The organism is Streptomyces sp. NPDC001536 (assembly GCF_042894505.1).
In the GTDB taxonomy this organism is placed as follows: domain Bacteria; phylum Actinomycetota; class Actinomycetes; order Streptomycetales; family Streptomycetaceae; genus Streptomyces.
Window position 1 is genome coordinate 1,016,347 of the sequence record NZ_JBIAVQ010000001.1, and the last position, 113,883, is coordinate 1,130,229.

General features: G+C 70.6%; 98 protein-coding genes, 2 tRNA genes and 1 other RNA gene (2 of these 101 cut by a window edge). 36 read left to right on the forward strand and 65 right to left on the reverse strand.

The window, feature by feature from the left end:
* Together ACFY0U_RS04575 and ACFY0U_RS04580 are read left to right on the forward strand one after the other, a co-directional pair.
* Positions 1–375: the 3' portion of an HNH endonuclease gene (locus ACFY0U_RS04575; RefSeq protein ID WP_388630024.1), read on the forward strand. 321 nt of this gene lie to the left of the window's left edge; the window shows 375 of its 696 coding nt (coding positions 322–696); its start codon lies off the left edge, out of view; it ends in the stop codon at positions 373–375.
* A tRNA-Leu gene (locus ACFY0U_RS04580) sits at positions 366–441 on the forward strand. Before ACFY0U_RS04575 ends, ACFY0U_RS04580 begins: the two co-directional genes overlap by 10 nt.
* Before the next feature lie 47 nt (positions 442–488).
* On the opposite strand, the gene rdgB is transcribed toward ACFY0U_RS04580, so the two are convergent.
* The 4 genes from rdgB to ACFY0U_RS04600 form a co-directional block, all read right to left on the reverse strand.
* Positions 489–1,091 carry an RdgB/HAM1 family non-canonical purine NTP pyrophosphatase gene (rdgB, locus tag ACFY0U_RS04585; RefSeq protein WP_388630027.1) on the reverse strand — a complete coding sequence of 201 codons (603 nt, stop codon included), beginning with the start codon at positions 1,089–1,091 and terminating at the stop codon, positions 489–491.
* 34 nt (positions 1,092–1,125) lie between these two features.
* The gene (locus ACFY0U_RS04590) at positions 1,126–1,524 is read right to left on the reverse strand and encodes a hypothetical protein (RefSeq protein WP_388630030.1); all 399 of its coding nucleotides are present in this window, start codon (positions 1,522–1,524) and stop codon (positions 1,126–1,128) included.
* 142 nt (positions 1,525–1,666) lie between these two features.
* Positions 1,667–2,404 (reverse strand): ribonuclease PH, encoded by a 738-nt coding sequence (rph, locus tag ACFY0U_RS04595; protein ID WP_266826460.1) that lies wholly within the window; start codon positions 2,402–2,404, stop codon positions 1,667–1,669.
* Between the two features lie 86 nt (positions 2,405–2,490).
* Positions 2,491–2,724: a glucose PTS transporter subunit EIIB gene (locus ACFY0U_RS04600; protein ID WP_171144364.1), complete on the reverse strand. Its 234-nt coding sequence runs from the start codon at positions 2,722–2,724 to the stop codon at positions 2,491–2,493.
* A gap of 127 nt (positions 2,725–2,851) precedes the next feature.
* Here ACFY0U_RS04600 and ACFY0U_RS04605 point away from each other — a divergent pair, with 127 nt between their 5' ends.
* Together ACFY0U_RS04605 and ACFY0U_RS04610 are read left to right on the forward strand one after the other, a co-directional pair.
* Entirely contained in the window at positions 2,852–4,144 is a 1,293-nt protein-coding gene (locus ACFY0U_RS04605; protein WP_388630034.1) for a PTS transporter subunit EIIC, read from the forward strand.
* 111 nt (positions 4,145–4,255) lie between these two features.
* On the forward strand, positions 4,256–5,503 hold the full coding sequence (locus ACFY0U_RS04610; RefSeq protein WP_388630037.1) for a PTS transporter subunit EIIC: 1,248 nt from the start codon (positions 4,256–4,258) through the stop codon (positions 5,501–5,503).
* Between the two features lie 75 nt (positions 5,504–5,578).
* Here ACFY0U_RS04610 and ACFY0U_RS04615 read toward each other — a convergent pair whose 3' ends face one another.
* A complete protein-coding gene (locus tag ACFY0U_RS04615) occupies positions 5,579–6,331 on the reverse strand; it encodes an MBL fold metallo-hydrolase (RefSeq protein ID WP_388630040.1) in 753 nt (250 codons plus the stop codon).
* A 246-nt stretch (positions 6,332–6,577) separates the two neighbouring features.
* On the opposite strand from ACFY0U_RS04615, the gene ACFY0U_RS04620 reads away from it, so the two are divergent.
* On the forward strand, positions 6,578–7,033 hold the full coding sequence (locus tag ACFY0U_RS04620; RefSeq protein WP_388630043.1) for a type II toxin-antitoxin system PemK/MazF family toxin: 456 nt from the start codon (positions 6,578–6,580) through the stop codon (positions 7,031–7,033).
* A gap of 37 nt (positions 7,034–7,070) precedes the next feature.
* Here ACFY0U_RS04620 and ACFY0U_RS04625 read toward each other — a convergent pair whose 3' ends face one another.
* From ACFY0U_RS04625 to clpS, 8 genes are all read right to left on the reverse strand, one after another.
* The gene (locus ACFY0U_RS04625; protein WP_388630045.1) at positions 7,071–8,021 is read right to left on the reverse strand and encodes a PLP-dependent cysteine synthase family protein; all 951 of its coding nucleotides are present in this window, start codon (positions 8,019–8,021) and stop codon (positions 7,071–7,073) included.
* 5 nt (positions 8,022–8,026) lie between these two features.
* Positions 8,027–8,305 (reverse strand): MoaD/ThiS family protein, encoded by a 279-nt coding sequence (locus tag ACFY0U_RS04630; RefSeq protein WP_388630048.1) that lies wholly within the window; start codon positions 8,303–8,305, stop codon positions 8,027–8,029.
* An 83-nt stretch (positions 8,306–8,388) separates the two neighbouring features.
* Positions 8,389–8,484, reverse strand: a complete 96-nt coding sequence (locus tag ACFY0U_RS04635; RefSeq protein ID WP_388630051.1) for a putative leader peptide — start codon at positions 8,482–8,484, stop codon at positions 8,389–8,391.
* Positions 8,485–8,572: 88 nt separating this feature from the next.
* Positions 8,573–9,595 carry a LacI family DNA-binding transcriptional regulator gene (locus tag ACFY0U_RS04640; protein ID WP_388630054.1) on the reverse strand — a complete coding sequence of 341 codons (1,023 nt, stop codon included), beginning with the start codon at positions 9,593–9,595 and terminating at the stop codon, positions 8,573–8,575.
* A 40-nt stretch (positions 9,596–9,635) separates the two neighbouring features.
* On the reverse strand, positions 9,636–10,058 hold the full coding sequence (locus tag ACFY0U_RS04645; protein ID WP_388630057.1) for a Mov34/MPN/PAD-1 family protein: 423 nt from the start codon (positions 10,056–10,058) through the stop codon (positions 9,636–9,638).
* A gap of 132 nt (positions 10,059–10,190) precedes the next feature.
* On the reverse strand, positions 10,191–11,621 hold the full coding sequence (locus ACFY0U_RS04650; protein WP_388630060.1) for an amino acid permease: 1,431 nt from the start codon (positions 11,619–11,621) through the stop codon (positions 10,191–10,193).
* A 322-nt stretch (positions 11,622–11,943) separates the two neighbouring features.
* Positions 11,944–12,546 carry a DUF2017 domain-containing protein gene (locus tag ACFY0U_RS04655; RefSeq protein ID WP_388630063.1) on the reverse strand — a complete coding sequence of 201 codons (603 nt, stop codon included), beginning with the start codon at positions 12,544–12,546 and terminating at the stop codon, positions 11,944–11,946.
* Between the two features lie 14 nt (positions 12,547–12,560).
* The gene (clpS, locus tag ACFY0U_RS04660; RefSeq protein WP_388630459.1) at positions 12,561–12,878 is read right to left on the reverse strand and encodes an ATP-dependent Clp protease adapter ClpS; all 318 of its coding nucleotides are present in this window, start codon (positions 12,876–12,878) and stop codon (positions 12,561–12,563) included.
* Between the two features lie 57 nt (positions 12,879–12,935).
* Between clpS and ACFY0U_RS04665 the strand changes: the two genes are divergently transcribed.
* Together ACFY0U_RS04665 and ACFY0U_RS04670 are read left to right on the forward strand one after the other, a co-directional pair.
* Positions 12,936–14,282, forward strand: a complete 1,347-nt coding sequence (locus ACFY0U_RS04665) for a nicotinate phosphoribosyltransferase (protein WP_388630066.1) — start codon at positions 12,936–12,938, stop codon at positions 14,280–14,282.
* 75 nt (positions 14,283–14,357) lie between these two features.
* Positions 14,358–14,951: an isochorismatase family protein gene (locus tag ACFY0U_RS04670; protein ID WP_388630069.1), complete on the forward strand. Its 594-nt coding sequence runs from the start codon at positions 14,358–14,360 to the stop codon at positions 14,949–14,951.
* Between the two features lie 28 nt (positions 14,952–14,979).
* On the opposite strand, the gene ACFY0U_RS04675 is transcribed toward ACFY0U_RS04670, so the two are convergent.
* Both ACFY0U_RS04675 and ACFY0U_RS04680 read right to left on the reverse strand, forming a co-directional pair.
* A complete protein-coding gene (locus ACFY0U_RS04675) occupies positions 14,980–15,324 on the reverse strand; it encodes a hypothetical protein (RefSeq protein WP_388630072.1) in 345 nt (114 codons plus the stop codon).
* Between the two features lie 121 nt (positions 15,325–15,445).
* Positions 15,446–17,782 (reverse strand): immune inhibitor A domain-containing protein, encoded by a 2,337-nt coding sequence (locus ACFY0U_RS04680; protein ID WP_388630075.1) that lies wholly within the window; start codon positions 17,780–17,782, stop codon positions 15,446–15,448.
* Positions 17,783–18,128: 346 nt separating this feature from the next.
* On the opposite strand from ACFY0U_RS04680, the gene ACFY0U_RS04685 reads away from it, so the two are divergent.
* Positions 18,129–18,416 (forward strand): hypothetical protein, encoded by a 288-nt coding sequence (locus ACFY0U_RS04685; RefSeq protein WP_388630078.1) that lies wholly within the window; start codon positions 18,129–18,131, stop codon positions 18,414–18,416.
* 21 nt (positions 18,417–18,437) lie between these two features.
* Here the strand turns inward: ACFY0U_RS04685 and ACFY0U_RS04690 are convergent, their stop codons facing one another.
* Both ACFY0U_RS04690 and ACFY0U_RS04695 read right to left on the reverse strand, forming a co-directional pair.
* Positions 18,438–19,133 carry an RDD family protein gene (locus tag ACFY0U_RS04690; RefSeq protein WP_388630081.1) on the reverse strand — a complete coding sequence of 232 codons (696 nt, stop codon included), beginning with the start codon at positions 19,131–19,133 and terminating at the stop codon, positions 18,438–18,440.
* Positions 19,134–19,222: 89 nt separating this feature from the next.
* Positions 19,223–20,935 carry an RDD family protein gene (locus ACFY0U_RS04695; RefSeq protein ID WP_388630084.1) on the reverse strand — a complete coding sequence of 571 codons (1,713 nt, stop codon included), beginning with the start codon at positions 20,933–20,935 and terminating at the stop codon, positions 19,223–19,225.
* 320 nt (positions 20,936–21,255) lie between these two features.
* On the opposite strand from ACFY0U_RS04695, the gene ACFY0U_RS04700 reads away from it, so the two are divergent.
* On the forward strand, positions 21,256–21,729 hold the full coding sequence (locus ACFY0U_RS04700; protein ID WP_388630087.1) for an SsgA family sporulation/cell division regulator: 474 nt from the start codon (positions 21,256–21,258) through the stop codon (positions 21,727–21,729).
* A gap of 13 nt (positions 21,730–21,742) precedes the next feature.
* Here ACFY0U_RS04700 and ACFY0U_RS04705 read toward each other — a convergent pair whose 3' ends face one another.
* Entirely contained in the window at positions 21,743–23,149 is a 1,407-nt protein-coding gene (locus tag ACFY0U_RS04705) for an FAD-binding oxidoreductase (RefSeq protein ID WP_388630090.1), read from the reverse strand.
* Positions 23,150–23,241: 92 nt separating this feature from the next.
* Between ACFY0U_RS04705 and ACFY0U_RS04710 the strand changes: the two genes are divergently transcribed.
* Positions 23,242–24,714, forward strand: coding sequence for a tetratricopeptide repeat protein (locus ACFY0U_RS04710; protein ID WP_388630093.1), 1,473 nt, complete (start codon positions 23,242–23,244; stop codon positions 24,712–24,714).
* Here the strand turns inward: ACFY0U_RS04710 and nthA are convergent.
* From nthA to hppD, 5 genes are all read right to left on the reverse strand, one after another.
* Positions 24,711–25,295: a nitrile hydratase subunit alpha gene (nthA, locus tag ACFY0U_RS04715; protein ID WP_388630096.1), complete on the reverse strand. Its 585-nt coding sequence runs from the start codon at positions 25,293–25,295 to the stop codon at positions 24,711–24,713. The genes ACFY0U_RS04710 and nthA overlap by 4 nt on opposite strands.
* The gene (locus ACFY0U_RS04720) at positions 25,285–25,572 is read right to left on the reverse strand and encodes an SH3-like domain-containing protein (RefSeq protein ID WP_388630099.1); all 288 of its coding nucleotides are present in this window, start codon (positions 25,570–25,572) and stop codon (positions 25,285–25,287) included. Before ACFY0U_RS04720 ends, nthA begins: the two co-directional genes overlap by 11 nt.
* Positions 25,565–25,846 carry a hypothetical protein gene (locus tag ACFY0U_RS04725; RefSeq protein ID WP_388630101.1) on the reverse strand — a complete coding sequence of 94 codons (282 nt, stop codon included), beginning with the start codon at positions 25,844–25,846 and terminating at the stop codon, positions 25,565–25,567. The genes ACFY0U_RS04720 and ACFY0U_RS04725 overlap by 8 nt, the downstream gene beginning before the upstream one ends.
* Positions 25,847–25,866: 20 nt before the next feature.
* Positions 25,867–26,721 (reverse strand): Teichoic acid biosynthesis protein C (Precursor), encoded by an 855-nt coding sequence (locus tag ACFY0U_RS04730; protein ID WP_388630104.1) that lies wholly within the window; start codon positions 26,719–26,721, stop codon positions 25,867–25,869.
* A 117-nt stretch (positions 26,722–26,838) separates the two neighbouring features.
* On the reverse strand, positions 26,839–27,984 hold the full coding sequence (hppD, locus tag ACFY0U_RS04735; RefSeq protein WP_388630106.1) for a 4-hydroxyphenylpyruvate dioxygenase: 1,146 nt from the start codon (positions 27,982–27,984) through the stop codon (positions 26,839–26,841).
* A gap of 126 nt (positions 27,985–28,110) precedes the next feature.
* Between hppD and ACFY0U_RS04740 the strand changes: the two genes are divergently transcribed.
* From ACFY0U_RS04740 to ACFY0U_RS04760, 5 genes are read left to right on the forward strand one after another with little or no spacing between them, the layout of a single operon-like run.
* Positions 28,111–28,590, forward strand: coding sequence for an Lrp/AsnC family transcriptional regulator (locus ACFY0U_RS04740; protein WP_388630108.1), 480 nt, complete (start codon positions 28,111–28,113; stop codon positions 28,588–28,590).
* A gap of 34 nt (positions 28,591–28,624) precedes the next feature.
* Entirely contained in the window at positions 28,625–29,272 is a 648-nt protein-coding gene (locus ACFY0U_RS04745; RefSeq protein ID WP_388630111.1) for an ABC transporter permease, read from the forward strand.
* Complete coding sequence (locus ACFY0U_RS04750; RefSeq protein ID WP_388630114.1) at positions 29,265–30,497, forward strand: betaine/proline/choline family ABC transporter ATP-binding protein; 1,233 nt, start codon at positions 29,265–29,267, stop codon at positions 30,495–30,497. The genes ACFY0U_RS04745 and ACFY0U_RS04750 overlap by 8 nt, the downstream gene beginning before the upstream one ends.
* Positions 30,494–31,303: an ABC transporter permease gene (locus ACFY0U_RS04755; protein ID WP_388630117.1), complete on the forward strand. Its 810-nt coding sequence runs from the start codon at positions 30,494–30,496 to the stop codon at positions 31,301–31,303. The genes ACFY0U_RS04750 and ACFY0U_RS04755 overlap by 4 nt, the downstream gene beginning before the upstream one ends.
* Positions 31,300–32,265 carry a glycine betaine ABC transporter substrate-binding protein gene (locus ACFY0U_RS04760; protein WP_388630120.1) on the forward strand — a complete coding sequence of 322 codons (966 nt, stop codon included), beginning with the start codon at positions 31,300–31,302 and terminating at the stop codon, positions 32,263–32,265. Before ACFY0U_RS04755 ends, ACFY0U_RS04760 begins: the two co-directional genes overlap by 4 nt.
* 16 nt (positions 32,266–32,281) lie before the next feature.
* On the opposite strand, the gene ACFY0U_RS04765 is transcribed toward ACFY0U_RS04760, so the two are convergent.
* From ACFY0U_RS04765 to ACFY0U_RS04785, 5 genes are all read right to left on the reverse strand, one after another.
* Complete coding sequence (locus ACFY0U_RS04765) at positions 32,282–33,073, reverse strand: PDZ domain-containing protein (RefSeq protein WP_388630123.1); 792 nt, start codon at positions 33,071–33,073, stop codon at positions 32,282–32,284.
* A gap of 42 nt (positions 33,074–33,115) precedes the next feature.
* Positions 33,116–33,286, reverse strand: a complete 171-nt coding sequence (locus ACFY0U_RS04770; protein ID WP_388630126.1) for a hypothetical protein — start codon at positions 33,284–33,286, stop codon at positions 33,116–33,118.
* A gap of 115 nt (positions 33,287–33,401) precedes the next feature.
* A complete protein-coding gene (locus ACFY0U_RS04775; protein ID WP_046259016.1) occupies positions 33,402–34,043 on the reverse strand; it encodes an IclR family transcriptional regulator in 642 nt (213 codons plus the stop codon).
* A gap of 336 nt (positions 34,044–34,379) precedes the next feature.
* Positions 34,380–36,170 carry a DEAD/DEAH box helicase gene (locus tag ACFY0U_RS04780; RefSeq protein WP_388630129.1) on the reverse strand — a complete coding sequence of 597 codons (1,791 nt, stop codon included), beginning with the start codon at positions 36,168–36,170 and terminating at the stop codon, positions 34,380–34,382.
* Between the two features lie 161 nt (positions 36,171–36,331).
* Positions 36,332–37,252 carry a LuxR C-terminal-related transcriptional regulator gene (locus ACFY0U_RS04785; protein WP_388630132.1) on the reverse strand — a complete coding sequence of 307 codons (921 nt, stop codon included), beginning with the start codon at positions 37,250–37,252 and terminating at the stop codon, positions 36,332–36,334.
* 233 nt (positions 37,253–37,485) lie between these two features.
* Here ACFY0U_RS04785 and ACFY0U_RS04790 point away from each other — a divergent pair, with 233 nt between their 5' ends.
* The 6 genes from ACFY0U_RS04790 to ACFY0U_RS04815 all read left to right on the forward strand — a co-directional run bounded on the left by ACFY0U_RS04790 (position 37,486) and on the right by ACFY0U_RS04815 (position 52,182).
* Positions 37,486–38,790: an MFS transporter gene (locus ACFY0U_RS04790; RefSeq protein ID WP_388630135.1), complete on the forward strand. Its 1,305-nt coding sequence runs from the start codon at positions 37,486–37,488 to the stop codon at positions 38,788–38,790.
* A 63-nt stretch (positions 38,791–38,853) separates the two neighbouring features.
* Positions 38,854–42,288, forward strand: coding sequence for a type I polyketide synthase (locus tag ACFY0U_RS04795; protein WP_388630138.1), 3,435 nt, complete (start codon positions 38,854–38,856; stop codon positions 42,286–42,288).
* Positions 42,285–48,014, forward strand: a complete 5,730-nt coding sequence (locus ACFY0U_RS04800) for a MupA/Atu3671 family FMN-dependent luciferase-like monooxygenase (RefSeq protein ID WP_388630141.1) — start codon at positions 42,285–42,287, stop codon at positions 48,012–48,014. The genes ACFY0U_RS04795 and ACFY0U_RS04800 overlap by 4 nt, the downstream gene beginning before the upstream one ends.
* Before the next feature lie 4 nt (positions 48,015–48,018).
* Complete coding sequence (locus ACFY0U_RS04805; RefSeq protein WP_388630144.1) at positions 48,019–49,311, forward strand: M18 family aminopeptidase; 1,293 nt, start codon at positions 48,019–48,021, stop codon at positions 49,309–49,311.
* A gap of 37 nt (positions 49,312–49,348) precedes the next feature.
* Complete coding sequence (locus ACFY0U_RS04810) at positions 49,349–50,089, forward strand: thioesterase II family protein (protein WP_388630147.1); 741 nt, start codon at positions 49,349–49,351, stop codon at positions 50,087–50,089.
* A 32-nt stretch (positions 50,090–50,121) separates the two neighbouring features.
* Positions 50,122–52,182 carry an amino acid adenylation domain-containing protein gene (locus ACFY0U_RS04815; protein WP_388630150.1) on the forward strand — a complete coding sequence of 687 codons (2,061 nt, stop codon included), beginning with the start codon at positions 50,122–50,124 and terminating at the stop codon, positions 52,180–52,182.
* 3 nt (positions 52,183–52,185) lie between these two features.
* Here the strand turns inward: ACFY0U_RS04815 and ACFY0U_RS04820 are convergent, their stop codons facing one another.
* The gene (locus ACFY0U_RS04820; RefSeq protein ID WP_388630153.1) at positions 52,186–53,649 is read right to left on the reverse strand and encodes an MFS transporter; all 1,464 of its coding nucleotides are present in this window, start codon (positions 53,647–53,649) and stop codon (positions 52,186–52,188) included.
* A gap of 217 nt (positions 53,650–53,866) precedes the next feature.
* Between ACFY0U_RS04820 and ACFY0U_RS04825 the strand changes: the two genes are divergently transcribed.
* Positions 53,867–53,941 (forward strand) — tRNA-Cys (locus ACFY0U_RS04825).
* A gap of 73 nt (positions 53,942–54,014) precedes the next feature.
* Here the strand turns inward: ACFY0U_RS04825 and ACFY0U_RS04830 are convergent.
* The 11 genes from ACFY0U_RS04830 to ACFY0U_RS04880 all read right to left on the reverse strand — a co-directional run bounded on the left by ACFY0U_RS04830 (position 54,015) and on the right by ACFY0U_RS04880 (position 66,678).
* Complete coding sequence (locus ACFY0U_RS04830; protein ID WP_388630156.1) at positions 54,015–55,184, reverse strand: SUKH-4 family immunity protein; 1,170 nt, start codon at positions 55,182–55,184, stop codon at positions 54,015–54,017.
* 436 nt (positions 55,185–55,620) lie between these two features.
* Entirely contained in the window at positions 55,621–55,743 is a 123-nt protein-coding gene (locus ACFY0U_RS04835) for a hypothetical protein (RefSeq protein ID WP_384161607.1), read from the reverse strand.
* A complete protein-coding gene (locus ACFY0U_RS04840) occupies positions 55,740–58,049 on the reverse strand; it encodes a xanthine dehydrogenase family protein molybdopterin-binding subunit (protein WP_388630159.1) in 2,310 nt (769 codons plus the stop codon). Before ACFY0U_RS04840 ends, ACFY0U_RS04835 begins: the two co-directional genes overlap by 4 nt.
* Positions 58,046–59,704: a 2Fe-2S iron-sulfur cluster-binding protein gene (locus ACFY0U_RS04845; protein ID WP_388630162.1), complete on the reverse strand. Its 1,659-nt coding sequence runs from the start codon at positions 59,702–59,704 to the stop codon at positions 58,046–58,048. Before ACFY0U_RS04845 ends, ACFY0U_RS04840 begins: the two co-directional genes overlap by 4 nt.
* Positions 59,701–60,594: an FAD binding domain-containing protein gene (locus ACFY0U_RS04850; protein WP_388630165.1), complete on the reverse strand. Its 894-nt coding sequence runs from the start codon at positions 60,592–60,594 to the stop codon at positions 59,701–59,703. Before ACFY0U_RS04850 ends, ACFY0U_RS04845 begins: the two co-directional genes overlap by 4 nt.
* A gap of 242 nt (positions 60,595–60,836) precedes the next feature.
* On the reverse strand, positions 60,837–62,447 hold the full coding sequence (locus ACFY0U_RS04855) for a beta-N-acetylhexosaminidase (protein WP_388630168.1): 1,611 nt from the start codon (positions 62,445–62,447) through the stop codon (positions 60,837–60,839).
* A gap of 15 nt (positions 62,448–62,462) precedes the next feature.
* Positions 62,463–63,320 (reverse strand): carbohydrate ABC transporter permease, encoded by an 858-nt coding sequence (locus ACFY0U_RS04860; RefSeq protein WP_388630171.1) that lies wholly within the window; start codon positions 63,318–63,320, stop codon positions 62,463–62,465.
* Positions 63,317–64,249 (reverse strand): carbohydrate ABC transporter permease, encoded by a 933-nt coding sequence (locus ACFY0U_RS04865; protein WP_388630174.1) that lies wholly within the window; start codon positions 64,247–64,249, stop codon positions 63,317–63,319. Before ACFY0U_RS04865 ends, ACFY0U_RS04860 begins: the two co-directional genes overlap by 4 nt.
* A 41-nt stretch (positions 64,250–64,290) precedes the next feature.
* Positions 64,291–65,592 carry an extracellular solute-binding protein gene (locus ACFY0U_RS04870; RefSeq protein ID WP_388630177.1) on the reverse strand — a complete coding sequence of 434 codons (1,302 nt, stop codon included), beginning with the start codon at positions 65,590–65,592 and terminating at the stop codon, positions 64,291–64,293.
* A gap of 196 nt (positions 65,593–65,788) precedes the next feature.
* Positions 65,789–66,076: a DUF3039 domain-containing protein gene (locus ACFY0U_RS04875; RefSeq protein WP_079309856.1), complete on the reverse strand. Its 288-nt coding sequence runs from the start codon at positions 66,074–66,076 to the stop codon at positions 65,789–65,791.
* Between the two features lie 29 nt (positions 66,077–66,105).
* A complete protein-coding gene (locus ACFY0U_RS04880) occupies positions 66,106–66,678 on the reverse strand; it encodes a YqgE/AlgH family protein (protein ID WP_046258927.1) in 573 nt (190 codons plus the stop codon).
* Between the two features lie 254 nt (positions 66,679–66,932).
* Here ACFY0U_RS04880 and murA point away from each other — a divergent pair, with 254 nt between their 5' ends.
* Complete coding sequence (gene murA / locus ACFY0U_RS04885; protein WP_046258926.1) at positions 66,933–68,279, forward strand: UDP-N-acetylglucosamine 1-carboxyvinyltransferase; 1,347 nt, start codon at positions 66,933–66,935, stop codon at positions 68,277–68,279.
* 98 nt (positions 68,280–68,377) lie between these two features.
* Here the strand turns inward: murA and ACFY0U_RS04890 are convergent, their stop codons facing one another.
* From ACFY0U_RS04890 to ACFY0U_RS04915, 6 genes are all read right to left on the reverse strand, one after another.
* The gene (locus ACFY0U_RS04890; RefSeq protein WP_007382399.1) at positions 68,378–68,659 is read right to left on the reverse strand and encodes an HU family DNA-binding protein; all 282 of its coding nucleotides are present in this window, start codon (positions 68,657–68,659) and stop codon (positions 68,378–68,380) included.
* A gap of 332 nt (positions 68,660–68,991) precedes the next feature.
* Complete coding sequence (locus tag ACFY0U_RS04895; protein WP_046258925.1) at positions 68,992–70,404, reverse strand: NAD-dependent malic enzyme; 1,413 nt, start codon at positions 70,402–70,404, stop codon at positions 68,992–68,994.
* 298 nt (positions 70,405–70,702) lie between these two features.
* Complete coding sequence (locus tag ACFY0U_RS04900; RefSeq protein ID WP_388630182.1) at positions 70,703–73,153, reverse strand: HelD family protein; 2,451 nt, start codon at positions 73,151–73,153, stop codon at positions 70,703–70,705.
* Between the two features lie 69 nt (positions 73,154–73,222).
* Positions 73,223–74,050 carry a zf-HC2 domain-containing protein gene (locus ACFY0U_RS04905; protein ID WP_388630185.1) on the reverse strand — a complete coding sequence of 276 codons (828 nt, stop codon included), beginning with the start codon at positions 74,048–74,050 and terminating at the stop codon, positions 73,223–73,225.
* Complete coding sequence (locus ACFY0U_RS04910) at positions 74,050–74,571, reverse strand: sigma-70 family RNA polymerase sigma factor (protein ID WP_010039908.1); 522 nt, start codon at positions 74,569–74,571, stop codon at positions 74,050–74,052. Before ACFY0U_RS04910 ends, ACFY0U_RS04905 begins: the two co-directional genes overlap by 1 nt.
* A 318-nt stretch (positions 74,572–74,889) precedes the next feature.
* Positions 74,890–75,486, reverse strand: a complete 597-nt coding sequence (locus ACFY0U_RS04915; RefSeq protein WP_388630187.1) for a CGNR zinc finger domain-containing protein — start codon at positions 75,484–75,486, stop codon at positions 74,890–74,892.
* A 195-nt stretch (positions 75,487–75,681) separates the two neighbouring features.
* On the opposite strand from ACFY0U_RS04915, the gene ACFY0U_RS04920 reads away from it, so the two are divergent.
* A complete protein-coding gene (locus ACFY0U_RS04920; protein WP_388630189.1) occupies positions 75,682–76,164 on the forward strand; it encodes a DUF1772 domain-containing protein in 483 nt (160 codons plus the stop codon).
* Between the two features lie 206 nt (positions 76,165–76,370).
* Here ACFY0U_RS04920 and ACFY0U_RS04925 read toward each other — a convergent pair whose 3' ends face one another.
* The 3 genes from ACFY0U_RS04925 to ACFY0U_RS04935 all read right to left on the reverse strand — a co-directional run bounded on the left by ACFY0U_RS04925 (position 76,371) and on the right by ACFY0U_RS04935 (position 80,136).
* Entirely contained in the window at positions 76,371–77,525 is a 1,155-nt protein-coding gene (locus ACFY0U_RS04925; protein WP_388630192.1) for a uroporphyrinogen-III synthase, read from the reverse strand.
* A gap of 123 nt (positions 77,526–77,648) precedes the next feature.
* A complete protein-coding gene (locus ACFY0U_RS04930; protein WP_388630195.1) occupies positions 77,649–79,034 on the reverse strand; it encodes a nitrate/nitrite transporter in 1,386 nt (461 codons plus the stop codon).
* 187 nt (positions 79,035–79,221) lie between these two features.
* A complete protein-coding gene (locus ACFY0U_RS04935; RefSeq protein WP_388630198.1) occupies positions 79,222–80,136 on the reverse strand; it encodes a hypothetical protein in 915 nt (304 codons plus the stop codon).
* A 226-nt stretch (positions 80,137–80,362) separates the two neighbouring features.
* Between ACFY0U_RS04935 and ACFY0U_RS04940 the strand changes: the two genes are divergently transcribed.
* Together ACFY0U_RS04940 and ACFY0U_RS04945 are read left to right on the forward strand one after the other, a co-directional pair.
* Entirely contained in the window at positions 80,363–80,989 is a 627-nt protein-coding gene (locus ACFY0U_RS04940; RefSeq protein WP_388630201.1) for a DUF2975 domain-containing protein, read from the forward strand.
* Positions 80,989–81,219 (forward strand): helix-turn-helix domain-containing protein, encoded by a 231-nt coding sequence (locus ACFY0U_RS04945; protein ID WP_388630204.1) that lies wholly within the window; start codon positions 80,989–80,991, stop codon positions 81,217–81,219. Before ACFY0U_RS04940 ends, ACFY0U_RS04945 begins: the two co-directional genes overlap by 1 nt.
* A gap of 150 nt (positions 81,220–81,369) precedes the next feature.
* Here ACFY0U_RS04945 and ACFY0U_RS04950 read toward each other — a convergent pair whose 3' ends face one another.
* From ACFY0U_RS04950 to ACFY0U_RS04965, 4 genes are all read right to left on the reverse strand, one after another.
* Complete coding sequence (locus ACFY0U_RS04950; protein ID WP_388630207.1) at positions 81,370–82,617, reverse strand: acyltransferase; 1,248 nt, start codon at positions 82,615–82,617, stop codon at positions 81,370–81,372.
* Entirely contained in the window at positions 82,614–84,809 is a 2,196-nt protein-coding gene (locus ACFY0U_RS04955; RefSeq protein ID WP_388630210.1) for a glycosyltransferase, read from the reverse strand. Before ACFY0U_RS04955 ends, ACFY0U_RS04950 begins: the two co-directional genes overlap by 4 nt.
* Positions 84,809–85,546: a hypothetical protein gene (locus tag ACFY0U_RS04960; protein WP_388630213.1), complete on the reverse strand. Its 738-nt coding sequence runs from the start codon at positions 85,544–85,546 to the stop codon at positions 84,809–84,811. Before ACFY0U_RS04960 ends, ACFY0U_RS04955 begins: the two co-directional genes overlap by 1 nt.
* Positions 85,547–85,860: 314 nt before the next feature.
* Positions 85,861–86,832, reverse strand: coding sequence for a LysR family transcriptional regulator (locus ACFY0U_RS04965; protein ID WP_388630216.1), 972 nt, complete (start codon positions 86,830–86,832; stop codon positions 85,861–85,863).
* 127 nt (positions 86,833–86,959) lie between these two features.
* Between ACFY0U_RS04965 and ACFY0U_RS04970 the strand changes: the two genes are divergently transcribed.
* The 7 genes from ACFY0U_RS04970 to ACFY0U_RS05000 all read left to right on the forward strand — a co-directional run bounded on the left by ACFY0U_RS04970 (position 86,960) and on the right by ACFY0U_RS05000 (position 98,034).
* Positions 86,960–88,261: an MFS transporter gene (locus tag ACFY0U_RS04970; RefSeq protein WP_388630219.1), complete on the forward strand. Its 1,302-nt coding sequence runs from the start codon at positions 86,960–86,962 to the stop codon at positions 88,259–88,261.
* A gap of 483 nt (positions 88,262–88,744) precedes the next feature.
* On the forward strand, positions 88,745–90,040 hold the full coding sequence (locus tag ACFY0U_RS04975; RefSeq protein WP_388630222.1) for an ABC transporter substrate-binding protein: 1,296 nt from the start codon (positions 88,745–88,747) through the stop codon (positions 90,038–90,040).
* A complete protein-coding gene (locus tag ACFY0U_RS04980) occupies positions 90,037–90,984 on the forward strand; it encodes a carbohydrate ABC transporter permease (RefSeq protein WP_388630225.1) in 948 nt (315 codons plus the stop codon). Before ACFY0U_RS04975 ends, ACFY0U_RS04980 begins: the two co-directional genes overlap by 4 nt.
* On the forward strand, positions 90,981–91,805 hold the full coding sequence (locus ACFY0U_RS04985; protein ID WP_388630228.1) for a carbohydrate ABC transporter permease: 825 nt from the start codon (positions 90,981–90,983) through the stop codon (positions 91,803–91,805). Before ACFY0U_RS04980 ends, ACFY0U_RS04985 begins: the two co-directional genes overlap by 4 nt.
* Before the next feature lie 11 nt (positions 91,806–91,816).
* Positions 91,817–94,066 (forward strand): alpha-xylosidase, encoded by a 2,250-nt coding sequence (yicI, locus tag ACFY0U_RS04990; RefSeq protein ID WP_388630231.1) that lies wholly within the window; start codon positions 91,817–91,819, stop codon positions 94,064–94,066.
* Positions 94,066–95,076, forward strand: a complete 1,011-nt coding sequence (locus ACFY0U_RS04995; RefSeq protein ID WP_388630234.1) for a LacI family DNA-binding transcriptional regulator — start codon at positions 94,066–94,068, stop codon at positions 95,074–95,076. The genes yicI and ACFY0U_RS04995 overlap by 1 nt, the downstream gene beginning before the upstream one ends.
* A 48-nt stretch (positions 95,077–95,124) precedes the next feature.
* Complete coding sequence (locus ACFY0U_RS05000; RefSeq protein ID WP_388630237.1) at positions 95,125–98,034, forward strand: glycoside hydrolase family 3 C-terminal domain-containing protein; 2,910 nt, start codon at positions 95,125–95,127, stop codon at positions 98,032–98,034.
* 33 nt (positions 98,035–98,067) lie between these two features.
* Here ACFY0U_RS05000 and dacB read toward each other — a convergent pair whose 3' ends face one another.
* The 6 genes from dacB to ACFY0U_RS05030 form a co-directional block, all read right to left on the reverse strand.
* Complete coding sequence (gene dacB, locus ACFY0U_RS05005) at positions 98,068–99,624, reverse strand: D-alanyl-D-alanine carboxypeptidase/D-alanyl-D-alanine-endopeptidase (RefSeq protein ID WP_388630240.1); 1,557 nt, start codon at positions 99,622–99,624, stop codon at positions 98,068–98,070.
* A 46-nt stretch (positions 99,625–99,670) separates the two neighbouring features.
* Positions 99,671–100,636 carry an alpha/beta hydrolase family esterase gene (locus ACFY0U_RS05010; protein ID WP_388630243.1) on the reverse strand — a complete coding sequence of 322 codons (966 nt, stop codon included), beginning with the start codon at positions 100,634–100,636 and terminating at the stop codon, positions 99,671–99,673.
* Positions 100,637–100,799: 163 nt separating this feature from the next.
* A complete protein-coding gene (locus ACFY0U_RS05015) occupies positions 100,800–101,351 on the reverse strand; it encodes a hypothetical protein (protein WP_388630245.1) in 552 nt (183 codons plus the stop codon).
* A gap of 89 nt (positions 101,352–101,440) precedes the next feature.
* Positions 101,441–101,829, reverse strand: a transfer-messenger RNA (tmRNA) gene (gene ssrA, locus ACFY0U_RS05020).
* Positions 101,830–101,926: 97 nt separating this feature from the next.
* On the reverse strand, positions 101,927–102,469 hold the full coding sequence (smpB, locus tag ACFY0U_RS05025) for an SsrA-binding protein SmpB (protein WP_388630462.1): 543 nt from the start codon (positions 102,467–102,469) through the stop codon (positions 101,927–101,929).
* A 58-nt stretch (positions 102,470–102,527) separates the two neighbouring features.
* Positions 102,528–103,697 carry a S41 family peptidase gene (locus ACFY0U_RS05030; RefSeq protein WP_388630248.1) on the reverse strand — a complete coding sequence of 390 codons (1,170 nt, stop codon included), beginning with the start codon at positions 103,695–103,697 and terminating at the stop codon, positions 102,528–102,530.
* Between the two features lie 228 nt (positions 103,698–103,925).
* Between ACFY0U_RS05030 and ACFY0U_RS05035 the strand changes: the two genes are divergently transcribed.
* The gene (locus ACFY0U_RS05035; protein WP_388630251.1) at positions 103,926–105,119 is read left to right on the forward strand and encodes an RNA-guided endonuclease InsQ/TnpB family protein; all 1,194 of its coding nucleotides are present in this window, start codon (positions 103,926–103,928) and stop codon (positions 105,117–105,119) included.
* A 39-nt stretch (positions 105,120–105,158) separates the two neighbouring features.
* Here ACFY0U_RS05035 and ftsX read toward each other — a convergent pair whose 3' ends face one another.
* Positions 105,159–106,076: a permease-like cell division protein FtsX gene (gene ftsX / locus ACFY0U_RS05040; RefSeq protein WP_388630254.1), complete on the reverse strand. Its 918-nt coding sequence runs from the start codon at positions 106,074–106,076 to the stop codon at positions 105,159–105,161.
* 34 nt (positions 106,077–106,110) lie between these two features.
* A complete protein-coding gene (gene ftsE / locus ACFY0U_RS05045) occupies positions 106,111–106,800 on the reverse strand; it encodes a cell division ATP-binding protein FtsE (protein ID WP_030780423.1) in 690 nt (229 codons plus the stop codon).
* Positions 106,801–107,031: 231 nt separating this feature from the next.
* Between ftsE and ACFY0U_RS05050 the strand changes: the two genes are divergently transcribed.
* Positions 107,032–107,223: a hypothetical protein gene (locus ACFY0U_RS05050; RefSeq protein WP_046260948.1), complete on the forward strand. Its 192-nt coding sequence runs from the start codon at positions 107,032–107,034 to the stop codon at positions 107,221–107,223.
* 96 nt (positions 107,224–107,319) lie between these two features.
* Here ACFY0U_RS05050 and ACFY0U_RS05055 read toward each other — a convergent pair whose 3' ends face one another.
* The 4 genes from ACFY0U_RS05055 to ACFY0U_RS05070 form a co-directional block, all read right to left on the reverse strand.
* Positions 107,320–107,925, reverse strand: coding sequence for a hypothetical protein (locus ACFY0U_RS05055; protein WP_388630258.1), 606 nt, complete (start codon positions 107,923–107,925; stop codon positions 107,320–107,322).
* Positions 107,926–108,214: 289 nt separating this feature from the next.
* A complete protein-coding gene (gene prfB, locus ACFY0U_RS05060) occupies positions 108,215–109,318 on the reverse strand; it encodes a peptide chain release factor 2 (RefSeq protein WP_388630261.1) in 1,104 nt (367 codons plus the stop codon).
* 399 nt (positions 109,319–109,717) lie between these two features.
* A complete protein-coding gene (locus tag ACFY0U_RS05065) occupies positions 109,718–110,956 on the reverse strand; it encodes a serine/threonine-protein kinase (protein ID WP_388630264.1) in 1,239 nt (412 codons plus the stop codon).
* A gap of 124 nt (positions 110,957–111,080) precedes the next feature.
* Entirely contained in the window at positions 111,081–112,745 is a 1,665-nt protein-coding gene (locus ACFY0U_RS05070; protein ID WP_388630464.1) for a serine/threonine-protein kinase, read from the reverse strand.
* A gap of 329 nt (positions 112,746–113,074) precedes the next feature.
* Between ACFY0U_RS05070 and ACFY0U_RS05075 the strand changes: the two genes are divergently transcribed.
* Positions 113,075–113,883, forward strand: partial view of an FHA domain-containing protein gene (locus tag ACFY0U_RS05075; RefSeq protein WP_388630467.1) — the 5' portion only. The gene runs 3,223 nt beyond the window's last position; 809 of the gene's 4,032 nt are visible here — the first part of the coding sequence; the start codon lies at positions 113,075–113,077; its stop codon lies beyond the right edge, outside the window.

Here is a 113,883-nt window from a genome sequence, read left to right on the forward strand (position 1 = left end):
GCCGAGGACGGTCTCGACACCACGCACTTCCTTGGGCAGGCGCACCAACGCGGCGGACCGGGCACCACCCCGGTCAGGCGCGCCGGGGACATCCTGGTCCAACACGACGGCACCCGCCGGACCAGGACCCATCTGCTCCGTCGAGCGCTCTTGGAAGTGGGCGTGCCCGAGAAGTGCGCCGAGTGCGGCACCGCCCCCGAGTGGCTCGGCAAGCCCATGACGCTGGAGGTCGATCACATCAACGGGGACTGGGGCGACGACCGGCGGGAGAACCTGCGGTTGCTGTGTCCCAACTGCCATGCGATCACCAGCACCTGGTGCAGGGGAGGCAACAGGCCGCGACCAAGTACCAGTAAGCTGTACGTGGGGCCGTAGCCCAATTTGGCAGGAGGCACCACTTTTAGGTAGTGGACAGTGCGAGTTCGAGTCTCGTCGGCCCCACCTTCAGGGCGCGGTTCCCCACGGGGCACCGCGCCCCTCGGCGTTAGTCAGCCCAACAGCTCCCGCACCACCGGCACCAACGCCCGGAACGCCTGCCCCCGATGGCTGATCGCGTTCTTCTCCTCGGCCGTCAGTTCGGCGCAGGTCCGTGTGTCGCCCTCCGGCTGGAGGATCGGGTCGTAGCCGAAGCCGTTCGTGCCGGCCGGGGCGTGCCGCAGGACACCCGGGAGGCGGCCCTCGACCACTCGTTCCGTGCCGTCGGGCAGGGCCAGGGCCGCTGCGCAGGCGAAGTGGGCGCCGCGGTGTTCGTCGGCGATGTCCGAGAGCTGGGCCAGGAGCAGATCCAGGTTCGCCTTGTCGTCGCCGTGCCTGCCCGCCCAGCGGGCCGAGAAGATGCCCGGGGCGCCGTTGAGGACGTCCACGCACAGGCCCGAGTCGTCGGCGACGGCCGGCAGGCCCGTTGCCCGGGCCAGCGCGTGGGCCTTCAGGAGGGCGTTCTCGGCGAAGGTCACGCCGGTTTCTTTGACGTCGGGGATGTCCGGGTACGCGTCCGCGCCGACCAGGTCGTGGGGCAGGCCCGCGTCGGCGAGGATGGCGTGGAGTTCGGTGATTTTCCCGGCGTTGCGGGTGGCGAGGATCAGGCGGGTCATGGGGACCAGTATCCCGGCCCCGCCTGCCGCTCAGCTACGACGTGCAGACCTTCGTCAGTTCGCCCGCCGCGTCCGTGATGGGGCTGAGGTCGGGCGTCTCGTCGCCGTTCTCCACCGCTGTCCGGACGTTGTTGACCGCGTCGTTGAGGTTGTCGACGGCCTTGTTGACGTCGGCGTTGTCGGTCTTGTCGCCGATCTCGTCGAGGTTCTGGTCGATGGAGCTGAGAGATTCCTCGATCTGGGTCGGGTCGTTGGAGGCGTTCTCGACGGCCTGCTGGAGGTCGGTCACGCTGTCGGCGACGGCCTCGGCGGTCTGGACGCAGTCCAGGGCCTTGTTGACCGCGTCGCAGCCGGTCGTGAGTCCCACCGTCAATCCAACGGCCGCCACTACTGCGGCGATGGCGGTACCTCGACGGCGTCGGCTCTCGGCCATGGTGATGATCCTCCCTTGCTCAGCCCCAAGGGCCCCCGTGTACTGGCCGGGCGTACAGCGGTGTGCCGTACGCCCGTACCCGTAGTGACGCGAGCGCGGGCGGTCGGGTTGCCCGTTCCGCCCGCTTTTCTTGGTGCGTCCTTTACTTTTCGAGGACGGTATCAAGGGCCTTGCGCTGGAGGACAGCGAGTTCCGTGCAGCCCGAAACCGCCAGGTCGAGCAGGGAGTTGAGCTCGTCGCGGGCGAAGGGTTCGGCTTCCGCGGTGCCCTGGACCTCGACGAAGCGGCCGTCGCCGGTGCAGACGACGTTCATGTCGGTCTCGGCGCGGACGTCTTCCTCGTAGCAGAGGTCCAGGAGCGGGACTCCGCCCACGATGCCCACGGAGACCGCCGAGACGGTTCCGGTCAGGGGCTGGCGGCCCGCCTTGATCAGTTTCTTGCCCTGGGCCCAGGAGATCGCGTCCGCGAGCGCCACGTACGCGCCGGTGATCGCCGCCGTGCGCGTGCCGCCGTCGGCCTGGAGGACGTCGCAGTCGAGGACGATCGTGTTCTCGCCGAGCGCCTTGTAGTCGATGACCGCGCGCAGGGAGCGGCCGATGAGGCGGGAGATCTCGTGGGTGCGGCCGCCGATCTTGCCGCGGACGGATTCGCGGTCGCCGCGGGTGTTGGTGGCGCGGGGCAGCATGGAGTACTCGGCGGTCACCCAGCCCTCGCCGCTGCCTTTGCGCCAGCGGGGGACGCCTTCGGTGACGGAGGCGGTGCAGAAGACCTTCGTGTCGCCGAAGGAGACGAGGACGGAGCCCTCGGCGTGCTTGCTCCAGCCACGTTCGATGGTGACGGGGCGGAGCTGTTCGGGGGTGCGGCCGTCGATGCGAGACATGGCGCTGAGCCTAGCCGCACATACGGAAGGGGCTCCTCCCGCGGGGGGGGGGGGGGAAGAGCCTCTTTCGGGGTGGGCTCAAAGGCTCACATCATGTCTTCGATCTCCGCGGCGATGGGGTCGGCGTCGGTGCCGATGACGACCTGGATCGCGGTGCCCATCTTGACGACGCCGTGGGCTCCGGCGGCCTTGAGGGCGGCCTCGTCGACGAGCGCCGCGTTGTGGACCTCGGTGCGGAGGCGGGTGATGCAGCCCTCGACCTCTTCGATGTTGTCGATGCCGCCGAGCCCGGCAACGATCTTCTCAGCTTTGGTGGCCATGTCGGTCTCCTCATGCACAGTTGGCCCAACTTCGCGAGCGATTGAGCTGTATGTACCGAAAGATGACGTCACAGCAACCCAATCGTCCGTAACTGGTCTACACCACCTGACAGGCGGTCGCCAACTCATGAGTTCCGACACCGAGATCTCTCCCGCACGCCGACGGTGGCAGTCGGTGTTCCAGGGCCTGCAGAAGATGGGCCGCAGCCTTCAGCTCCCCATCGCCGTGCTGCCGGCGGCGGGCATTCTCAACCGGCTCGGGCAGCCGGACGTGTTCGGGGACGACGGGCTGGGCTGGACGAACGTCGCCAAGGTGATGGCGGGCGCGGGTGGCGCGCTGCTCGACAGCCAGCTGGGGCTGCCGCTGCTGTTCTGCATCGGTGTGGCGATCGGCATGGCGAAGAAGGCGGACGGTTCGACGGCGCTGGCCGCGGTGACGGGCTTCCTCGTCTACTACTCGGTGCTGCGCCAGTTCCCGGAGGACTGCCCCGACGGGGCGAAGGCGGTGACCGGCATCGGCTGCCAGGCCTCGGTGGACGGCACGGTGACGGCGTTCACGTTCCAGAATCCCGGTGTCTTCGGCGGCATCGTGATGGGTCTGCTGGCGGCGTTCTTCTGGGCGCGTTATCACCGTACGAAGCTGGTGGACTGGCTCGGCTTCTTCAACGGCCGCCGGCTGGTGCCGATCATCATGGCGTTCGTGGCGATCGTGTTCGCCGCGCTGTGCCTGTGGATCTGGCCGCCGATCGGTGACGGGCTGGAGAACTTCAGCGACTGGCTGAGCGACGCGGGCGCGTGGGGTGCGGGCATCTTCGGTATCGCGAACCGGGCTTTGCTGGTGATCGGGTTGCACCAGTTCCTCAACGTGCCCATCTGGTTCCAGTTCGGCACGTACACCAAGCCGGACGGCACCGAGGTGCACGGTGACATCAGCATGTTCCTGGCGGGCGACCCGAACGCGGGTCAGTTCACGTCCGGGTTCTTCCCGATCATGATGTTCGCGCTGCCGGCGGCGGCTCTCGCGATCACCCACTGCGCCAAGCCGAACCGTCGCAAGGAGGTCGGCGGTCTCATGCTCTCCGTGGCGCTGACCTCGTTCGTCACGGGGATCACCGAGCCGATCGAGTACTCGTTCCTCTTCATCGCGCCGCTGCTGTACGCGGTCCACGCGCTGCTGACGGGTGTGTCGATGGCGGTGACGTGGGGGCTGGGGGTGCACGACGGGTTCAGTTTCTCGGCCGGGCTGATCGACTACGTCATCAACTGGAATCTGGCGACGAAACCCTGGGCGATCATTCCGATCGGTCTGTGCTTCGCGGTCGTCTATTACGTGATCTTCCGGTTCGCGATCACGAAGTTCGATCTCAAGACTCCGGGTAGGGAGCCGGAGGACGAGGTCGAGGACGTCACCAAGGTCTGACCGTACGTAGCGTTCCGGTTGCGGAATTGACGGGTTCCTTATATCGCCCTCCATCGTGTACAACAGGTCTACACCACTGAGTGGTGTAGACCACCACCCGATGGAGGACGTATGAGTACCGCCACCGACACGGCGGCCCCCGCAAAGAAGCGGGGATCCGGTCTTTTCCAGGGCCTGCAGAAGGTCGGCCGCAGTTTGCAGCTGCCCATCGCCGTGTTGCCGGCGGCGGGCATCCTGCTCCGTCTCGGTCAGGCCGACGTGCAGGAGAAGCTGAACCTGCCCGACAAGGTCACGGCGGTCTTCGCCACGGCCGGTGGCGCGATCTTCGACAACCTGCCGATGCTGTTCTGTATCGGTGTCGCCATCGGCTTCGCCAAGAAGTCGGACGGCTCCACCGCGCTGGCCGCGCTGGTCGGATTCCTGGTCTACAGCAATGTCCTGAAGGCCTTCCCGGTGACGGAGGCCAAGGTGCAGGCGGGCGCGGACATAGCCGCGACCTACAACAACCCGGGTGTCCTCGGCGGCATCCTCATGGGTCTGCTGTCCGCGGTGCTGTGGCAGCGCTACCACCGCAAGAAGCTGGTGGACTGGCTCGGCTTCTTCAACGGCCGCCGGCTCGTCCCGATCATCATGGCCTTCGTCGGTACCGCCATGGGCGTCTTCTTCGGTCTGGTCTGGGAGCCGATCGGTGAGGTCATCTCCGACGCCGGCGAGTGGATCACCGGCCTGGGCTCGGTGGGTGCCGGTCTGTTCGGCCTGATCAACCGCGCGCTGATCCCGATCGGCATGCACCAGTTCGTCAACACCGTCTCCTGGTTCCAGATCGGTGACTTCACCGACTCCGCGGGTGCCGTGGTGCACGGTGACCTGAACCGCTTCTTCGCGGGTGACCCGACCGCCGGTCAGTTCATGTCGGGCTTCTTCCCGATCATGATGTTCGGTCTGCCGGCCGCCGCGATCGCGATCGCCCACTCCGCTCGCCCCGAGCGCCGCAAGGCCGTGATGGGCATGATGATCTCGCTCGCCCTGACCTCCTTCGTGACCGGTGTGACCGAGCCGATCGAGTTCTCGTTCATGTTCATCGCCCCGGTGCTGTACGTGATCCACGCGGTGCTCACGGCCATCTCCATGGCGATCACGTGGGCGCTCGGTGTCCACGCGGGCTTCACGTTCTCCGCGGGAGCCATCGACTACGGCCTCAACTGGAACCTGGCGACCAAGCCCTGGCTGATCATCCCGATCGGCCTGGTCTTCGCCGCGGTCTACTACGTCGTCTTCCGCTTCGCCATCACCAAGTTCAACCTCCCCACCCCGGGCCGCGAGCCCGAGGAGGAGGTCGAGGACCTCACGAAGGCGTGAGTCCAGACCGCCGTACGGCATGACGAAGGCCCCGGAACCGGGAAGGTTCCGGGGCCTTCGTGCAGGTACGAGGAGTCAGATGTCGTACGACACCCTCGGCACCGCCAGCTCCACCGGGCCGTCGTAGACCGCGCGGGCGTCGGTGAGGTTGACCTGCGGGTCGGTCCACGGGGGGATGTGGGTGAGGACCAGGCGGCGGGCGCCTGCCCGGGCCGCCGTCTCACCCGCCTCGCGGCCGTTGAGATGCAGGTCGGGGATGTCCTCCTTGCCGTGCGTGAAGGCGGCCTCGCACAGGAACAGGTCGGTGTCCCGGGCGAGTTCGTCCAGCGCCGGGGTGGTCCCGGTGTCGCCGGAGTACGTGAGCGACTTTCCGCCGTGTTCGACGCGGATGCCGTACGCCTCCACGGGATGCGCCACGCGCTCGGTGTGCACGGTGAAGGGGCCGACCTCGAAGGTGGACGGCTTGACCGTGTGGAAGTCGAAGACCTCGCTCATGGAGGAGGCGGTCGGGGTGTCCGCGTAGGCGGTGGTCAGCCGGTGTTCCGTGCCCTCGGGTCCGTAGACCGGGATCGGATCGCAGCGGCCGCCGTCATGGCGGTAGTAGCGTGCGACGAAGTACGCGCACATGTCGATGCAGTGGTCGGCGTGCAGATGGCTGAGGAAGATCGCGTCGAGGTCGTAGAGACCGCAGTGGCGCTGCAGCTCGCCAAGGGCACCGTTGCCCATGTCGAGAAGCAGCCGGAAGCCGTCGGCCTCTACGAGGTAGCTCGAGCAGGCCGATTCCGCGGACGGGAACGACCCCGAGCAGCCGACGACGGTGAGCTTCATAAAGCAGAAACCTCCGCTGGCGGGTAATCCAGGAGATCCGGAGATCCAGGAATCCAGAAGATCGGGAACGGGGACTCGGGGGTCGTGCGGTCCGTCGAGCGTAAGGCGCAAAACCCCTTGTCGCTCCTCCGCCAAGGGCTGTTGTGGGCGAACTCACCTGTGCTGTCACCGGTTCGGCTGGACCGGGGGCGCGTAAGGCTCGTAGAAGGCGCGCGGTGCGGATCGTGCGCCGGTAACGTCGTCCCCATGGATACGTCCTGGTGGTTGGCGCTCGCGGCGGTGGTGCTGCTCGCGCTGGTCGCCACGCTCGTGGACGGGTGGGGACGGGGGCGCAGGCCGGAGGGTCGCCGGACCCGGCCGCCGGGACGCCCCGGGCAGCGGACCGCCGCCGCGCGTCCCCGGCCTGCGGAGATCTGGTGGGCGAACGTGCCCTTCGAGGACGGTCCGGGGGCCAAGGACCGGCCGTGTCTGGTGCTCGCGGTGCACGGGAAGCGGGCGGTCGTCGCGAAGATCACCAGCAAGTACCACGACGAGCGGGCGGGTGTGATTCCGCTGCCGCCGGGTTCGGTGGGCGATGCCCACGGGCGCGCGAGCTTCCTGGAGACGGACGAGCTGCGCGAGGTGCCGGTGTGGGACTTCCGGCGCCGGGCGGGTGTGGTGGACCCGGTCCTGTGGGACCAGGTCCGTCACCTGGCGACGTAGAACTTCGAGACGGACGTAGAACGTCGAGGACGAGGGCTTACGCCCAGAGCTGGCCCTGGAGCGTCTCGATCGCTTCCTCCGTCGTCGCCGCCGTGTACACACCGGTCGACAGGTACTTCCAGCCGCCGTCCGCGACGACGAACACGATGTCCGCGCTCTCCCCCGCCTTCAGCGCCTTGTTGCCGACGCCGATCGCGGCGTGCAGGGCGGCGCCCGTGGAGACGCCCGCGAAGATGCCCTCCTGCTGGAGGAGTTCGCGGGTGCGGGTGACCGCGTCCGCCGAGCCGACCGAGAAGCGGGTGGTCAGGACGGAGGCGTCGTAGAGCTCCGGGACGAAGCCCTCGTCGAGGTTCCTGAGCCCGTAGACCAGGTCGTCGTAGCGCGGCTCGGCGGCGACGATCCTGACGTCCGGCTTGTGCTCGCGCAGGTAGCGGCCGACGCCCATGAGGGTGCCGGTGGTGCCGAGGCCCGCCACGAAGTGGGTGATGGAGGGGAGGTCGGTGAGGATCTCCGGGCCGGTCGTGGCGTAGTGGGCGCCCGCGTTGTCGGGGTTGCCGTACTGGTAGAGCATCACCCAGTCGGGGTGCTCGGCGGAGAGTTCCTTGGCGACGCGTACGGCCGTGTTGGAGCCGCCCGCGGCGGGCGACGGGATGATCTCCGCGCCCCACATGCCGAGCAGCTCCCGGCGCTCCTGCGAGGTGTTCTCGGGCATCACGCAGACCATGCGGTAGCCCTTGAGCTTGGCGGCCATGGCGAGCGAGATGCCGGTGTTGCCGCTGGTCGGCTCCAGGATGGTGCAGCCGGGGGTGAGGCGGCCGTCCTTCTCCGCCTGCTCGATCATGTGCAGGGCCGGGCGGTCCTTGACCGAGCCGGTGGGGTTGCGGTCCTCCAGCTTGGCCCAGATGCGGACGTCGTCGGACGGCGACAGCCGCGGCAGGCGCACCAGAGGGGTGTTGCCCACCGCGGCCAGCGGGGAGTCGTAGCGCATCGGGATCAGGCCATGCCGCCGGCGACGGCCGGCAGGATCGTGACGTTGTCGCCGTCCGACAGCTTCGTGGTGATGCCGTCGAGGAAGCGGACGTCCTCGTCGTTGAGGTAGACGTTGACGAAGCGGCGCAGCTCGCCGCCGTCCACGATGCGGGCCTGGATGCCCGCGTGCCGGGTCTCGAGGTCGGCGAAGAGCTCGGCGAGCGTGTCCCCGTTGCCCTCCACCGCCTTCTGGCCGTCGGTGTAGGTGCGGAGGATGGTGGGGATGCGGACCTCGATGGCCATGGTTGCGGGCTCCTGTCGGGAAGTCTGGGGTCGATGGGCGCACTGGGGCGCCGCGGCTCACAGCCGTACGGCGGCAGGGAACGTCAACAGATGGCGCTGTTCAGCCTGCACAGGTCGACGTGGAGCCGCGCCACGAGCAGCGTGCTCGGCGCCTTCTCAGTCACGTCGTTCAGAACCATGGGGTCATCGTATCGATTCCCTGTCCGGGTCCCGGAATGTGATCCCACATCCCGGACGGATATCGGCCGGGGAGTGAGACGCGGCAGATCAGGCGGACTCGCGCAGCACCAGTCGGGTGGGGACGACGACCGACGGGAGCTCCGAGGGGCGGTCGAAGAGCAGGCGGGCCATCAGGCGTCCCATCTCCCCCACGTCCTGGTGGACCGTGGTCAGCGGCGGGTCGGTCGCCTCGGCGATCTCGGCGAGGTCGTCGAACCCTACGACGGCCACGTCCTCGGGGACGCGGCGCCCCCGTGCGCGCAGGGTCTCCAGGGCGCCGGAGGCCATCAGGTCGGAGGCGACGAAGACGGCGTCCAGGTCGGGGCACCGGTCTAGCAGGGCGGCTGTCGCGGCGGCGGCGCCCTGGCGGGTGTAGTCGGCGCGTTCGACCAGCTCCGGTGGGGCGTCGGGCAGGACGTCCCGGTAGCCGGCGAGGCGTTCGGCGGCGGAGTGTTCCTGGTCGTAGGGGCCGGTGACGGTCGCGATGCGGCGGCGGCCCAGGGAGACCAGGTGCCGGACGGCCTGCCGGGCTCCGCCGCGGTTGTCGCCGTCGACACAGGCGTGGGCGCGCACGGTGTCGCCGTCGCGCAGGAGGGGGCGGCCGCCGAAGACCGCGGGGATGTCGAGGCGGCCGATCATCTCGTGCAGCCGGCCGCCGGGGTGCAGGGAGAACAGGACGGCCGCGTCGACATGGCCGCCGCCTAGGTAGTCGGCCACGCGCGCGTGGTCGTCCGGCTCGTCCAGGAAGAGCAGGACGGCCTGGGCGCCGTGGCGGGCGAGCTCCCTGCGGATGCCGCGCAGGAGGCGGTCGAAGTACGGGTCGAGGAAGAGCCGGTCGTCGGGCTGGTCGGCGACGACGGCGACGGCGTTCGTGCGGTGCGTGACCAGTTGCCGGGCGGCTTGGTTGGGGACGTAGCCCAGCTCGGCGATGACCTGGCGGACCTGTTCGACGACCTCGGCGCGCACCTTGGGCTCGCCGTTGATCACCCGCGAGACCGTGGATCTCGACACCCCCGACCGGCGTGCGACGTCCTCGATCGTGGGGCGCTGTCCGTGCGGCCGTCGCGTCAACACCGTCTCCGATTGGGCGAGTTGGTCGGGCGTACGGTGATCAGTATGCCGCTACGACGGTGACCTCCTCCTCCGTGATCTCGCCGTCCACGATCCGGAACGAGCGGAACTGGAAGTCGCCGAGGCCGTCGGTGTCCGCGGTGGAGACGAGGACGTAGTGGGCGCCGGGCTCGTTGGCGTAGCTCACGTCGGTGCGGGACGGGTAGGCCTCGGTGGCGGTGTGGGAGTGGTAGATGACCACCGGCTCCTCGTCGCGGTCGTCCATCTCGCGGTAGAGCTTGAGGAGGTCGCCGGAGTCGAACTCGTAGAACGTGGGCGACATGGCCGCGTTCAGCATCGGGATGAAGCGCTCGGGGCGGTCCGAGCCGGCCGGTCCCGCGACGACGCCGCATGCCTCGTCGGGGTGGTCCTTGCGCGCGTGCGCGACGATCTGGTCGACGAGGGCCTGGGTGATGGTCAGCATGCTGGCCAGGATAAGCAGAGGGGCCGCCCCGTACCGACAGGTGGTACGGGGCGGCCCATATGCCGGACGTCTGAGCGGCTGTGGCAGGGGGCGCCACGAGAGCTCCCTGCCACTGACGTCCGTCGGGGGTGGTCAGCCGGCCTTCGTGGACTCGGGCTCGCGGCGCTCGGCGATCTGCGGGTTGCGGCTCTTCAGGACGACCCAGCCGACACCGAGGGCGGCGGCCCAGCCCGCCATGACGTACAGGCAGACGCGGGAGTCGGCGTCGTAGGCGATGAGACCCGTGACGAAGAGCAGGAAGGCGATCGCGACGTACGAGCACTTCGCGCCGCCGGGCGCCGGGAAGGGCGAGGCGGGCAGGCGCCCCGCGTCGACCGCGCGGCGGTAGAGCACGTGGCTGATCAGGATCATCAGCCAGGTCCAGATGCCGGCCGCGGTCGCCACGGAGACGACGTACCCGAAGGCCTTCTCGGGGACGATGTAGTTGAGGACGACCCCGATGCCCATGAAGGCGACGGAGACCGCGACACCGACGGCCGGCGCCTTGGTGGCGGACAGCTTCTTGAAGACCGCCGGCGCCTCGCCGCTCTCGGCCAGGTTCCGCAGCATGCGGCCCGTGGAGTACATGCCGGAGTTGCAGGAGGACAGGGCCGCGGTCAGCACGACGAAGTTGACGATGCCGGCGGCGGCCGGGATGCCGATCACCGCGAAGGCCTTCACGAAGGGGCTGACGCCCTCCGCGAACTCGGTCCACTTCACCACGCACAGGATGACGGTGAGAGCGCCGACGTAGAACAGCGCGATACGCCAGGGCAGGGTGTTGATCGCCTTGGGGAGGGTCTTCTCGGGGTTCTCCGACTCGCCGGCCGTGACGCCGACCAGTTCGACGGCGAGGTAGGCGAACATGACGCCCTGCAAGGTCATCAGGGACGAGCCGATGCCCTTGGGGAAGAAGCCGTCGAAGGCCCAGAGGTTGGAGACGGCGGCGGTGTCCCCGGCGGCGCTGAAGCCGAAGGTGAGCACGCCCAGGCCGATCACGATCATGCCGATCAGGGCGGTGACCTTGATCATCGAGAACCAGAACTCCAGCTCACCGAAGACCTTCACGGAGATCAGGTTGACTCCGAAGAGGATCACCAGGAAGACCAGGGCGGTCAGCCATTGCGGGACGTCCGGGAACCAGTAGTGGACGTAGATCGCGGCGGCGGTGAGCTCGGCCATGCCGGTGACGACCCACATCAGCCAGTACGTCCAGCCGGTGAAGTAGCCGAAGAACGGGCCGAGGAACTCACGGGAGTACTCGGCGAAGGAGCCCGAGACCGGGCGGTAGAGCAGGAGCTCACCGAGCGCCCGCATGATGAAGAAGATGATGACGCCGGCGACGGCGTACATGAGGATGAGGCTGGGGCCCGCCTTGGCGATGTTCGCCCCGGCGTTGAGGAAGAGACCGACGCCGATGGCGCCGCCGATCGCGATCATCTGGACCTGGCGGCTGCCGAGGCCACGCTCGTAACCCTCTTCGGAGGTGTTCTCCGTGCCTTTTTCGACCTGAGCGGAGGTCATATGTGTGGTGCGCCTTTCTCCATCCGAACCGGGCCTCTCGTCGGCCTCGGATCGGTTCTCGATCCCCCCGGATACTGGAGTTTTCTGCCTGGCCGGTGGTGACCGGCTCGGTGGCGCACCCGAGCGAACATACGGGTGGTGTTCGTCGGGCGGTCGTGAAGATTTATCACGGCCGCAATATTGATCACCTGCGCGGGATGTGGCGCAGAGCACAGGAAGAAGCGGACAAACAAATACCGGAAGGGGCATACGCCATCAGGACGGTGACGCGATCGTTATCCGGATTTGAGCGTCCGCTGAGCGAACACAAAAACGTCACAAACTACGGCAGAAGTGTCGTCACGAGGGTCTCCTGGAGCCCGCCCAGCCACAGATACGCCATCACCATCGGCTTACGGGGGTCCTCGTCCGGGAGCCGGTAGAGGAGGTCGGTGTCCTCCTCGTCGGCGATCTCCAGCCGGGAGCCGATCGCCAGACGCAGGTCGTTGAGGGCGCCGAGCCAGTGCCGCGACTCCTCCGGCGACAGCTTGAGCACCGCCCCGCCGTCGCCCACCGGGCTCAGCGCGTCCAGGGAGCGGATCACCGCGAGGGCGTTGTCCCGCTTGCCGGCCCTGAGGTCGTTCTCGGTGTAGCGGCGGAACTCCGAGGAGTACGCCTTGCGCTCCTCGGCCTCCTTGGGGCCGGGCGTGCCCTCGGGGTCGCTGTAGGCGTCCGGGAACAGCCGCTTGAGCACCGGGTCGGTGGGCGGCTCGCTGGGGCCCTCGGCGAACAGCTCGGCGAGCGGGTCGTCGGAGGCGTCCTCGGCGGGCCCCGGACCGATGAGCTCCAGGAGCTGGACGGCCAGCGAGCGGATGATCGAGATCTCGACGTCGTCGAGCGCGACGGCCGCGCCGCCGCCGGGGAGCGGTTCGAAGTGTCCAGGCATGAAGGTCAGTTCAGCTACTTCCGGTCCTGCTGCAGGGTGGCCCACAGACCGTAGCCGTGCATCGCCTGCACGTCGCGCTCCATCTCCTCGCGAGTTCCGCTGGAGACGACCGCTCGGCCCTTGTGGTGGACGTCCATCATGAGCTTGGTGGCCTTGTCCTTCGTGTAGCCGAAGTACGTCTGGAAGACATACGTCACGTAGCTCATGAGGTTGACCGGGTCGTTGTGGACGATGGTGACCCAGGGGACGTCCGGCTCGGGGACGGCGAAGACCTCTTCCGCCGACTCGGTGCGTTCGATCTCTACGGGAGCGGGTGACGTCACATGGCCCATGCTGCCACGCATCACAGAAATCGTCACACCGACGAGAAGGGAGTACTATCCATTGCCATGAACACAGCGGACCTTGGGCTGCCGGTGGACGTCCCCTCGACGGCGCTCTTCACTGACCAGTACGAGCTCACGATGCTGCAGGCCGCGCTGAAGGCCGGTACCGCCGAGCGGCACAGCGTCTTCGAGGTCTTCACCCGGCGGCTGCCGAACGGGCGCCGGTACGGCGTCGTGGCGGGCACCGGGCGGGTCCTGGACGCCGTCGAGAACTTCCGATTCGACGCGGACGTACTGCGCTTCCTGGGTGAACGGAACATCGTCGACGCCCAGACCCTGGACTGGCTCGCCTCGTACCGGTTCTCCGGTGACATCTGGGGCTATCCGGAGGGCGAGGTCTACTTCCCGGGCTCGCCGATCATGCGGGTCGAGGGCTCCTTCGCCGAGTGCGTGCTCCTGGAGACCGTGATCCTCTCGATCCTCAACCACGACTCCGCGATCGCCGCGGCCGCCTCCCGGATGTCCTCGGCCGCAGGCGGCCGCCCGCTGATCGAGATGGGCGCCCGCCGCACCCACGAGCTCGCCGCCGTCGCCGCCTCCCGCGCCGCCTACCTCGGCGGCTTCGCCTCCACCTCCGACCTGGCGGCCGGCTTCCGCTACAACATCCCGACCGTCGGCACCTCCGCCCACGCCTTCACCCTCCTGCACGACCACGAGCGCGACGCCTTCCAGGCCCAGGTGAACTCGCTCGGCCGGGGCACCACGCTGCTCGTCGACACCTACGACGTCGCCGAGGCCGTCCGGATGGCGGTGGAGGTCGCCGGTCCCGAGCTGGGCGCGGTCCGCATCGACTCGGGTGACCTGCTGCTCGTCGCCCACCGGGTGCGGCAGCAGCTGGACGAGCTGGGTGCGACGGACACGAAGATCATCGTGACCTCGGACCTCGACGAGTACGCCATCGCCTCGCTCGCGGCGGCGCCCGTGGACGCGTACGGCGTCGGCACCCAGCTGGTCACCGGCTCCGGGCACCCGACCTGCTCGATGGTCTACAAGCTGGTCGCCCGCGCCGAGTCCGCCGATGTGAAGGCACCGCTGGTGCCGGTCGCGAAGAAGTCCTCCGGCGGCAAGACCTCCATCGGCGGCCGCAAGTGGGCGGCCCGGCGGCTGGACGCGGACGGGATCGCGGAGGCCGAGGTCGTCGGCACCGGCGCCGTCCCGGCCGACCTCGTGGACCGCCAGCTCCTCGTCGAACTGGTCAAGAGCGGTGACGTCGTGGCGCGCGAGCCGCTGGACGTCGTACGGGACCGGCACACGGCCGCGCGCGACGGTCTGCCGCTGTCGGCGACCCAGCTCTCACGCGGGGAACCCGTCATTCCGACGGAGTACGTACACGGGCGCTCGGGTAGCTAAAAGCGGTGCGCCCTCCCGCAGCGCCCGCGAAGTCTCTAGGCTCGTAAGTTCACTCTTAGTCGAAGGACACCCACCATGCGCCGCGCCTTGATCGTCGTCGACGTACAGAACGACTTCTGCGAGGGGGGCAGTCTCGCGGTGGCCGGGGGTGCCGATGTGGCCGCCGCCGTCACCGAGCTGATCGGACAGGCGGCGGGCGGCTCCGGCTACCAGCATGTGGTGGCCACCCGCGACCACCACATCGCGCCCGGCGGTCACTTCGCCGACAACCCCGACTACGCCCACTCCTGGCCCGCGCACTGCGTCGCCGGCACCGAGGGGGTCGGCTTCCACCCGAACTTCGCCCCGGCCGTCGCCTCGGGCGCCATCGACGCCGTCTTCGACAAGGGGGCGTACTCGGCGGCCTACAGCGGCTTCGAGGGCACCGACGAGAACGGCGTCCCGCTGGCCGACTGGCTGCGCGCGCGGGAGGTCGTCGAGGTGGACGTGGTGGGCATCGCCACGGACCACTGCGTACGGGCCACCGCGCTGGACGCCGTCCGGGAGGGCTTCCGTACGCAGGTGCTCCTCGACCTGACCGCGGGGGTGGCCGCCGAGACGACCGACCGGGCGCTGGAGGAGCTGCGGCAGGCCGGGGTGGAGCTCTCCGGGAAGCCGGTCGTCGCCTAGCGGGAACCCCTTACGGAGCCCGGGAGCCTTACGCCGGTGCCGCCGGCCTCCTGATCAGGGCCCTGATCGGATGCCACAGCTCCTGGGCCAGTTCCGGGCCCGGCACGACAGCGTTGTCAGGCGCCGTGCGCCATATCAGGCCGTCCGGGTGGTGCAGGACCGCCGTCACCTCGTCCGGGGTCGGCGGGGCGGCGTTGCCGCGGAGGTAGACCGCTCGCAGGCCCAGGTTGCGCAGCCTGGTCAGGGCTCGGGCGCGGTTGCGGGCGTGGACGAGGACACGGACGCAGCCCGTGCCGTCGGTGGTGGGGCTGGGCAGGTTCAGCGCCACCACCACGCTGCCGGTCGGCAGCTTGCAGAAACCTCCTGCGGCCATGCAGTCACACCCCCGTGTGCACCGGTGTCAATAAGAAAGTCATCAGGACGCACCTAAACACGATCGGCGGCGACCCGCCAGGGGTCACCGCCGATTCGCTTCTGACCTGCGGAAATGGCGACTACTTCACCGCGGGGCCCACTTCGAGCGAGATCGTCGAGCCGTTCAGGGCCTCCTGGACGATCCTGATCTTGGTGTTGGTGTCAGTGAGCCTGACGCCCGCGAACGGGGTCGTCTCGTCGTAGTACGTGCTGGTGTGGTCGTTGAAGACCGGCACACCCTTCGACGACGGGATCCTCGTCGCGACGTCCGCCTTGTGCAGCGTGATGCCGTCCGTGCGGTACAGGCTGAAGGGCGAGTCGTAGGACTGGATGCGGCTGCGCATCGCCGTGCCGTCGGACCACTTCAGCGCGGTCGGGTGCGAGTCGACCGGCAGGACCAGGCCGGTGCCCGCGTGCTGGCTGGTGTTGTTGTCCGCCTGGGAGGTGTCCCACTTCCAGATCAACAGGCCGTTCTGGTACGGGAAGTGCTCCACCCAGCTCGGACGGGTCGTGGTGAAGCCGAAGTTGTACGGGCCGACCTTCAACGTCTTGTCGTACGACACGTACTGGCGGTTCTCGGCGATGTAGTACTGCGCGTAGTCGTCCGTGATGGACGCGCCGACCCGGGTGAAGCCGCTCGCCGTCCAGGCCGCGTCCGCGGTCTCGGCGTCGTCGGCGAACAGGGCGGCGCCGTCGGCCGTCACGGTGATCCGGTCGGCCGTGAAGCCCTTCTCGGCCACACCGCCGTCGGTGGAGTAGCGGAAGCGCAGGTCGATCTTCTGGCCCGCGTAGGCGTCGAGCGGGAACGACAGCTTCTTGTACGTCTCCGAGAAACCGGTGAGCGTCGGCTGGCCGCTGGCGTCGCGCGGGAGGGCCGCGCCGTCCGCGGTGCCGTCGATCGGCGTCCAGGTGGTGCCGCCGTCGGTGGAGACCTCGGTGTAGACGTAGTCGTAGGCGGCCTCGGTGGCCCACCAGCCGTCGAGGCTCAGCGTCGCCGCGGACTTGCCGGTGAGGTCGACGGAACGGGTCAGCGTGTTTTTGAGGTTGTTGCCGCTGCCGCTCCACCACTGGGTGGCGCCCTGGGCGGGGGTCACGATCTCGGTGGTGACCGCCTTCTCGGGCAGTTCGACGACGAGGGCCTGCTTGTTCTTGGTGTTGTACTCGGCGACACCCAGCTTGTGCTTCGACTTGGTCGCGGCCTTCGCCACGTCGTAGTCCAGCCAGCCCAGTTGGAGCTTGTCCCAAGCGGTCATGTCGCCGGGCAGGTCGCCGATGGTGTCCTTGCCGGTGCCGAGCCAGGAGCCGGAGGACATCAACGTCCAGAAGCCGGTGGAGTTCTCGCCGCCGGAGGTGTCGTAGTGGTCCGGCAGACCGAGGTCGTGGCCGTACTCGTGGGCGAAGACGCCGAGTCCGCCGTTCTCCGGCTGGATGGTGTAGTCGCCGACCCAGATGCCGGTGTCGCCGATCTGGGTGCCGCCGAGCAGGTTGCCCTCGGGGCCGGTCGCACCCTGGTCGGTGCCGAAGGCGTACCAGCGGTGCGCCCAGATGGCGTCCTCGCCCTGGGCGCCGCCGCCCGCGGACTCGTCCTCACCGGCGTGCACGATCTGGAAGTGGTCGATGTAGCCGTCGGACTCGTTGAAGTCGCCGTCGCCGTCGAAGTCGTAGCGGTCCCACTGGTCGAACTCGGCGATGTCCGCCTTGATCTCGGCCTCGGTGCGCCCCGCCGCCTTCTGCTGGGCGACCCATGCCGTGACCCCGTCCTGGACCGCGTTCCAGGCGCAGGTGTCGCAGGAGTTGGAGCCGTAACGGGCCTCGTTGTAGGGGACCTTGACCCAGTCGGTGACCTCGCCCTCGATGGAGTAGCGGCCCGAGGACTGCTTCTCGTAGTAGGTCTTCATCGACGCGGTGCCGTCGCCGAAGTAGAGGTCCTCGAAGTGCGCCTTGTTGTAATCCGCCTGCCAGGCCGTGCTGTTGTCCTGGGTGCGGTCCGGCTCGGCTATCTCATTGTGCGCGGGGCCAGGGGTGCCGCCGTAGCGGGGGTCGGCTTGGTCGCCGAACTCGACGAGGATCGTGAAGATCTTGTCGGTCTGCTCGCGGCCCAGCTCGACGTACTTGCTGTCGCCCTTGCGGCTCTTGAGCTCGACGACCTTGGAGCCGTCACGGTTCTTGACCGTGGCGGCGCCGGATATGACCTGCTTCAGCGCCTCTTCGCGCTGCGCCTCCCGGGTCTTGGAGAGCGGGCCGTCGAAGTCGTGCTCCCGCGTGGTCTTCGCCGGCTGCGGATCGGTGCGGTTCGCCGCGGCCGGAGCCGCGGTGGTGTCGGCCTGCGCGACGGCGAAGGTGGAGATGGTCGCCGTCGCGGCGGCCAATGCGACGGTGGTCGCGGCCGCTCTGAACGTCCAGGGTCTGCTGGGCACTTGAGTCTTCCTCCCCTAGTCAAGTGACGGCATTTGACTAGAGGTTCAGAAGAAAAGACAGACCTTGACTTGAACAGGACAACTGCACTATGCGGATCCGGCGTCCGCTTTACGAACATCTCGAGAAGGTCCTGAGCCGCCCTCGACCGGCGCTCGCGCATGTCCACTTCGTGGACGCCATGACTCCGTGCGCCCCCCATGCACCGGTACTGTTGGTTAGGTCACGCTTACCGTTCGTTCCGCTCGGGCATGCACGCGATTAGAGTCATTCGGCGGAACGCCCCAAAACGGCGGAAAGCCAGGCCGACACCCCCCGTGGACCCCCACTTCCGAGGACACGATTGCCATGCCTCGTCCGACTGCCGCACAGCTCGCCTACGGTTCGTTCACCGTGATCTTCTCGACGCTCGCCATGCTGCTGCTGTCACAGACGAGTTCGGGTGTGGGGATCGCGGTCATCGCCGTCGCGGCGCTCGCCCTCGGGCTGCTCGTCGCCATGACGGTCCCCATGCCCAAGGCCCGCGTGGTCGCGGTGCGCAAGCCCACCGAGCGGGCGGAGACGGCACAGACGCCCGTACCGGCGTCGGTCACCGTACTGGCGACCGAGCCGGTGCACGAGCGCGCCGCCTCCTGATGAACTGACGGTGCCCGGTGGTCAGTTGACGCTGACCACCACCGTCTTCGCCGCCTTGTCGTGCAGGCCCTGCTTGTAGGGCTTGTCGAAGTAGCTCCAGCCGCCGCAGATCGCGGTCCAGAGACAGGCGCAGCAGAACGCGAACGGGATCCACAGCACCGCCGCACGCGTCAGCGAGGTCTGCACGGAGGGCGTGGAGCCGTTCTCGAGGTTCGCCACCCGCATCCCGAGCCACTTCTTGCCGAGCGTCTGGCCGGAGCGGCTGGTCATGACGGTGTCGTAGGCGATGTAGAGCACGGCCGTGATGAGCGACTGGGTGAAGGACTTGCCGTACTCGACCTTGTCCGGGTCCACGTCGTACTCGTTGACGCCGAAGCCCCAGGTGAGCAGCCAGACGACGATCGCGACGAGGATCATGTCGATGATCCGGGCGAGCGTGCGCTTGCCGCTCGCGGCGAGCGGGGGCATGCCGGCGAGCGGGTCGTTCGGGTACGAGCCGCCGCCGTACGGATCACCACCGCCGTAGGGCCCACCGCCATAGGGGCTGCCGCCTCCGTACGGCGGGGGCTGACTGCCGTACGGCGAGCCCGGGTCCCCTGACGGCGGGGGCTGACTGCCGTACGGGGAACCCTCGCCGCCCGACGGCGGGGGCTGCTTCCTGAACGGGTCGTCTTCCGGCGGCTGCTGGCCGGAGCCGGGGGGCGGTTCGCTGCTCATGGCCCGAGTCGACCGCGATCCCCACGGCTCCGCATCCGGCGAGCGGCCGTCCGGGGTACGGAATCCGGTGGCCCGGGTGCCGTATCCGGCTATCCCGCTACGAACGTATGTGCGGCCTTGTCGTGCCAGCACTGGCGCCACGGCTTGTCGAACAGGCCCCATACGACACCCACGACACCGATCGCGAGCAGTCCGGGGACGCTGTAGACGAGCCAGCGGCGCAGGGCCGCGCCGAAGGTCGGGGGCTCGCCGCCCTCGATGTCCCGCACTTCGAGGCCGAGCAGCTTCTTGCCCAGGGTGCGGCCCCACTTGGCGGTGGGCAGCGCCTCGTAGAGGACGCCGAAGACAAGGAGGACGGCGAGGACGATGCCGAGGTAGGCGGAGGTCGTGCCGTCCAGGAGCCAGACGGTGACGGTCTCGCCGGAGAGCTTGGCCGCGTCGATCTTCTCGTTGACGTGGTCCAGGGCCCTGGTGCCGAGCGGGACGGCGGCCGCGGCGGTGACGCCGACGAGGACGACGGTGTCCAGCAGCCGGGCGGTCAGCCGCTTGCCGAGGCCCGCGGGGCGCGCGGAGGCCTGCCGCCGGGCGGCGGCCTGGAAGATGTCCTCCACGGGCGGCTTCCAGGGCGTGACGGGCTGGTCCTCGCCGGGGGTGCTCGCGAGGCGGTGCACCTGCTGGGCCCAGGAGGACTGGCCGCCGCCGGCGCCGCTGGCCATGGGGGTGGGCTGCTGGGGGACGGACGCGGCCGGGGTCTGCGGAGTCGCCTGCGGGCCGGAGGGAGCGGCCTGCCCTACGACGCCCTGGACACCGGCACGCTCGGCGGCGGCCTTGCCCGCGCCGAAGCCGGGGCCGGCCGCGGGCTGGGCACCGAAGCCGGCCGCCGCCGCACCCTCGGACCGTGCGCCGCCCGTGCCCCCGCCCTGCGCCCCACCCTGCTGGGCCGTGCGCGGGGAGAGCGCCCGGAAGGTCATGGTGCCCTCGTCGGCCACGGGGCCACCGGGGGCGGGTACGCCGGGAGTTACGGCACCGGAGGGACCGTGGGAACCGGCCGCACCGGGGCCGCCTGAGGCGGGGCCACCGAAGGCCGGGCCGCCGGAGGCGCTGCCGCCGGAAAGGCCGTGGGAGCCTGCCGCACCCGGGGCACCCGCGCCGGGCCCGGCGAAGGCCGGGCCGCCCGAGGCCCCGGCACCGGAGGCGGAAGCGCCGCTGGAACCCGCCGTACCCGGGCCGCCCGAGGCGGGGCGGCCCGTGTCCTGGGCGGAGTTGGCGCCGCCCATGCCCGTCGGGCCGCCGTCCGCCGGTGCGCCCTGCCGCGGCGTGCCCGGGCCGGAGGCCGGTGCTGTTCCGGCCGTGGGCCTGCGGAACACGAACGTGTTGCCCGAGGGGGCCGGGTCGGGCTCCGCGGGCGGGATCGTGGTCGTGCCGTCGCCGCTCGTCGTGTCCGAGGGGACGCGGGGGTCGGTGCCCGCCGCCGCGCCCCAGGAGACCCGGCGGTCCTGGTCGCCGCCGAAACCGGACTGATGGGAGCGGTCGGCGCCCCAGGCGGACGCGGGTTCGGGACGGCTGCCGTGCTGGGCGTCGGACGGGGAGGGCGCCGGCTGCGGGTCCTCGTCGAAGAAGTGCGGGCCCGTCTCCTCCACCGCCGCGGGGGCCGGAGCCGCGCCGTCCGACGGGGCCGGCCGGCTGGTGCCCGGCACCCAGGCGGCACCGTTCCAGTACCGGACATATCCAGGAATGGACGGGTCCGGGTAATACCCTTCGCGGGGCCTGTCGTCACCGGGGGCCGGGGTTGGGGCGCTCATGTCCGTCGTCCGGTATCTGCTCGGGGGTCGTTTGTGGGGATCCACATCTATCAGACGCGGAGCCGACACTGGGGGGCTCTGGCCTTACGGCCCTCTATCCGGGCATGGCCGCTTGTCCTTTCTGCTGGGGGTCCGGGGGTTATCCCCCGGGAAGACACAGTCAGACAGGCGCAACCGCCACCGCCAGTCCCACCGGACCCACCCCTTTTGGGCAACGTCGTGAACCCCCGGGAAAAAAGTTTCCCGAACCCGCGTAATGGTTCCGGCCGCACCGCCTCTCTCCACTCGTACGAGACAGACACGAGAGGGGAACACACGCCATGCACACCGTCGTAGAGCGCGAGCTGGAGCTCAAGCTCATCCTGTCGCCCGAGCGCAGCATCCCGGTCCCGGCCCGGCTCAGCTACCGCTCCGACGACCCGTACGCCGTCCACGTCGCCTTCCACATCGGCTCCGACCACCCGGTGCACTGGACGTTCGCCCGCGAGCTGCTGGTGGAGGGGGTCTTCCGGCCGTGCGGGCACGGGGACGTGCGGGTGTGGCCGACGAAGGTGGACGGCCGCAGCGTCGTGCTGATGGCGCTGAGTTCACCCGACGGGGACGCCCTCCTGGAGGCACCCGCGGCCCAGGTGTCGGCCTGGCTGGAGCGGACGCTGCGGGTGGTGCCCCCGGGGTCTGAGGGCGAGCAGCTCGGTATCGACGACGCCCTGGCGGAGCTGCTCGCCCCGACGCCCGCCGACGACCTGTGGCTGCGCGACCCGTGGCCGAGCGACGAGTCCAAGGACGGGGAGTGACCGCCCGCGGACGTCAGAAGAGCTTGCCCGGGTTGAGGATCCCCAGCGGGTCGAAGACCTGCTTGATCTGCCGCTGCATCTCCACCCCCACCGGGCCGATCTCGCGCGCCAGCCACTCCTTCTTCAGTACGCCCACGCCGTGCTCGCCGGTGATCGTGCCGCCGAGCTCCAGGCCGAGGGCCATGATCTCGTCGAAGGACTCACGGGCGCGCCGGGACTCCTCGGGGTCGGCCGCGTCGAAGCAGACGGTGGGGTGGGTGTTGCCGTCGCCCGCGTGGGCGACGACGCCGATGGTGAGCTGGTACTTCTCGGCGATCCGCTCGGTGCCTTCGAGCATCTCGCCGAGCCGGGAGCGGGGCACGCACACGTCGTCGATCATCGTGGTGCCCTTGACGGCCTCCAGTGCGGTGAGCGAGAGCCGCCGGGCCTGCAACAACAGCTCCGACTCGGCCACGTCGTCGGCCGGAACCACCTGCGTCGCACCGGCCGCCTCGCACAGCGCGCCGAGGGCGGCGAGGTCGGCGGCCGGGTCGGCGGTGTCGAAGGCGGCGAGCAGCAGGGCCTCGGTGGTCTCCGGGAGTCCCATGTGGGCGAGGTCGTTGACGGCCTTGACCGTCGTACGGTCCATCAGTTCGAGGAGGGACGGCACATGTCCGCCCTCCATGATCCGGCACACCGCGTCGCAGGCGGCCGCGCCGGAGGCGAACTCGGCGGCCAGCACCAGCTGCTCGGGCGGCTGCGGGCGCAGGGCGAGGATCGCCCGGACGACGATGCCGAGGGAGCCTTCCGAGCCGACGAACAGCCGGGTCAGGTCGTATCCGGCGACGCCCTTCGCGGTCCGCCTGCCGGTGGACATCAGGCGGCCGTCGGCGAGGACGACGTCGAGTCCGAGGACGTACTCCGCCGTCACCCCGTACTTCACACAGCACAGCCCGCCCGAGGCGGTGCCGATGTTGCCGCCGATGGTGCACATCTCCCAGCTGGAGGGGTCCGGCGGGTAGTAGAGGCCGTGTTCGTTGACCGCGCGGGAGAGGGTGGCGTTGATGACGCCGGGTTCGACCACCGCGATGCGGTCGACGGGGTTGATCTCGAGGATGCGGTCCATCTTCGTCAGGGACAGCACGACGCAGCCGTCGGTGGCGTTGGCGCCGCCGGACAGGCCCGTGCGGGCGCCCTGCGGGACGACGGGGACGCGCAGTTCGGTGGCGGTGCGCATGACGTGCTGGACCTGCTCGACGGTGCGCGGCAGGACGACGACGGCGGGGGCGCCGGCCGGGCAGAAGCTGGCCATGTCGTTGGCGTAGGAGGCCGTGACGTCGGGGTCGGTCAGGACGGCCTCGGCGGGCAGACCGCTCAGGAGACGGTCGACCAGGTTCCCTGTCTGTTCGTCGCGAGGCGCTTCGATACGGCTCATGATCACAGGTTCGCACCTGGGTCCATCGGTGTGAACCCCGTCTGCGGCAACCGTCGCCTGCCCGGGTGTGGTCGTCGTATTGACGCACAGTGATCGCCATGGAGAACCATGAGGAGGCGGCCCCCCGGCGTTCGCGCATCGCACGGCGGGCGCTGATCGCGGCGGTCGCCGGGTGTCTGGTGCTCGGCGGGACGCTGATGCTGCTGCCCTGGGAGCCGCCGAAGACGCGGGCGCCCGCGCCGGCCCCGGGGGCGCAGGCCCGGGCGGCGGTGACGACGGGGGTGGCGGCCGCGCTGCCGGATCTGGCGGCGCTGATCGGTGAGCGGGAGACGCATCTGCGGAGGCATCCGCGGGACGCCGGGTCGTGGGCGGTGCTCGGGGTGGCGTATGTGGAGCAGGGGCGGCGGACGGCGGAGCCGGCGTACTACCCGAAGGCCGACCACGCGTTGCGTACGTCGCTGAGGGTGCGGGCCAGGGGGAACGCCGAGGCGCTCGCCGGGCTCGCCGTGCTGGCGAACGCGCGGCGGGACTTCCGGGCGGCGAAGAAGTGGGGCGAGGCCGCGCTGAAGCTGGATCCCAAGCGCTGGACGACGTATCCGCCGCTGATCGACGCCTACACCGGCCTCGGCGACTGGAAGGCGACCGAGCGGACGCTCGAGCGGTTGCAGGGGCTGCGCGGCGGGCCGGCCGTGATGGCGCGGGCCGGGGCGGTCTACCGGGACCGGGGCTGGCGCGAGGACGCGATGGCGCAGCTCTCCGACGCGGCGGCGGGCGCTCGGGCGCCGGCCGAACGGGCCGCGTATCTGGAGCGGGTGGGGCAGCTGGCCTGGGAGCGCGGCGACCGTGAGCCGGCGCTGCGGCACTTCCAGGAGGCGGTGCGGATCGACCCCGACCAGCGGGCCGCGCAGGCCGGGCAGGGGCGGGTGCTGGCGGCGCTGGGGCGGACCTCGGAGGCGCTGAGCGCGTACCGGGTGGCGCTGGCCAAGCGGCCGGACCCGCAGTACGCCCTGGAACTGGGTGAGTTGTACGAGTCTTTGGGGCTGCGGCAGGCGGCCCAGGTGCAGTACGACCTGTTGCGGGAGCGGGTGCGCGGTGCCGCGGCGGGCGGGGCCGACGAGGAGCTGGTGCTCGGGGTGTTCGAGGCGGACCACGGGGATCCGCAGGCGGCCGTACGACGGCTGCGGGCCGAGTGGCGGCGTCAGCCCGGGATCGCGGTGGCCGACGCGCTGGGGTGGGCGCTGCACCGGGCCGGTCAGCACGAGGAGGCGCTGCGGTACGCGGTGCGGGCGACGGACAAGGTGCGCGGGGGCGGGGTGCGCAGTGCGCTGTACGCGTATCACCGGGGCATGATCGAGCGGGAGTTGGAGAAGGACGGGCCGGCCCGCCGGCACCTCCAGGAGGCGCTGCGGATCAACCCGTACTTCTCGCCGCTGGGGGCGCGGACGGCTCGGGAGGCGCTGACGGCGCTGGGTGAGCCGCCGGCGGAGGAGGTGCCGGCGATGGACGCGAAGGCGGAGGAGGAATCGGAGTCGGAGCCGGAGGAGGAGTCGGAGCCGGAGGAGGAGTCCTAGAGCGCGGCGGTGCCGATCAGCGCGTTGCGCGTGACCAGTGCCGCCAGTTGGTCCTCCCCGAGCTCCTCGGTCGCCTCCGGTCTGCGGGGCAGCACCATGTAGCGGGACTCGGCGCTGGAGTCCCACACCGTGATGTCCACGGTGTCGGGCAGCTCCAGCCCGAACTCCCGCAGTACGCCCCGGGGTTCCCGCACCACGCGGGAGCGGTAGGCCTCGGACTTGTACCAGCTCGGGGACGGGCCGAGAAGGCGCAGCGGGTAGCAGGAGCAGAGGGTGCAGACGATGACGTTGTGGGTCGTCGCGGTGTTCTCGACGACGCGCAGGCGCTGGTAGGAGCCGTCCATGTAGCCCAACTCCTGTACGGCGGCGGTCCCGTCGGCCAGCAGCCGGGCCCGGTACGCCTCGTCGGTCCAGGCGCGGGCGACGACCTTCGCCCCGTTCGCCGGTGACGAGGCGGCGAGGAAGGCGTCGATCGCCTCGTCCACCTTCTCGCCGGTGATCACGCCCTTCTCCTCCAGCAGGGTCTCCAGGCGGCGGACCCGGCGGGCGATCGTCGCGTCGGTGTGGTGGTCACCGCTCATCGGCTCGGTCCTCTTCCAAGTAGCTTTCCCACAGATCCAGTACGACGTGATGGTCGCCCTCGCCCCACAGGTCGCGGGCCTCGAAGCGGACCGCGTAGATCTGCTCGACCGGCGCGTCCCCGCGCCCCTGTGCGCTGATGTCGGGCAGTTCGTCCGGGCCCTCCGGCTCCACGATCACGCCCCGCTTGCCGCGCGCGTACCGGGGCAGCCGGGTGTGGTGCGGCGGGTCGTGGCGGAAGGTGCGCACCCGGGTGCCGGGCGGGAAGCGATCAGTCATCCAGCTCACCCGGCCCGAGCACGCCCTTGCGTTCCAGCAGCGCGCAGATCGCGGTGAACCAGCGCTCGTAGTACGACGCCGCCAGGTACTCGGCGGGCGGCATCGACTCGATCGCGTCGCGGAACTCGTTGGTGTTGAAGATCCCCTGTCCGCGCAGGGTGTTGAAGAGGCCGACGACCCGGGCCTCCCAGTCCGCGTGGAAGGGCTCGGTGTCGTCGGTGGTGTCGATGGCGCCGAACCCCTGGGTGCCGCCGACGTCGTTGATCCTGGCCATGCGGCCAGCGTACGTTCGCCCTACTGCTTCGGCTTGGCGTAGAGGGAGAACCTGCGCTTGCCGGCCGCCCCGGAGGCCAGGCCCAGATACAGCCGCGTGCCGCCCTTGCCGCGGACGGCGAGGCCTTCCGGCTCGCGGTAGGCGAGGGAGCGGCCGGCCTCGGTGCGCTGCTGCTGGACGAGTTCGCCGGTGGTGATGTCGACGCAGGAGAGGTAGGCGTTGCCGTGCTCGGCGGGCGGGTTGGTCTCGGCGTCGTAGGCCGTGCCGGCGAGCTGGTAGATGTGGTCGCGGTGCAGGGTGTAGCCCTGGAAGGGGATCTTCTTGTCGGGGTGCGCGGCGGGCTGGGCGATGTCGGCGACGGGGTGGTCGTAGTCGCGGGCGACGAAGGCGTCGAGGTCCCAGATCCGGTAGCGCGGCCTGCCCTTGAGGCGGTAGCGGACGGCGATGCGCTGCGAGGCCATGCAGACCGCGGGCTGGTTGTTGGTGGACCCCGGTATCGGCTTGCGTATCTTGACGTCCTCGCCGGTGCGGGTGGCGCCGTTCTTGAACTGGAGGCGGGTGACGCCCTGGCCGTAGCCGCCCTTGGAGTCGGCCTCGGTCCAGATCCAGACCTTGCCGTCGGCGGCGTTCTGCACGCCCATGCTGACGCCGTGCCCGAAGCCCTGGAGGTTCATGCTGCCGAGCAGTTCGCCGTCGTAGTCGAGCTTGTTGAGGCACAGGTTGCCGGCGCCGATGCCGCCGCGCCGCACCTGGAGGACGTACAGGTGCTCATGCACCTCGTCGAAGGCGAAGGACTGCAGGACCGTGCCCTCCTTGAGGGCCTTCTCCTTCAGCCAGCGGGTCGCCGGTATGTCGAGGTCGATGCGGTCGGTCACGGTCGGTGTCCCCTGAGTCCTGTGGACGCCCGGATGACGTCCACAGGACCAGAGAGTGTCAACTCGCGTTCACCGGTTTCAAGGTTCTGCGAAAGCGCTTGTGGATTTACCTGACCTTCACAGGTTTCCGCGCCGCGCCTGCTCCCGCTCGATCGCCTCGAAGAGGGCCTTGAAGTTGCCCTTGCCGAAGCCCATCGAGCCGTGCCGCTCGATGAGTTCGAAGAACACGGTCGGCTTGTCCTGGACCGGCTTGGTGAAGATCTGCAGCAGATAGCCGTCCTCGTCGCGGTCGGCGAGGATCTTCAGCTCGCGCAGGGTCTCGACGGGCACGCGGGTGTCGCCGACCCACTCGCCGAGGGTGTCGTAGTAGGAGTCCGGGGTGTCCAGGAACTGGACTCCGGCCGCCCGCATGGTCCGTACGGTCTCGACGATGTCATTGGTGTTGAGCGCGATGTGCTGGACGCCCGCGCCGCCGTAGAACTCCAGGTACTCGTCGATCTGGGACTTCTTCTTGGCGATGGCGGGCTCGTTGATCGGGAACTTGACCTTGAGCGTGCCGTCCGCGACGACCTTCGACATCAGCGCGCTGTACTCGGTGGCGATGTCGTCGCCCACGAACTCCTTCATGTTCGTGAAGCCCATGACCTTGTTGTAGAAGCCGACCCACTCGTTCATCCGGCCGAGCTCGACATTGCCGACGCAGTGGTCGATGGCCTGGAAGGTGCGGTGGGCGGGGGGCTCGACGAGGGGGGACACCGCCGAGAAGCCGGGGAGGTAGGGGCCGTCGTAGCCGGAGCGGTCGACGAGGGTGTGGCGGGTCTCGCCGTACGTGGCGATGGCGGCGAGGACGACGGTGCCGTGCTCGTCCTTGAGCTCGTACGGCTCGGCGACCGAGCGGGCGCCGTGCTCCAGGGCGTAGGCGTAGGCGGCGCGGGCGTCCGGGACCTCGATGGCGAGGTCGATCACGCCGTCGCCGTGCTCGGCCACGTGCTGGGCGAGGAAGTGGCCCCAGGTGGTGGCGGGCTTGATGACCGAGGTGAGGACGAAGCGGGCGGAGCCGTTCTCCAGGACGTAGCTCGCGGTCTCGCGGCTGCCGTTCTCCGGTCCGGAGTAGGCGACCAGCTTCATGCCGAAGGCGGTGGAGTAGTAGTGCGCGGCCTGCTTGGCGTTGCCCACGGCGAAGACGACCGCGTCCATTCCCTTGACCGGGAAGGGGTCGGCCTGCCGGGCGGTGTCGGGAGTGTGGTGAGTGGTCTGCGTCATACCGGCAGCCTTCTCCGCCGACGCAAGGTGCGCAATAGTTCGCGTTTCTGGTGTGCAATATGACCAGTGTCGGGTCCGTTTCGGCGGGCTCTCTGTACAGGATGACCACCGGGAAGGGCGGCTCTCGTGGGGATCGACGGACTGGACGGGCGGATCATCGTGCTGCTGGCGCGGGAGCCGCGGATCGGGGTGCTGGAGATGTCCCGGCGGCTGGGGGTGGCGCGCGGGACCGTGCAGGCACGTCTTGACCGGCTTCAGTCGAATGGCGTCATCCGGGGATTCGGGCCGCAGGTGGATCCGGCCGCGCTCGGCTATCCGGTGACCGCGTTCGCCACGCTGGAGATCCGGCAGGGGCAAGGGGCGGACGTACGGGCCCACTTGGCGACCGTGCCGGAGGTCCTGGAGCTGCACACCACCACCGGCAGCGGGGACATGCTGTGCCGGCTCGTGGCCCGCTCCAACGCCGATCTCCAGCGGGTGATCGACCGGGTCGTCGGTTTTGATGGCATTGTCCGGGCCGCCACGGCGATCGTCATGGAGAACCCCGTTCCGCTGCGGATCATCCCGCTGGTGGAGCAGGCGGCCGGGGACGAGGAGAGGACTTAGCCGACCGGGCCTGGCCGTCGTGGGGTGACCGCGTGTGAACTTCTGGGAGTACCTGCACAGCCGCCATCAGCAGCTGCTCTCGGACGCCTACCAGCACGCGAGCGCCGTCTTCCAGTGCATGGTCGTGGCGACGCTGATCGGGGTGCTGATCGGGGTGGTCACCTATCGCAGCGAATGGGCGGGCAACCTCGCCACGACGGCCACCTCGACCATCCTGACCATCCCCTCGCTCGCCATGATCGGTCTGCTCATCCCGATCGTCGGCCTGGGTGTGCCGCCCACGGTGATCGCGCTGACCCTGTACGGCCTGCTGCCGATCGTGCGCAACGCGATCGTGGGCCTGCGCGGCGTCGACCCGTCGCTGGTGGACGCGGCGACGGGCATCGGGATGTCCCGGCCGATGCGGCTCGTGCGGGTCGAGCTGCCGCTGGCCTGGCCGCCGATCCTGACCGGTATCCGGGTCTCCACGCAGATGCTGATGGGCATCGCCGCCATCGCCGCCTACGCCTCCGGGCCCGGTCTCGGCAACGAGATCTTCCGCGGCATCGCCTCCCTGGGCAGCAAGAACGCCCTCAACCAGGTGCTCGCGGGCACGCTCGGGATCATCGTCCTGGCCCTGCTGTTCGACGCCGCGTACGTCCTGATCGGACGGCTGACCATTCCCAGGGGGATCCGTGTCTGAAGCCTCCGGTGCCTCCATCGAGCTGGAGAACCTGACCAAGAGGTATCCCGGCAATCCCCATCCCTCCGTCGACGACGTCAACATGGAGATCAAGGCGGGCGAGATCGTCATCTTCGTCGGCCCCTCCGGCTGCGGAAAGTCGACCACGCTCAAGATGATCAACCGGCTGATCGAGCCGACCGGCGGCCGGATCCGCATCGGCGGCGAGGACGTCACCGACATCGACCCGGTGAAGCTGCGCCGCAAGGTGGGTTACGCGATCCAGTCGGCGGGGCTGTTCCCGCACATGACGGTCGCGCAGAACATCGCGCTGGTGCCGAAGATGGTCGGCTGGGGCAAGAGCCGCATCAAGGACCGTGTCGAGGAGCTCCTCGACCTGGTGGGCCTCGACCCCGGCGAGTTCCACGGCCGCTATCCCCGGCAGCTCTCCGGCGGTCAGCAGCAACGCGTGGGCGTCGCGCGGGCGTTGGCGGCGGACCCGCCCGTGCTGCTGATGGACGAGCCGTTCGGCGCGGTCGACCCGATCACCCGTGACCATCTCCAGGACGAGCTGATCAGGCTCCAGCACGAGCTGCACAAGACGATCGTCTTCGTCACGCACGACTTCGACGAGGCGATCAAGCTCGGCGACCGGATCGCCGTGCTGCGCGAACGCTCGCACATCGCGCAGTTCGACACCCCGGAGGCGATCCTCACCAACCCGGCGGACGACTTCGTGTCCGGGTTCGTCGGGGCGGGGGCCGCGCTGAAGAGGCTGAATCTGACCCGCGTACGGGATGTGGAGATCACCGACTACCCGACGGTGACCGTCGACGATCCGCTCCAGGAGATCTTCAACAGACTTCGGGACAGCGGTACGAACGAGATCCTGCTGCTCGACAAGCGCCGACGGCCCTACAAGTGGCTGCGGCGCGGCGACCTGATGCGGGCGAAGGGCTCGCTGGCGCGGGCGGGCACGCTCGTCAGCGACACGGTGACCCGGGACGCGACCCTGCGGGACGCCCTGGAAGCGGTGTTGACGGACAACGCGGGGCGGGTCGCGGTCACCGGGCGGCGCGGCGAGTACGACGGCGTCGTCGACATGGAGACGCTCATGAACTCCGTGCACGAGCTGCTGGAGGCCGACCGTCTGGACGCCATGGAGCACCAGCACGAGCTGGAGGAGGCGCGCGCCCACCAGACGCACGCCGAGCAGGAGGGCGACGGAGGGGAGAAGAAGGCGTGAGCATCCCCGAGCTGGAGGAGGACGCCCCGACGGAACAGGAGGCGCCGCCCCCGCCGGCCACCGCCCGGCGGCGGGTCACCTGGCAGAAGCTGACCTTTCTGCCCGCCGTGCTGGTGGCGTTGCTGCTGGCGACCTGGCTGTGGTTCCAGCAGGCGCACCTGGATCCGATCTCCGAGAACGCGCTGTCGAACGGGCAGGTCTCCAAGGCCCTTTGGCAGCATGTGCAGCTGACGGTGATCTCGACGTTCTTCGTGCTGATCATCGCGATCCCGCTGGGCATCCTGCTGACCCGCCGGATGTTCCGCCCGGCGACCCCGGTGGTGATGGCGATCGCCAACATGGGGCAGGCGACACCGGCGATCGGTCTGCTGGCCCTGCTGGTGATCTGGCTGGGCACGGGCACGAAGGCGGCGCTGATCGGCATCATCATCTACGCCGTGCTGCCCGTGCTGTCGAACACCGTCGCGGGCCTGAAGGCCAACGACCCGACGCTCCTTGAGGCGGCCCGGGGCATCGGCATGTCCCCGCTGGGGGTGCTCGCCCGCGTCGAACTGCCGTTGGCGGTCCCGCTGATCCTGGCGGGTGTGCGCACGGCGCTGGTGCTGAACGTCGGGACGGCGACGCTGGCGACCTTCGGCGGCGGCGGGGGTCTGGGCGTCCTGATCACGACCGGCATCACCAACCAGCGCATGCCGGTGCTGATGCTGGGCTCGATCCTCACTGTCGCCCTCGCCCTGCTGGTGGACTGGCTGGCCTCGCTCGCCGAACTGCTGCTCAGGCCACGGGGGTTGGAGGTGGGGACATGAGGCGCGCGGGCGTGCTGGCGACGGCGGGTGTGCTGGTCCTGGCCTCGGCCTGCGGTCTGACGAGCGGTTCCCCGATGGTCGACGACGTGACGCCGGGCTCGATCGGACAGGGCGAGCCGCTGGAGGGCGCGAGCCTCACCGTGACCTCCAAGGAGTTCACCGAGCAGCTGATCCTCGGCGCGATCATGGGGATCGCCTTCCAGGCGGCCGGGGCCGACGTCCTGGACCGCACGGGCATCCAGGGCTCGATCGGGGCGCGGGAGGCGGTCAAGTCCGGTGACGCGGACGGGATGTACGAGTACACGGGCACCGCCTGGATCACGTATCTGGGCAACAGCGAGCCGATCACGGACCCGCTGGAGCAGTGGGAGGCGGTGCGCAGGGCCGACCTGGGGAACGGGCTGACGTGGCTGCCGCCGGCGGCCCTCAACAACACGTACGCGCTCGCGATGAACCAGGCCGACTCCAAGAAGTACGGCACGAAGACCCTGTCGGACGTGGCCGCGCTGTCGAAGTCGGACCCCGGGGCCGTGACGCTGTGTGTGGAGAGCGAGTTCGCCAACCGCGCGGACGGACTGCCGGGCATGGAGAAGGCGTACGGGATGAGCGTCCCGGCGGGCAACATCACCCAGATGGACACCGGGATCATCTACACGCAGGTGAAGAAGGGCAGTTGCACCTACGGCGAGGTGTTCACCACCGACGGCCGCATCAGGTCCATGAACCTCGTGGTGATGGCCGACGACAAGAAGTTCTTCCCCAACTACAACGCGGCCCCCGTGATCAACTCCAAGGCGCTGGAGAAGTGGCCGGCGATCGCGGAGGTCCTCGACCCGGTCACGAGGAAACTGGACAACACGGTCGCGCAGGAGCTGAACGCCAAGGTGGACGTGGACGGCCAGGATCCGCACCAGGTCGCGCTGGACTGGATGAAGAAGGAGGGGTTCGTGAAGGAGAAGTAGTGCCGCCTCAGAGGCCCTAGCAGCTCGGGACGGAGCCCTTGCCCGTCTCCAGCGCCACCAGCGCGCTCACCGCTCCCTTCAGCGTGGTCACCGGCACGAGCCGCAGCCCCTTCGGCAGCTCCGCCTCCGCGTCCGCGCACTCGTCCTTGGGGACCAGGAACACCGTCGCCCCGTCCCGCTTCGCGGCCTGCGTCTTCAGGGGCACGCCCCCGACCGCGCCCACCGTGCCGTCCGCGTCGATCGTGCCGGTCCCGGCGATGGTCCGGCCGCCGGTGAGGTCGCCGCCGTTGCCGTCGCCGTCCAGCTTGTCGACGATGCCCAGGGAGAACAGCAGGCCCGCGCTGGGGCCGCCGACGTCGGCCAGCTTCAGCGAGACCTTGATGTCGTCGTCCTTCAGGTCCAGGTAGTTCAGCGCCGCCTGCGTCGCCGCGTCCTGGGACTCCTTCATCTGCGCGGTGTTGTGCCGCTCGATCTCCTTGGTGGACTGCCCGCTCGGATAGACCGAGTCGCGCGGCATGACCGCCCGGTCCGTGTCGAACCACGCGTCGAGCACATCGCCGAGCGAGACCCGGGTGTCCGGATTCGTCGCCTCGATCGTCGTCATCCGCAGCTGTCCGCTGGTGTCCCGGGTCGGCGCGCCCGAGATCGTGATCACCGGGGTGCCCTTGTTCTCACCGAGGACGTCGGCCGTCATACCGGGCTGGGCCAGCGAGAACGGGAGCGGCGCGAAGGCCGCCGTGGCGAGCAGGGCCACGACGGGCAGGGCACAGACGGCTACGGCCTGGGGGCGTGTGAGGCGAGAGAGCACGGGATCAATCTAACGCGACGACCACTTCCGGCCGGGGCCCGGTCAGCCGGCGCAGAGGTCCTCCCGGCGCCGGGCGAAGCGCCGCAGCGCCTCGGGGAGCGGCTCGACGCCGATACCCGGGGTGCGCGGGACCGGCAGACGGCCGTCCTCCAGCACGACGAAGATGCCGGTGCCGAGGGTGGCGCCCACGCTGAGCAGGGTGAGCTGCCCCACCCCCTTGGTCCGCCTCAGCGGACTCCCGGCGACTTGGCCGAAGCCGGGCGGGAGCCGGAAACGCGGGGCGGTCCAGGGCCGCCCCGCCCTCATGGCTCGCGGATCCGGTGAACGGTCAGCGCAATGCCTCCGCGACCTCCTTCGCCGCGTCCACGACCCGTGGCCCCACGCGCTCCGGCACCGCGTCGGCCAGCATCACGACTCCGACGCTGCCCTCGACGCCCGTGACGCCGAGCAGCGGTGCGGCGGCGCCGCTCGCGCCGGCCTCCAGCTCCCCGTGGGTCAGGGTGTACCCGGGGTCCCGGAGCGGCTGGGTGCGGGCGGAGAGGATCGCTCGGCCGGCGGCCCCGCGGTCCAGTGGGTGACGGAATCCGGCCCGGTACGCCACGTGGTAGTCCGTCCACGTCGGCTCGACCACGGCGACGGCGAGCGCCTCCGCCCCGTCGACCAGGGTGAGATGGGCGGTGGCTCCTATGTCCTCGGCCAGTGAACGCAGGGCCGGCAGGGCCGCCTCGCGCACCAGTGGATGCACCTGACGGCCAAGGCGCAGCACGCCGAGCCCGACCCGGGCACGTCCGCCCAGGTCACGCCGTACGAGGGCATGCTGCTCCAGCGTGGCGAGCAACCGGTACACCACGGTCCGGTTGACGCCCAGTTTGTTGGATAGCTCGGTGACGGTCAGCCCGTGGTCCGTATCGGCCAGCAGCTTGAGGACACGCAGTCCTCGGTCGAGCGTCTGAGAGGTCTCCGCGGTCACGACGCCCACTCCTCCAAGTGGTGAGGTCGGCGGCCCTGTCGCGGGGATGCGTCATCGAGTCCCGTCGGTGACGCGCTTCAGAGGCCGCCGATCGGCCGGCGGCCCGGAGCGGTTTCCGGACCGCGTCGCTTCACGGCTGCGCTCCGCGGCGGCGCTGCCACGGGGCGTGTGCGTAGCGGGACTGTAGCGATGCCGGTTCGCTGAGCGGAAGGCTCCGTCCAGAATCCGGGCAGTGGCTGGTACGGAGCACTCCGATTTGTCGTGATATGTACGGCGCACCGGTGATCGACGCGCGCCCCCGCCATGCCCGGTGATGTCACCTCACCGCACCCGGCGTCACTTCATCCGGGTGGCCCACTCCTGCACCTTGGCGATCCGCTGCCGCAGCTGCCCGGCCGTCGCCTCCGCGCTCGGCGGTCCCCCGCACACCCGCCGCAGCTCGGTGTGGATGACCCCGTGCGGCTTGCCGCTCTGGTGGACGTACGCGCTGACCATGGTGTTGAGCTGCTTGCGGAGCTCCATCATCTCCTTGTGCGAGACGACGGGCCGCCGCTCGGCGGGCAGTTCGAGGAGGTCCGCCTCGGAGTCCGGCTTCTTGCGGCTGTGCGCGATCTGCCGGGCCTGCCGCTTCTGGAGCAGCAGCTGCACCTGGTCGGGTTCGAGGAGCCCGGGGATACCGAGGTAGTCCTGCTCCTCCTCGCTCCCGGGGTGGGCCTGCATGCCGAACTCGGCGCCGTCGTACAGGACCCGGTCGAAGACGGCCTCGGACTCCAGCGCCTCGAAGGAGAACTGCTCCTGCTCGCCGGTGTCCTCGTCCTGCTCCTTGTTCGCCTCCTCCATCTCCTTCTCGGACTCGGCGTACGGGTCCTCCTCGCCCTCCTTCTTCGGCTTGTCGAGGGCGTGGTCCCGTTCCACCTCCATCTCGTTGGCGAAGGTGAGCAGGTCGGGGACGGTCGGCAGGAAGACGGAGGCGGTCTCGCCGCGGCGCCGGGACCGCACGAAACGGCCGACGGCCTGGGCGAAGAAGAGAGGCGTGGAGATGGTGGTGGCGTAGACCCCCACCGCCAGGCGCGGCACGTCGACGCCTTCCGACACCATGCGGACGGCGACCATCCACCGGTCGTTGCTGGCGCTGAAGTCGTCGATCCGCTTGGACGCGCCCGCGTCGTCGGAGAGCACGAGGGTCGCCTTGGTCCCGGTGATCTCCCGGATCAGCTTGGCGTACGCACGCGCCGAGTCCTGGTCGGAGGCGATCACGAGGGCACCCGCGTCCGGGATGGCCTTGCGGACCTCGGTCAGCCGCTGGTCGGCGGCGCGCAGCACGCTCGGCATCCACTCGCCGCGCGGATCCAGCGCCGTACGCCAGGCCTGGCTGATCGCGTCCTTGGTCATGGGCTCGCCGAGCCGCGCGGCGATCTCGTCGCCGGCCTTGGTCCGCCAGCGCATGTTGCCGCTGTAGCTCAGGAAGATGACCGGCCGCACGACATGGTCGGCGAGCGCGTTGCCGTAGCCGTAGGTGTAGTCGGCGGCGGAGCGGCGGATGCCGGCGTTGTCCTCCTCGTACGTCACGAAGGGGATGGGGTTGGTGTCGGACCGGAAGGGCGTACCGGTGAGCGCGAGCCGACGGGTGGCCGGCTCGAAGGCCTCCAGGCACGCCTCGCCCCAGGACTTGGAGTCACCGGCGTGGTGGATCTCGTCGAGGATGACGAGCGTCTTGCGCTGCTCGACGCGGTTGCGGTGCAGCATGGGGCGCACGCCGACGCCGGCGTACGTCACGGCGACCCCGTGGTAGTCCTTGCCGAGCGGGCCCGCGCTGTACTCCGGGTCCAGCTTGATCCCTATCCGCGCGGCCGCTTCCGCCCACTGCTTCTTCAGGTGCTCGGTCGGCGCGACCACGGTCACCTGCTGCACGACGTGGTGGTGCAGCAGCCAGGAGGCGAGGGTCAGCGCGAAGGTGGTCTTGCCGGCGCCGGGGGTGGCGACGGCGAGGAAGTCGCGCGGCTGCTCCTGGACGTACTTCTCCATCGCACCCTGCTGCCAGGCGCGCAGCTTGCTGGCGGTGCCCCAGGGGGCGCGGCCGGGGAAGGCGGGAGAGAGGTGATGGGAGGAGGCGGCGGTGGTAGTCACGGTCTCCGTAAAAGGGGTCGAGCGGCTCGGCTGGTGGGGCGGAAGGGTCGGCTACGTATGACAACCGGGCCACCCTACCGGCGGCCCGGCGGTGTCAACGCGCGGACAGGCCCGGGTCCCCCGTGGGTGGGACCGAGGTCACACGGGCACCGCGCACACCGTCACCGGCCGTCGTCCTCCAGCAGACCCGACGTGGCCACCAGGTATCCGAGCTGGGCCCTGCTGCCGCTGCCGAGCCGTAAGGACACCTTCCTGATGTGCTCCGCCACGCTTCTGCGGCTCATGCCGAGCCGGCGGGCGATGGAGTCGTCCGTCTCACCGGCGACGACGGCGCGCAGGATCGTCTGCTGGAGGTCGGAGGTGACGGCGGGGTTGCGGCGCTCGGCGGGGTCCGCGGGGTGCACGGGCGTGGAGCGTTCCCAGGTCTGCTCGAAGACCCGGGCCAGAAAGCGGACCAGGGCGGGGTCCCGGATCTGCAGGGCGCCGTCCGCGCTGTCCTGCGACAGCGGCACGAAGGCGACCGAGCGGTCGCAGACGATCAGCCGCTCGACGACCTCGGCCAGGGTGCGGACCTCGGCGCCCGCCTCGGTGACCCGCTCGATGTACGCCATGGTCGGCCGGTGCGTGTGCACGGTGTGCTGGTACAGGGTGCGCTGGCGCACCCCGCGCCGCAGCGCCCGCAGATCACGGCCGAGCGCCTCGCGCAGGGTCGCCTCCGCGCGGCCGCCGCCCGGCTGGGCGGTGAGCAGTTCGTGCCGGCAGTCCCCCACCGCCGCCTCCAGGGCCGCGCTGATCACCGCCTTCTCGGTGAGCCGGACCAGCGCGGGCAGGGCCGAGCGCTGCTCGCGCGCGTACAGCGACTCGAAGGCGGTGAGCCGTGCGGACGCCGACCGCAGGGCCCGGCGCTGCTCGGCCAGCCGGTCCTCCATCGTGGACAGCACGGCGAACCGCGCCGCGTCCGGCGCCACCGGCAGACACCAGCCGGGCGGGTCCGTGTCGGGGACGACCAGTCCGAGTTCGGTCAGACAGCGCGGCACCTCGTCGGCCGGCACCCGTCCCTCGCGCAGCGCCGTGCGGTACACCGCCAGCGCCCGCGGACAAGGGCGGGTCGGACGTGTTTCGTGGCAATCACACGTGCGTGGGTCGAAATGATCACGCTTCACAAGTGTGCAGATTACATTCATGCGCCGTCGTCCCTCAGGCCTAATTCCGCACCGCCTGACTACTGTTCGACAGGTTCTGTTCGACGGGTCCGCCCCCGTGGGCCAACCCCGCCCGCACCTCGCCCTGTTGCCGTCCGCGAAGGAAGTCGAGAATGCCGGAACCCGTCACGGCCTCGGTGCGGGAACGCCGGTACCGCGTCCTGGTCGCGGGCTACGCCCTGTCGTCGTACGGCAGTTATCTCAACGTCGTCGCGCTCAATCTGTACGTCTACGCCGTCACCGACCGCGCGCTGGCCGTCGGCGCCTTCATGGCCGTACGGCTCGCCGCGGGGATCGTCGCGGGGCTGCTGGCCGCGCCGATCCTGGCCCGGTGGTCGGCGCGGTCGGTCATGTTCTGGGTGAACGTGGTGCAGGCGGCGGTGCTGGCGGTCCTGGTGGCGGCGCCCGACACCCTGCGCACCCCGGTGCTGTTCGTCGTCTCGGCGGTGGGCGGGATCACCGGCACGGTCTTCATGGTCGCGCTGCGCAGCTCGGTCATCCCGGAGATGGTGACCGAGGACCGGCGCACCTGGGCCAACTCGCTGATGGTGAGCGGGCGTTCGGTGGCGATGGTGGCCGGGTTCGCGTCGGCCGGTGTGGTCGTCTCGCTGCTCGGCTACACGGCCGCCTTCCTGCTGGACATGGCCACGTTCCTGGTGTGCGCGGTCGCGGTGGCCCAACTGCCGGTCACCCGGCGGCAGAAGCCGGACGCGGAGGAGGACACAGCACAGGCGGCGGGTCCGGACGGGACCGGGAAGAAGCGCCGCCGGCTGCCCGCCGCGGTGGTGGTCCTGGCCGGCGCGCCCGTGCTCGGCCTGATGGTGCTGCTGCGGGGCGTCGACGCGCTCGGCTCGTCCTCCCACAACGCGGCGCTGCCCGTGTACTCGACGGAACTGGACACCGACAGCCCGGCCACGTTCGTCAGCGTGTTCTGGTGTGTGTGGGCGTTCGGCAACATCGTGGCCCAGCAGGTGATCCAGCGGCTGCCCAAGCGCTCGGAACAGGCCCTGGGGGCCCTCGGCTTCGGGCTCGGCACCATCGTGATGTCCGGCGCCTTCATCCTGGCCTTCGCCGGTCTGCCCTGGACCGCCACCGTACTGATCGCGCTGGTCGCGGGGGCCGCCGACGGACTGACCGAGGTGTCCTACACCCAGCATCTCCAGACCCTGCCGGACCGGCTGCGCACCCATGCCTTCGGGCTGTCGGCGACCGTGGAGAGCTTCGGCTTCGGCGCCGGGATGATCGCGGTCGGCGCCGCGCTCGACGTGTTCTCGCCGCTGTCGGTCGTCGCGGTCGCACACGGTGTGGCCATCGTGATCGCCGTGCTCTTCGTGGCCCTGGTGCTGCGCCGCCGTTCGACGGCGCCGGCAGGGACGGCGACGGAGGGCACGGGGGCGGAGGCGCGCGCGGAGGTGTGAGACGGACCCGGACGTCGACCCGTCGAGGTCCGACCAACGAGCCGGAGCAGAAGGGGGAGAAGGGTGCCGGACGAAGGGACGCCGTACGAAGGGACGCCGGACGACCGGCGCGTGGCGGTCATCGGGATGGCGCTGAGGTTCCCGGGAGCGGGGACCGCCGAGCAGTACTGGCGCGACATCGAAGCGGGCGTCTCCCATGTACGACGGTTCAGCCGGGCCGAGTTACGGGCCGCGGGAGCCTCCGAGGACCTCCTCGACGACCCGGACCTCGTCGGCGCCAGTGCGCTGCTGGAGGGCATCGACGGCTTCGACGCCGCGTTCTTCGGGATGACCGGGCGCGAGGCGGAGGTGACCGACCCGCAGCAGCGGCTGCTCCTGGAGTGCTGCCACCACGCCCTGGAGGACGGCGGTTACGCCGGTTCCGACGCCCGGATCGGGGTGTACGGCAGCGTCGGGTACCGGCTGTACTCGCTGCACAGCTATCTCGCCAACAACCTCGCGGACGTGCCGGGCGACGACTGGATCGCGCAGAAGCAGGTCCAGGTCGGCACCTATCCCGACTTCGCCGCCAACCGGGCCGCCTTCCGGCTCGGGCTGCGCGGCCCGGCGGTCAATGTCGCCACCGCCTGCTCCAGCGCCCTCGTCTCGGTCCATCTGGCCTGTCAGGCGCTGTTGGCGGGTGACGCCGAGCTGATGCTGGTGGGCTCGGCGGCCCTGCACCTCCCCCAGATCACCGGGCACCGGCACGTCAAGGGCTCCACGATCTCCCGGAGCGGCACGGTACGTGCCTTCGACGCGGACGCCGACGGCACGGTCGGCGGCAACGGGGTCGCGGCGGTCCTGCTGAAGCCGCTGGCCCGGGCGCTGGCCGACGGCGACACCGTGCACGCGGTCATCCTCGGCTCGGCGGTCACCAACGACGGTGACGACAAAGGGGGGTTCGCGGCGCCGGGGGTCGCGGGCCAGCGGGACGCGGTGCTCGGCGCGCTGGCCCGGGCGGGCGTGGCGGCCGACTCCCTCGGCTATCTGGAGGCGCACGGCACCGGCACGTACAAGGGCGACCCGATCGAGTTCGCCGCGCTCACCGAGGCGTTCCGCGCGCACACGGACGGCACGGCCTTCTGCGCGCTGGGCTCCACCAAGCCCGCGATCGGCCACCTGGACAGCGCGGCGGGCCTGGCGGGCCTTATCAAGGCGATCCTGGTGCTACGGCACGGGGTGATACCGCCCCTGGTGAACTTCACCCGCGCCAACCCGCTCCTTGAGCTGGAGACCAGCCCGTTCGTCGTGCCGACCCGGGCGACGCCGTGGCCGAACGGCGGGGTGCGGCGGGCGGGGGTCCATTCGATCGGGATGGGCGGGACGAACGCGCATGTGATCTTGGAGGAGGCTCCGGGGAGGGAGCTGGGGCGGGTGTCCGGGGGCGCGTCGGGGAGGGAGCCGGGAGGCTTGTCCGGAAGCGCGCCGGGCGGCGTGGCCCAGGGCATGCCGGGGGGCGTGGCCGCAGGTGCGCCGGGGGACGTGGCCGTGGGTGTGCCGGGCGGCGGCTCCGGGAGCCTGTCAGGAATCGTGCCCGGAAGGGAGCCGGCAGGCGGGTCCGGGTGGGGCGCGGAGGAGGTTCGCGGTGCGTGGGAGGTGCCCGTGCTGCTGCCGCTGTCGGCGCGGACACCGTCGGCGCTGGCCGCGTATGCCCGGGCCTTCCGGGACGAGTTGGTGCGGCGCCCGGATCTCGACCCCGCGGATCTGCTGACGACGACCGCGCTCGGCCGGCGTCAGCTGCCCCACCGGCTGGTCGTCACCGCGCCCTTCGTCGAGGGGCTGGACGCGTTCCTCGCCGGGGCGCCGGGCGCCCTGACCGGGACGGCCGACCGGACCGTCACCCCCGCCTTCCTCTTCAGCGGCCAGGGCGCAGGCGGCCCCGGCATGGCCGGCGCGCTCGCCGCCCGCTTCCCGGTCGTCGCCGAGGTGCTGCGGGAGTGCGCGCGGATCCATGAGGAGGAGACGGGCGAGAGAGACTTCCTCGCACGGCTCAGCCACGAAGCCCCCGGGTCCTCCACCCCCTGGGACACGGCCTTCGCGCAACCCGCGATCTTCGCCCTGCAAGTCGCCCAGCTCCGGCTCTGGCGGAGCTGGGGCGTGCGGCCCGGGGCGGTCGCCGGGCACAGTGTCGGGGAGTTCGCGGCGCTGTGTGCCGCCGGGGCGCTGTCGCTCGCGGACGGCATGCGGCTGCTGTGCCGGCGGGGCCGGCTGATGCAGGACACGGCGCCCGGCGCGATGCTCGCCGTCTTCGCCGACCGGGACCGGGTCCGGCGGCTCGCCGCCGAGGTCGGGCGCGTGGAGCTCGCCGTGTCCAACGGGCCCGAGCACCAGGTACTGGCCGGCCCGCCCGACGCCATCGCCGAAGCACAGCGTCTGCTGACCGGGCGCGGCCTGACCGGCGTACCGCTCCCGGTGGACCGCGCCTTCCACAGCGCCCTCCTGGACCCGGTCCTCGACGACCTGCGCGCGGCCGTCGGGAAGGCCGAACTACGGCCTGTCGAGATCGAGTTCGTCAGCGGCCTGGACGGCGTCGCCCATCCCCCGGGCTGGCTGCCCGACGCCGACCACCTCGTCCGCCAGGCTCGCCGCACCGCCGACTTCCACGCCGTACTGAACACCCTGGCGCCCGCGGACGCCCTGCTGGAACTCGGCCCGGACACCACCCTGACCCGGCTCGCCCGCCGGGCGGTCCCGGACACCCTCTGTGTGCCCACGGGCGGCACCCCGGACGAGGTGTGGCGGGCCGCGGCCCGGCTGCACTGCGCCGGGGCGCCCCTCGACTGGGCCGCCCTGCTCGAAGGGTGCGGAGGGCGGCGTATCCCGTTGCCCACCTACCCCTTCGAGCACCGGTCGTACTGGATCGGCCCACCACCGCCGCCCACCACCGCCGTACCCGCGCACGAACCCGCGAGAGAACCCGATGGGGAGAACGACGTGACCGACCAGGCAGTACTCAAGCGCGTACGCGAACTGACCGCACAGCACCTGGGATACGACCAGGACGGGCTGCGCGCCGGGGAGACCTACGTCGGACTGGGCGCGGACTCCCTGCAACTGATCGGCATGCTGCGGCAGTTGGAGGGCGAGTTCGGGGTGCGGCTGGCCGTGCGGGAACTGCTGGAGGACGCGGGCTCACCGGAGTTGACGGCCCGGCTCATCGCGGAGCGCCTGGCACGGCCGGCACCGGAGCCGCGGGCCGAGATCATCGACGTACGACAGATACCGGAGCCGCGGAAGGCGGCAGCCCAGGCACCCCAGACACCTCAGGCACCCCAGGCACCGCACGGACCCGAAGCGTCCGAAGCGTCCGCGGCGCCCGGGCAGGCGGAGTACGCCAGTCGGGCCGAAGTCGCCGAGCTGCGGCGGCAGATCGACGTACTGGCCGAGACCCAGGCCTCGTTGATCACCCAGCTCTCCGACGCCGTCGCCCTGCTCACCGCCGAGCGGGCCGCCCGATGAGCCCGGCCACGGCGGCGGACCGGGCCGCGGCGCTGTCCCGCCGACTGGACGAGCAGCTGGCACGGGCAGGCACCACGTCGTCCGCCCCCACCGTCCACGGCCCCCGCGTCACCCTCCCCCACGACTCCGGGATGGCCGGCGCCGGTGCCACCGACACCCAGCGCGCGCACGCCACCGACCTCGCCCGGCGGCTCACGGAACGCACCCGGACCTCCAAGGAGCTGGCGCAGTCCCGGCGTTCGGTGCTCGCGGACAGCCGGGCGGTGGTCGGGTTCCGGCGCTCGACGAAGGAGACGCTGTACCCGCTCTCGGCGAGTGGCGCGCGCGGCGCGCGGCTGACGGACGTCGACGGGAACACGTACACCGACATCACGATGGGCTTCGGGTCCCTGCTCCTCGGCCATGAGCCGGACTGTGTGACCGAGGCCGTGCGCGCGCACCTGGACGGCGGACTGCGGTTCGGGCCGCGTCCGGTCGAGGCGGGTGAGGTCGCCCAGCTGCTCGCGGACCTCACCGGCATGGACCGCGTCGCGTTCGCGGCCTCCGGCACCGAGGCCAACTCCGCCGCGATCCGGCTCGCCCGCGCGGCCACCGGACGCGACCGGATCGTCATGTTCCGCGGCTCGTACCACGGTCATATCGACACGGTGCTCGGCCGCCCAGGACCGGGCGACGGCGCCGTGCCCGTCTCCCGCGGCATCCCCGACAGCGCCGTCGCGGAGCTGATCGTCCTGGAGTACGGCAGCCAGGAGTCCCTCGCCACCATCGACGCCCTCGGCGACCGCATCGCCGCGGTCCTCGTCGAGCCCGTGCAGTGCCGCAACCCCGCCCTGCGCCCGGTCGCCTTCCTGCGCGAGCTGCGCGAACTGACCCGGCGGCGCGGCATCGTGCTGCTCTTCGACGAGATGCTCACCGGGCTGCGCCCGCATCCGCGTGGCGCCCAGCACCACTTCGGGGTGGTGCCCGACCTGGCCACCTACGGCAAGGCGCTCGGCTCCGGCTTCCCCGTCGGGGCGATCGCGGGCCGCGCCGACATCATGGACGGTGTCGACGGCGGATTCTGGCGCTACGGCGACGAGAGCCGCCCCACCGCCGAGACCACCTTCTTCGGCGGGACCTACCTCCAGCACCCGCTGTCCATGGCGGCGGCCAAGGCGGTCCTCACCCACCTCGCCGCCGAGGGCCCCGGGCTCCAGGAGCGACTCAACGCCCGTACGGACGCGCTCGCCGACGATCTCAACCGGTTCTTCACCGACGAGGAATTCCCCCTGGAGCTGGCCCACTTCGGTTCGATGTTCCGGTTCGTCCACCGCGCGGACATGGAACTGCTCTACCAGCACCTGCTGTTGCGCGGCATCTACGTCTGGGAGTGGCGCAGTTTCTATCTCTCCACCGCCCACACCGACGCCGACGTCGAACGGGTCGCGGACGCGGTGAAGGGGTCCCTGCGGGAGCTGCGGGAGGCGGGCTTCTTCCCGGCGTCCCGGTCTGCGGTCGGGCGGACACGGCCCCAACCCCGCCCGAAACAGCCGGACTTCGGGGTGTACTTCTTCGGCGACTACCCCGACGCCGACAGCACCTCCGCCTACGACCGGCTCGTCGAGACCGCCCGCTTCGCCGACGAACGCGGCTTCAGCTCCCTGTGGCTGCCCGAGCGGCACTTCCACTCCTTCGGCGGGCTCTTTCCCAACCCGGCGGTACTGGCGGCCTCGTTGGCGCGCGAGACCAGCCGGATCCGGCTCAACGCCGGGTCGGTGGTGCTGCCGCTGCACGATCCGGTGCGGGTCGCGGAGGAGTGGTCGGTCGTCGACAACCTCTCCGGCGGCCGGGTCGGTCTCGGCTGCGCCACCGGCTGGCACGCCCAGGACTTCGCGCTGCACCCGGACCGTTTCGAGCGCCGCAAGGAGATCGCCTTCGCCCACCTCGACGACGTGACGACGCTGTGGCGCGGCGGTGCGGTACGGCGCACCAGCGGCGAGGGCGAGCCCGTCGACGTGACGATCCACCCGCGGCCGGTGCAGGAGCTGCCGCCGATGTTCCTCGCCACCTCCGGGCGGCGCGCCTCGTACGAGGAGGCGGGGCGGCGCGGCCTTGGCATCGTCACCAACCTGATGGGGCAGACGGTCGCCGAACTCGCCGAGAACATCCGCCACTTCCGCAAGTCCCGCGAACAGCACGGCCTCGATCCCGACACCGGCCGCGTCACCGTCCTCCTCCACACCTACCTCGGCCCGGACCACGCCACGGCCCGCGCGGAGGCCCTGGAGCCGATGAGCCGCTACCTGCGCTCCTCCCTCCAGATGCGGTCCGCGGCGAGCGCGGCGGGCGCGGGACCCGAAGACGTGGCCTCCGCGACCGACGACGACCTCGACTACCTCTTCCGCCGCGCCTACGACCGCTACTGCGACGAGCGCGCCCTGATCGGCACACCCGACACCTGCGTCCCCCTGGTGGAGTCGCTGCGCGAGGCGGGGGTCGACGAGATCGCCGCGCTCGTGGACTTCGGGATGCCGGAGGGGCGGATGCGGGCGGGGCTTGAGCATTTGGACGCGCTGCGGCGGCGGATGGCGGGGGCGGTGCCGGAGGGTGTGTTGCCGGGCGAGGGCTCGGTGGGGGCGGTGCTGCCGGGCGGGAGCGCGGAGATGGCTGCGCTGCCGGCCGCGGGCACGGTGGAGACGGTCCGGCGCGGGCCCGCGACCGATGCTCAGCGTCGGCTCTGGCTGGCTGCCCGGCTGATCGGTGATCCGGCCGCGTACAACGAGATCCAGTCCGTACGGCTGCGCGGCCCCCTGTCCGAGCAGGCGCTGCGCGCGGCCGTGGCGGGGCTCGTCGAGCGGCACGCGGGGCTGCGGACGATCTTCCGTGCGGCCGGTGACACCGTCGAGCAGGTCGTACGACCCGACCTGCGGCCTGAGTTGACGGTGACCGACGTCGACGGGGCGGAGGCGGTGGCCGCCGTCCTGCGCGAGGAGAGCGGGCGGCCGTACGACCTCGCCGAGGGACCGCTGTTCACACCCCGGCTGCTGCGGCTCGCGGCGGACGACCATGTGCTGGTCCTCGGCCTGCACCACATCATCACGGACGCCCACTCGGCGGGACTCCTCGCCGCGGACCTGGAGGAGCTGTACCGGGCGGCGACGGAGGGCAGGGAGCCGGTGTTCGCGGCGCCGGCGGGCAGCACGCTGGACGACCTGCGGGTCACGCACGCCCCTGTCCACCTGGATGAACGGGCGTTCGCCACACCCACCGGCACCACCCCGACCGGACCCCGGACCACGCCCACCCCCGCCCGCCCCCACGGACCGCAGCCCACCACCCCAGCCGGACCGTCGATCACCTACGACCCCGCCGACCTGAAGTGGTGGCGCGAGTATCTCCACCCCCTGCCGCCCACCCCCGCCGTCCCCACAGACCGACCGCGTGGGCGTCGGGTCGCCGGGCGCGGGGCAGCCGAGGAGGTGTCCTGGGGCGCGGATCGGGCCGGGCGGTTGCGGGAGTGGAGTGGGCGGCAGGGGGTGACGCTGTTCGCGACGCTGCTCACGGCCTGGCAGTTGGTGCTGCGGGAACGGTCCGGACAGGACGAGTTCCTGGTCGGCTCGACCTTCGGGAGGCGCCGCCCCGGTACCGAGCACACCGTCGGCTTCCATGTCGCCGTACTCCCGCTGAAGGCGTCGCTCACCGGCACGACCGGGCTGCGGGACGCCGTACGAGCCACTCGGGACGCGCTGTTCGCCGCCGACGCGCACCAACACGTGGACGTGGACGCCCTGTTGGCCGCCGTCAACCCCGACCCCGGCCACCCACGCCCCCTGGTGACGGTGTCGGCGGACCTGGACGGCGCACCCCTGTCCCGGCTCCGGCTCCCCGGACTCACCGCCGAACAGATCCCCGGCGGCACCGAATCGGCCCCACTGGAACTGGCGTTGGCGGCCCTGGACACCCGCGACGGGCTACGGCTGCGGATCCGCTACGACGCCGATCTGTACGACGCGTCGACCGTACGAGGGCTGCTGGCCGACCTGGAACGGGTGCTGGAGGCCATGGCCGGCGGACAGGCCGCGACGGTGGCGGACACCGAACCCGCCCCGGCAGTGAGCGACTCGACAACACCCACCGCGACAGTGAGCGCGCCCACCCCGCACGAGGCCGAAACCCTGCGCACCCTGTGGGCCTCCGTCCTCTCCACCGACGCCCTCTCCGACACCGCTGACTTCTTCGACCTGGGCGGCAGTTCGATCGCCGCGATCCGGCTGCACAACCGGGTCCGGGACGCCCTCGGCGTCGAGTTCTCGCTGGCGGACTTCTTCGCCGAACCGACGCTCGGCGCGCTGATCCGGTCGCTGACGGGAAGCGCGGCCGCCGACGTAGCCGAGGACGTCGTGGACCGTGCCCCCGTCACCGACCAGCAGGCCCGCATGCTCGCCGCGCAGCCCGCCCTGCCCCGGCCGCAGGTCTACAACGTGCCGACCCGCATCCGCCTCACCGGCCCCGTCGACACGGACGCCCTACGCACGGCCCTGACCGAACTGGTGCGACGCCACCACTCGTTGCGCACCCGATACATCCAGGACGGCGGGGGCGCCTGGTGGCAGGAGGTCGTGGACGTCGCGCCGCCACCGCTGCGGATCGTCGACTACAGCCGGCTCCCCGCCGAACGGGCCGCCCAGCGCGCGGACCAGGCCTGCCGGGCGGCGGCCGACGAACCCTTTGACCTGACCCGCCCGACCCTGCCCCGGCTGCGGCTGCTGCGGGTCGCGCCGGACGAATGGGTGCTGATGTTCGTGGTGCACCACATCTGCACCGACGGCTGGTCCCACGGCGTGCTCCTCGCCGAGCTGGCCGCCCTGTACACCGCCGCCGCGTCCGGCACCGCCCCCGCCCTGCCCGCCCCCTCGGCCCAGCCCGCCGACCACGCCCGCCGCCAGCTCGAACGCCGGGGCGGCGCCGAACGGACCCGGCGGGCCGCGCACTTCGTCGACCACCTGACCGGCGTACCCACGCGCCTCGATGTGCCCACGGACCGCCCCCGTTCCGGAAGCCTCAGCGGCGACGGCGAGACCGTCCGCGCCCACGCGCCGGCCGAACTTCGGGGCAGAGTGGAGAAGTTCGCCGCGGTCCACCGGGTGACCCCGTTCGCCGTGGCCGCCGCCGCGCTCGGCGTCACCGTGGCGCGGCTCTCCGGACAGCGGGACCTGCTGGTGGGAGTGCCGTACGCCAACCGGGACGGCAGCGACACCGAGACGCTGGTGTCGCTGGTCTCCACGAACATCCCGGTGCGGATCCGGGTCAGGCCCGAGGAGAGCTGCGCCGAACTGGTCGCCCGCACCGGCGCGGAGACGCTCGCCGCCATGGCGAACGTCCTGCCGACGGCCGAGGTGTGGCAGGCGCTGCGGGAGGCGGGCGTGCGCGAGGTGCCCGAGGTGGTGTCGTGTCTGCTGGTCTTCCAGAACACCGACGACGTGGAGATCGAGATCCCCGGACTCGGGGTGGAGGTCGACGACGTGGCACCGCCCGCGGCGCGCACGGAGCTGACGTTCGGGCTGACGCCGCGCCGCGATCCGGCGCTGGGCTACCGGGCGTATGTCGAATACTCGGCGGACCTGTGGGACAGGAAATCGGCGGAGCGGATCCTCGACTCCTACCTGTCCGTCCTCGACGAACTGTGCGACAGCCCCGGCCGCGCGGTCGGCGAGCTGCTCGCCCCCACCACCTCCGGAGAGGCATAAGCGCATGACCAAGGCCATCGATCCCACGCACAACGAAGACCTGCTCGCCTTCCTGGAAGCCGCCTCCTCGCCCTACCACGCGGTGGCGCAGGCCGTGCAGCGCCTGGAGAAGGCCGGTTTCGAGGAGTTGCGGGAGACCGAGGAGTGGACGGGTCACAGCGGCGGCCGGTTCGTCGTACGGGGCGGCGCGCTGCTCGCCTGGTACGTCCCCGAGGGGGCGCCCGCGCACACCCCGTTCCGGATCATCGGCGCGCACACCGACTCCCCCAACCTGCGGGTGAAACCGACCCCGGACACCGGCTCGGCCGGCTGGCGCCAGGTCGCCGTGGAGATCTACGGCGGGGTCCCGCTGAACACCTGGCTCGACCGCGACCTCGGCGTCTCCGGCCGGCTGACCCTGCGCGACGGCACGGCGAAGCTGGTCAAGATCGACGAACCGCTGTTGCGGGTACCGCAGTTGGCGATCCATCTCGACCGCACGGTGAACGAGGGCCTCGCCCTGGACCGGCAGCGCCAGCTCCAGCCCGTCTGGGCGCTGGGCCGGCCGGACCCTGGCGCGCTGCTGCGGCGGATCGCGGCCGACGCCGGGCTCGACCCGGCCGAGGTGCTCGGCTGGGACCTGATGCTGCACGACGTACAGAAGCCCGGACTGCTGGGCGCCGACCGGGAGTTCCTGGTCTCGGCACGCCTGGACAACCTCGTCTCCGTGCACGCGGGCGCCGCCACGCTGGCCACCGTCGCGCAGTCCTGGCCGGGCGCCGCCGAACGCGTCCCGGTCCTGGCCGCGTTCGACCACGAGGAGGTCGGCTCCGGCTCCGAGACCGGGGCGCAGGGCCCGCTCCTGGAGCGCGTCCTGGGCCGGGTGGTGACCGCGCGGGGCGGTGGCGCGGAGGACTGGGCGCGGGCGCTGGCGGGCACGATCTGCGTCTCCTCCGACATGTCCCACGCGGTGCACCCCAACTACAGCGAGCGGCACGACCCGGACAACCACCCGCTGCCCAACGGCGGCCCGGTGATCAAGGTCAACGTCAATCAGCGGTACGCGACCGACGGCACCGGCTATGCCGCGTTCGCCGCCGCCGCGGACCGGGCCGAGGTGCCCTGGCAGCGGTTCGTGTCCAACAACGCCATGCCGTGCGGTACGTCGATCGGGCCGATCACCGCGGCCCGGCTGGGGGTGACGACGGTGGACGTGGGCGTGCCCGGACTGTCCATGCACTCCTCGCGCGAGCTGTGCGGGGCGGACGACCCGGGGTATCTGACGCGGGCGCTGACGGAGTTCGTCTCGGCGGGCTGAACCAACGACAAGAGGGGGGCAGAAGGTGTCAAGGAACGTGACCCTGGCGGGGGCCGACCCGGAGCGGGCCGTGCTGCGGGTGCTGATCGTGCCGCACGCCGGGGCGGGCGGGGCGAGCGGGCAGCCGTTCGCCGCGCACGCGCCGGACGACTGGCTGGTGGCGACGGCCCGGCTGCCCGGACGCGAGTCCCGCGTCCGGGAGACCGGGCGCGACCTCGACGCGCTCACCGCGGACGTCACCGCCACGATCCGGGACCTGCCGGGCTCGGCGCCCCTGCTGGTGGTCGGCGTCTGCTCGGGTGCCGTGATCGCCCTGGAGGCACTGCGGCGTTCGGGCTCCGCCGGTGTCGCGGGCCTCGTCGTGGTGTCCCAGTGGGCGGTGAACGAGAAGCCCGACCCCGGCCGCCGTCCGCTGCGCGACCTCGACGTCAACCGCGACCGTGCCGAAGTCCTGGACGCCCTGAGGGACTTCGGCGGCGTACCGGACGCCCTCGCCGCGAACGAGGAGATGCTCGGCCTGCTGCTGCCCGCGATCGTCGCGGACATCAGAGCCGTCGAGGACTACGTCTGCGACCCCTTCGACCCGGGCGTCCCCCTCCTGACCGTCTTCGGCGACGAGGACGACCTCTGCACGGAGGAACGCACCGACGGCTGGTCCCTCTTCGGCCCCCACACCCGCACGGTGTGGCTCCCCGGGCGCCACCTTCTGCTGGTGGACGAGCCGGGGGCGCTGGCTACGGCGGTGGCGGAGAACCTGGATCACTGGGGGCTCGTATGACGGGGGTGGCGAGTACGGCGGGGGGCGCGGGTATGGCGGGTGCGCCGGGTACGGCGGGTGTGCCGGGTGTGCCGGGTGTGCCGGGTGTGCCGGGTACGGCGCGGGTCGCGGGTATGGCGGGGCCGACAGGCGCGGGGGATGCGACGGGTACGGCGGACGCGGTGGATACGACGGATTCGGCGGGCGCGGTCAGTGCGGTGGGCACGGCAGGCACGGCAGGTGCTACGGGCGCGGTCAGTGCGGTCGGCTCGGCAGGCACGGCAGGTGCTACGGGCGCGGTCAGTGCGGTCGGCTCGGCAGGCGCGGCCAGCGGCGCGGAGGTCACCGGTGCCGTTCACCGGGTCGACGCGTTGCTGCTGGAGCGTCTCGGGCGGGACCCGGATCGGACCGCGCTGGTCTGTGCCGACGGCACGTCGGTGAGTGCCGGGCGGTTGCGGGAGCGGGTGCTGGCCGTGGCCGCCGCGCTGCGGGCCCGCGGGCTGGGGCCCGGGGACCGGGTGGCGGTCTATCACGAGCGGTCGGTCGAGTTCGTGGCCGCGGTGCTGGGCGTGGCCTGCGCGGGGGCCGCGCACGCGGCGTTCGACGTGGCCGATCCACCCGCCCGCACGCTCGGCATGCTGGAGGACTGCGCGCCGCGCGCGGTGCTGACGAGCCGGGCCCTGCGCGACCGCCTCGACGGCTGCGGGGTCCCGATGCTCACGGACGACGAGTACCGCGAGGGTCGTACGGCACCGGTGGACGGCTCCCCGGACGACCCCGTAGCCCTGATCTTCACCTCCGGCTCCACCGGCCGCCCCAAGGCCTCCCTGATCAGCCACCGCGCCCTGGTCTCCCGCATGAACGCGCTCCAGACCACGCACCCCATGACCGAGGACGACCGGATCGTCCACCACACCACCTGCACCTTCGACATGTATCTCGCGGAGATCTACTGGCCGTTGCTCTCCGGCGCCACGCTCGTGCTCGCCGCCCCCGGCGGACAGCGCGACGCCGACCACCTGGCGGCGCTGATCCGCGACCACCGCGTCACGACGATGTACTTCGGGGTGTCGCTGCTGGAACTGTTCCTGCTGGCCCGCGACGAGACCGAGCGCTACGACGGTCTGCGCCAGGTCCTGACCGGCGGCGAGCCGCTCCCCGCCGACCTGGTGCACCGCTTCCACGCCCGCTCCACGGCCACCCTGACCAATCTCTACGGCCCCAGCGAGTGCACGATCCACTGCACCGCCTGGGTCTGCCCGCGCGACCCCGCCGTGGACACGGTCCTCATCGGCTCCGCCGTCCCCGACACCGAGCTGTGGGTCCTCGACGACGAGGGCCGACCGGTGCCCGAGGGCGAACCCGGCGAGCTGTACATCGGCGGCGCGGGCCTCGCCCTGGGCTATCTCGACCGCCCCGAACTGACCGCGGAGCGCTTCCTCCAGTCGCACCCGGTGGCACCGGGCCGGCGCCTCTATCGCTCCGGCGACCTCGTACGGGCCCGGCCCGGCGGCGCGCTGGAGTTCCTCGGCCGGGTCGACCGGCAGGTGAAGATCCGCGGGGTCCGGATCGAGCTCGGCGAGATCGAGTCGACGGCCCGGCGCTGCGCGGGCGTGCGTCAGGCGGTCGTGGTGGCGCACGGCACGGGACTGGAGAAGGCGCTGGCCGCGTTCGTCGTACCCGAGACGCCGTCCGCGCCGGCCGCCGAGCTGACGGCGTTGGTCCGCGCGTCCCTGCGCGGCTGGCTTCCGCCCACGATGGTCCCGGCGACGGTCGAGCTCCTCGACGCCGTCCCGTTCACACCGAACGGCAAGGTGGACCGCCTGCTGCTGGAGTCCCGGGCGGCCCGCACCACGCCGTCGCGCCCCGCACCGGCGGCGGACGCGGACGTCGAGGAGCTGGTGGCCGCCGTCTGGTGCGAGGCCCTCGGGCTGGACTCCGTGAAACCCGATGACGACTTCTTCGACCTCGGCGGGAACTCGTACAACGTGGTCGAGACCGTCACCCGCCTCAGGGAGCGGCTGGGCGCGGAGATCCCGCTGGCGGCGCTGCTGGAGGAGCCGACCGTACGGGGGTTCGCCGAGGAGATACGACGGGTCACGGGGCGCGCGTGAGGGTCAGGCCCGGGGTGTGGCCGGCCGTTCCCTGAGGCGGGTCGTCACCCACGCCCCGACCAGGGCCACCGCCGCCATCGGCAGGAACACCGCGGCGAACGCGGCCGGGTGGGAGCCGGTGGCCCCCGTCGCCGTATGGCTCACCGTGCCACCGCCCAGGGCCGCGAACGCGGCGCCGCCCGTCGCCAGCAGGACGACGTTGGACAGGGCGTCGGAGATCTGGAGGGAGGCGGAGTTGGTGCCCGCCTGGGAAGGGGCGGAGAGCTGGAGCAGCAGCACACTGGTGGAGGCGATCACCAGGCCCATGCCGAAACAGCCGAACCCCCAGACCACGGCCAGGGTCCACACGGGTACCGCGGCGATCAGCACGCTCGGTGCGGCGGCGATCGAGGCGGCGACCAGGACCATGCCCAGCGTCATCAGGCGCTGCCGGTAGGGCTCGACCCGCGGCCGTGACTGCACCCATGAGCCCAGCGCCCAGGTGAGGCCGCCCGCGGCGAGGGAGAAACCGGCGAGCGTCGGGGACAGTCCCCGCTGGGTGACCAGCATCAGCGGGACGAAGGACTCGGCGGCGATGAAGGAGCCCGCGGCGACACCGCGCAGCAGCACCACGGAGGGCAGTCCGCGCGCCGCCCGGTAGGTGCCGCGCGGGAGCAGCCCGAGCACGGCCGGCACCAGCAGCGCGGCACCGGCGACGCCGGGGACGAGGGAGAGCCAGCGGAGGTCCTGGGCGGCGTACTGGAGGAGTCCGGCGCCGAGCGAAACGGCGAGGGCGAGCCGGATACGGCGGCGGTCGAAGGAGGCGCTCCCGTCAGCCCCCTCAATGGGCCCCGAGGCCCTGCGCCGTATCTGCGGCAGGGCGAGGGCCAGCGGGAACACGACCAGCACCGGAATCCCGACGAACACCCAGCGCCAGCCGAGGTGTTCGGTCACCGCGCCCGAGGCGAGCGGCCCGACGATCGACGGCACGATCCAGCCCGCCGCGAAGGCCGCCATGATCGCCGGCCGCAGCCGCTCGGGATAGGCCCGCCCGACAACGACGTAGAGGGCCACGATGACGAGCCCTCCCCCCAGCCCCTGCACGGCCCGCCCGAGGATGAACAGCCACATCGCGGTCGCCGTCCCCGACAACAACAGCCCCGCCGCGAAGGCCGCGATCCCCCCGGTCAACGCCCCGAGCGGCCCCCGCCGATCGGACCACTGCCCGGCGAGCACCATCCCGAACAGACTCGTCGTGAAATACCCCGAGAACGCGAACGCGTACAACGACACCCCGTCCAGCTCCCGCGCCGCGACGGGCATAGCCGTCCCTACCGCAGTCGCCTCGAACGCGATCAACAGCACCACGGACACGATCCCGATACTGAGCGCCCGATAGGGCCGGCTCAGCACCCCCTCCTCAACAACAGTGGCCAGGTCGGGGACGGTGTCCGCGGCATCGGTGCCGCGCGGTTCGAGGGCTGTCATGGTCGCCAGCGTAAGGGCCACGACCTACTTTGACCCCTGTCGAGAGACGGCCCGCCGCCAGGACCTTGGTCGTACGACCAGCGACGGACGCCCCGTTCATGAACGGCGTATGGCAGTCCCGTTGCAGCCCCCGCGATCCCCTTGAGCCACCCCCTCCCCCCGCCATACGGTCGTCTCACCCAGTCCGGGAAGGAGTCCACGCCTCCGACCCGAACACGGCCGTGTGCCCGAGTGGTTTAGGGACTCGCCTGCAAAGCGAGTTACGTGGGTTCGATTCCCGCCACGGCCTCCACCATCCTGACCAGGCGGAACACAAGGGCGGTACTCCAGAAGGGGTATCGCCCTTCTGGCCGGTCCCGGGCGCCTCAGTCGGCGCTGAGTACTCCGCCCGCCTCGTCCTGGAACGCCTCCGTCCAGTAGTGCCAGTCGGCGTCCGTGGTCGTGATGGTCGGGTCTACGGTCGACAGGACCTGGAGCATTGTGGCCGCCAGCTGGGCGTACGGGCCCTCGGACAGGCCGTGTTCCAGGTTCTCGTCAAGCGAGCGCTCGTGGTGCAGGAGCCAGAGGGTGAAGGCCAGCGTGGACACGTCGGTGTTGAGGGGGTACAGCCTCGCCTCGGGCTCGCTCCAGTGCAGGACCGTGCCTGTTCTGCCGTCGAGGAGCAGGCTGTTGTCCTCGATCAGATGGCCGAGGCGGATCAAGTGGTCGGCGTCGGCGGGGAGTTGCGCGTGGGGGTCGTCCGCGTGGTGTTCGGTGAGGGTGGGGAGGGGGACGTCGGTGTCCAGCTGGAAGAGGACGGCGTCCTCGGGCAGGCCGGTGTCGCGCAGGAAGCGGCGGGTCGGTTCGTGGGTGAGGGTGGCGGGGAAGTCGACGTCCTCGAAGCGCCAGACCCCGCCCTGCCCGAACTCCTGGTCCAGGAGACGGGCGGGAAGGTCCAGGGCCGGACCGGACGGCGTGCCCGGGCCCGCGACGAGGGACAGCGGGCGGATCAGCGCCGCCATCCGCCAGTACGGCGGCACCTCGCCGTCCGCGCCCTCCTCGAAGACCGCGAGCAGCTGACGCGAGGCCTCCGCCGCCACCTGCGGTCCGAAGCGGCCGGCGTAGGAGGCGAACTGTCCGCGCAGTTCGGTCAGTTCCTCCGCCGCCGTCGCGAAGCGCACCAGCTTCTCCAGCGAGGGGGCCAGCGGGCGGCGCTCCATGAGCTCCGGTGTGTCGTACCAGAAGTCGGTCGTGGACACCTCGCCCGTCGCGCCGTCGAGCAGGACCGGTTCCGTCTCCTGGCCCTCGATGTCGAGCAGTCCGCCTATGACCAGCTGGTCCCGCAGCTCCTCGGCGAGCCGCCCCTCGGGGTCGCCGGTCGCGTCGGTCACCGTGCGCAGGCCCTCGCGCTCCAGCTCGGTGAAGCTCAGCAGGCCGATGCCGGAGGGCAGTCCGGGCCCGGCCAGCCAGCGGCGCGTCGAGGCGTGCGTGACGAAGCGTTCCAGGTCGTCGTCGGTCAGTGTGATCACCGCGGTGGCGGTGGCGGTCGTGCTCATTGGTCCCCCGTGCGTGCAAACTCACTGTCCCCGAGCAGGGCGGGACGGGCCGAGCGGTGCGGATCCCGCCGTCGTTCCCCACTGACAGGAACACTACGCGGCACCACTGACAACGCCCCTTGGCTCAGAAGACGTCAGGCGACCCTCGCGCGTTCCCTCCCCGCCGCAATCGCCTCCACCGTCTCCCCCACCGACAGCTCCGAGGTGTCCAGCCACAGGCCCATCCGCGGTGTCCCGGCCCGCAGCACCCGGTCCGGTTCCGCGACCGTCCAGTGCGCCCCGTACCTCGTCTTGCCCCGCCCCGCTGGGACTCGCCCTCGCCGCCGACGCCACCGTCGTAGTCCTGGCGTCCGGAGACGAGCATCCGCCGGAAGAGGTCCCCACGGACGTGCGCCGCACGCGGCAGACGCCGGGCATCACGTCGGATACGCGCTCATCACGTCAGATACACGCCGCCCAGCACGACCACGATCGCCGCGAGCGCGAACACCAGGATCCACACCAGCAACTTCCCGACGCTGGGCGGCGGTTCGTACCGCTGCGGATCCTGCCCGCTCACTGTGCCGTCACCACCGCGGCCTGCGGCCGGATCGGCAGCCGGTTCACGGGGCGGCCGGTGGCGGCCCGTACGGCGGAGGCGATGGCCGCCGGTGACGTCACCACCGGTACCGCGCTGACCGCCTTCGCGCCGAAGGGGGCGACCACGTCCCGCTCCTCGACCAGCTTCACGATCCTGATGTCCGGTGCGTCCAGGGCCGTCGGCAGCGCGTAGCCCGTGAGGTCGGGGTGGCGGATCAGCCCGCGCGCGGTACGCAGGTTCTCCGTCAGCGCTATGCCCACGCCCTGGGTGACGCCGGCCTCGATGCGCGCGGCGAGCTGGGCCGGGTTCAGGATCCGTCCCACGTCCTGGGCGACGGCGAGTTCCACGACGCGGACCGAGCCGAGTTCGATGTCGACGTCGACCACCGCGCGGATCGCGCAGAAGGCCATGCCGACGAAGGCGTCGCCCTGGCCGGACTCGTTCAGGGGTTCCGTGGGGTGCGGGCGGCACTGTGCCGTCGCCCACAGCTCCTTGCCGTCCATCGCCTCGGTGACGGTGGTCGACAGGACGCCGTCGTACGAGGTGATCTTGCCGTCGGTGATCTGGAGCAGCTCGGTGGACATCCCGAACTTGTGCGCCAGGGGCTGGAGGAGCTGGGTGCGGACCATCTTCGCGGCCCGTTCCACCGCGCCGCCCGAGACCCAGGTGTGGCGGCCCCGGCAGCCGGGGCCCGCCGGGGGCTGGTCGGTGTCCACGGGCGCGACGTGCACCTCGTCGATGCCGAGGGTCTCCTGGACGATCTGGCGGGCCAGCGTCGTGAAGCCCTGGCCGGTCTCGACGGCCGCGCACAGGACCGTGGCCACACCGTCGTGGACCTTCACGGTGGCGGTGGAGACCTCGTCGGCGCCCTCCGCGCCGAGCATGTGCACCATGCCGAGGCCGTAGCCCACGCCGCGCCGGATCGCGCCCGGCTCGCCCGCGCCCTCGGGACCGCCGGGCAGCAGCCACTCGTCCTCGGGGGTGTCCTTGGGCAGCGCGGGGAGGGGGAAGTCGCGTACGGCCTGCAACAACTCCGCCACCGGCGCGGGGCAGGTCACCGTCTGGCCGGTCGGCAGGACGTCGCCGGTGGCGAGCGCGTTGCGCAGGCGCAGTTCCGCCGGGTCGATGCCGAGCTTCTTGGCCAGCTTGTCCATCTGCGCCTCGTAGGCGGCGCAGACCTGCATGGCGCCCTCGCCGCGTACATGGCCGGAGGGCGGGTTGTTGGTGCGGACGGCCCAGCCCTCGATGAAGGCGTTCGGGACGACGTAGGGGCCGCAGGCGAAGCCCACGGCGGCGGCGAGGGCCTCGGCGGAGGTGTCGGCGTAGGCGCCCGCGTCCAGCAGGATCTGCGCCTCGACCTTCACCAACTTGCCCTCGGCGTCGGCGTGGTGGCGGTAACGCAACAGGGTGGGATGCCGGTGCGCGTGGCCGAGGAAGGACTCCTCGCGCGTGGCGGTGAGTTTGACCGGGCAGCCGGTCTTGAGCGCCAGCAGGCCGAGCGGGAGCTGGACGCCCTGGTCCTCGCGGTCGGCGGTGGCGCCGGGGACGCCGGTGACGACGATCTTGACGCGCTCGGGTTCCAGGCCGTAGCAGGCGGCGGCGGTGTCCCGGTCGGTGTGCGGGTCGGTGGAGGCCAGGTACAGCTCGACGCCGCCGTCGGGGCGCGGCACGGCGAGGCCGGCCTCGGCGCCGATGGGGGCGGGGTCCTGGCGGCCGATGCGGTACTGGCCCTCGACGATGATCTCGCCGCTCACGGACGGGTCGCCGTGGTGCAGCGGGATGTGCCGGATCAGGTTGCCGTCGGCGTGCAGCGGTTCGGCCTCGAAGGCCTGCTCGGGGTCGGTCACCGGGTCGAGCACCTCGTACTCGACGATGACGGCCGCGGCGGCCATCCGCGCGGTGTCGGGGTGGTCGGCGGCGACGGCCGCGATGGGCTCGCCGTGGTGGCGTACGACCTCGGAGGCGAAGACCGGGCGGTCGGCCTTGCCGCGGCCGTGGACCGGGCTGCCGGGCACGTCCTCGTGCGTGACGACGGCGCGTACGCCGGGCATCTCGCGTGCGTGGGACGTGTCGATGGACACGATGCGCGCGTGTGCGTGCGGGGAGCGCAGTACGGCCGCCCACAGCAGGCCCTCGGCCCACAGGTCGGCCGCGTACGGGAAGGTGCCCTCGGTCTTGGCGCGGGAGTCGGCGGCCGGCAGGGAGACGCCGATGCCGTGCGGGATCGGCTCGGGGGCGGGGGCTGCCTCCGCGGGGGTGGTCGCGGTGGCGGCTTCGTTGCTCACGCCTGACCTCCGTCCTGTCCGTACGCCTGGTCATGGCGCGGCTCGAAGGCCGACGGGTTGACGCCGCCGGCTCCGGGGCCCGCCTGATGCGGGATACGTGCCTCGTCCGTGTCCGACTCAGATTCCGCCGCGGCGTGCGCCTCGCGCTCCGCGACGACCGCCTGGACGGCGTCCACGACGCCCCGGTAGCCGGAGCAGCGGCACAGGTTGCCGCACAGCGCCTGGCGGGTCTCCAGCTCGGAGGGCGCGGGGTTGCCCTCCAGGAGGTCGTGCACGGTCATCGCCATGCCGGGCACGCAGAACCCGCACTGCACCGCGCCGCACTTGGCGAGCGCGCGCTGCACGTCGGAGGGCTGCCCGTCCTGGGCGAGGCCCTCGACGGTTCGGACCTCGCTGCCGGCGGCGGTGACGGCGGGCACCAGGCAGGAGGCGACGAGCCGTCCGTCGACCTGGACGTTGCACGCCCCGCACTCGCCCTGCGAGCAGCCGTCCTTGGCGCCCGCGAGGCCGAGGCGTTCGCGCAGCACGTAGAGCAGCGACTCGCCGATCCAGGCGTCGGCGACGGGGCGTTCGACGCCGTTGACGCGCAGGACGTAGGAGGCGAGGGGGTGTTCCTCGCCGGAGGGTGCGGGGGGCTGCTCGTCGGGGGTCTCGGCGGTGGCTTCGGGGTCGGCGGCGTGCTCTTCCGCGGTCTCCGTCCCGGCCTCGTCGTCGCCGTCGGCCGGGGTGTGCTCCGCGTGCGGCTCGGCGGCCGCCTCAGGGCTCTCCGCGGCCTCTCGGGCGCCTTCGGGCCCTTCGGCCGCCACCGCGGTCTCACCGGGGCCCTGGGCGGGCTGTGAGGCGATGGGGGCGGGGGTGTCCGCGGAGGGCTCGGCGTCGCTCGTCTCCACGCGCGCGTGGGCATCCGATACGGCGTGGTCCGGGGCGTCGGCGACCGCGTGACCGCCGGTGTGGGCGGCGGGCGGCACGTGCGCGTGGGCGTCCGCGGCGGAGTCGTGGTGGCCGTCGCCGGGTGACACGTGCGCGTGTCCGTCGCCCGGCGTGCCCTCGTGCCGGTCGCCGGCCGGTCCGCCGTGCTCCTGTCCGCCGCCCGGCGGCTCGGAGCCCCACGGCTGTCCCGTCGGTGTCGCCCACGGGGCGGGCGCGCCGCCGGGCAGGGTGGCCGGCGGGGTGCCGCCCCACTGCTCGACCAGCGCCGACGTGGTGAACTCTCCCGATTCGTCCGGAAGGTCACCACCGGCGACGGGGATCGACCACTGCCCGGTCACGTCGTGACCCGGCGCGGGGGCGCTCTCCGCGGCCTCCGTGTGCTCCGGGAAGTTCCACTGTCCGGTCGCGCCCGGGTTGTACGTGAACCGGTCGTCCCCGGCGCCCTGCGGCACGGCGTTGGGGTCGGGCCACTGGGTGCCGTCGGCGGGCACCGCCCAGGTGCCGGTGGCCGCGGGGTCGGTGCCACCGGGGGCCGCCGTTATCTGCGGCGGCACATAGCCGTGGCCGGGCGCGGCGAGCGGACTGTCGGAGGCCAGCAGGGCCTCGATGCCGCCCTCGGGGAGCTTGACGAAGGCGGTCGCGCCGTCGTCGTAGTCACCCTGGGGCAGCGGGTCCCAGCGGCCGCCGCCCTGGGGTGTGCCCTCTCCGTGCCGGTCGTCGGTCACGACAGCGCCCTCCCCAGTGCTCGTCGGGCCAGCGCGGCGACGGTGCGCCGCAGATGCAGTACGCCGGGCGGAAGCGGTTGTACGGAGCCGTCCGGCTCCGGGGTCGGGTCGGGGATGCAGGCCGCGGCGACGTACTCGCCGAAGGCGTTCAGCGCCTCGGGGACGAGCGTGCGGTTGTTGTCCCAGTCGATCAGCCGGCCGACCCACTGCTCGGCGTCCAGGGGCCGCAGCGGCATCGGCGCTATGGCTCCGACGGCGCACCTGACTCCGCGCCGGGCGGGGTCGAGGACGAGCGCGACGGAGGCCATCGCGCGTCCGGGGCCGGTGCGGCCGGTGGCCTTGAGGAAGACCTGCGGGGCGTGCAGCAGCGGCACGCGCACGAAGCCGATGAGTTCGCCGGCGCGCAGCATCTCCATGCCGGCCAGCAGATGCGACACCGGGATCTCCCGGCGGGCTCCGTTCGGGCCCGCGATGATCAGGGTCGCTTCGAGGGCGGCGAGGACCGGGAGCGCGTCACCGGTCGGGGATGCCGTGGCGATGTTGCCGCCCAGGGTGCCCGCGTTGCGGATCTGCGGCGGGCCCGCCGCGCGTGCCGAGGCGGCGAGCGCGGGGATGAGGGCGGCGAAGTCGGGCCGGCCCATCCGCGCGTGCGTGAGTCCGGCGCCGAGCAGGGCGTGCCCGTCCTGGTACTGCCAGCCGCGGATCTCGCTGATACGGCCGAGGCCCACCAGGGCGGCGGGCCTGAGCTGGCCGGAGTTGACGGCGGCCATGAGGTCGGTGCCGCCCGCGACGGGCACGGCCGCGGGCATGGCGGTGAGGGCCGTCACTGCCTCGTCCAGCGTCGTGGGCAGCGTGACGGCCTGCGCCGCCTGCGGTGCGTGCGTGGTCAAACCGGCTGCCCCTTCCCGCTGCCCCACCTGGTCCCACCTGTTGCTGCCGTACGGTACGTGCTGACAGGGCGGACGTGGCAACTCTGGCACATCTTCGCAGGGGGCGAAGACAGGGGTCCGCTAGGAGGCATTCGCCCACGTCGCCGGGGAGATGGTCCGTTTTCGCACGGCATCACCGGTGCGTACGGATTGACACTCTTCGGTGATGCTTGCGGGCTTTATCCATAACCTGTTCGGGAGACCTACCGGTTCGGGGGCGGTCCCTCGATCGGGCGGCCGAGCACTCCCGGGCGCCGCTGCCAGGGCCGCGGTCCGGCGGGCGGCCGGTAGGAGACGCCCAGGGCGTCAAGTCGCTCGTAGTGCCGGCCCATGCGCCGCTCGAAGTCGGCGTAGTCGCGCTCGGCCGGTGCGGGCAGATCGCTCCAGGCGACCTCGGCGAAGGCCGAAAGCCTGGGAAACGCCTGGTAGTCCACGCGCGCCTGGTCCTCCATCACCTCGGTCCACAGGTTGGCCTGGGTGCCGAGCACATGCGCCGCCTCCGCCGAGGTCAGCTCGGGTGGAACGGGTTCGAAGCGATACACGTCCTCCAGCGTGCGGACGTAGCCGATGGGGACCGGCTCGTCCGCGCCCTCGTGCTGACGGTGGTCCAAGTACACCTGCTGTTCAGGACACATGACGACGTCGTGACCCGCGCGCGCGGCCGTCACGCCACCCGCGTACCCGCGCCACGAGGACACCGCCGCGCCCTCCGCGAGACCGCCCTCCAGAATCTCGTCCCAGCCGATGAGCCGGCGCCCGCGCGCGGTGAGCCACTTGTCGAAGTGGCCGATGAACCACGCCTGGAGCCCGTCCTCGTCGCCGGCCCCGAGTTCCTTGATACGGGCCTGTGCGATGGGTGAGGCCCGCCACTGGTCCTTGAGACATTCGTCGCCGCCGACGTGAACGAACTCACCCGGGAACAGTTCCAGGAGTTCCTCGAAGACGCCCTCGTAGAAGCGCAGGGTGTTGTCAGTGGGGGCGAGTACGTTCGGAGAGATACCCCAGGTGTCCCAGACGGAGAGGGAGGTCGTGTCGATGACATCGGTGTTGCCGAGTTCCGGGTACGCGGCGATGGCGGCCTGCGAGTGTCCGGGTACGTCGATTTCGGGGACGACGGTGATATGCCGCTCGGCGGCGTAGGCCACGATCTCGCGGATGTCGTCCTGCGTGTAGTAGCCACCGTGCGGCTTCTCCTCCCACAACGGCGAGGCCCGGTGGCCGAATTTGGTACGCGCCCGCCATGAGCCGATCTCGGTCAGCCGGGGGTACCTCTCGATCTCGATCCGCCAGCCCTGGTCGTCCGTCAAGTGGAAGTGGAGGACGTTGAGTTTGTGGGCGGCCATCAGATCGAGGTAGCGCAGGACACCGTCCTTGGGCATGAAGTGCCGGGCGACATCGAGCATGAGGCCGCGCCAGCGGAATCGGGGGGCGTCCCGGATCTCCGTCAGGGGCAGCCGCCATGTCCGGCCGGAAAGGGGTGCGCGCCGGAAGGCGTCGGGGCCGAGGAGCTGACGCAGCGTCTGGGCACCCCAGAAGACACCTGCGGGCGAGCCGCCCTGGAGGTGGAGGCCGTGGGGGGCGATGGCGAGGCGGTACGACTCGGCGTCGAGGCCTGGCCGGACGGACAGATGGAGGACGTCGTGCTCGTCCCCCTTCTTGGGCGGCAGCGCGAACCCGGTCGCCGCGCCGAGCGTCGCGCGCAGCCAGCGCGCGGTGCCCTCGGTGCCCGGCCCGGCCTCGATCCCGAAGCCGTCGCCGAGTTCGTAGCAGCCCGTGGCCCGCTCCGCCTGGCGAGGTGCCGGAATGAGATCCATGAATGATCAGACCCTTCAGTCCTTGACCGCTCCGCCCAGTCCTGAGACCAGCCGTCGCTGTACGAGTACGAAGAACACCAGCACCGGAATCGTCATCACCGTGGAGGCCGCCATCACGCCACCCCAGTCCGGCTCGTCCGGCTTGTAGAAGACCAGCAGGGCCATCGGCAGCGTCGACTGGGAGGTGTCGCTGATGATGAACGACTTGGCGAACAGGAAGTCGTTCCAGGCCGAGATGAAGGAAAACACGCTCGTGGCCACCAACCCGGGGAACACCAGCGGGAAAAGGATCTGCCACAGGAATCGCGCCCGGCTCGCCCCGTCGATGTACGCGGCCTCCTCCAGCGCCTCCGGCACCGCTTTCACGAACCCCCGCAGCATCCAGATCGCGAAGGGCAGCGAGAAGGCGATGTGCGGCAGGATCAGCGACCCCAGCGTGTTCAGCTGGCCGAAGTCCCGCATGAGGAAGAAGAGCGGGATGGTGAGTGCCTCCACCGGCACCATCTGCGCCACCAGAAACATGATCAGCAGCGTGGTCCGGAAGCGGAACCGGAATCGTGTCACGGCGGTCGCCGCGAGAAACGCGATCAGTGCGGAGGCGATCACCACCGTGCAAGCCACGACAAGGCTGTTGACGAAATACCGACCGAAATCCTGCTGGCCGAACACCCGCCGGAAGGAATCCAGGGAAGGCGAAAGCGTCCAGGGCCGCGGCTCGGTCGACTCGATCTCCCCGGCCGGTTTGAAGGCGCTCAGCACCATCCAGTACAGGGGGAAGGCGACGGCCACCGCGATGAGCAACGCGGATGCCTCGGCGGCCAACCGCCACGGACGCCTCACAAAAGGCCGCGCCCCGGCTCGTACAAGATTCACAGTTCCTCCCCCTGCCTGCGGAGCAGCCGCAGGTACCCCAGCGTCACGGCGAGCAGGATCAGCAGCATCACGACACCGATCGCCGAGCCGAGCCCGTACTGCGAGGAGGCGAACGCCTGCTGGTAGGCGTAGACGTTCAGGACGAGGTTCTGTCCCGCGATGCCGCCGCCGTTCGTCATGACGTAGATCTGCGTGAAGACCTTGAAGTCCCAGATGACCGACTGGATGGTGACGACCACCAGGATCGGCCGCAGCATCGGCGCCAGCACGGACCGCCAGATCCGCCAGTGCGAGGCACCGTCGAGGGCCGCGGCCTCCAGCACCTCGCCCGGGACGGCGCGGATACCGGCGTAGACCGTGACCATCACGAACGGGAAGGAGCACCACACCACTTCGAGCAGCACGAGGAAGAAGGCACTGAAGCGCCCGTACGTCCACGAGTAGTCACCGAGTCCCAGAACCCGGTTCACCGGCCCGAAGTCCGCGTCGAACAGGAACAGCCACACCGTCGACCCGGTGACGGCGGGAGTCGCCCACGCCCCCAACGCCGCCAGCATCAACGCCAGCCGCGGCACGGCCCGCACCCGCGTGAGCAACACGGCGAGCGCACACCCGACAGCGAGCGTGGACACGACGCAGGCCGCGGCGAAGACGACGGTGGCAAGCAGTACGTGCCAGAACTGCGAGTCGCCGAAGAGCTCGGCATAGTTCCCGAACCCTTCGAACGTGGTGGGTTCACCACCACTCACCTGGGCCTGGGTGTACTTGAAGAGGGAGATCAACCCGAGCTGGTAGATGGGATAGACGAGCAGAGAGCCAAGAACGATGAGAGCGGGCGCGAGATAGAGCCAGGGAGCCTTCTGACGCCGCGAGCTCCGACGCCGATAGGGGCGCGGGGAACTGCGCGACAGGCCACGAACCACCCGCACCCGCGAACGCTCCGCAGCCCCCGAGCTCGTAGGCGTGACGCTCACCCGGCGGAGCCAAACGCCTCGTCCATCTTCTTGGCCGCATCCTTCGAGGCCGCAGCGACACCCTTCTTACCGCTTATGACCTCCTGCAACATCGTCGGCAACACCAACGACGAATCGATCTGCGACCACCCCGGCGACGCCGGCACGAACTTCGTCCCCGCCCCCAGCGTCTCCGCGAACGGCTTCACATACGGCGCCTCCGCCGCCACCTCCCGCCGCACATCGGTGAACGTCGGCAGAAAGCCCATCGCGTCGAACATCGAGGCCTGCGTCTTCTTCGACGCCAGCCGCTCCATCAGCTCGACGGCCAGCGTCCGGTGCGACGTGCTCTTCAGCACGCCGATGTTGTTGCCGCCCGCGAACGCGGGAGCGATCGAGCCGGCCGCGACCCCCGGCAGCGGGACGACCGCGTACTTGCCCTTGACCTTGCCCGCCTCGACCGCCGTGTGACTGAAGTCGCCGCCGATCGCCATGCCCGCCTTGCCGGCCGCGAACGCGGTGATCGTGTCGTTGCCGCCGAAGCCCGCGCACTTGGCGGCGGGACAGTTGTCGTCCGAGAACAGGGACGTGTACGCCTTGATGCCCTTCTGGGCGGCCGCGCTGTCGATGGCGGAGGTGTAGGAGCCCGAGGCGCCGGTGGCGAGTTCGCCGCCGTTGGCCCATACGAACGGCATCGCGCCGTACGTGTAGGCGCCGCCGACGACCAGGCCGTACAACTCGGGCTTGGCGGCCCGGATCTCGCGGGCCGTGGCAGCCAGCTCGGCCATCGACTTCGGCACGTCGAGGCCGAGTTCCTCGAACACGTCCGTGCGGTAGTACAGGGCGCGCACACCGACGTAGAAGGGCGCCCCGTACACCTTGCCGTCCACGGTGACCGACTGCTTCGCCGTGGGGTCGGTGTCCTTGGCCTCGTTCCAGGCGCCGAACTCCTTCGTGACGTCCAGGAGTCCGCCGTCCTTCACATAACCGGCGGTGTCGGTGTTGCCGTACTCCATGACGTCGGGCGCGGACTTCGGGTCGTTGAAGGCGGCCTTGACGCGCTGGGCGCGGGTGTCGATCGGGATGTACTCGACGTCGACCTTGGTGTCCTTGTGGGTCTTCTGGAAGGCGGCGACGACCGAGTCGACGACCTTCTCCTTGGGCTTGTTGCCGACCTCCTGGAAGAGCCAGACGCGCAGGGTGCCGGTCTTCTCGTCCTTGTCGGAGGAGGAGTTGGTGGAGGTCTGCGGGGCGCAGGCGGTGACGACGAGGGCCGTGAGCAGGACGGCCAGGCGGGGGGATCGGGAGGAGCGCTTCATGGAGTGGGGCCTCCGAGCATGCGTTGCAACATATGCAATTACAGTTTCGCTCTGCACAACGGAGGCTAGGGACTACATGAACATGCCCACAAGAGGTCTCAACCACTTCGTGACATGCGAAAGGCCCCCGGGGCGCGTCGGAACGCGCCCCGGGGGCCTCACGAAGCTCAGTCGGGCGGCGGGCCCGGCAGCGGACCTACTTGTCGCCGCCGCCCTTGCCGTCGCCGTCCCCGCCGGCACCCATGGACTCGTAGATCTCCTTGCACATGGGACACACGGGGTACTTCTTCGGGTCGCGGCCCGGTACCCACACCTTGCCGCACAGCGCCACGACGGGGGTCCCGTCGAGGGCGCTCGCCATGATCTTGTCCTTCTGGACGTAGTGGGCGAAGCGCTCGTGGTCGCCGTCGCCGTGGGACACCTGTGGCGTCGGCTCTACGAGGGTCCCCGTACCAGTCCCGCGCTCGGGCTCAAGAGTGCTCATAAACGCAAGGGTACTGAAGCTCACAGCCGTCAGTTGAGCGAAGGGTCGTCCGGATACGTGGCCACCATCGCGAGCTCGTTGCGCTGGCGGCGCAGAACCTCGCGCCAGAGTCTTTCCGGGGACGGGGAGGAGACGTCACCGGGCTCGGACTCGACGACGTACCAGGCGCCCTCGACCAGCTCGTCCTCCAGCTGGCCGGGCCCCCAGCCGGCGTATCCGGCGAAGATCCGCAGCGACCCCAGGGCCGAGGCGAGAAGTTCCGGCGGTGCCTCCAGGTCGACCAGACCGATCGCGCCGTGCACCCGGCGCCAGCCCAGCGGGGCGCGCTCACCGGAGGCGCCGCCCGGGATGACGGCGACGCCGAGCGCGGAGTCGAGAGAGACCGGGCCGCCCTGGAAGACGACGCCGGGCTCACCGGTGAGGTCAGCCCAGCCCTCCAGGATGTCGCCGACGTCCACCGGGGTGGGCCGGTTGAGGACGACACCGAGGGAGCCCTCCTCGTCGTGGTCGAGAAGGAGCACCACCGCACGGTCGAAGTTCGGGTCCGCCAGGGCGGGCGTTGCCACGAGCAACCGCCCTGTGAGCGAGGACACCTCGGTCATGCCAGACATGATCCCGCATCTTCCCCGCGAGCGGGGAGGCAATGCCGCTACGGCCGTGAATGCAGCTCAGAGCGCAACCGTGCGCCCCCACGCGCGCAGCTGCCACCGTGACCCCACGTGCCCGACGGCGAACGGTTCGTGTTGTGACACAGCTATGACGTGACTGGGCGGCACTTGGGCTTACGGAAGGGGGGTAGGCGGCGATTACCCTTTCCCTTCTGGCCACCTGCCCCACCAATCGGAACGCGAGATACATGACCGTCAACGGCTCTGACGACGTACTGCTTGTCCACGGCGGCACCCCGCTGGAGGGCGAGATCCGTGTTCGCGGTGCGAAGAACCTCGTACCGAAGGCCATGGTCGCCGCCCTGCTGGGCAGCGGGCCGAGTCGACTGCGCAACGTTCCGGACATCCGTGACGTGCGCGTCGTACGCGGTCTGCTGCAACTGCACGGGGTGACGGTCCGTCCGGGTGAGGAGCCGGGCGAACTGGTGATGGACCCGACGCACGTGGAGAGCGCGAACGTCGCTGACATCGATGCCCACGCGGGTTCGAGCCGTATCCCGATCCTGCTGTGCGGCCCGCTGCTGCACCGCCTCGGGCACGCCTTCATCCCCGGTCTCGGCGGCTGCGACATCGGCGGCCGGCCCATCGACTTCCACTTCGAGGTGCTGCGGCAGTTCGGCGCGACCATCGAGAAGCGGGCGGACGGACAGTTCCTGGAGGCGCCGCGGCGGCTGCGCGGCACCAAGATCCGGCTGCCGTACCCGTCGGTGGGCGCGACCGAGCAGGTGCTGCTCACCGCGGTCCTCGCCGAGGGTGTCACCGAGCTCTCCAACGCCGCGGTGGAGCCGGAGATCGAGGACCTCATCTGCGTCCTGCAGAAGATGGGCGCCATCATCGCGATGGACACGGACCGCACGATCCGTGTCACCGGTGTGGACCAGCTCGGCGGCTACAACCACGCCGCCCTCCCGGACCGCCTGGAGGCCGCCTCGTGGGCTTCCGCGGCGCTGGCGACCGAAGGCAACATCTACGTCCGCGGCGCCCAGCAGCGCTCGATGATGACGTTCCTGAACACCTACCGGAAGGTGGGCGGCGCCTTCGAGATCGACGACGAGGGCATCCGCTTCTGGCACCCCGGCGGCCAGTTGAAGTCCATCGCGCTCGAAACCGACGTGCACCCGGGCTTCCAGACGGACTGGCAGCAGCCGCTGGTCGTGGCGCTCACCCAGGCCACGGGGCTGTCGATCATCCACGAGACGGTCTACGAGTCCCGCCTCGGGTTCACCTCCGCGCTCAACCAGATGGGTGCTCACATCCAGCTGTACCGCGAGTGCCTGGGCGGCAGCGACTGCCGCTTCGGCCAGCGCAACTTCCTCCACTCGGCCGTCGTGTCGGGCCCGACGAAGCTCCAGGGCGCCGACCTGGTCATCCCCGACCTCCGCGGCGGCTTCTCCTACCTGATCGCCGCACTGGCGGCCCAGGGGACCTCCCGGGTGCACGGCATCGACCTCATCAACCGCGGCTACGAGAACTTCATGGAGAAGCTCGTCGAGCTGGGCGCGAAGGTCGAACTGCCGGGCAAGGCGCTCGGATAGCCCGGTCCTTGAGTACGACGATGGGGCGGCCCCTGGAAAAGGGGCCGCCCCATTGGCGTTACTGCGCCTCGTACGTCGTCCCGGACGTACCGTCAGGCTTACTTGCCCTTGGCGGCTTCCTTGAGCTTGCTGCCCGCGGAGACCTTGACGCTGTAGCCGGCGGGGATCTGGATCGGGTCGCCGGTCTGCGGGTTGCGCGCGGTGCGAGCGGCACGGTGGGTGCGCTCGAAGGTCAGGAAGCCGGGGATGGTGACCTTCTCGTCGCCCTTGGCGACGATCTCGCCGACGGTCTCGGCGAACGCGGCCAGCACGGCGTCGGCGTCCTTGCGGGTCACCTCGGCGCGGTCGGCCAGGGCGGCCACCAGCTCACTGCGGTTCATGTTGTTACTCCCGTGTTCTTTTGCCGTTGGGGCGTGCCACGCGGCAGAGCCGCATATTCGGCACAGCGATGCCGATGCTGCCAGGGTTCTCGGTAAGGCCCCGGACCCGGGTCCGTCGTCAGACCCTCGCGCCCAGAGACGCATCCTGCCCCCACCTGCGGCGCGAAAGCCAATCCGGCACCCGTAGGAATCGTGAGAACACCCTTGGGTGTCACACGAAGAGAGGCCCCGAGCCTGGCCGTCACGATAAACGGCGGCCAGGAGCCCCGGGTTCCACGACGCGCCGATGCAAGGCCTTGCCGTGGTGATCCTCACAGCCCGGGCACATCGTCCTACGAGGACGCCGCCGCCTTCGCCGCCTCGCGCACCGCTCCGGCGACCGCGCCCGCGACCTTGTCGTTGAAGACGCTGGGGATGATGTAGTTCGGGTTCAGCTCGTCCTCGGTCACCACGTCCGACAGGGCGGTCGCGGCGGCCAGCATCATGTCCGTGTTGACCGTGCGGGACTGGGCGTCCAGCAGACCGCGGAAGACACCCGGGAAGACCAGCACGTTGTTGATCTGGTTCGGGAAGTCGGAGCGGCCGGTGGCCACGACGGCCGCCGTCTGACGGGCGATCGCCGGGTCCACCTCGGGGTCGGGGTTCGCGAGCGCGAACACGATGGCGCCCTCGGCCATGGCGGCCACGTCGTCGCCGTCCAGGACGTTCGGGGCGGAGACGCCGATGAAGACGTCCGCGCCGCGCACGGCCTCCTTCAGCGTGCCGGTCAGGCCCTCGGGGTTGGTGTTGTCGGCGATCCAGCGCAGCGGCGAGTCCGCGGCGGCGGACACGAGGTCCTCGCGGCCCGCGTGCACGACACCGTGGATGTCGGCGACGACGGCGTTCTTGACGCCCGCGGCGATCAGCAGCTTGAGGATGGCCGTACCGGCCGCGCCCGCGCCGGACATGACGACGCGAATGTTCTCAATCGCCTTGCCGGTGACGCGAAGTGCGTTCTTCAGCGCGGCGAGGACGACGATCGCGGTGCCGTGCTGGTCGTCGTGGAAGACGGGGATGTCGAGGGCCTCGCGGAGCCGCGCCTCGATCTCGAAGCAGCGGGGCGCGGAGATGTCCTCAAGGTTGATGCCGGCGAAGCCCGGGGCGATCGCCTTGACGATCGCGACGATCTCGTCGGTGTCCTGGGTGTCCAGGCACAGCGGCCACGCGTCGATGTCGGCGAAGCGCTTGAAGAGGGCCGCCTTGCCCTCCATGACCGGCATGGCGGCCATCGGGCCGATGTTGCCGAGGCCGAGGACGGCGGAGCCGTCCGTCACGACCGCAACGGTGTTGCGCTTGATGGTCAGCCGGCGGGCGTCCTCGGGGTTCTCGGCGATCGCCATGCAAACGCGGGCCACACCCGGCGTGTAGATCATCGAGAGATCGTCACGGTTGCGGATGGGGTGCTTGGACTGCATCTCGATCTTGCCGCCGAGGTGCATGAGGAACGTACGGTCGGAGACCTTGCCGAGCGTGACGTCCTCGATGCCGCGCAGCTGCTCGACGATCTCCTCGGCGTGGGCCGTGGAGGTCGCCGCGATGGTGACGTCGATGCGGAGCTTCTCGTGGCCGGAAGCGGTCACGTCGAGGCCGGTCACCGAGCCTCCGTGGGACTCCACGGCCGTGGTGATCTGGGACACCGCGGTTCCGCTCGCGGGCACCTCCAGACGGACCGTGATCGAGTAGGAGACGCTGGGCGCCGTTGCCATGGCCGACTTCCTCTGCTTTCACCTTTGACGCTGTATGCCGTCCGATCGTCGCACCTACTGTCGAGTAGGCGTTAGCCGCCTGGGATTGCGAACGTTTTGTTCACAACGAGAGAGGCCCACGTCCAAGGACGTGGGCCTCTCTCGCAGTCAGTGACACCGACCCGCCATGCTCGCCTCGCGGCAAGTGGTCCCTCTGAGGGACGAAGGTTGGGCCCGGGGGCTTGGATCGGGCCGGTGTCACACCCAGGCTAACAAACAGATCCCGTAAGGCCATTCCCGTCTCGACAGTTCATATCGATCAATCTCTGAGAAGGTCGGGCACCCCGGTCGCGTCGGGCTGGTCACGCTCCCCCGACACGACCGTCAGCTGCTGGGTCGCCCGGGTGAGTGCCACGTACAGCACCCGCAGGCCGGCCGGGGACTCGTCGGCGATCTCGGCCGGGGAGACGACGACCGTCGCGTCGTACTCCAGGCCCTTGGCCTCCAGACTGCCCAGCGCCACCACCCGGTCGCCGAGCCCGGCCAGCCAGCGGGCGGCCTCCTCGCGGCGCTGCATGGCGACGACCACGCCGATCGTGCCGTCGACCCGGTCCAGCAGACGGGCGGCCTCCTCGCGGACGGTGCTCGCGAGGGATTCCCGTACGACCGCGAAGCGAGGTTCGACTCCGGTGGACCGTACGGCCCGCGGGGACTCGGAGCCGGGCATCGCCAGGGCCAGCACCCGGGAGGCGAGTTCGGCGATCTCCGAGGGATTGCGGTAGTTCACGGTGAGCTGGAAGCGCCGGCGCGGCCGCGTGCCCAGGGCCTCGTCGCGCGCCTCCGCCGCCTCGTCGGGGTCGGACCAGGAGGACTGGGCCGGGTCGCCGACGACCGTCCAGGTGGCGTGCCGGCCGCGGCGGCCGACCATGCGCCACTGCATCGGCGTGAGGTCCTGGGCCTCGTCGACGATGACGTGCGCGTACTCGGTGCGCTCCTCGGCGAGCCGCTCGGCGCGTTCGCGCTGGGTCTCCTCGCGGACCGGCATCAGCTCCTCCAGGCCGGTCAGCTGGTCCAGCGGGTCCAGGTCACGCCGCTTCCTGGGGCGGGCCGGGGTGCCGAGGATCGCCTGGAGCTCGTCGAGCATGGCGATGTCGTGCACGGAGTACCCGTCCCGCCGCAGCGAACGGGCGACCTTGCGGACCTCGCCGGGGTTGAGGATCCGGCGGGCCCAGCGGCCCAGGCGGCGCTCGTCGGCCATGGCGGCGAGGACGGTCTTCGGGGTGAGCTCCGGCCACCAGGCGTTCAGGAAGTCGATGAAGCTGTCCTCGGTGCTGACGTCCTCGTCGAAGGAGGAGCGCAGCTCGGCGGCGAGCTCCGGGTCGGTGTGCCGGCCGGCGGCGCCGGAGCGGGACCACAGGGCGTCCAGGAGGAGCTTGCGGGCGCGGGGGCGCAGCAGGTTCACGGGGGCCGTGCCGCTGAGCGCGTTGTGGCGGATACGTTCCAGCTCCGGCGCCTCCAGCTCCAGGCGGCGCCCGAAGGCGACCACGCGCAGCCGGGTGGGCGTGCCCTCGGGGGCCTGGCCGGTGGAGTCGTCGTCGCCGAAGGAGAGCTGGCCGGTGGAGTCGTCGTCGCCGAACGGAAGCTGACCGTTGGTCTCGCCGCGACCGCGCCGGGAGGCGCCACCGCGGCCGCGCTGCCCGGACGCGGCGCCGGTGGGCCCGGAGGTTCCCTCCAGCGCGCCTCGTGCCGCTTTCCGCAGCACCTTGAGCATCCGGTACGAGCCCTTGGCGCGGGCTGTGGAGGGAGAGTCGTAGAGCGTGGCCTCCACGCCGTCGACGAGTGAGCCGATCGCCCGGATGGCGACCTGGCCCTCCTCGCCCAGGGAGGGGAGCACGCCCTCGGTGTACGCCACCAGGAGCGGGGTCGGCGAGACGATGAGGATGCCGCCGGAGTAGCGGCGCCGGTCCTGGTAGAGCAGATAGGCGGCGCGGTGCAGGGCCACGGCCGTCTTGCCCGTCCCGGGGCCGCCCTCGACGTAGGTGACCGAGGCCGCGGGGGCCCGGATGACCAGGTCCTGCTCGGCCTGGATGGAGGCGACGATGTCCCGCATGGTGTGGCTGCGGGCCTGGCCGAGGGCGGCCATCAGGGCGCCGTCGCCGATGACGGGCAGCTCGTGGCCGTCGAGGAAGGCCTTGAGCTCGGGGCGCATGAGGTCGTCCTCGACGCCGAGGACACGGCGGCCCTTGGAGCGGATGACCCGCCGGCGCACCACCCGGCCGGGGTCGACGGGGGTGGAGCGGTAGAAGGGCGCCGCGGCGGGGGCCCGCCAGTCGATGACCAGCGGCGCGTACTCGGAGTCCAGGACTCCGATCCGGCCGATGTGCAGGGTCTCGGCGATGTCGGCGGTGTTGTCGTCCCGCACGGCGCCTTCGGCGGGTTCTACGGCGGTGTAGGCGCCGTCGGGCCCCTTCTTGCCGTCCTTGCCGAGGAGCAGGTCGATCCGGCCGAAGAGGAAGTCCTCGAACTCGTTGTTGAGCCGGTTGAGGTGCACCCCCGCCCGGAAGACCTGCGCGTCCCGCTCGGCGAGCGCGCCGGGTGTGCCGACCTGACCACGCTTGGCCGCGTCGTTCATCAGGAACTCCGCCTCGTGGATCTTCTCCTCGAGGCGCCGGTACACCCGGTCGAGGTGTTCCTGTTCGACGCTGATCTCCCGATCCCGAACCGAGTCGTGAACCGGGTCGACCGCGGTTTGTTGAGCCTGAGCGGCCACCGGGCCCCCTTCTGACGTGCTGGGCAGCCGTCAACCGTACGCGAAGGGGACCCGATGCAGCTACGTCAGTTACGCATCGACTTCGACGAGTCGCTTGCCGCCGAAGGTCATGACCTCGAAGTGATCGATGTCGTTCAGGTCGAAGGCGGCGCCGCCGTGGACGTAGAGCGGCTCCTTGGCCTGTTCGGTCTTGGCGTTGGCGATGCCATAACCCCAGGTCGGGACGGACCAGGAGGTGACCGTCTCGCGCTCGCCGTTCTTGCCGACGGCGATGAGGGAGCACTTCTCCGGGCCCTTGACGTTCTTCAGCTGGAGGACCGCGTGGGTGCCCCAGGCCTTCTCCTCCACGGCGACGGTCGCACTGACGTCCGTGTTGGGGTCGGTCGCCGTCAGCTTGTCGTCGATGGTGTCGAAGGCTTCCTTGGCGGGGCTGCTGCCCGCCCCGTGCGCCGAGACGTTTCCGCCGGAGTCGTCGCCGGTCGCCCCTACGGCGACCAGGGGACCGCCGACGATCAGGGCGGCCGCCGCGGCCACCATGTAGAAGGCGCGCCTGCGCTTCTGGGCGCGGCGTTCGGCGACCTCGTCGACGAGCTTGTTCACCAGCCGCGGACTGGGCTTGGCGGAGAGGGACTCGCCGATCGCGGGGGTGCCGGAGCCGGGCAGGTCCGCGAGCGCGGCCAGCATCGGTTCCATCCCGGCGAGCTCGTCGAGCTGCTGGGCGCACCACTCGCAGGTCGCGAGGTGCATCTCGAAAGCGGTTGCCTCGGCGTCGTCGAGAATCCCGAGGGCGTAGGCGCCTACGGTCTCGTGCTCGTTCGGCACCGGAGAACCCTGCATGGAGCCAGACATACCCGAACCACCACTACCGAATCCCTGGTTTCCCCCGTAAACACTCATCACGCCGTCACCCCCCGCTCCTCCAGTGCCAGCTTCATCGACCGCAGGGCGTAGAAGACCCTGGAACGGACGGTTCCGCTGGGTATCCCGAGCGTCTCGGCCGCCTCATTGACGGTACGCCCCTTGAAGTACGTCTCGACGAGCACCTCCCGGTGAGCGGGGGTCAGGTCGTCGAGCGCGTCCGACAGCGTCATCAACCACAGCGCCTTGTCGATCTCGTCCTCCGCGGGGATGACCTCCAGCGGCGACGGATCGACCTCCTGCGGCCGGGCCTGCCGGCTTCGGTGGCCGTCGATGACGATGCGCCGGGCAACCGTCACCAGCCAGGGGCGTACAGATCCGGTCGCTCGATTGAGCTGACCGGCGTTCTTCCAGGCACGGATCAGCGTCTCCTGCACAACGTCCTCTGCTCTTTGGCGGTCTCCGGCGACCAGCCGCAGCACATAGGCGAGCAGGGGTCCTGCGTGCTCTCTGTACAGAGCACGCATGAGCTCCTCATCAGGTTCCGAGGGCTGGGACATGCGATGTCGGGCCCTCGATCCACGTTCATTGGCCACGACGGAATCCTTGCGCACGCCCACCTCCGATGTCCGGGGGTTCCCCCAGCCGGTCGCTCAACACGGGGTACGGACGCGGTCCGTTGAGTGTTCAAAGTGACATGACAGTTTTCTTCAGGATGCCGAGACTAGGGGGACATGGGCGCACATACCCACCCCTCGATCTTTACATTTCCACCACATTGACGCGAGGGCCGTGACTGCCCGTGAGCCGTCGCGAGTAAACGGCATGTAATCGAAATCACTTCGACAGCCGCCCCACAGAAGGGACATAACGCCCCCTCAGGCGCGCGAGAGTGCCGCCCGACGCCGGTGCCGGGCCACCCTTTCCCGGTTCCCGCACACCTCACTGGAGCACCAGCGCCTCCTGCGCCCCCGGGACGTATCGAGATAGACGATCGGGCAGTTGTCGCCGGCGCACTGCCGCAGACACGCCCTCGCGACGGGGTCGGTGAGCAGTTCCACGGCGTCCCGGGCGATCGCCCCCAGCAGCGCGGCGAGTTCGGGAGGGCTCGCCAACTTCCTGACGAGCGTGCCGTCATCGCCGCGCACGGCACGCGGTGCCGGGGGCGCGGTGCGGGCCAGGTCGTTGACGCGGGCGAGCGCGAGGTCGTACGTCGGCCGGGGCTCGGGGACGAGTCGTGCGCGTACCAACTGGCTTGTCTGCCCACGAAGTTCGCGAAACCCGACGAGCCAGGACGCATCGGCGTGCGCCAACGGGGTGCCCGGTGGTACGAGTCCGGCTCCGGTGATCCAGGCGAACAGTGCCTCGGTCGAGTCGAGCCGTTCGACGGGGTGGGTGGTCGCGAGGAGATCGAGGCAGATCCGCCCCGCGTCGAACCGCAGCTCGTACGGGGCCGTGGCCGTACCCAGTGCCATGTGCCTGTCACCGCCTAGGGGTGCCCTGCGTGTGAGGGGCCGGTGAGAAGGGGCCGGGAGAAAAGGTTCCCTCACACAGTGCCTTCCCGCTCACGCCGTCGGAACCCCTCGTAGCGGTGAGGTGTGGACGTGTGCGTATGGGGACGCGTCTTTGGACCATGTTCCGGCGGGTGTGGCGGCCGTTGACTGGAGGGCATGACGACGAAGCAGAGTGCGGGGACCGTACTGGGGGCGGCCACGGTCGCGATGGGGCTGATCGCCGGGGCGTTCTACGTCTTCGCCTGCGCGGTGATGCCGGGGCTGGCGCGCAGCGACGACGAGGTCTACGTCGAGGTGATGCGGAACATCAACGACGTGATCCAGAACCCGGTGTTCATGCTGAGCTTCCTCGGGGCGCCGGTGCTCACGGGGGTGGCGGCGTGGCAGGCGCGGGGTGCGGGGTACCGCCGGTGGGTGTGGGCGGGACTGGTCGCCTACGGCCTCGCTTTCCTGGTCACGGTCGTCTTCAACATCCCCCTCAACGACGCCCTCGACCGCGCGACGGACTCCGCCGCGGCACGGGAGGACTTCGAGGACGCGTGGGTGGCGTGGAACGGGGTCCGGGCGGTGCTGTCGACAGTGGCGGTGGGGTGCCTGGCACGGGGGCTGGTGCGGTACGGCCGGCTGACGCGGGAGTGACCTCGCCCCCGCCGCCCCTACCCGTTCCCATCCCCAGGGGGCGCTGCCCCCTGGACCCCCGCTCCTCAAACGCCGGAGAGGCTGAGAAACCCAGCCCGTCCGGCGTTTGAGGACGAGGCCCGTTCAGGGCCGAAGCGGGGGTCTGGGGGCGCAGCCCCCAGGGATGGGACGGGTAGGGGCGGCGGGGGCGAGGAAAGGTCTGGGGCCTACGCGTCCGAGTACTTCGCGTCTGCCGCCGGGTCCAGGGCCAGCCGGTAGCCGCGTTTCACCACCGTCTGGATCAGCTTCGGCGCCCCCAGAGCGGTACGCAGTCGCGCCATCGCCGTCTCCACCGCGTGCTCGTCACGGCCGGCACCCGGCAACGCCCGCAGCAGCTCCGCCCGAGCCACCACCCAACCCGGCCGACGGGACAGCGCGCGCAGCAGCGACATGCCGGCCGGCGGCACCGGGCGCAGGACGCCGTCGACGAGGACCGCGTGGCCACGGATCTCGACGCGGTGACCGGCGATCGGCAGGGAACGGGCCCTGGCGGGAAGTTCCTGGCAGAGAAGCTGGACGAGAGGGCCGAGGCGGAAACGGTCGGGCGAGACCGTGTCGACACCGCGGGCCTGGAGGGGCAGCGCGGTGACCGGGCCCACGCAAGCCGGCAGGACGTCGTGGTTCAGGGCGGCCAGCAGCTCCGGCAGGAGGCCCCGCTCCTCCGCCCGGTTCAGCAAGGACGCCGCGGCGGGCGCGCTCGTGAAGGTCAGCGCGTCCAGGCCACGGGACACCGTCGCGTCGAGAAGCCGGTCCACGGGGCCGATGTCCTCCGGCGGCATCCACCGGTAGACAGGGATCCCGAGCACCTCCGCTCCCCCCTCCCGCAGCGCCTCCACGAACCCGGGCAGCGGTTCCCCGTGCAGCTGGATGGCGATACGGCGGCCCTCGACACCCTCCTCCAGCAGCCGGTCGAGCACCTCGGCCATCGACTCGGACTCCGGCGACCAGTTCTCCGTCAGCCCGGCGGCCCGTACCGCGCCTTTGACCTTCGGTCCGCGGGCGAGCAGTTCGATCCCGCGCAGCCGCTCCAGCAGGTCCTCGCCCAGACCCCACCCGTCGGCGGCCTCGATCCAGCCCCGGAAGCCGATGGCGGTCGTGGCGATCACGACATCCGGTACTTCGTCGATGACCTGCTTGGTCGCGGCGAGGAGTTCGCTGTCGTCGGCGAGCTGCACGATCCGCAGGGCAGGTGCATGCAGGACGGCGGCTCCCCGTCGCTGCAGCAGTGCGCCCAGCTCGTCGGCCCGGCGTGCTGCTGTCACGCCTACCGTGAAACCGGCCAGGGGGCCGTGTTGTTCTGGTCGCTGCTGTTCGTCGTACATATAACTCTCGTCCCGCACTCGAGTCGTTTGCACCTACACGGGGTGTGATGGCACCTGCATGCCGAGCGAGCCTGTCAACGGTGCGTGACAGGCTCGGTTCGGCTTGATGTCGCCAGTGTTACGTCACACCTCGGCGTAGCTGAGCTGCGACTTTGCCTCAGACGTGGCCGAGGAGGCCTGAATCCGGGAGGCCGAGCGGCGAAGGTATACGGCCCAGGTGACCGCGAAGCACGCGGCGTAGAAGGCGAGGAAGACGATGAAGGCGCCGGTGCCGGAGCCGTTGGAGAGGAAGGACTGGCGGAAGGCCAGGTTGATGCCGACACCGCCGAGCGCGCCCACCGCGCCGATGAGTCCCATGGAGGCACCGGAGAGGCGACGGCCGTAGGCGGCGGCCTCCTCACCCTGGAGACCCTGGGCGAGGGCCTTGGCCTGGAAGATGCCGGGGATCATCTTGAACGTCGACCCGTTGCCCAGCCCGGTCAGGACGAAGAGGATCACGAACGCGGTGACGAACAGCGGCAGCGACTTCTCCATGCTGGCGAAGATCAGGACCGCGGTCGCCGCGCCCATGGCGACGTAGTTGTAGAGGCTGATCCGGGCGCCGCCGTACTTGTCGGCGAGCCAGCCGCCCAGCGGGCGGATCAGGGAGCCGAGCAGCGGGCCGATGAAGGTGACGTACGCGGCCTCCAGCGGCGTACGGCCGAACTGGACCTGGAGGACCTGGCCGAAGGCGAAGGCGTAGCCGATGAAGGAGCCGAAGGTGCCGATGTAGAGGAAGGACATGATCCAGGTGTGGGCGTCCCGCACGGCGTCCTTGGCGGCACCGGTGTCGTTCTTCACGGAGGCGAGGTTGTCCATGAACAGGGCGGCGAGGACGGCGGCGATCACGATCAGCGGGATGTAGATGCCCAGCAGCACCCGCGGGCCGCCGCTGGCGCCGATGACGGCGAGCGCGATCAGCTGGATGACCGGCACACCGATGTTGCCGCCGCCGGCGTTGAGCCCGAGGGCCCAGCCCTTCTTCCGGAGCGGGAAGAAGGCGTTGATGTTGGTCATGGAGGAGGCGAAGTTGCCGCCGCCGATACCGGCCAGCAGGCCGACCAGGAGGAAGGTGTTGAACGAGGTCCCGGGCTCCATCACCGTGAACGCGGCGACGGTCGGGACGAGGAGGAGGGCGGCGGAGACGATCGTCCAGTTCCGGCCGCCGAAGATGGCGACGGCGAAGGTGTACGGGACCCGGACGACGGCGCCGACCAGCGTGACCATCGAGGTCAGCAGGAACTTGTCCGCCGGGGTGAGGCCGTACTCCGGGCCCATGAAGAGGACGAGCACGGACCACATGGTCCAGATCGAGAAGCCGATGTGCTCGGAGAGGACGGAGAAGAGAAGGTTGCGGCGGGCGATCTTCTCGCCGCTCTCGTTCCAGAAGGTCTCGTCCTCAGGATCCCACTGCTGGATCCAGCGGCTGCCCCTGGTCGGGGGTGCGGGGACGGTGCTAGGGGCTGTCATTGCGCCTCCACGGGGCTCCGGGGCTCGCTGGTGCGTTCGTGCTGAGCGGTGATGTCCCGAAGGTAGGGAGGGCGCGTTTCCTGACTGTGGCACCCGGTGACCGGAAAGGAACTTTGCTCTCACCCCGAGCGAAGTCGGGATGAGAGGTTCCGTCGCCTTACGTTACGAACAGCTCCCACCGGACCGGTCAGCGCTGAGGAGACTGCCAGTTCGGGTTCTGCTGGGGGTAGGGCTGCTGCGGCGGGTACGGCTGCTGCTGGGGGTACGGCGGCTGGGCGGCGTACGGGCCGGGGGCCGGGGGCTGCTGCGGGTACGGCTGCTGCGGGTACGGCTGCTGGGGCGGGTAGGGGGCGGCTGCGGGCTGGGCGCCGTAGGGCTGTGGCTGGGGCTGCGGATACGCCTGCGGCTGGTGGCCGTAGCCGGGGGTGGGCGGTGCGGCCGGGGCGTTGCCGTAGGGACCGCCGGCGTACTGGCCGGCGGCGAAGGGGTTGCCCTGCTGGCCGGGGAACTGCGCCCCCGGCGGCAGGTACCGCACCCGACCGCTCTCGTCGCTGACGGGCATGAACCCGGCGGCGTGCAGCCGGGCCGCGAACTTGGCGTTGCGCTTGCGAGTGACGAGGAGGCCGATCCCGAAGACGGCCATGAGCAGCACCCAGATGACGGCCGCCGCGACGAAGTCGGCGGAGGTCCCGCCGAGCCGGTACGCGAGGATCACGCATCCGATGGAGACACCGAGAGCGCCGTACCCCATGCGCTTCTCGGCGTTCTTGCCGGTGAGGTCGAAGTTGATGCGGGCCTTGAGCAGCTCGACGGCGTCCGGCACCAGCGGCGGCACGGAGACCCCGTCACTCGCGTTCGGGTACTGGGCCCAGTTCTGGGCGGCCCGGGTACGGGCCTGCGGGCTGGGGTCCGGGACGAGCAGCATGATGAGCGCGCCGTTGCGGCCGGAGCTCTGCCGTACGTCGGCGTACTCGTACCCGAACTGCTGGGCGATGAAGGCGAGCCGGCCGAGTTTCTTCACGGAGGCCATGGCACTGGTGAGCTCGACCGGCTCCCCGCTCGCCATCAACCGCAGCATCTTCTGCACTTGCCGCTTGCTCATCGCCGTCCGCTCCCCACCGGGCCACCCCGTTCACTTCCGCAACCGACGCAGTCTCGCACGCCCGTACGGCACAGGGAAACCGCTCTCCCCTTGGGTTTACAGGACCTTGGCACGCCCGTCCGGCCCGGAAACCTCCGCGTCACGTCAGACAGGGGCTTGCCTCACGCACCCCTCACCCTTATCGTTTCTCGATAACATCGATAAACGATAAGCAAGCGGGGGAGCCATGACCGACGTGACCGAAGACCGCAAGATGCTCGAACCGATGGCCACGGTCGTGTCCATAGCGCTGCGCCTCCTGACGGCCCTCGCGACGGTGGGCCTCGTCCTCTCGGTGGCCCGCGGCAGTTGGGGCGGCGGGGTCGTCTGCGTCACCGACGAGTCGACCCACATCTCGGCTGGCGACGCCTCCTTCGGCGCTCCCGCGAGTGGAGCTCTGGTCGACTCGATCCCCCGTTACTGCGCCGAGAACGCGGACACCGCGCTGCGCCTGCTCAACCAACTCGGCGAACTGCCCACGACGTTGCTCCTGATCAGCAGCCTCTTCCTCCTCCACCGCCTCCTCACCGGAGCGGCCAAGGACGGCATCTACACCACGCAGACCGCGTCCCGGCTCCGCGTGCTCGGCTGGTGGCTGCTCGCCGGAAGCCTGCTCGTCGCCATCGCCGAAACCACGGCACGGACGGCCTTGCTGGCGGATCTGGCCAAGGAGGTGGAGTTCACGGCCGACTCCTGGCTCAGCCTGTGGAGCTTCCCCTACCTGGCCACCCTGACCGCCCTCGGCCTGCTGACCTTCGCCCGGATCACCAAGGCGGGCGTGACCATGCGCGAAGAACTCGAAGGAGTCGTCTGATGACAGCCGGTGAAGACGAGGACCATCACATCGAGGTGCACCTCGACAGGATCCTCAGCGACCGCGGCATGACCGTCACCGAACTCGCCCAGCGCGTCGGCGTCACCAACGTCAACCTCTCCGTTCTCAAGAACGGCCGCGCCAAGGCGATCCGCTTCACCACCCTCACCCGCATCTGCGAAGTCCTCCAGTGCCAGCCGGGTGACCTGCTCAGCTACCGCAAACCCTGAAGGAGACCCCTATGTTCAGCACCATGGACACCGGCACCGCCGTCGCCCTCGCGATCTTCGCCGTCGTCCCGGTCGCCCTGCTGGTCGGGGCGGCCGTGTGGCTCAAGCGCCGCTGAGCCACCCGGGCCGGCGAGGAGGGGCGCGCCCGGGTCAGGCCCGGTGGCCTGCCCGTGCGCGCTTCTTCGTCCCGTTCGGCCACAGCCGCGGCTTCCGCTTGGCGGCGAGGTCCTCGATCCAGCCCACGCCCAGGACCGCCAGCCCGATCAGCGGCCAGACCAGGAAGAACATCCAGATCATGTACGTCGAGTCGAGGGCGGCCGTGGCCCGCTCGCTCTCCATGAAGGGAAGGCTGTACAGCTGGTCGAGGATCGGGACCGTGGCCATGATGAGCAGGTTGTGCCACAGGTAGATGGTGACCGCGCGGTTGTTGGACAGCGTCACCAGCTTGTCCCACTTCGCGAGCCGGCCCGGGAGTTCCTGCCAGGACGGGGAGTAGATGAGCAGGATCACGACGAAGCCGAAGGACCAGGTCGCCTGGGCCAGCGGGATGTCGTTGAGGTCCCAGCCGTCCGGGCCCAGATGGCCCGACGCCCACCACAGGCCGAAGGCCATCACCAAGGTCGCGCAGGAGACGGCGACATAGCGCGGGACCTTCGTCAGCAGACCCTCGTGATGGGCGAAGCCCAGCACCCAGCAACCGCCGTAGACCGCGAAGTCCGTGACCGCGTTGCCCGTCTCGCCCGGGATCGTCACCAGGCCCGTGCCCACCACGGCCGTCAGCCCCAGCGGGGCCAGCAGCGTCGGCCACGGCGCCCGGCGGAACGCCCACAGCAGCAGCGGGGAGGCGACCACGAACCAGAGGTAGGCCCGGAGGTACCAGAGCACGCCCGCCGCCTGCACCGCCCAGGTGTCCTCCAGCAGCCCCGACGGGGAGCCGATGCTCCACGGGAAGGGCGGCGCACCGACCGGGATCACATAGTTGACCAGCTCCACCAGGCCCCAGACCCCACCGTGGTCCGGGTCCTCGGAGATGTTCCAGCCGCCCGCGAACATCAGCGTGAGCACCACCGCGCTGAACACCCACAGCGGAGGCAGCAGACGCCTGATCCGACCCCTGATCACACCCCAGGCCGGCCGCTTCAGCGAGCGCGCCATCAGCGAGCCCGCCAGCGCGAACATCACGCCCATGGAGGGGAACACGACGGTCAGCCAGGCCCAGCCGAACAGGTGGTACACGACCACGCGGACCAGGGCTATGGACCGCAGCAGATCCAGATACCGGTCGCGGCCCGGCTTCTTCGGGGCCGCGGGTGCCGTTTCCGACGTCGCGTCCGGCGCCGGTTCGGGCGTCCACTGACGCGGGACGCCGTACGACGACTGTGTGTGTCCGTGGCTCATCCCACCGGCCTCCGATCGCTTCCGCTGCCCGTCCGCTGGCGCGGTACCGCCCCGCCGGGTGCCTCGACGACACCCGTGCGCCGCAGCTTCTGCCAGCGCAGCCGGCCACCGGTCAGGGCGGTGATCCAGGACTGGAGGAGGACGACGTACATGAGCTGCCGGTACAGGATCTGCTGGAGCGGCAGTGAGATGAGGTGGGTCATCTTCTCGCGGTCGAGGCGGAAGGCGTAAGCCGCGCAGACCAGCTGGATGGCGAGGACGCCCAGCCAGGCCACGACCGTCTTCTGGGTGGGGCCGAAGACCAGGCCGTAGATCAGGAACACGTCGATCAGCGGGGCCAGCAGCGGTGCCAGGACCATGAAGAGCGAGACCAGTGGCAGACCGACCCGGCCGAAGCGGCCCGACGGTCCCCGTTCCACCAGTGCCTTGCGGTGCTTCCAGATCGCCTGCATGGTGCCGTACGACCAGCGGTAGCGCTGCGACCACAGCTGCTGGACGGTCTCCGGCGCCTCGGTCCAGGCCCGCGCCTTCTCGGCGTAGACGACCCGCCAGCCGTCGCGGTGCATCGCCATGGTGATGTCGGTGTCCTCGGCGAGCGTGTCGTCGCTCATGCCGCCGACCCGCTCCAGCGCCGTCCTGCGGAAGGCGCCGACGGCCCCCGGGATGGTCGGCATGCAGCGCAGGATGTCGTACATACGGCGGTCCAGGTTGAAGCCCATCACGTACTCGATGTGCTGCCAGGCGCCGATGAGGGAGTCCCGGTTGCCGACCTTGGCGTTGCCGGCCACGGCTCCGACGCGCGGGTCGCCGAAGGGCTGGACCAGTTCGCGGACGGTGGACGGCTCGAAGACGGTGTCGCCGTCCATCATCACGATGATGTCGTAGCGGGCGTTGGCCAGACCGCGGTTGAGCGCGGCGGGCTTGCCCGCGTTCAGCTGGCGGACCACCCGTATGTTCGGCAGGCCCATCGCCTCGACGATCCGCGCGGTGCCGTCACTGGAGCCGTCGTCGATGACGATGACCTCGATGGGGTGTTCGCTCGCCATCAGGGAACGGACGGTGTTCTCGATGCACTTGGCCTCGTTGTACGCGGGCACCAGCACCGACACCGGTTCGAAGACCGGGTTGCCCCAGCGGAAGTCGGGGCGCCGCACCCGGCGGGCGTGGACTCCGGACAGGACGAGCATCAGGACGAAGCGGCTGATGACGAGGAAGCCGATGATCGCGAGGCCGACCACCAGGACCGCGGTGATGTTGTCGGAGGCGCCGACCAGGAAGACCCACGCCTTGCCCTTCCACAGCTCGGGTCCGCTGACCTGGGTGTGGGCGCTGGGTGCGCCGAGGGCCTCGGTGAGGTTGTCGAACTCGTAGCCGTCGTCCTTCAGCTGCGGCAGCAGCCGGTCGAGCGCCTGCACGGTCTGGTGGCGGTCGCCGCCGGAGTCGTGCATCAGGACGATCGCGCCCTTGCCGCCCTTGGGCGTGGCCTTGCGGATGATCTCGTCGACGCCGGGCTTGCGCCAGTCCTCGCTGTCGGTGTTGTTGACGATGGTGATGTAGCCGCGGGTGCCGATGTACTCGGTGACCGGCCAGGACTTGTTGTCCATGGCGTCGGCGAAGGAGGAGTACGGCGGGCGGAAGAGCGAGGTGCGGATGCCGGCGGCGCCGGTGATCGCGAGCTGGTTCTGGGACAGCTCCCAGTCGATGCGCTTCTTCGACTGGTAGGACAGGTCGGGGTGGTTGAAGGTGTGCAGGCCGACCTCGTGGCCCTCTTCGACCATGCGCTGCACCAGGTCCGGATAGCGCGAGGCCATGGTGCCGGTGACGAAGAAGACCGCGTGGGCCTGGTGCTCCTTCAGCACGTCCAGGACCTTCGGGGTCCACTCCGGGTCCGGGCCGTCGTCGAAGGTGAGGACGAGGCGGTGGTCCCGCAGGCTCAGGCTCTGAGAGCGGCCGCTGCGGGTGTCGATGACCGGCCCGCCCTTGAGGATCTCCTCCGGGACCTTGTCGGAGGCGGCGGGGGCCTGGACGCGGTGGTCGGCGAGGATCTCGCTGTGCACGTAGCCGCGCAGCATCAGCATCGCCATCAGGGCGACGAGGAACAGGCAGGGCAGCAGCAGGCGCATGGGCAGGCGGCGCCGAGAGCCGTCGCGGGCTTGGGACGCGGCCCTGGGACGGCGATTGCGGGTTGCCATCAGACGGTGTTCTCCGGAGGCGGTGGTGTGGAGCTGAGCGGGGCGGAGTCGTTCGTGCCGTCGGCCACCGTGTCGGTGCCGGTGCCCCCGTTGTCGCCGACCTGCGTCTCCGTCGGGTCGGGCGTGGGCTCGTCGGTGGGCGTCGGCTCGGGCGGACTGCTCGTCGCCGGGTCGGTCGGGTCGGGATCCGGGGTGGGGTTGCTGCCCGTGCCCGAGGTGGTCTTCGTCGCCGTCGGCTCCGGGTCCGCCGTGGCGTCCGGGTCCTGGGCGGTCGCGGTGGCGCCGGGCGCGGTGGCGCCGGCGGTCGGCGACGACGTCGTGATGCCGCTCGGGGACGGTGAGACGCCGGGCGAGAGACTGCCGCCGTCGGTGGGCGCGGCGGTCTCCCCGGGCAGCGGGGAGTTGTCGACCTGGCCGGCCTCCTCGCCCTGGCCCTGGCCCGGTACGGGCAGCCAGGGGGCGTTGGAGTTGCCGGACAGCAGGGTCGTGACGATGACCACGGCGTAGATCGCGCAGGCGAGCCCGACGAAGATGCCGATACGGCGGTATCTACGGCTTCTGCGGCCCGACTCGTCGACGAAGACCGGTCCCTCGGAGCCCTCCGCGCTGTCGCCGCCGGCCTGGCCGACGAGGCGGTTGTCGGCCCGCAGGGAGACGGCGTCCAGCTGGACGGTCACCTCGTGCGGGTCGTGGGTGTTGCTCCACGGGTCGGCGAAGTCGGCCCCCTCGGGGCCCACTCCGGGCAGTACCTCGGTCTGGTCCGCCGACGCGAGGACATCCGATCCTCTTGTCCGCGGAAAAGCCTGGGTGCCGTCCCCCGACGCGGGGACCCCCCTGGTCCCGGCGGCCACTGAGGGCCACTCCGGTTGGGCGTCTTCCCGCCAATTGTTCTCGCGCACGCACATCCCCCCACGGGACAGATCTGGGTGCGCGTACGACGCCGAGCACTCGTCGACCGAACCGAGCCCCCACCCGGCCCGAGCGCCCCCTTTACCACAGCGTGCTCAGGCCATGAATGTAGCGCACCGGAGGGTGATGTGTTTGGCGTGTGTCAGTTGTGGACACCGATGATCTTCATGTCAATGGCTGGAATCCATGCCCCGGCGGGCCGGTGCAGCCATCCCTCGGCCGCCGAGAGCTCGGCCGCCGCCCGGCACAGTGCCTCGATTCCGGGATGCACCAGCCCCTTGCGCCACACCAGTGACACCGGTGACAGTGGCACCGGATCGACGAGCGGGCGCAGCACGGTGTTCGGCATGGCTGGAAAGTCCACTACCGCGAGGACCGGGTTGCGTGTTCTGGCCATGACACGCCGGAACTCCTCGTGGCCGACCGCGAGCGGCGCGGGCGAGGCGACCTCGATCCCCCGTCCGTCGAACAGCCGGCGCGCGAGATCGGTCCACTCCGGGGTACGGGGATTCCCCGCCCCCGCGTACACCTCCTCCCCCGCCAGCTCGGCCAGCGGCACCCGCGCCGACGCCGCGAGCCGGTGGTCCTCGGGCAGCACGACCGCCATGGGCTCGAAGCGGACGATCTGGTGGTCGAGGCCCGCTCGCAGCGCCGGGGCCAGCCCCGCGTACCGGCCGAAGGAGGCGTCGAGGCGGCCCGCGAGCACCTCGGCCGCGGCGCCGGTCAGCCCGCTCTCGTAGCGGGCCATCAGCTCGATGTCGGGGGCGAGTTCGCGGGCCCGGTGCAGCACCCGGCTGCCGGTGCCCAGGCCCGGTGAGTTGATGTCGACCAGCAGGGGGCGGACCTGTCCGAAGGCGGCGATCAGCGCGTCCTGCGCGTCCAGCACCCGGCGGGCGTGCGGCACCAGCCGCTCCCCGTCGGCGGTCAGCGTCACCTGCCGGGTGGTCCGTACGAAGAGCTCGGCGCCCAGCTCCCGCTCCAGCCGCCGTACGTCCCGGCTGAGCGCCTGCTGGGCGACGTAGAGCCGGGCCGCGGCACGGGTGAAGTGCAGCTCCTCGGCCACGGCGAGGAAGGTGCGCAGGAGGCGGGGGTCGAGGTGGGGCGGGGTGGGCATCCGGCGAAGCTACAACGCGGGCGCGTGGATCGGCATCAGGGATTCCAGCGGATTCACAACCGGGATGCGTGAATGCCCGCCGATCAGGTGTTGGACCCCTTGATCACTCCCGGGCGACGGTGGACGCATGCCGCAACCCATGTTCACGACGACCGCGGACATGCTCGTCGCCGTCGACTTCACCCCCCGGACCCGCCACCGGGAACCCGGTCCCTACCGCCGTCTCTTCGCCCACCCCGGCACCCGCGCCTTCACCCTCGGAAACCTCCTGGCCCGGCTGCCCATGGGCATGTTCAGCGTGAGCGCGGTCATCATGATCGTCGCCGCGCGGGACTCCTACGCCCTGGCCGGCGCCGTCTCCGCGACCGGTCTCGCGGCGACCGCGCTGGTCGGGCCCTGGACCGCACGGCTCGTCGACCGGTACGGACAGGCCCGGGTCGCCGTACCGGCCACGCTGCTCGCGGCGCTGGGCTCGCTCGCCCTGGTGCTGTGTGTCCACCGGGGCGCGCCCGACTGGACCTTGTTCGCCGCGTACGCCGCCACCGCCACCACGCCCAACACCGGCGGCATGTCCCGGGCCCGCTGGGCCCATCTCCTCAGGGGCGACGACAAGGCCCTGCACACCGCGAACTCCTTCGAACAGGCCGCGGACGAGCTGTGCTTCATGCTGGGCCCGGTGCTGGCGGTGCTGCTGTGCGGTGCGCTCTTCCCGGAGGCGGGGACGCTGGTCGCGGTGGCGCTGCTGGTGACGGGGGTCGTGCTGTTCGCCGCGCAGCGCTCGACGGAGCCGCCGGTCCAGCGGGCCACCCACGCGAAGGCCCCGCTGCGCGCCCCCGGCATCCCGCCGCTCCTCGTCATCTGCCTGGCCATGGGCGTGGTGTTCGGCTCCATGGAGGTCGTCACGCTCGCGTTCGCGGACGCGCAGGGCCATCCGTCGGCGGCCGGTGTCGTCCTCGCCCTCCAGGCGGCCGGTTCTTGCGCGGCGGGTCTGCTGTACGGCGCGTGGAAGCCGTCCGGTCCGGCCGAGCGCCGCTACCCGTGGTGCGTGGCCGCGATGGCAGCCCTCATGACCCTGCCCCTCCTCGCCGCGTCCCTGACCGGCTCCCTCCTCGCCCTCGCGGCCGCACTCCTGATCGCCGGAATGGCCACGGCCCCGACGATGGTCACGGGCCTGACCCTCATCCAGGAACGCACCCCCACCGGCCGCCTCAACGAAGGCATGACCCTCGCCGTGACCGGCCTCCTCGGCGGGATCGCCGGCGGCAGCGCGGTCGGCGGCTGGACTGCCGAACACGTGTCGGCGACGGCGGGGTTCGGGGTGCCGGTGACGGCGGCGGCGGTGGCGCTGACGATCACTTTCCTCGCCCCCGCCGCCCCTACCCGTCCCATCCCCGGGGGCTGCGCCCCCAGACCCCCGCTTCGGCCCTGAAGGGGCCTCGTCCTCAAACGCCGGACGGGCTGACGGATGCGGACCGGCGTCGAGAGGCGAAGCCCCTGGCGGGTGGGTGGGGGTTCGGGACGGTGTGGCCTTGTCCTCGGACGCCGGACGGGCTGGAGATGGCTGAGCTGAATTCAGCCCCTCCGACGTTTGAGGAGCGGGGGTCCAGGGGGCAGCGCCCCCTGGGAACGGGGTCGAAGGGGCAGCGCCCCTGGAGGATGGGAACGGGTAAGGGCGGCGGGGGCGAAAACAACCCGGCGTCCACCACAACGCGCCGAGACCAACTTGATCGACCCGTCGAACCCCCGCCCCAATTCGCGCGCACCCCATTGACGCCTCCACAGCCCGCACATACCTTCGCCCGTCGAAGCGCTTCGACGTCACGCGTCGAACCGATTCGACGACCCCCGTCGAGCCCGCCGCGTGACGCCGCCCCCGAGAACCATCCGACTCCGACTTCCCAGGAGGCACGGGATGTTGACGGCACGAAAGCGTGTGATGGCGATGGCGGTGGCCCTCACCGGGTCACTGCTCCTGGCCTCCTGCGGAGACTCGGACAGCGGGTCCTCCGAGGACGGCAAGACGCTCAAGCTGTGGCACTACGAGGCCCCCAACAGCGCGATGGGCCAGGCCTGGGACGAGGCGATCAAGGAGTTCAAGGCCAAGCACCCGGGCGTGAAGGTGGAGTTCGAGGCGAAGGGCTTCGAACAGATCCAGAAGACCGCCCCGATGGTCCTCAACTCCTCCGACGCGCCCGACGTCATGGAGTACAACAAGGGCAACGCGACAGCGGGACTCCTGTCGAAGCAGGGGCTCCTCACCGACCTCACCCAAGAGGCCACCACTCGCGGCTGGGACAAGAAACTCAGCGCGAGCGTCCGCACCACCAGCATGTACGACGCGCAGGGCGTCATGGGCTCCGGCAAGTGGTACGGCGTACCCAACTACGCCGAGTACACCATGGTGTTCTACAACAAGGACCTCTTCGCCAAGTACGGCATCGCCGAGCCGAAGACGTTCGACGAACTGACCGCCGCGATGGACAAGTTCGTCCAGAACAAGGTCACCCCGCTCGCCAACGCAGGCGCCGAGTACATCGCCCAGCAGTACCTCTACCAACTCGCCCTGTCGAAGGCCGACCGCGCCTGGGTCGACTCGTACGAGCTCTACAAGGGCAAGACCGACTTCCACGACACCGCGTGGACCTACGCCGCCGACACCTTCGCCGACTGGGTGAAGAAGGGCTACATCGCCAAGACCTCCAGCAGCGCCAAGGCGGAGGACGCGGGCGTCTCCTTCCTCCAGGGCAAGTCGCCGATCCTGTTCTCCGGCAGCTGGTGGTACGGCCGCTTCGTCGACGAGGCGAAGTTCGACTGGGGCACCTTCCTGTGGCCCGACTCCAACCTGACCCTCGGCTCCGGCGGCAACCTCTGGGTCGTCCCCAAGGGCGCAAAGAACAAGAAGCTCGCCTACGACTTCATCGACATCACCATGTCGAAGAAGATCCAGAACCTCCTCGGCAACAAGGGCGGCGTCCCGGTCGCGGCCGACGCGAGCGCCATCACCGACGCGAAGTCGAAGGCGCTCATCGACAACTTCAACGTCCTCTCCCAACGCGACGGCCTGGCCTTCTACCCCGACTGGCCGGTCCCCGGCTACTACGACGTCCTCGTCTCCGAGACCCAGAAGCTGATCACCAGCAGCGAGCAGCCGGAAGGCTATCTGGACGCCTTGCAGGAGGCGTACGACAAGGGCGCGCCGAAGCAATGACGGTCACCGTCGAACGGGGGGTGACCGGCAGGAAGACCCAGGCCGGTCGTCCCCCTCGCCGCCCCCGCGACTCCTACGCCCTCTTCCTCCTCCCCGGCGTCCTCGCGTTCCTCGCGATCATCGTCCTGCCGTTCGTGATGAACACGTACGTGAGCTTCACGGACTGGCAGGGCGTGGGCTCCCCCGGCTGGACCGGGCTCGCCAACTACCGCGAGCTGATGGACGACTCGGAGTTCTGGGAGTCGTTCCGGCACAGCCTGTTCATGGTCGTCGCCATGGCGGCCCTGCCCACGGCGGTCGGACTGGTCCTGGCCGCCGCGCTGTTCGACTACATCGGCAAGCACTTCGGGTCGAGGATCGTCGCCGTCCTGCGCGCCTGCTTCTACCTCCCCCAGGTGCTCCCGATCGCGGTCGCGGGCATCGTCTGGAGCTGGATCCTGGCTCCCACCGACGGCTCCCTCAACGAACTCCTCAAGGCCATAGGGCTGTCGAGCTGGCGGCAGGACTGGCTCGGCGACCCCGACATCGCCCTCTACAGCGTCATGGGCGTGATGGTCTGGGTCCAGCTCGGCTTCCCGCTGGTCGTCTTCATGGCGGGCCTGCAACGCGTCGACCCCCAGCTGTACGAGGCGGCCGAGCTGGACGGCGCCGGCTGGTGGCGCCGGTTCTGGCACATCACGCTGCCGCAGATCCGCCCGGAGATCTACGTCGTCCTGACGTGGTGCACGATCGCCGCGCTGAAGGTCTTCGGCGCGGTGTACGTCCTGACGAAGGGCGGCCCGGGAGGCGCGACCAACGTCCCGTCCTACTTCTCCTTCACCACGTTCTTCGAGAAGACGCAGGTCGGCTATGGCGCCGCGATCTCCACCGTGCTCACGGTGATCATCCTGGCCCTGTCCCTGATCGGCCTGAAGCTCCAGACCCGCGCGGAGGGGAAAGCATGAGCACCGCGCTACGCCGTTACCCCGTCCTCGTCGCCCTGTGCGTCGCGGCCCTCTTCATGGTCGTGCCCTTCCTGATCGTCGCGATCAACGCGGTCAAGTCCCCCACGGAGTACTCCCAGAACGGCCCCCTGAGCCTCCCCGACGGCCTCTACCTGGACGGTCTGAAGGATTTCTGGGAGCGCGTCGACTACACCCAGAAACTCTTCAACTCCGTGCTGATCAGCGGCGGTGTCGCGATCTTCGCGGTGATCCTGTCCGTCCTCAACGCGTACGCGATCGGCATCGGCCGCATCAAGGGCCGCACCTGGGTGCTGGCCTTCTTCGTGCTGGCGAACATGCTGCCGCAGGAGGCGCTGGTCTACCCGATCTACTACCTGAGCAAGGAGGCGGGCCTCTACGACACCAGGCTCAGCGTGATCATCGTGTTCACGGTGATCCAGGCGGCGTTCGGCACGTATCTCCTCTCCTCCGTGCTCGGCCAGTTCCCCCGCGAGATCATCGAGGCGGCGAAGATCGACGGCGCGAACAAGTGGCAGATCCTGTGGCGGATCGTCGTCCCGGTCAGCCGCCCCACCATCGGCGTACTCCTGGTCTTCTTCTTCATCTGGACCTGGAACGAGTTCCTGCTCCCCCTGGTCATGCTGATCTCCAACGACAACCAGACGGTGTCGGTGGCCCTCGGCGTCCTCCAGGGCCAGCGCCTGATGGACGCCACGATGACCAACGCGGCCGCACTCCTGGGCGTCCTCCCGGCCATCGTCTTCTTCCTCCTCTTCCAGCGGACCCTCACCCGTGGCATCGCCGTGGGTGCCGTCAAATAAGGACCCCCCACATGAAGTTCACCGACGGTTACTGGCTGCTGCGCGAGGGCGTCACGGCGGACCACCCCGCCGAAGTCCTCGACGTCACCCCCGCCGAGTCCGGCCTGGAGATCCACGCGCCCTCCCGGCCCATCCGCAGCCGCGGCGACCTGATGACGGGACCGGTCATGACGATCAACGCCCACACCCCGATGCCGGACGTCGTGGGCGTGACGTTCACGCACTTCGAGGGCGAGCAGCCCAGCGGCCCCGAGTTCGCGATCGCCACCGACAACCCCGCCGCGCAGATCTCGTACGACGACGACCACGCGACCCTGACCTCGGGCGCCCTGTCGGTCAGGTTCGCCGCCTCCGGCCCCTGGCACCTCGACTTCGTCGCCCACGGCCGGGTCCTCACCAGCAGCGGCCACAAGAGCATGGGCATCATGCGGGACGCGGCCGGCGGCCACTATCTGCGCGAGCAGCTCAACCTCACGGTCGGCACCAGTGTCTACGGCCTGGGCGAACGCTTCGGCCCGCTGGTCAAGAACGGCCAGGTCGTCGACATCTGGAACGCCGACGGCGGCACGACCACCGAACAGGCCTACAAGAACGTCCCGTTCTATCTGACGGACGCCGGCTACGGCGTCTTCGTCGACCACCCGGGCAAGGTCTCCTTCGAGGTCGCCTCGGAGGCGGTGTCGAGGGTCCAGTTCAGCGCGGAGACCCAGGAGTTGACGTACTACGTCATCTACGGCCCCACTCCGAAGGACATCCTCCGCAAGTACACGGCCCTGACCGGCCGCCCGGCCCTCCCGCCCGCCTGGTCCTTCGGCCTGTGGCTCTCGACCTCCTTCACCACCTCCTACGACGAGGAGACGGTGACCTCCTTCATCGAGGGCATGCGGGAGCGCGAACTCCCGCTCTCCGTCTTCCACTTCGACTGCTTCTGGATGCGCGAGCACAACTGGTGCGACTTCGAATGGGACCCACGGGTGTTCCCCGACCCGGAGGGCATGCTCAAGCGGCTCAAGGAGCGCGGGCTGCGGGTCTGTGTCTGGATCAACCCGTACATCGCCCAGCGCTCCCCGCTCTTCGCGGAGGGCAAGGCGCTCGGGCATCTGCTGAAGCGGCCGGACGGCCGGGTCTGGCAGTGGGACCACTGGCAGCCGGGGATGGCGTTCGTGGACTTCACGAGCCCGGCGGCGCGCGAGTGGTACGCGGCCAAGCTGGAGGGGCTGCTCGCGCAGGGCGTCGACTGCTTCAAGACCGACTTCGGCGAGCGGGTGCCGCTGGACGTGGAGTGGTCCGACGGCTCGGACCCGGAGCGGATGCACAACTACTACACGTACCTCTACAACCGCACGGTCTTCGACGTGCTGCGCGAGCACCGGGGCGAGGAGGAGGCGGTCGTCTTCGCCCGTTCGGCCACGGCGGGCAGCCAGAAGTTCCCCGTCCACTGGGGCGGCGACTGCGAGGCGACCTACGAGTCGATGGCGGAGTCACTGCGCGGCGGACTGTCGCTGGGCCTGTCGGGGTTCGGGTTCTGGAGCCATGACATCGGCGGCTTCGAGGGCACGCCGACACCCGAACTGTTCAAGCGGTGGCTGGCGTTCGGGCTGCTGTCGTCCCACAGCCGCCTGCACGGAAGTTCTTCCTACCGGGTTCCCTGGCTCTTCGACGAGGAGTCGGTCGACGTACTGCGGCACTTCACGAAGCTGAAGCTCAGCCTCATGCCCTACCTGTACGAGGCCGCCCGCGCCGCCCACACCGAGGGTGTGCCGGTCATGCGGGCGATGGTGCTGGAGTTCCCGGACGACCCCGGGTGCGCGCATCTGGAGCGGCAGTACATGCTCGGGCCTGACCTGCTGGTGGCGCCGGTGTTCAGCGACTCCGACGACGTTTCGTACTACGTCCCCGAGGGCACCTGGACCCACTTCGTCAGCGGGAAGACGGTCACCGGCCCGCGCTGGGTCCGCGAGCGGCACGACTTCCTCAGCGTGCCGCTCCTCGTGCGGCCCGGTGCGGTGGTCCCGGTCGGCGCGGTGACCGACCGGCCCGACTACGACCACGCCGACGGGGTGACCCTGCGGGCGTACGGCCTGGAGCGGGGCGCCCAGGTGACGGTACGGGTCGGGGACGTGGCCTACACCGTCGTACGCGAAGGGGACACGCTGCGGGCGTCGTGCGGTGATCCTTCCGCCCCGTGGGCGCTGGCGGCCGGGGAGCGGATCGTACGGGCGCCGGCCGGGACCGGGTTCCTCACGGTGGAGCTGGGCTGATGGTGAAGATCACTGATGTGGCCCGGCACGCCGGTGTCTCCCCCAGCACCGTCTCCTACGCGCTCAGCGGCAAGCGCCCGATCTCCGAGGAGACCCGGCGACGCGTCGAGGCGTCCATCCGCGAACTGGGCTACCGGCCGCACGCGGGCGCCCGGGCGCTGGCCAGCAGTCGGTCGAACGTGCTGGCGCTGGTGGTGCCCTTACGCACCGGGATCCACGTCCCGGTGGTGATGCAGTTCGCGGTGTCGGTGGTGACGACGGCACGGCGCTACGACCACGACGTGCTGCTGCTGACGCAGGAGGAGGGCGAGGACGGGCTGCGACGGGTCGCCGACACCGCGCTGGTGGACGCGATGATCGTCATGGACGTACAACTCGACGACCCCCGGCTGCCGTTGCTGCGCTCGCTGGAGCGGCCGTCGGTGATGATCGGCTTCCCGGCCGAGGCGGACGGCCTGACCTGTATCGACCTCGACTTCAAGGCGGCGGGCGAGGCCTGCGTGGAGCACCTGGCGCGGCTCGGGCACCGGGTGGTCGCGCTGGTCGGGTCGCCGCCCGAGGTGTACGTCCGGCAGACCGCGTTCGCCCAGCGCGTGGTCCAGGGTTTCACCGCCGCCGCGGACCGGGGCCGGCTCTCCTCCTCGGTCCACCCATGCGAGGCCTCGCCCGTCGCGGCCCGCGAGGTCGCCGAGCAACTGCTGCGTGAGCAGCCCGCGCTGACCGGGGTCGTGGTCCACAACGAGGCGGTCCTGGAGCCGCTCATCGAGGCCTTCGAGCAGCTCGGCCTGCGCGTCCCCGCCGACCTCTCGGTCACCGCCATCTGCCCCGACGAACTCGCCGAGAACCTCCGCGTCCCGGTCACCTCGGTCGACCTGCCCTCCGCCGAGGTCGGTACCCGGGCGGTGGAGCTGCTGATGAAGAAGCTCGACAGCAAGGCGGTGCCCGAGGCCACGCTGCTGCCGCCCCGGATGACGGAACGCGCGAGCACGGCACCGAGGAACGCGCCCTGAACCCCACAACGGACCGTCCGTGCAAGGCCCTACTGAAGGAGCCGCTACATGAAAGGCAGCAAGAGACGTAGAAGAACCACCGTGGTCGTGGCACTGGCCCTGATCGCGGGGCTCGGCGCCACCGTCCCCTCCCACGCGGAGGCGACGTACCCGTTCCGCGACCCCTCCCGCACCGTGGACCAGCGCGTCGAGGACCTCCTTGACCGGCTGACCCTCGACGAGAAGATCTCCCTGCTCCACCAGTACCAGCCCGCCATCCCCCGCCTGGGCATCGAGTCCTTCCGCACCGGCACCGAGGCCCTGCACGGCGTCGCCTGGCTCGGCGAGACCACCGTCTTCCCGCAGGCCATCGGGCTCGCCTCCACCTGGGACCCGGCCCTGATGGAGCAGGTCGGCTCGGCGGTCGGCGACGAGGCACGCGGCTTCCAGCAGGAACGCCCGGCCGGCTGGGGCCTCAACCTCTGGGCGCCCGTGGTGAACCCGCTCCGCGACCCGCGCTGGGGCCGCAACGAGGAGGGCTACAGCGAGGACCCCGAACTGACCGGCGCCCTGTCGACGGCGTACGGCGAGGGCCTGACCGGCGGCGACCCCGATCACCTGAAGACCGCGCCCACCCTCAAGCACTACCTCGCCAACAACAACGAATGGCACCGCACGACCACCTCCTCCGACCTGCGCCCGCGCGTCGCCAAGGAGTACGAGGAGGCGGCCTTCAAACCGGCGATCGAGGCGAACGCGGCGACGGGCGTCATGTCCTCGTACAACCTGGTCAACGGCCGCCCCGCGACGGTCAATCCGGACCTCGACGACGTCGTGCGCAAGTGGACCTCCTACGACCTCCTCAACGTCACCGACGCCTTCGCCCCGGGCAACCTCCCCGGCGACCAGAAGTACTACCCGAGCGTCACGGAGGGCGACGCGGCGGCCATGAAGGCCGGCATCGACAGCTTCACGGACAACAACGCGGACTCCTCGGTGACGACCGGAGCGATCACCTCGGCCTTGCGGCAAGGCCTGTTGCGGGAATCCGACATCGACGAGGCCGCCGGGCACATCCTGTCCGTGCGCGTCCGGCTCGGCGAGTTCGACCCGGGCGGCGGCAAGTACGGCTCGATCGACAAGTCCGTCATCAACAGCCCCGCCCACCAGAAGCTGGCACGCGAGGCGGCGACCGAAGGCGCCGTCCTGCTGAAGAACCAGGCGGGCACCCTGCCGCTGAAGAAGTCCGCGAAGGACGTCGCCGTCGTCGGCCCGCTCGCCGACACCCTCTACACCGACTGGTACTCCGGCACGCTCCCGTACGCGGTCACCCCGGCCGACGGCATCGCGGCCAAGCTCGGCACCGCCGTCACGAGCAGCGAGGGCGTCGACAGGATCGCGCTGAAGAACGCGGAGACGGGTCGGTACGTCACTGCGGGCACGGACGCGGACGGCGAACCGCTGAAGGAGACGTCCACCTCGGACACGAGCGCCCAGTTCGACATCTTCGACTGGGGCGGGGGCGTCGTCACCCTGCGCTCCGCCGCCAACGGCAAGTACGTCGGCTACAACTGGGCGAACTTCGTCAACGACCAGGTACAGCCCAACGGTTGGTACGTCCAGCAGCAGTTCAAGCTGGAGGAGCAGGCGGACGGCACGTACCTCCTGCGCTACGCCGGCTACGAGACCGAGGAGCCCTGGTGGGGCAACCCGGTCTACCTCGGCCCGACCGGTGCGGACGGCACGCTCGGCCTGGTCGCCAAGGACGCCGCCGCGCACTACACGAAGGACGTCGTCCGCAGCGGCGTCGACGAGGCCGTGGCCGCGGTGAAGGGCAAGGACAACGCGGTGGTCGTGGTCGGCTCCAACCCCTCGATCAACGGCCGCGAGGCCCACGACCGCACCGACATGGGCCTGGCCCCGGCGCAAGAAGCCCTGGTCAGGGCGGTGCGCGCGGCCAACCCCAAGACGGTCGTGATCGTCGAGAACAGCTACCCGACCACCCTCGGCGCCCTCCAGCGGGAGGTCCCGGCCCTCCTGTGGACCTCCCACGCGGGCCAGGAGACCGGCAACGCCCTCGCCGACCTCCTCTACGGCGACGCCAACCCCTCGGGCCGCCTCACCCAGACCTGGTACCGCTCGGAGTCGGACCTCCCGTCGATCCTCGACTACGACATCATCAAGTCCGACCGCACGTACCAGTACTTCAAGGGCAGCCCGCTCTATCCCTTCGGCTACGGCCTCTCGTACACGTCCTTCCGCTACGGCGACCTTCGCAAGACGGCTGGCGGCTACGAGGTGAAGGTCACCAACACCGGCGGCCGCACCGGCGACGAGGTCGTCCAGCTCTACGCCCACCAGCGCGTCTCCCGCGACAAGCAGCCCCTGAAGCAGCTGGAGGCCTTCCAGCGGGTGACGCTGAAGCCGGGCGAGACGAGGACGGTCAAGCTGAAGGTGACGAGGCAGGACCTCGCGCACTGGGACGTCACCCGCTCCAGGTGGGTGGTGGAGAGCGGCACTTACGACATCATGGTCGGCGCCTCCTCCACGGACGTCCGCGCCCGCACGACCTGGCAGGTGTCCGGCGAGACGATCCCGGCCCGCGAGCTCTCCCGCACCACCCGCGCCGAGAACTTCGACGACTACGACGGCACGCGTCTGGTCGACGAGTCGAAGGAGCGCGGTACGGCGGTGGGGGTGACGGCCGACCGGGCGTGGCTGAAGTTCGCGGACGCCCGACTCGGCTCGGGCGCCGCGAAGTTCACCGCGCGGCTCGCGGGCGCCGCCGGCACCGTCGAGGTGCGCCTCGGCTCGCCGACCGGCATCCTCGCCGGCACGGCGACCTTCGGCGGCACCTCATCGCCGTACGCCTATGAGACGGTGACCGCCGACCTCTCGCGGGCGGCGAAGGGCCGTACGGACGTCTACCTGGTCCTGAAGGGAGAGGGCCTGCGCCTGGCGACGTTCGCTCTGGACTGAGACCGCGTGGCGCAGGCCCCGCTCCTCAGCTCCTCAGCACAGGACGGGCTTGCGCCACGCGCACTCGAGGTCGCCGCCACGCGCCGTCCGCGGCTGAACCAGCGTGGCGGCCTCCTCCGTCGACTTGGCGAGCGTGACCACGATGGCGTCCTCCAACGGCTTCACGGAGGACGCCAGGTAGTTGTTCAGGACGATGCTGAAGACCAGCTCACGTCCGCCGGCGTCCGTCACGTACCCGGAGAGCGCCGACGCGCCCGTCAACGACCCTGTCTTGGCCCGGGCGTTGAGCGCGGCGGCCGTCCCGCACATCCGTGACCGCAGGGTGCCGCCGACGAACCGGTCCGGGTCGCAGGCGACCGGCAGCGAGCGCTTCCAGTCCGCGTACCAGGGCTCGGCGCGGACGGCGAGCAGCAGCTTGGCGAGCTGTCCCGCGGGGAAGTTGTCCATCCGCGACAGCCCCGAGCCGTCGGCCTGCCGCACCTTGGTGGTGTCGACGCCGATGCCCTTGAGATATCCGGTGATCGCGGCGAGCCCGGCGCTCCAACTGCCCTGCTTCGACACCTCGTAGCCCATGGCCTTGGTGAGGATCTCGGCGTGCATGTTGTTGGAGAGCTTCATGAACGGGATGAGCAGGTCCTTGAGCGCCATGGAGTCGTGCGAGGCCAACGGGCGTGCGCCTGAGGGTGTCTGACGTCCGAGCCGGTTCGGTCCGGTGACCTTGACCCCGTGGTCGGCCAGCGCGTCCCGGAAGACGGCGGCCGCGTATCCGGTGGGCTCCCACACCGTCGACCACTGCTTGGTACCGGCGCCGCCCACGGGCGTCGTACCGCTGACGACGATGTCATTGGTGCCGTGCCGGCGCTCGACGCTGAGGGCGTTCGCGCCCCCGGCGGCGACGGTCGTGGCCCGCATGTCGATGTCGACGTAGTCGGTGTCGGGCGTGACGGTGACGACGGGCTCGTCCCCTGCCGCCGCCCCCGGCGCCACCGTCACGATGACGGTCCCGGTGTCGTAGTCGGTGTCCGGCGCCACGTTCAGCGCGCTGATCTGCGCCGCGTAGTAGTAGGGCTCGTCGTCGTTGGCCCAGTCGCTCCCGAGCCGCTGCGCGTCGAACCGGGTGTCGTCGGCGATCAGCCGCCCGTGGACGCGTTTGACGCCGGACGCGGCGACCTGCGCGGCGAGCTTGTCGTAGTCGGCGGCCAGCAGGGTCGGATCGCCGGTGCCGCGGAGGTAGAGGTCGCCGCGGAGCACGGAGCCGGACCGTCGCCCGTCGGCCAGTACGTCCGTGGTGAACCGGTACTCGGGCCCGAGGATCTCCATCGCGGCGGCCGAGGTGGGCAGCTTGGTGTTGGAGGCGGGCATCAGACGGGTGGTGGGCTGATGCTGGTACAGCAGCTCACCGCTCGCGGCATCGGCGACGACGACACTCGCCACCCCGCCCTCCATCCGCGCGTCGCCCAGAACGGTGTCGATGGCCTCGGACAGGCCGGAGCGGTCCGCATCCGCTCCGGCCTGCGCGCCGGGGCCGAGGACGGCGGCGACGAGCGCCACGGTGACGGCCCAAGTCCACTTGGCTCTATGGGAGTTCATGCCAGCCGAGCATTCCGGATCCCGGCGTCCGTCACCAGAACGCCTCTCAGCCGTTCAACCCCCACACGGCACCCATCCGGTACGCGGCACACAGGTTGACGTCGAGGATGTACGCCCCGGCCGTTCCGCACTGCTCGCTCCCGCTCCCGGGGTCGACCGGCTGCCCGTGCCCCATCCCGGTGATGCTGTACGTCTCCACGACGGCCGCACCGCTTCCGTCCCTGTACGCCTTGTGCGGATACCCGGCGACCGTGTCACTGACGTCGGCGGTCTGATCGGTCCCGTGCACATCGGTCCACTGCTCGACCAGGTCCGTCATGTTCACGGGCTTCACGGTGTAGTCCGCCGTCCCCTGGAACGCGACCAGTGTCGGCCAGGGCCCGGCGTACCCGGGCCGCGCGGCCCGCACCCGGTCGCCCCACTGGTCCGGCGTCTGCGTGGCCCCGACGTACATGCACACATACGGCGACCCGGCGGCCTGCGCACACCCGTACGGCAGCCCGGCGACGATCCCGCCCGCCGTGAACTTCTCGGGGTACGCGGCCATCATCACGGCGGCGAGCCCGCCCCCGGCGGACAGTCCGGTGACATACACCGGCCCCCCGGACACCTCGCCGACCTGCCGCTCCACCATCTGCGCGACGGACGCGGCCTCGCCCTGGCCGCGTGCCATGTCACCGCTCTGGAACCAGTTGAAGCAGAGCGAGGCGTTGTTGGCCGACTGCTGCTGCGGCAGCACCACGGAGAAGCCCCACCGGTCGGCGAGCTGCGTCCATCCGCTGCCGGTGCCGTATGCGGAGGCGTTCTGGGTGCACCCGTGCAGCGCGACGACGACCGGCCGCCCGGCGGGCAGCCCGTCGGGCACGTACCGGAACATCCGCAGCGCACCCGGGTTGGTCCCGAACCCGGTCACCTCTTGCACGGAGGCGGCGGACGCGGGCGTCGGGGTCAGGAGGACGGCGAGGAGGGCCGTCAGGACAGTGAGCAGGGTCGCGGCTCTGGTCTGTGTCATGGGGAGGGACCGTAGAAGCGTGAACCAACGCCCGATATGGGGTCGCGCACCACAACGGGCGGGGCGCGCATGGGGTCTTCGGCGGTCTGAGGCCGTCGGTGGCCTGAGGCCGTCGGTGGCCTGAGGCCGTCGGTGGCCCGCGGCCCCAGTCCGGTGTCCACCGCTACCAGACCCCGCCGTACGTCACCGTCCGCCCCGCCCCCACCTCACGGGCGACCCGCTCGGTCAACTCCCGGCCCACGTGCCCCAGTCGGTCGTGGGTCGCGGTGAGCGCGGCGTCGTCCCGGTCCGTCAGCCAGGTGTCCATGGCGGCGTCGACGTCCCGCGCCCACGCGTACAGGTCGTCCACCAGTGCCTCGGAGAGACCGAGGGCCGCGGCGGGGTCGTCGGGGGCGAAGTCGTCGAAGCCCTCGGCGCGGAGCGGGTACCACTTGTACTCGCCCTCGACGACGATGTGCGACGGAGGCGGCGGGGTGTCGTGCGCGTCGGCGGCCCAGTGCAGTCGCGGGCATCCCCAGCACACGGACTTCGTGGTGCGGTGCCGCTCGTCCCGGTACCGCACCGACCAGCTCGGACCGAGGTGCTTCGCCAGCGCCTGGGCGGCTTCCAGGTCGGGCTCACGGAGTCGGGCGGCGAGGCCGGTGGGCAGCTTGAACCGGCCGAGGTCCGTGTCGGCGTGGAGCAGCAGCTGCCGGGGGCGGTCCGGGTGAGCCATGGGGCACGTCCGTGGGTCATGGCACAACAGAGCCCCGCCGCTCGAAAGCGGCGGGGCTCAGTCGCCGTGCTCAATCAAAAACATGGGATGAGTGGAGATGGCGGGAATCGAACCCGCGTCCAACGGTGCAAAAACAGGGCTTCTCCGTGTGCAGTTCGCTGTGATTTTCTCGGCCCCGGCGATCACGCGAACAAGTCGCCGACGGGCCCAGTCACTGTTTGATTTCCCATCGAACCCCGTGACCGGGCTCGATGGTTTAGTTCCCTAGATTATGCCAGGATCCGGGTCGGGAACGCTCCCGGGCTGACACCCATTAAGGGTCCTTCACTCACTGCTTATTAGGCAGCGAGGGCGAAGGACTGGGAATCGCTCTTGGTGTTGGCGATTATTGGTTGCGACATATGGTTTACGAGATCATTGCCGCTTCCTCGACACGCTTCCCCTGTTTCGACATCCGCTGTCGAAACCGATCATCCCCATGTTTATTTTTCAAGATGCGCCCCGTCACCAGCGGGACTGTGCCCATCGTACGTGACCAACGCACGCCGATGCCACCGTATTCCCGGCGACCTGCCCTACTGGCCGCGCTGCTTCCGCTTCGCCGCCGCGATCGCCCGGTCCGACTCCCGGCGGTCCTGCTTCTCCCGCAGGGTCTGCCGCTTGTCGTACTCCTTCTTGCCTCGCGCGAGCGCGATCTCGGCCTTGGCCCGGCCGTCCTTGAAGTACAGGGCGAGGGGCACGATCGTGTGACCCGTCTCCTGGGACTTCGACTCCAGCTTGTCGATCTCCTCGCGGTGCAGGAGCAGCTTGCGCTTGCGGCGCACGGAGTGGTTGGTCCAGGTGCCCTGGTGGTACTCCGGGATGTGGGCGTTGTGCAGCCAGGCCTCGCCCTGGTCGATCTGGACGAAGCCGTCGGTCAGCGACGTCCGTCCCTCACGCAGCGACTTGACCTCGGTGCCCATCAGCACGATCCCGGCCTCGTAGGTGTCGACGATCGCGTAGTCGTGCCTGGCCTTCTTGTTCTGGGCGACGATCTTGCGCTTGCCGCCCTTCTCGCCGTCCCTGGCCTTGGCGGCGCTGGTGCCCTGCTTGGGCTGGGACTCCTTGGGTACGTACATTCCCTTGCTCATAGTGCCGTCCATTTTCGCACTACGGAGGGGGTGAACGGGAAGTCGTTTACGACTGGGGGCTCAGTCCGCTCAGGACCGTCTCCGCGCTCTCGATCACCTGCTGGTCCGCGTCCAGGTCCGGGGTGATGCCCTTGCCGTCGACGCCGCGGCCCGAGGGGGTGCGGTAGTGCCCGACGGTCAGCTCGGCGACGGACCCGTCGGGGAGCCGGCTGGGCATCTGCACCGACCCCTTCCCGAAGGTGCGGGAGCCCACGACCACCGCGCGCCCCCGGTCCTGCAACGCTCCCGTGAGCAGTTCGGCCGCGCTCATCGTGCCGCCGTCGACGAGCGCGACCAGGGGTCTGGTGGTGTCGCCGCCGAGGTCGGCGTGCAGGGCCTGCTGGGCGCCGTCGACGTCGTAGGTGGCGACGAGGCCGCCGTCGAGGAAGGCGGAGGCGGCGGTGACGGCCTCGGTGACCAGACCGCCGGAGTTGCCGCGCAGGTCGAGGATGACGCCGGAGGCGGCGGGGGCCTGTTGTACGGCGGTGCGGACGGCGTCGCCGGCGCCCTTGGTGAACTTGTCGATCTTGATGACGGTGGTCCCGTCGGCGAGCTGTCGAACGGTGACCGAGTCCGTGGACAGCCGGGCCCGCCGCAGCGTCTGGTCCCACGCGCGCGTGCCCCGTTCCAGCCCGAGCGTGACCGCCGTACCGGCCGCCGCGTCGGTGGCGTCACCGCGCAGTAAGGAGACCACCTCGGTGACGGGCCGCCCGTCGACCTTCCGCCCGTCGATACTGCGCAGCCGGTCTCCGGCCCGGATCCCGGCGACGGCCGCCGGCGACCCGGCGCGCACCTTGGTCACCTCGATCCGCCCGCCCCGCTCACGCCGGGCCCACAGCCCGACGCCGGTGTACCGCCCGTCGAGGGCCTCTTCGAACTCCTCGTACTCCCCCGGCGAGTAGACGGCACCCCACCGGTCCCCACTACGACTGACGGCCCGCTCGGCCGCCTCCACGGGCGACTTCCCCGCGGCCATGGCCTCGGCGGCGGCCTCCGCGACCTTCTCGGTACGCCCGGCCGGCACAGCCGAACCCGCCCTGTCCTGCGTGCCCTTCCGGTCGGCCTCCGGCAACGACCCCGTCGCCGCCCCCGCCACCAACACACTCGCGAACACCAACGTCAGAGCCGCCCCGCGACCGAAGCGACGGGGCTGACAGAACAGGTCTCGGCCTGACATGCGGGTGAGTCTAGGACAACGCGAAGGGCCGCACGGTCGGTTGCCCGTACGGCCCTCGTGGCATGCGTCACCGAGGCGCCTGATGCACGGCATCCCGGAATCGGCAAGGAGCGAACAGATGCGCCAATGCTCACCTCTTGGCGTGACAGTGACGGCGTGGGACCCAGATGTTCGAGCGTCGTGCATACGCTCCGAGCGGCATATGACGAAGGCGGGGGGAGAGTCGACTTGGTCGCCGTGGAGGAAGCCGGGCACGTCCGGTACACCTACCGGCTGCGCGTCTCCGCGGTCGCGCGAGAGGCCCTGCTGGCCGAGTGGGACCGCTGCCGGTGGTTGTGGAACGAGTGCGTGGCCCGCTCGAAGAAGGCCCACCGCGACGGGGAGAAGTGCGGTCCGGCGCGGCTGGACCGGATGCTGACTCGGGCCCGCGCCGTGACACCGTGGCTGGCCGAGGGTTCCTCGGTGCCGCAGCAGCAGCTCATCCGCGACTTCGGCAAGTCCCGTGCGAAGGCCCTGAAGGACGTCAGGGAGAGGCTGCCTGTCAGGCAGCGGGCGGGGATGCCTGCGTACAAGAAGAAGCACGAGGCCACCCCGACGCTGAACTACACGCGGCGAGGGTTCCGCCTCAAGGCCGGGCGCCTTCATCTGGCGGGCGGGGTCGTCGTGCCGGTGGTGTGGTCGCGGGAACTGCCCGCGGAGCCGTCGAGCGTGCGGGTGTACCAGGACGGCGTCGGCCATTGGTACGCATCGTTCGTCGTCCCGGCCGAGGTCCAGCCGCTGCCTGCCACCGACCGGGTGCTCGGCGTCGACTGGGGCGTGAAAGAGATCGCGACCACCACCAGCGACGCCCACGACCTCCCGCACCCCGACCACGGCGGGAAGGCCCGGCAGAAGCTGTCCCGGTACGACCGGATGATGGCCCGCCGTAAGCCGAAGAAGGGCCAGGCCGCCTCGAAGGGCTATCGGGAGGCGAAGCGATGGCGGGCGAGGACGCACCGGAAGACCGCCCGGCAACGGCAGGACACGGCGCGCAAGTGGGCCAAGAAGGTCGTGCGCGAGCATGACGTGATCGCGGTGGAGGACTTCAAGCCGAAGTTCCTCGCGAGGTCGTCCATGGCACGCAAGGCGGCCGACGCCGCGATCGGCACCACCAAGAAGGCCCTGCTGGAAATGGGTCGTAAGCACGCGCGGGACGTCCGCCTGGTACACCCCGCGCACACCACCATGGACTGCGGAAGGTGCGGAGCGAGAACCAAGCACGCCCTGCCGCTGTCGCAACGCACCTACACCTGCACCGCGTGCGGGCTCGTGTCCCCCAGGGACAAGAACTCCGCGCGCGTGATGCTCGTCCGGGCTGGTCTGGCCCCGGCTGGTGACGAGGGCGTAGGACCTCCTGGAGCGCCGCTCCAGGAGGCCGCCTGAGCCAGGAATCCCCTCCCCGCAGGACGCGGAGGGGAGCGGTCAAACCTTCAGGTACTTGCGCAGCGCGAAGAACGCCGCAAGTGCGGGCATCAGCAGGCTTGTCGCCAGGATGAGGGGGAGTTTTGTGAGTACGGCGTCCCAGCCGATGAAGTTGATCAGGTTGAGCTTCTCGGACAGGGCCAGGCCGTGGTCGATGATGAAGTAGCGGGCGACGACCAGGAATCCGCAGGCGACCGTGCCTCCGATGAGTCCGGCGACCGCGGCCTCCATGATGAAGGGGGCCTGGATGTAGAAGCCCGAGGCGCCGACCAGGCGCATGATGCCGGTCTCGCGCCGTCGGCTGAACGCGGAGACGCGCACCGTGTTGACGATCAGCATCAGGGCGACGACCAGCATCAGGGCCATGACCGCTCGCGCGGCCCAGTTCATGCCGTTGAGCAGGCCGAAGAGGTTGTCCAGGATGCCCTTCTGGTCCTGCACGGACTGCACGCCGTCCCGGCCGTCGAAGGCGGTCGCGACGACCTGGTACTTCTCCGGGTCCTTCAGCTTGATGCGGTACGACTCCTGCATCTGGTCCGGCGTGAGGGAGGCCGCCAGCGGGGAGTCGCCGAACTGCTCCTTGTAGTGCTTGTACGCCGCGTCCTGCGACTCGTAGGTGACCTTCTCGACGACCGACATCTTGTCGAGGTCGGTGAGGATCTCCTTCTTCTGGTCGTCGGTCACCGCGCCCTTGGCGCAGTTGGGGTCGGACTCGGCATCGCTCTTGTTGCAGAGGAAGACCGAGACGTTGACCTTGTCGTACCAGTAGCCCTTCATGGTGTTGACCTGGTCGCTCATGAGGAGCGACCCGCCGAACAGGGCGAGTGACAGGGCGACGGAGACGACGACGGCGAAGGTCATCGTCAGATTGCGACGGAGACCGACACCGATCTCGGACAGTACGAACTGGGCGCGCATGGCGTCTGGTTGGGCCTTTCCGTGGACTGTGCGGTCAGTGCTGGTAGCCGTAGACGCCGCGCGCCTGGTCGCGGACGAGGCGGCCCTGCTCCAGCTCGATGACGCGCTTGCGCATCTGGTCCACGATGTTCTGGTCGTGCGTCGCCATCAGCACGGTGGTGCCCGTCCGGTTGATCCGGTCGAGCAGCTTCATGATGCCGACGGAGGTCTGCGGGTCGAGGTTGCCGGTGGGCTCGTCGGCGATCAGCAGCTTGGGCCGGTTGACGAAGGCCCGCGCGATGGCCACGCGCTGCTGCTCACCGCCGGACAGCTCGCCCGGCATCCGGTCCTCCTTGCCGCCGAGCCCGACGAGGTCGAGCACCTGCGGCACGGACTTGCGGATCTCGCCGCGCGACTTGCCGATGACCTCCTGCGCGAAGGCCACGTTCTCCGCGACCGTCTTGTTCGGCAGGAGCCGGAAGTCCTGGAACACCGTCCCCAGCTGGCGGCGCATCTGCGGCACCTTCCAGTTGGAGAGGCGCGCGAGGTCCTTGCCCAGGACGTGCACCTGACCATGGCTGGTCCGCTCCTCGCGGAGCACCAGTCGCAGGAAGGTGGACTTTCCGGAGCCGGAGGACCCCACGAGGAAGACGAACTCGCCCTTCTCCACTTCCAGGGACACATCCCTGAGTGCGGGGCGGGTCTGCTTGGGGTAGACCTTGGAGACGTTGTCGAATCGGATCACGGATGCACCACGGTTAGCCGGGGGTAGATGAGCGTGACCATACGCGACCGGGGTGTGCGAGCGCAGGCGCCGGTTGCGGTTGCGTGCTGGATGTGCCTTTTGTGTACCTGCTCAGGGGGTCTCTCCGAGAGCGCTCGAGCCGTTTCCGGAGGAACCTGGCACAGTGGAGGGGGAACGTTCCGGACCTGGGGAGCGTTCTGTAGAAGGAACCGGCACTAGGAGGGCGAGCGCATGACGTACGACCGGCTGGTGTGCGCGAACTGCGCCGCGCCCGTGAATGAGGGCCGCTGCCCCGTCTGCCGCGCGAACCGTGAGCGGCTCACCCAGGACAATCTGTTCGCCCAGCTCAACCCCATGACGCTGATCGCGCTGCTCGCGGTGCTGATCGCCGCGGTGGCCCTGCTGGCGCACCAGACCGCGTAGGCGTCCGTACGGAGCGCCCGAGGGGCCCGGAGCGATCAGTCGCTCCGGGCCCCTCGTCGTACGACGTGCGCGCCCGTCGTGTGCGCGCGGCTGCCGTCAGGCAGCGGCACCGCCGCGGCCGCCCACGAGGCGCGGCAGGATGCGGAAGCCGATACCGCCGGCGATCATCGTCGCGGCACCGATGACCAGGAACGTGGTCTTGTCGTTGGCACCGGTCTCGGCGAGCTCGGCGCCGCCGCCCTGGGCGGAGGTGTCGGTGGAGGTCTCCGAGCCGGTGTCGGTCAGCGACGAGGAGCCCTGCTGCTGGGCGGAGGTGTCGGAGCCGCCGTCGGGGTTGGTGTTGTTGCCGCCACCGTTGTTCCCGTCGTCGTTGCCGCCGCCGTTGTTGCCGTCGTCGGTCGGGTCCGCGGTGGGCTCGTCCGTCGGGTCCTCGGAGGGCTCCTCCGTGGGCTCGGTCGGCTCGTCGGTGGGGTCCTCGGTGATCGGCGGCTCTTCGGTCGGAAGGTCCGTCGGGAGGTCGGTGGGGACGGTGTCCGTCGGCGTCGGGTCCGGAACCGGCGACTCCTCGCCGCACAGGATGCCGAGCAGGCAGTCGTCCGTCTCGGCCGCGGAGGCGGCACCGGCGGCGGTCAGGGAGGCGCCGGCCGCGATCACGGCACCGGCGGCTATGCGCGCGATCCGGATGCGCGTCTTCTTGGTCATAAGGTTGCTACCCCCAGTAGCTCATCGTCAGTGAGGCGGCGCTCGGGGGCCGTGATCGACGGGGGCGGCTGCGCTCAGGTCCCCCGGTTCACATGCGCCCCAGAGATACGCATGCCGCGCATCACCCTTCCCATTTTTCAAAGCAACGTCAAGGCCGTTGCGTACGCGATGTCCAGGTAAGGGTTCTTTGCGGGGAGACGGAGCCTGTGAGTGTGATGTAAAACCCAGACATCCGGGCACAGAAAAGGCAACTACCGCCGCGAAGACGGTAGTTGCCTTGTCGACAAACTTACTTCTCCTGCTGCTTGCGCCAGCGAATTCCGGCCTCGAGGAAACCGTCGATCTCGCCGTCGAGCACGGACTGCGGGTTGCCGACCTCGAATTCGGTGCGCAGGTCCTTGACCATCTGGTACGGGTGCAGGACGTACGAACGCATCTGGTTGCCCCAGGAGCTGCCGCCGTCCTTGAGGGCGTCCATCTTCGCCCGCTCCTCCTGGCGCTGCCGCTCCAGGAGCTTGGCCTGGAGGACGTTCATGGCGGTGGCCTTGTTCTGGATCTGCGAGCGCTCGTTCTGGCAGGAGACCACGATGCCGGTGGGGAGGTGGGTCAGCCGGACCGCGGAGTCCGTCGTGTTCACGCCCTGACCGCCGGGGCCCGAGGAGCGGTACACGTCCACGCGCAGATCCGACTCGTCGATCTCGACGTGGTCGGTCTGCTCGACGACCGGGAGCACCTCGACACCCGCGAAGGAGGTCTGGCGGCGGCCCTGGTTGTCGAAGGGCGAGATCCGGACGAGCCGGTGGGTGCCCTGCTCGACGGAGAGCGTGCCGTAGGCGTACGGCACCTGCACGGCGAAGGTGGTCGACTTGATGCCGGCCTCTTCGGCGTACGAGGTCTCGTAGATCTCCGTCTTGTACCCATGCCGCTCGGCCCAGCGCAGGTACATGCGCTGGAGCTGCTCGGCGAAGTCGGCGGCGTCGACGCCACCGGCCTCGGCGCGGATGTTGACGAGCGCCTCACGGGCGTCGTACTCACCGCTCAGCAGCGTCCGGACCTCCATCTCGTCCAGCGCCTTCTTGACGGAGGTGAGCTCGGACTCGGCCTCCGCGAGCGTGTCCGGGTCGTCCTCCTCCTCGGCCATCTCGAAGAGCACGGAGAGATCGTCGATCCGCCCGCGCAGCGCCTCGGCCTTCCTGACCTCGGCCTGGAGGTGACTCAGCTTGCTGGTGATCTTCTGCGCCTCGTCCGGGTTGTCCCACAGGGACGGCGCGGCCGCCTGCTCCTCGAGCACGGCGATGTCTGCCCTCAGCTTGTCGAGGTCCAGAACGGCCTCGATCGACTCCATGGTCGAGGAGAGGGACTTGAGCTCTTCGGATACATCGACGACTGCCACGCCTCCAGCCTAACGGCTGTGGCAACCGACCTCGGCCGGACGTCCGCCCACAGCACGACAGGGGCTTCACCTCTCGACGCCGGTCCGCGTCTTTCAGCCCGCCCGGCGTCCGACGACAAGGCCACACCGTCCCCGAACCCGCCGGGGGCGCTTTCCCCTGGGCGCCGGCCCAGACATGCCAGCCCGCCCAGCGTTTGAGAACGAGAACACACCGTCCCGAACCCCCACCCACCCGCCAGGGGCTTCACCTCTCGACGCCGGCCCCGCATCTTTCAGCCCGTCCGGCGTTTGAGGACGAGGCCCGTTCAGGGCCGACAGCCGGGGTCCGGGGGCGGCAGCCCCCGGGATGGGACGGGTAAGGGCGGCGGGGGCGAGGAACAGTCCGGCGCGCACCCGACGTCACGGAGACGCCGGTGCCGAGTTCTTCGTGTCCTGGGGAGTTCCCGCGTCGTCGCCCGAGGTCGCCGCCCACGTGCCCACCCCGGCCGCCGCCACGAGCACCACCGCGGCGACGCTCACCACGACCCGGCGCCGACGCGTCGCGGCCCGGTTGCGCGCGGAGCCGGGACGCGGCGCCCCGGCGGCCCGCGGCACCCGCGCCGTGCCCCGCGCACCCCCCGCGAGCTCGTCCGGCGCCGGCACCCTCATCGACGTGTGCGTGTCCCGGTTGGAGTCGGCCGGCTTCGCCCCCGGCACCAACGGCACCGCACCCCGCCGTACCGGCGCCGAGGACGCGGGCTGCTCCGACGGCGCCTCGTACGACTCCTCCTCGTCGTCCTCCGCGTCCGGCTCGTCCACGTCCAGCGGCGGCATCCCGACCAGCAGCGGCAGCAGCTCCCGCAGCCGCGCCGCCAGCTCCGAGGCCCGCAGCCGGGAGGCCGGCGCCTTGGCGAGGCACTGCACGAGCAGCTGCCACAGCTCGTCGGGGATACCCGGCAGCGGCGCCACGGTCTCGGTCACATGGCGGCGCAGCACCGCGCCCGGGTGTCCGCCGCCGAAGGGCGTGAAGCCCGCCAGCAGCTCGTACAGGACGGTGGCCAGGGCGTAGATGTCCACGGCCGCGCGCGGCGGCAGCCCCTCCACGATCTCCGGCGCCAGATAGTCCGGCGTACCGATGATCTTCGTGGCGCGGGTGCGGCGCGGGGTGTCGATGAGCTTCGCGACCCCGAAGTCCGTCAGCAGGGCGCGATGCGAGCCGCCGGGGCCCAGGGGGCCCTGCATGTCGAGGAGTACGTTCTCCGGCTTGACGTCCCGGTGCACGACACCCGCCGCGTGGGCCGCCGCCAGCCCGTCCGCGATGTCCGCGACGATCGCCACCGCGGCCTCGGGCGCCAGCCGCTTGTCCCGGTCGAGCCGGGTGCGCAGGTCGGTGCCGCGGACGAGGTCCATGACCAGCGCGAGGTCGTTGCCGTCCACCACCAGGTCGCGGACCGAGACGACGTTCGGGTGCTCAAGGCCGAGCAGTGCCGTGCGCTCCTGCACGAACCGCCCGACGAGCTCCTGGTCGGACGCGAGGTCCTCGCGCAGCAACTTGACGGCGACGGGCCCCTCGGGCCCCTCGCCCAGCCACACCGTGCCGGCACTGCCCCGCCCCAGGATCTGGTTGGCGGTGTACCGGCTGCCGATCTTCCGTGCCAAGGCTGCTCCTACAGACGCGTGTTGTCGCCAAAACTACGCGCCCGATGAGCCGACCTTCACCACGGAGACCGAAATCACCCGCCAGGTGTCGACAAATCTCCAGAGTCGCAGCTCACCCCCGGGATCACTGTCCGGAGGAACCGCCCAGATCGCCGATCCACCCGGACACCGTGCCGATCATGTCGCCGATCTGGTCCCAGTAGCTCCTGCCCGTGCCGATCCAGTCCTGGAGCGGGCTCAGCTCCCAGATCAGCCAGCCCGCGACGAAGAGGATGACGATCGTGAACAGGCATCCCTTGAGGCAGCCGAGCCCCGGGATCCGCATCGGGTTGGAGCTGCGCTGCCGCGGCTGCCGGGGCTCGCGCTGGGGCTGCTGCGGCTGCTGGGGCGGCGCGTACCGCTGCGGCTGTGGCTGGGGCTGCGGCGGTGGCGCGTACCGCTGGGGCTGCTGTTGCTGCTGCGGACGACCGCCGTAGCCCTGCTGGGGCTGCTGCGGCTGTGGGCGCTGCTGGCGCTGCGGCGGCTGCTGCGGGCGCTGGACCTGGCGCTGGGGGCGGCGGCGCAGCGGGTCCTGGTTGGGGTCGAGGTACTGGACCTGGGTCTGCTCGTTGCGGTCGCGGGCCGCGCGCAGCTGGTTCTGCCAGGGGTGCGGGTCCTCGGGCCCGCCCTGTCCCTGCTGGCCCTGCTGGCCGGGCTGTCCGGGCGGCATCGGCGGCAGGACGGCCGTCGGGTCGGCCGCGCCGCGGTTGGGCAGTACGGCGGTGGGGTCGGCGGCGCCCACGTGCGGCAGGACGTTGGTCGCCGCGTTCGGGTCGTAGGCGCCGGCGCCGTGCGGCAGCACCTGGGTGGGGTCGGCCGAGCCCGGTACGGCCGCGGGGGCCGGGTCGGGCGCGAGGAGGGCCGCGACGTTCTCGGCGGCGGCGATCTGCGCGGAGTTCGCGTGCACGCCCACGCCCTCGGCGACGACCCGCAGGCCGCGCGCGAGGTTCTCGGCGCTGGGCCGTTCGTCCGGGTTCTTGCGCAGACAGCGCTCGATGATCGTCCAGAGCGGGTCGGGGACCGTGGAGGGGCGGCGGGGCTCGGCGCTCAGGTGCTGGTGGAGCACCTCCAGGGCGGAGCCGCCGGAGAACGGCGGACGGCCGGTGACCAGCTCGTAGAGCAGGATGCCGGCGCCGTAGATGTCGACGGCGGAGGTCTGCGGGCGGCCCTCGGCGGACTCGGGGGCCACGTACGCGGGCGTGCCGACGAACTCGTGGGTGCGGGTCAGACCCGGGGAGTCGGCGAGGCGCGCGATGCCGAAGTCGGTGAGCAGCGGGTGCATCTGGCCGCCGTGCTGCTGGAGCAGGACGTTGGCGGGCTTCAGGTCGCGGTGGACGACGCCGTCGGCATGGCTGGCGGCGAGCGCGTCGGCGATCTGCGCGGTGAGCAGGGCGGCGCCGACGGGGCTGAAGGGGCCGTTCTCCCGGAGGTAGCGGTGCAGGTCGGGGCCCTCGACGAGGTCCATGACCAGGGCGAGCAGATCGCCCTCGACGACCAGGTCGCGCACCCGCACGATGTTCGGGTGGGTGAGCCGGAGCAGGACGGAGCGCTCCCGCAGGAACCGCATCACGATGTCCGGGTCGCTCGCGAGCTCCTCCTTGAGGACCTTGATCGCGACCGTCTCGCCGGCCTGGCCCTGCACGGCCGCCTCGGCGCCCGCGGCCTCACGCTGGCGGGCTCGCCAGACGGTCCCCGTGGCGCCGCGACCCAGCGGCTCCTCGAGGAAGTACTTGCTGCCTACCGGCCGCACGTCATGCGCTCCCTGCTGCTTGCCTGTGTTCCGGTCCACTGTAGTGCCGTCTCCCTGAGCACTACGTAGGCGTTGCGAAGCCTGTTCGCAGGAAAGACGCCCGACTCGGTCTCCTGGTTGCCGAAGCATGACGTGACCGATCTCAAGTGATCGTCGACGATGCACTGGTCAGGCACTTTTAGGGGCAGAGCTGACCAATCAAGATCACTTATCCTCGGGAGCGGGGCGCGTTGTCAGTGGCAGGTGCGAGGATGCCTCCAGTACTGGCCGATGTGCTCGTGTGGGGTGGGGGACAGTCCGCGCCCGGGCAGAAGGGACCGCTGACGGCGATGCAGATCCGGCTGACCGTCGTAGACCCCCTGGGCCCGCCTGCCGAGGCCCATGTCCGCGCCGCCGGCTGCGACGTGCTGGTCACAGCACCCGCCGGTACGGCCCTCGCGGCGATAGCGTCCGCGCTCGCCTCGGCGGTCTCCGGCGACGGCGCGCTCGCCTCCGGCACCGGACAGCCCGTGCTGTACGCCGGTGCCGAGCGGCTCGACGCCCAGCGCTGCACCCTGGGCGAGCCCCCGCTGACCGACGGCGCCGTGCTCTCCCTCGGCGCCCCCACCGACCCCGAGCCGCACCCCGAGGTGGCCGACGCGCCCACCCGCCTCGACGTGGTCGCCGGGCCGGACGCGGGCGGGGTCCATCTCCTGCACGGCGGCCGCATCGAGATCGGCCGCTCCGCCGACGCCGACGTCCCGCTCGACGACCCGGACGTCTCCCGGCTGCACTGCGCGGTGACGGTCGCCGCCGACGGCCAGGTCACGGTCGCCGACCTCGACTCCACCAACGGCACGGTCCTCGACGGCGTCCGCGTGGGCACCCGCCCGGTCCGTTTCGCACCGGGCGCGCTGCTCCGTGTGGGCGAGTCGGCCCTCCGGCTGGCCCCGCCCGGCGGCCCGGGCGCGCGGCTGCGCACGGCGCCGGACGGCGAGGGACACGTGCGCGTGGCGCCTCCGACGGAGACCGGTACGGGGGCGCCGTCCGGACCGACGCGGTACGCGTACGGCACCGCCGACCTGAGCACTGCCCCGGGGCAGGCGGAGGGGGAACAGCCCGTCGTACCCGGCCAGGGACAGGCACCGCGGATCGAGAG

Bases quoted from the DNA above. Each gene is read 5' to 3' on its own strand.
- murA (WP_046258926.1), top strand. From the start codon at position 66,933: ATGACCGTCAACGGCTCTGACGACGTACTGCTTGTCCACGGCGGCACC.
- ACFY0U_RS04855 (WP_388630168.1), bottom strand. From the start codon at position 62,447: ATGGATCTCATTCCGGCACCTCGCCAGGCGGAGCGGGCCACGGGCTGC.
- ACFY0U_RS04830 (WP_388630156.1), bottom strand. From the start codon at position 55,184: ATGAGCACGACCGCCACCGCCACCGCGGTGATCACACTGACCGACGAC.
- ACFY0U_RS04895 (WP_046258925.1), bottom strand. From the start codon at position 70,404: ATGGCAACGGCGCCCAGCGTCTCCTACTCGATCACGGTCCGTCTGGAG.
- ACFY0U_RS04980 (WP_388630225.1), top strand. From the start codon at position 90,037: ATGACGGTCACCGTCGAACGGGGGGTGACCGGCAGGAAGACCCAGGCC.
- ACFY0U_RS04670 (WP_388630069.1), top strand. From the start codon at position 14,358: ATGCGCCGCGCCTTGATCGTCGTCGACGTACAGAACGACTTCTGCGAG.
- ACFY0U_RS04655 (WP_388630063.1), bottom strand. From the start codon at position 12,546: ATGCCTGGACACTTCGAACCGCTCCCCGGCGGCGGCGCGGCCGTCGCG.
- ACFY0U_RS04935 (WP_388630198.1), bottom strand. From the start codon at position 80,136: ATGAGCAAGCGGCAAGTGCAGAAGATGCTGCGGTTGATGGCGAGCGGG.
- ACFY0U_RS04955 (WP_388630210.1), bottom strand. From the start codon at position 84,809: ATGGCAACCCGCAATCGCCGTCCCAGGGCCGCGTCCCAAGCCCGCGAC.
- ACFY0U_RS04645 (WP_388630057.1), bottom strand. From the start codon at position 10,058: ATGCTGACCATCACCCAGGCCCTCGTCGACCAGATCGTCGCGCACGCG.
- yicI (WP_388630231.1), top strand. From the start codon at position 91,817: ATGAAGTTCACCGACGGTTACTGGCTGCTGCGCGAGGGCGTCACGGCG.
- ACFY0U_RS04690 (WP_388630081.1), bottom strand. From the start codon at position 19,133: ATGAGCAGCGAACCGCCCCCCGGCTCCGGCCAGCAGCCGCCGGAAGAC.
- ACFY0U_RS04610 (WP_388630037.1), top strand. From the start codon at position 4,256: ATGAGTACCGCCACCGACACGGCGGCCCCCGCAAAGAAGCGGGGATCC.
- ACFY0U_RS04890 (WP_007382399.1), bottom strand. From the start codon at position 68,659: ATGAACCGCAGTGAGCTGGTGGCCGCCCTGGCCGACCGCGCCGAGGTG.
- ACFY0U_RS04760 (WP_388630120.1), top strand. From the start codon at position 31,300: ATGAGGCGCGCGGGCGTGCTGGCGACGGCGGGTGTGCTGGTCCTGGCC.
- ACFY0U_RS04700 (WP_388630087.1), top strand. From the start codon at position 21,256: ATGCACACCGTCGTAGAGCGCGAGCTGGAGCTCAAGCTCATCCTGTCG.
- smpB (WP_388630462.1), bottom strand. From the start codon at position 102,469: ATGTACGTACCCAAGGAGTCCCAGCCCAAGCAGGGCACCAGCGCCGCC.
- ACFY0U_RS04820 (WP_388630153.1), bottom strand. From the start codon at position 53,649: ATGACAGCCCTCGAACCGCGCGGCACCGATGCCGCGGACACCGTCCCC.
- ACFY0U_RS04910 (WP_010039908.1), bottom strand. From the start codon at position 74,571: ATGTCCCAGCCCTCGGAACCTGATGAGGAGCTCATGCGTGCTCTGTAC.
- ACFY0U_RS04630 (WP_388630048.1), bottom strand. From the start codon at position 8,305: ATGGCCATCGAGGTCCGCATCCCCACCATCCTCCGCACCTACACCGAC.
- hppD (WP_388630106.1), bottom strand. From the start codon at position 27,984: ATGACGCAGACCACTCACCACACTCCCGACACCGCCCGGCAGGCCGAC.
- ACFY0U_RS04815 (WP_388630150.1), top strand. From the start codon at position 50,122: ATGGCGGGTGCGCCGGGTACGGCGGGTGTGCCGGGTGTGCCGGGTGTG.
- ACFY0U_RS04925 (WP_388630192.1), bottom strand. From the start codon at position 77,525: ATGTACGACGAACAGCAGCGACCAGAACAACACGGCCCCCTGGCCGGT.
- ACFY0U_RS04625 (WP_388630045.1), bottom strand. From the start codon at position 8,021: ATGCGCTACGACTCCCCGCTGGCCGCGGTGGGCAACACCCCTCTGGTG.
- ACFY0U_RS04920 (WP_388630189.1), top strand. From the start codon at position 75,682: ATGACGACGAAGCAGAGTGCGGGGACCGTACTGGGGGCGGCCACGGTC.
- ACFY0U_RS05030 (WP_388630248.1), bottom strand. From the start codon at position 103,697: ATGTCAGGCCGAGACCTGTTCTGTCAGCCCCGTCGCTTCGGTCGCGGG.
- ACFY0U_RS04965 (WP_388630216.1), bottom strand. From the start codon at position 86,832: ATGCCCACCCCGCCCCACCTCGACCCCCGCCTCCTGCGCACCTTCCTC.
- ACFY0U_RS04605 (WP_388630034.1), top strand. From the start codon at position 2,852: ATGAGTTCCGACACCGAGATCTCTCCCGCACGCCGACGGTGGCAGTCG.
- ACFY0U_RS04720 (WP_388630099.1), bottom strand. From the start codon at position 25,572: ATGACTGATCGCTTCCCGCCCGGCACCCGGGTGCGCACCTTCCGCCAC.
- ACFY0U_RS04665 (WP_388630066.1), top strand. From the start codon at position 12,936: ATGAACACAGCGGACCTTGGGCTGCCGGTGGACGTCCCCTCGACGGCG.
- ACFY0U_RS04930 (WP_388630195.1), bottom strand. From the start codon at position 79,034: ATGACAGCCCCTAGCACCGTCCCCGCACCCCCGACCAGGGGCAGCCGC.
- ACFY0U_RS04800 (WP_388630141.1), top strand. From the start codon at position 42,285: ATGAGCCCGGCCACGGCGGCGGACCGGGCCGCGGCGCTGTCCCGCCGA.
- nthA (WP_388630096.1), bottom strand. From the start codon at position 25,295: ATGAGCGGTGACCACCACACCGACGCGACGATCGCCCGCCGGGTCCGC.
- ACFY0U_RS04905 (WP_388630185.1), bottom strand. From the start codon at position 74,050: ATGAGTGTTTACGGGGGAAACCAGGGATTCGGTAGTGGTGGTTCGGGT.
- ACFY0U_RS04695 (WP_388630084.1), bottom strand. From the start codon at position 20,935: ATGAGCGCCCCAACCCCGGCCCCCGGTGACGACAGGCCCCGCGAAGGG.
- ACFY0U_RS04970 (WP_388630219.1), top strand. From the start codon at position 86,960: ATGCCGCAACCCATGTTCACGACGACCGCGGACATGCTCGTCGCCGTC.
- ACFY0U_RS04945 (WP_388630204.1), top strand. From the start codon at position 80,989: ATGACAGCCGGTGAAGACGAGGACCATCACATCGAGGTGCACCTCGAC.
- ACFY0U_RS04675 (WP_388630072.1), bottom strand. From the start codon at position 15,324: ATGGCCGCAGGAGGTTTCTGCAAGCTGCCGACCGGCAGCGTGGTGGTG.
- ACFY0U_RS04600 (WP_171144364.1), bottom strand. From the start codon at position 2,724: ATGGCCACCAAAGCTGAGAAGATCGTTGCCGGGCTCGGCGGCATCGAC.
- dacB (WP_388630240.1), bottom strand. From the start codon at position 99,624: ATGAACTCCCATAGAGCCAAGTGGACTTGGGCCGTCACCGTGGCGCTC.
- ACFY0U_RS04915 (WP_388630187.1), bottom strand. From the start codon at position 75,486: ATGGCACTGGGTACGGCCACGGCCCCGTACGAGCTGCGGTTCGACGCG.
- ACFY0U_RS04790 (WP_388630135.1), top strand. From the start codon at position 37,486: ATGCCGGAACCCGTCACGGCCTCGGTGCGGGAACGCCGGTACCGCGTC.
- ACFY0U_RS04635 (WP_388630051.1), bottom strand. From the start codon at position 8,484: ATGGTTCTGAACGACGTGACTGAGAAGGCGCCGAGCACGCTGCTCGTG.
- ACFY0U_RS04620 (WP_388630043.1), top strand. From the start codon at position 6,578: ATGGATACGTCCTGGTGGTTGGCGCTCGCGGCGGTGGTGCTGCTCGCG.
- ACFY0U_RS05010 (WP_388630243.1), bottom strand. From the start codon at position 100,636: ATGACACAGACCAGAGCCGCGACCCTGCTCACTGTCCTGACGGCCCTC.
- ACFY0U_RS04875 (WP_079309856.1), bottom strand. From the start codon at position 66,076: ATGAGCACTCTTGAGCCCGAGCGCGGGACTGGTACGGGGACCCTCGTA.
- ACFY0U_RS04725 (WP_388630101.1), bottom strand. From the start codon at position 25,846: ATGGCCAGGATCAACGACGTCGGCGGCACCCAGGGGTTCGGCGCCATC.
- ACFY0U_RS04995 (WP_388630234.1), top strand. From the start codon at position 94,066: ATGGTGAAGATCACTGATGTGGCCCGGCACGCCGGTGTCTCCCCCAGC.
- ACFY0U_RS04975 (WP_388630222.1), top strand. From the start codon at position 88,745: ATGTTGACGGCACGAAAGCGTGTGATGGCGATGGCGGTGGCCCTCACC.
- ACFY0U_RS05050 (WP_046260948.1), top strand. From the start codon at position 107,032: ATGACGTACGACCGGCTGGTGTGCGCGAACTGCGCCGCGCCCGTGAAT.
- ftsX (WP_388630254.1), bottom strand. From the start codon at position 106,076: ATGCGCGCCCAGTTCGTACTGTCCGAGATCGGTGTCGGTCTCCGTCGC.
- ACFY0U_RS04940 (WP_388630201.1), top strand. From the start codon at position 80,363: ATGACCGACGTGACCGAAGACCGCAAGATGCTCGAACCGATGGCCACG.
- rph (WP_266826460.1), bottom strand. From the start codon at position 2,404: ATGTCTCGCATCGACGGCCGCACCCCCGAACAGCTCCGCCCCGTCACC.
- ACFY0U_RS04685 (WP_388630078.1), top strand. From the start codon at position 18,129: ATGCCTCGTCCGACTGCCGCACAGCTCGCCTACGGTTCGTTCACCGTG.
- ACFY0U_RS04880 (WP_046258927.1), bottom strand. From the start codon at position 66,678: ATGACCGAGGTGTCCTCGCTCACAGGGCGGTTGCTCGTGGCAACGCCC.
- ACFY0U_RS04710 (WP_388630093.1), top strand. From the start codon at position 23,242: ATGGAGAACCATGAGGAGGCGGCCCCCCGGCGTTCGCGCATCGCACGG.
- rdgB (WP_388630027.1), bottom strand. From the start codon at position 1,091: ATGACCCGCCTGATCCTCGCCACCCGCAACGCCGGGAAAATCACCGAA.
- ACFY0U_RS04870 (WP_388630177.1), bottom strand. From the start codon at position 65,592: ATGAAGCGCTCCTCCCGATCCCCCCGCCTGGCCGTCCTGCTCACGGCC.
- ACFY0U_RS05055 (WP_388630258.1), bottom strand. From the start codon at position 107,925: ATGACCAAGAAGACGCGCATCCGGATCGCGCGCATAGCCGCCGGTGCC.
- ACFY0U_RS04590 (WP_388630030.1), bottom strand. From the start codon at position 1,524: ATGGCCGAGAGCCGACGCCGTCGAGGTACCGCCATCGCCGCAGTAGTG.
- ACFY0U_RS04985 (WP_388630228.1), top strand. From the start codon at position 90,981: ATGAGCACCGCGCTACGCCGTTACCCCGTCCTCGTCGCCCTGTGCGTC.
- ACFY0U_RS04950 (WP_388630207.1), bottom strand. From the start codon at position 82,617: ATGAGCCACGGACACACACAGTCGTCGTACGGCGTCCCGCGTCAGTGG.
- ACFY0U_RS05000 (WP_388630237.1), top strand. From the start codon at position 95,125: ATGAAAGGCAGCAAGAGACGTAGAAGAACCACCGTGGTCGTGGCACTG.
- ACFY0U_RS04615 (WP_388630040.1), bottom strand. From the start codon at position 6,331: ATGAAGCTCACCGTCGTCGGCTGCTCGGGGTCGTTCCCGTCCGCGGAA.
- ACFY0U_RS04650 (WP_388630060.1), bottom strand. From the start codon at position 11,621: ATGACCTCCGCTCAGGTCGAAAAAGGCACGGAGAACACCTCCGAAGAG.
- clpS (WP_388630459.1), bottom strand. From the start codon at position 12,878: ATGGGCCATGTGACGTCACCCGCTCCCGTAGAGATCGAACGCACCGAG.
- ACFY0U_RS05015 (WP_388630245.1), bottom strand. From the start codon at position 101,351: ATGGCTCACCCGGACCGCCCCCGGCAGCTGCTGCTCCACGCCGACACG.
- ACFY0U_RS04805 (WP_388630144.1), top strand. From the start codon at position 48,019: ATGACCAAGGCCATCGATCCCACGCACAACGAAGACCTGCTCGCCTTC.